The organism is Nocardioides sp. NPDC051685 (genome assembly GCF_044453405.1).
Taxonomy (GTDB): domain Bacteria; phylum Actinomycetota; class Actinomycetes; order Propionibacteriales; family Nocardioidaceae; genus Nocardioides.
Genome location: NZ_JBITCR010000002.1, coordinates 335,778 through 445,551, shown reverse-complemented (window position 1 = coordinate 445,551; position 109,774 = coordinate 335,778). Strand labels below are relative to the sequence as shown.

Genomic DNA, 109,774 nt, shown 5'->3' with positions numbered 1-109,774 from the left:
TCGCCCGCTCCGCATCGCGTCCATCCCGCGTCGAGGAGCGCGGCTTCCGCGTCCTTGTGGTCGGCGTCCGGGTGGATCAGCGCCAAGCTGTTGTCGTACGAACCGGCCTCTGTGGTCATCGTGGGGGACTCTAGCGACGCCCCCCGTTCCGCCGCCGGCGATATTTCCGGGACCCCGCGCCGTGCGACATGAGAGAATGACAGAAAGCCTCGGAGCGCACCGCGTTCCGAGGCTTTCGCGTATGACGACACTTCACACCGAACTTGACGACATCCCGGCCCCGGTCATCGCTCGCCTCGCCCGGCCCGAGGATCATCCCGCCCTCCGCCATCTCTGGCTGCTCTTCGGCCACGACATGTCGCGCTTCAGCTCCACCCTCCCGTTCGCCGACGGCACCTTCCGCTCCGAGCGACTCGACGCAGCGCTCCGCTCCGACCCCGGCTGGCGCGCCTGGATCCTGACCGCAGGCGTCCATCCGATCGGGTTCGCTCTGGTCCGCGCCGCCGACCAGCCCGTACGTGTCCTGAACAGCTTCTTCATTGTCGCCGGCGCTCGCCGGGGCGGTCTGGGGCTGCAGTTCGCTCGGGCTGTCGTCTCGGATGCGCCGGGGGAGTGGACCGTCGCCTACCAGGACCAGAATCGTGCCGCTGCGTTGTTCTGGGAGCGGGTCACCGCGGGCTGTGATCGGTCGTGGTCTGAGACTGTTGGGGCTGGTGGGGTGGGCGACACGTGGATCTCGTTCTCGGTGGGTGCCGGGGGCTGAGGAAACCTCGGGTTGGCGACTGTGTTTTCGTTTCAGGGTTCGCCGCCGACCCGATCTCTAGTGTTTAGATTTCGCCTATATCGGGGCGGCGGCGAGGGTGTGGCGCAGCAGCCACGTGTCCTGTTCGCGGACTGCATAACTGTCACTTGACCAGCACAAATAGGTCGCGCCGAGTTGCTCGAGCGCATATAATAAGGCGCATGAACGAGACCATCGACCACCTCCTCGCTGGGCCGCCATCGGGCGTGTCCGAGCATGAGCTGGTCGACTGGATCGCTCGTCTCGAAGCAGTCAAGTGCACCGCCGAGGCCGTTCAGGCACAAGCGGCGGTACGTCTGGAGGAAGCCGCCCGCGTCCGGCAGACCGCCGCTGGGGTGCCTGCCCGCAAGCTCGGTGAAGGGGTGGCCTCCCAGATCGCGTTGGCGCGGCGGGTCTCCCCGGCCAAGGGCGCGAAGCTGCTCGGGTTGGCGAAGATCCTCCTCACCGAGATGCCGCACACGTTCAGGTTGATGAAGGCCGGCCTGTTTTCGCAGTGGCAGGCCACCATTCTCGCCCGGGAGACCGCCTGCCTGTCGTTGGAGGACCGCCGTGTCATCGACGACCAGCTCTGCGCCACCGGCCCCAACGGCCAGCCCGCGAAGGCGGTGACGATGGGACTGCGGCAGCTCGAGAACGCTGCCAAGAAACTCGCGATCACCCTGGACCAGGAATCCGTGGTCGCCCGTGCCGCGAATGCGGAGAAGGACCGCCGGGTCAGCCTCCGGCTGGCCCCGGACACGATGACCTGGCTCGGGGCGCTGCTCCCGGTCAAGGACGGTGTCGCCGTCTACGCGGCGCTGGACCAGGCCGCGAACGCGGCCCGTGCTGCGGGTGATGAGCGGACTCGTGGTCAGGTCATGGCCGACACCCTCGTCGACCGGGTCACCGGCCGCACCACCGCCGAGGCGAGGCCTCGGATCGAGGTCAAGGTCGTGATGACCGCCGACGCCCTCGCCAACACCAGCGACCAGCCTGCGGTGGTCGAGGGCTATGGGCCGGTTCCGGCGGCCTGGGCACGGGAGGCACTGGCCGACGCGGAGGTGTTCGTGCGCCGGTTGTTCACCGACCCCGCCGGACGCCTGGTCGCGATGGAATCCCGCTCCCGCAAGGCGCCCGACGGGCTGGCTGAGTTCATCGCCACTCGCGACGGCGGGACCTGTCGCACCGTCGGCTGTGATGCCCCGATCCGCAACATTGACCACGTCGAGCGCCACACCGACGGCGGCGAGACCTCCGCCCAGAACCTCCAAGGCTTGTGTGAGCGATGCAATCAGGCGAAAGAAGCGATCGGCTGGCAGGCCCGACCCGGACCCGACGGCAGCATCACCACCATCACGCCCACCGGGCACATCTACACCAGCCCACCACCCGACACCTGGAAACCGGCTCCGCCGCCGCTGTCCCGGGCAGAGCTCAGGCTGCGCAACGCACTGCTCGACCACACCCTCGCGGCCTGACGCCCGCGACCGGGTGCCGGCCTCGCCGTCGATCAACGGGAACGACTAGGATGCGTACGCGATCTGCTCCTGGATCTCGAAGCGGAGCCCGTCGGCGGCGGCGATGTAGACGTCCTGGTCCACGAGGTTGCCGTGCATCCGCATCAGGCCGCGCGGGCTGGAGTAGCTGTGGCGCTCGGCAAGGCGCAGGGCGGGCTCGACCTCGAGGGAGCCGCAGGTGTCGCCGACCTGCCGCAGGAACATCAGCGACTCGTAGCAGGACTCGCCGACGGCGTTGAGGGAGGGCGCGTACTCGCCGAAGCGGCGGTAGTAGCGCTCGGCCAGGCCGGCCGACTCGGGCGTGGTGAGGCCGTCGAAGTAGGCGGCGGCCGCGAAGACGTTGGCGTTGGCGCCGGCGCCGCCGGCGAGCAGGGTGTTCTCCTCGACCGCGGGGCTCAGCCGGGTCAGCGACGAGCTCAGTCCGGCGGCGGCGAACTGGCGGTTGAAGTGCACCGCGTCCTGCCCCATCAGCAGCATGATCACCCCGTCCTGGTCACCGCTCTCCAGACCACGCAGCACATTGGCGAAGTCGCGGGTCCCCAACGGGACGTACGTCTCGCTCACCACCTGCGAGGGCGACCCCTGCAGCACCGCCCGGGCGGTCGATCCGGTGACCCGCGGGAAGACGTAGTCGTTGCCGACCACCGCCCAGCGGGACACGCCGTGGTTGGCGCGCATCCAGGCGGTGGCGGGGAGCAGCTGGTTGACCGGACGCTCGCCGATCATGAAGACACCTGGGGTGTCGTCGCCGCCCTCGTGCATGGCGGCGAACGCATACAGCGCCCGGCCGCCGACCCGGGCGGTGATGGCCTGGCGGACCGCGGAGATGTGCCAGCCGGCGATCGCGTCGACCCGGCCGAGCTCGATCAGCCGAGCGACCTCGGCGGCCACCTCCTCAGGGGAACGCCCGGCGTCGACCGCGACGAGCTCGACCGGGCTCCCGGCGATCCCGCCGCCGCTGTTGAGCTCCGCGGCGGCCAGCTCGCCGCAGGCCAGGCAGCCGGGACCGTAGATGCCGGTCGGTCCCTGCATCGGCACCACGAACGCGATCGAGACCGCCCCCGGAGGACGGGGTGCGAGGCCCAGCAGGGCATGGGAGGACGGGGTGAACGACGGTGGGGTCATCGACACCTGCTCCCGAACGGAATGTTGTCCTGATGACTCACCATTGAGCCGTTGGGTGGTTAGGGTACGGCAGACAGCGATCGTGGGGAGGACTCATGAAGGTTGCCGAGACGGTCGGCGCGGATCTGGCCGTGCTGCTCGCCCGGGCGCAGCGCAGGATCGAGCGTGCGCTCGCCGAGGCGTACGCCGACTTCGACCTCACCGCGGAGCAGTGGCGCATCCTCAGCGTGCTGCTCGACGAGCCGGGCCAGACGATGACGCGGCTCGCCGACGGCGCCGCGCTCCCGGCCGGCACCCTGACCCGGCACGTCGACCGGCTGGCCGAGCGCGGGCTGGTGCTGCGCAAGGTCCACGCCGAGGACAAGCGCCGGGCCGTTGTCGCCCTCTCGCCGGTGGGCGCCTCGGCGGCCCGCGAGATCCGCGCCCGCCAGGAGTCGGTGGCCGCGACCCTCGGCGGCGCCGACGGTGCCGAGGCGATCGCCCGCGTCGCGCGCGACCTCGAGATCGTCCTCGATCGACTCCCTTGAGAAGACGTTTCCGTCTGGAAACAAATCCTCCCTGGGCACGACACATAGGCGAAACAACCCGTCCCTAGATTCCTTCCATTCGAGAGCAATTGTCCGATGGAAGGACCCCCATCCCGTGCGTACGAAATTCTCGAGCCGCGTCCTCGCGGCCAGCTCGGTGCTCGCTCTGGGCCTGACCGCGACCGCCTGCGGCGGCGCCAAGACCGGTGACACTGCGACCAGCGAGAGCTGCGTCGACACCAGCGGCGACACCATCAAGATCGGCTTCCTGAACTCCCTGTCCGGGACGATGGCGATCAGTGAGACGACCGTCTTCAAGTCCCTGTCGATGGCGGCCAAGGAGATCAACGCCGACGGCGGCGTGCTCGGCAAGAAGCTGGAGATCGTCAGCGAGGACGGCCAGTCGGAGCCGACGGTCTTCGCGGAGAAGGCGACCAAGCTGATCCAGGACGATTGCGTCGCCGCCGTCTTCGGTGGCTGGACCTCCAGCTCGCGCAAGGCGATGCTGCCGGTCTTCGAGGGCAATGACGCGCTGCTCTTCTACCCGGTCCAGTACGAGGGCCTGGAGTCCTCGCACAACATCTTCTACACCGGCGCGACCACCAACCAGCAGATCATCCCCGCCCTCGACTTCCTCAAGCAGGAGAAGAAGATCGAGTCGATCTTCCTGGTCGGCTCGGACTACGTGTTCCCGCGCACGGCGAACAAGATCATCAAGCAGTACGCAGCCGCCAACGGCATCGAGGTCCTCGGTGAGGAGTACCAGCCCCTGGGCTCGACCGACTTCGGCACGGTGGTCGACAAGGTCAAGGCCGCCGGCGCGGACGCGGTCTTCAACACCCTCAACGGCGACTCCAACGTGGCCTTCTTCAAGGAGTACAAGGGCAAGGGCCTGACCGCCTCGGCGATGCCGGTGCTCTCGGTCTCGATCGCCGAGGAGGAGGTCCCGGGCGTCGGCGTGGGCAACCTCGAGGGGCAGTACACCGCCTGGAACTACTACCAGACCATCGACAGCCCGGCGAACCAGAAGTTCGTGGCCGACTTCAAGGCGGCCAACGGCGCCAAGGCGGTCACCTCCGACCCGATGGAGGCGGCCTACACCTCGCTCCACCTGTGGAAGGGCATGGTCGAGAAGGCCGACTCGTTCGCGGTCGAGGACGTCATCGACGCCTCCGACGGCGTCACCTACGACGCGCCGGAGGGCACCGTCGAGGTGAACGGCGACAACCACCACATCGCCAAGACCGCGCTGATCGGCCAGGTGAACTCCGAGGGCCTGATCGACACGGTCTGGTCGAGCGACGAGCCGATCGAGCCGGACCCCTACCTGAAGTCCTACGACTGGTGGAAGAACTAGCCCGTTGGACACGCTGCTCGCCCAGGTCTTCACCGGCATCTCCGCCGGTGCGGTCCTGCTCCTCATCGCCCTCGGGCTCACCCTGACCTTCGGTCAGATGGGCGTGATCAACATGGCCCACGGCGAGTTCATCATGGCCGGCGCGTACACCGCCTATGTCGTCTCGACCATCGTCGCCAGCACCGAGCTGAGCCTGCTGATCGCGCTCCCCGCGGGGTTCGTGATCGGCGGCCTGCTCGGGCTGGCGCTCGAGGCGAGCGTGCTGCGGTGGATGTATGCCCGGCCCCTGGACACGCTGCTGGTCACCTACGGCGTCGGCCTCGTCCTGCAGCAGGTCGCGCGCGACATCTTCGGGGCTCCGGCCAAGGAGGTGCCCGCGCCCGGCTGGCTGGACGGCTCGATCCCGATCCTCGGCTACGACTTCCCGCTGACCCGGCTCTTCATCATCGTCCTGGCCGGCCTCTGCGTGGCCGCGCTGCTGGCGGTGCTCCGGTTCACGGCGCTCGGGCGCCAGATCCGGGCGACGGTCGGCAACCGCGACCTCGCCGAGACCATCGGCATCTCGACCCGCCGCACCGACCAGGCCACCTTCTTCATCGGCTCCGGCCTGGCCGGTGTCGCCGGGGTGGCGCTCACGCTGCTCGGCTCGACCGGCCCCAACCTCGGCACGTCCTACATCGTGCAGGCGTTCCTGGTGGTCGTGGTCGGCGGCATCGGGCACCTCAAGGGCACGATCGTGGCGGCCCTCGGGATCGGTCTGCTGCAGGCCTTCCTCGCCCACGCCCTGACCGGCTCGGTCGCCCAGGTGATCGTCTTCCTGGCGATCGTCGCCTTCCTCCAGCTGCGCCCGCAGGGCATCCTCTCGGTCCGGACCAGGAGTCTGGCATGAGCATGAAGAAGCTCTATCCGTACGTCGGCTGGCTGCTGCTCGCGGTCGCCCTGCTCGTCCTCGCCCCGGCGGTCCTCTCCGACTTCCGCCTCGGCCTGCTGGCCAAGTACTGCTGCTACGCCATCGCGGCGGTCGGTATCGGCCTGGCCTGGGGGCGCGGCGGGATGCTGGTGCTCGGCCAGGGCCTTTACTTCGGCATCGGCGCGTACGCGATGGCGATGCACCTCAAGCTCGCCGACGCCGGCCCCGGCGGGGTGCCGGACTTCATGGCGCTCTACGGCGACGCCGCGGTGCCGGGCTGGTGGGAGCCGCTGCGCAGCGGCGCTCTCGCGGTCGTCGTCATCCTCGTCCTGCCGGCACTCGTGGCGGGCCTGCTGGGGCTCGCGGTGTTCAAGCGGCGGATCAAGGGGGCGTACTTCGCCATCCTGTCCCAAGCGCTCGCCGCCGCCTTCGCGATCCTGCTCGTCGGTCAGGTGAAGACGACCGGCGGCGCCAACGGGCTGAACAACTTCCAGGGCTTCTTCGGGTACGCCCTGTTCGACCCGGCCAACAAGCGGATGCTCTACTTCCTCGCCGCCGGGATCCTGCTGGTCTCGATCCTGGCGATGGCGTGGCTCTACCGCACCCGCTTCGGCGAGCTGCTGGTCGCCGCCCGCGACGGCGAGGAGCGGGTGCGCTTCCTCGGCACCGACCCGGCCAACGTCAAGCTGACGGCGTACGTCATCGCGGCCGTCCTGGCCTCGATCGGCGGCGCGCTCTTCGTGCCGATCGCCGGGATCGTCTCTCCCGACGACGTCGGCGTGGTCGCGTCCATCGGGCTGCTGGCCGGGGTGGCGCTGGGCGGGCGCGCCTCGCTGCTCGGCCCGGCCGTCGGCGCGCTGCTGGTCGGCTATGCCGAGACCTCGCTCTCCGAGGCCTTCCCCGGGTCGTGGTCCTACTTCCAGGGGGCGCTGTTCGTGCTGGTCATCCTGCTGTTGCCGGGTGGGCTGGCGCAGTTGTTGGGGCTGGTGAAAGGCCTGGTCTCGCGCCGTTCGCGGGCCGAGGCGTCAGAAGAGGCAGAGACCCGGGTGGGGGAGGAGGTGACGGCATGACCGTGGAGACGTTGCAGGTGAACGACCTGAGGGTCGAGTTCGACGGCTTCGTCGCGATCGACGGGGTCTCCCTGACCCTGGAGCCGGGCCGGCTGCACTTCCTGATCGGCCCCAACGGCGCCGGGAAGACGACGCTCGTCGACGCCCTGACCGGTCTGGCCAAGGGGAGTGGTGAGGCGCGTTATCGCACACACGATCTGCTCGCGCTGGCATCGCACCGGATCACCCGCCTCGGCGTGGGACGTACGTTCCAGACCGCCACGGTCTTCGAGGAGCTCAGCGTGCTGCAGAACCTCGACATCGCCGCCGGCGTGCACCGGGCGCGGTGGCGGCTGATGCTGCCGCGACGAGGAACGCCCGACCGGGTGGCCGACGTCCTGGAGACGGTGGGTCTCACCGCCCTGGCGGACCGTCCGGCGGGCGTGCTCTCGCACGGGCAGAAGCAGTGGCTCGAGATCGGCATGCTGCTGGTCCAGGACTCCTCGGTGATGCTGCTCGACGAGCCCGTCGCCGGGATGTCGGCCGAGGAGCGGGAGGAGACCGGCGAGCTGCTTCGCCGGATCAGCCCCGAGCGGACCGTCGTGGTCATCGAGCACGACATGGACTTCGTCCGCCGGTTCGCCGACGTCGTCACCGTCCTGCACGCCGGAAAGGTGATCGCGGAGGGCACCGCCGCCGAGATCCGGGAGGACGCCCAGGTGCAGCGGGTCTATCTAGGAGAGGACGCCTGATGCTGAAGATCGAGTCGGTCACCGGCGGCTACGGCCGCACCACGGTGCTCCACGAGGTCAGCCTCGAGGTCCCGACGGGCGCCGCGGTGGCGCTGATGGGACACAACGGCGCCGGCAAGACGACCCTGCTCAAGGCGGCGGTCGGGCTGGTCCGGGCCAAGGGCGGCCGGGTGCTGCTCGACGGCGAGGACGTCACCGCGCTGCGGCCGAGCGCACGGGTCAGACGGGGACTGGGCTATGTCCCGCAGGGGCAGCAGAGCTTCGGCGACATGACCACGCTGGAGAATCTCCAGCTGGTCGGCGACCGGGCCGGGATCGGCGAGATGATCGACCTGTTCCCCGCCCTGAAGGACCTGCTCGGGCGACGCGCCGGGCTGCTTTCCGGCGGTCAGCGCCAGCAGCTCTCGATCGCGCGTACGCTGCTGACCAGGCCGAGGCTGCTCATCCTCGACGAGCCGACCGAGGGCATCCAGCCCAACGTGGTCGCCGAGATCGAGCGGGTGATCTCCGAGCTCACCGGACGCGGTGACCTCAGCGTGCTGCTGGTCGAGCAGCATGTCGGGTTCGCGCTGCGTACGGCCTCTGCCTACTACATCCTGGAGTCCGGCCGGATCACCGCGAGCGGTGACGGCGGCTCCGGGGCCCGCGAGCACGTCCGATCCCAGTTGGCCGTCTGAGAGAGTCTGGAGAGTTGGCGACATGCATCTGACCCCGTCCGACACCGAGAAGCTGCTGTTGTCCGTGGCCGGGATGGTCGCGCGCGACCGGCTCGCCCGCGGGGTGCTCCTCAACTACCCCGAGTCGGTCGCGCTGCTGTCCACCTGGGTGATCGAGCGGGCCCGCGAGGGCGCCTCGGTCTCCGACCTGATGACGCAGGGCCGCGCCGTGCTGACCCGCGAGCAGGTCATGCCCGACGTGGTCGACATGCTCGTCGAGGTGCAGGTCGAGGCCACCTTCCCCGACGGCCGCAAGCTCGTCACCATCCACCAGCCCATCGCCTGAAGCCCAGCCTGAGGAGGCCAGCATCTCCATGCAGTCCAGCGGTCCCGGAGCCGTACGCGTCGCCGACGGCACCATCCGGCTCAACACCGACCGGAGCGAGTCGGAGCGGCGTACGTTGGTCGTCGTCAACACCGGCGACCGGCCGGTCCAGATCGGCTCCCACATCCACCTCGCCGAGGTGAACTCGGCGCTCTCCTTCGACCGCGACGCGGCCGAGGGGTTCCGGCTCGACATCCCCGCCGGCACCTCGCGGCGGTTCGAGCCAGGTGCGTCCCGGGAGGTCGCGATCGTGGCGTTCAAGGGCGCCCGTCGGGTTCCCGGCATCCAGATCAAGGCGGGTGAGTGAGCATGGTGGAGATCAGCAGGACCGAGTACGCCGCGCTCTACGGCCCCACGACCGGCGACCAGGTGCGCCTGGGTGACACCGACCTGTGGATCGAGGTCGAGGACGACCTGACCGCCGGTGGCGAGGAGTCGGTCTTCGGCGGGGGCAAGTCGATCCGCGAGTCGATGAACCAGTCGACGGTGTCCTCGGCCGAGGGCGCTCTCGACACGGTGATCACCAACGCCCTCGTGCTCGACCACTGGGGCATCGTGCGCGCCGACGTGGGGATCCGTGGCGGAAGGATCGTCGCCCTGGGTCGCTCCGGCAACCCCGACATCGCCGACGGCGTCCACCCGGACCTGATCATCGGGCCCGGCACGGACGTGGTCAGTGGCGAGGGGAAGATCCTCACCGCGGGAGCGATCGACATCCACGTACACCTCCTCTCCCGTTCGCAGATCGTCGAGGCGATCTCGACCGGGACCACCACCGTCGGCGGCGGAGGCACCGGGCCCTCGGAGGGCTCCAAGGCCACCACGGTCACCCCCAGCCCGTGGCACCTGGAGACCGTCCACCGCGCGCTGGACGACCTGCCGGTCAACCTGCTGCTGATGGGCAAGGGAAACACCGTCTCCGCCGCCGCGCTGGCCGAGCAGGCGCTGGCGGGAGCCGCCGCCTACAAGGTCCACGAGGACTGGGGATCGACGCCGGCGGCCATCGACGCCGCGCTGCGGGCTGCCGACGAGCACGGCCTGCAGGTCGCGCTGCACTCCGACTCGCTCAACGAGGCGGGCTACCTGGAGTCGACGGTCGCCGCGATCGCCGGCCGCTCGATCCACGCCTTCCACGCCGAGGGTGCCGGGGGAGGGCACGCGCCCGACATCCTCTCGGTCGCCTCGCTGCCCTACGTCATCCCCGGCTCCACCAACCCGACCCTGCCGCACACCGTCAACACGGTCGCCGAGCACCTCGACATGCTGATGGTCTGCCACCACCTCAACCCGCGGGTGCCCGAGGACCTGGCCTTCGCCGAGTCCCGGATCCGGGCGACCACGATCGCCGCCGAGGACGTCCTGCACGACATGGGTGCGCTCTCGGTCACCTCCTCAGACGCCCAGGCGATGGGCCGCATCGGCGAGGTGATCTGCCGCACCTGGCAGGTCGCCCACGCGATGAAGGCCCGGCTCGGCTCGCTGGGTGGCAAGGCGGACAACATCCGAGCCAAGAGGTACGTCGCGAAATACACGATCAACCCCGCCATCGCTCACGGGATCGCCACCGAGGTCGGCTCCGTGGAGCCCGGCAAGATGGCCGACCTGGTCCTGTGGGATCCGCGATTCTTCGGCATCCGGCCCGAGGTCGTGATGAAGGCCGGTGCCCTGGTCTGGGGTGCCCTCGGCGACCCGAACGCCTCGATCCCGACCCCGCAGCCGGTGCTCATGCGGCCGGCGCTGGTCGGGCCGGGTGCTGACCACGCGGTCTCGTTCGTCGCGCCGTCGGCGCTCGATGCCGGGCTCGCGGACCGCCTCGGCCTGCGCCGCCGTCTCGTCGGGATCGAGCCGACCCGGTCCATCGGGAAGGCCGACATGGTCAACAACTCCGTGACTCCCGAGATCCGGATCGAGCCGGAGACGTTCCGCATCCACGTCGACGGCGAGCTGATCGAGCCTGCCCCCGCGACCGAGCTGCCGTTGACGCAGCTCTACTCGATGTTCTGAGCGCGATGTCCGAAGAACTGCTCATGGTGCTGCTGGCCGACGCCCGGCTCCCGGTCGCCGGCCACACCCAGTCGGGTCAGCTGGAGGCAGCCGTACGCTCCGGCCTCACCGCCGAGCAGGTGCCCGTCTTCATGCGGTCACGGCTGGCCAGCGTCGTGCGGGTCGAGGCCGGCACGGCGGTGGTCGGGCTGCACCGGCTGCGCGCCGGGCTGCCCCTGGAGCCGGTCCTGGACGCCTGGGCGGCCCGCACCCCGGCGGCGCCGATGCGGGACACCTCGCGCACCCTCGGCAGAGCCCTGTTGCGGCTGGTCAGGCGGCTGTTTCCGGACTCGGTGCACGTCGCGGAGGTGGCCGCCCTCGAGCGGCCGTGCCGTCCGCTCGTGCTGGCCGCGGCGGCCGCCACCGGTGGCCTCGCGCCGGCGTCGCTGGCCCGGCTCGTGGCGTACGACGACCTGCAGACCGTCGCTGCGGCAGCCCTCAAGCTGCTGCCCCTCGACCCGCTCGATGCCACCTCGTGGGTCCACGACCTGCTTCCGGAGGCCGAGCGGCTCGCCGCCGAGGTCGCCCCGCTCACTACCCCCGACGACATCCCCGCGGCCAGTGCGCCCCAACTAGACCTGTGGGCCCAGGCCCACGCTCGTACGACCAGGAGGTTGTTCAGTGCCTGAAAACACGACCAAGAACGGCAGGGGACTGCGCATCGGTGTGTGCGGCCCGGTCGGGACCGGCAAGAGCTCGTTGATCGCACTGCTGTGTCGCGAGCTCTCCGCCGACCTGGAGATCGGCGTGGTCACCAACGACATCTACACCGACGAGGACGCCCGCTTCCTCCGCTCGGCCGGGGTGCTCGACCCGGCCCGGATCCGGGCCGTCGAGACCGGCGCGTGCCCGCACACCGCGATCCGTGACGACGTCACCGCCAACCTGATCGCCGTCGAGGAGCTGGAGGAGGAGTTCGCGCCGCTGGACGTGGTCCTGGTCGAGTCGGGCGGCGACAACCTCACCGCGACGTTCTCCCCGGCGCTGGTCGACACCCAGATCTTCTTGATCGACGTCGCCGGCGGCGGCGACGTCGCCCGCAAGGGCGGCCCCGGCATCGAGCGGGCCGACCTGCTCGTGGTCAACAAGACCGACCTCGCCCCGTACGTCGGTGTCGACCCGGCTGCGATGGTCTCCGACGCGGGGTCGGTGCGCGAGGGCCGCCCGGTCATCGCGCTCTCCCGCACCGACCCGGCCTCCGTCGAGGCGCTGATCACCTGGGTCAGGTCCGAGCTGGCCCGGCACCGCGGTGGTGCCCTGGTCCCGGCCGACCCGGGTCCGATGGCGCCGCACTTCCACGCCGACGGCACCAGCCACACGCACGAACACGAGCATGACCACCAGCACGCCTGAGCTGGCCAGCGGCTCCCTGACCCGGGTCCGGGTCGGGGCGGTCGCCGGCGGCCGGGTGCGGGTGGAGACCGGTGTCACCGCGCCGGCGACGGCGCCGGCGCTGCGGCCCATGCTGCTCGCCAGCGACGCCCGGTCGGCCCGGATCTCATTGGTCCCCGACGGCGCGATGCTCCTGGCCGGCGACCACGTCAGGGTCGAGGTCGAGGTGGGGGAGGGCGCGCGCCTGACCCTGGTCGAGCCCGCCGGGACGGTGGCCTATGACATGGACGGCGGCCACGCGTCGTGGTCCGTCCGGATCGCCCTCGCGGCAGGGGCCACCCTGGTCTGGGCCGGCGAGCCGTTCGTCGTCTCTGCCGGCGCCGAGGTCACCCGCGACACTCGCGTCACGCTCGGTCAAGACGCCCGGCTCGCCCTGCGCGAGACCCTGGTCCTCGGCCGTTACGGCGAACGCCCCGGCCGGGTGAGCACCACCTGGTCGGCCCACGATCACGACGGCCGCCCGCTCCTGGTCGAGTCGCTCGACCTGGATGCGAGCTCTATGGCCCCGGGCCTCCTCGGCCCGCACCGGGTGCTCGCGTCGGTCACGGCGCTCGGGCAGGAGATCGAGCCCGACGTCTGCCCGGACGGACGGCTCGACCTGGAGCACGGCGGAACGCTGTGGCGTCACCTGGCCGGTGAGGCCCACGAGGTCCCGACACAACCCTGGGAATGCGCCACGACTGGTTGAGGTTTCAACGGGCGTGACTGAGATCGAGTTCGGCCTGGACACCTTCGGCGGGGTCACTCGCGACGCCGAGGGCAAGCCGCAGCACCACGCGCAGGTGATCCGCAACATCGTCGAGGAGGGTGTGCTCGCCGACCAGGTCGGGCTCGACTTCTTCGGCGTGGGCGAGCACCACCGCCGCGACTTCGCCGTCTCCAGCCCGGAGATGGTGCTCGCCGCGGTCGCCTCCCGCACCGAGCGGCTGCGGCTCGGCTCCGCGGTGACCGTGCTCAGCTCCGACGACCCGGTGCGGGTCTTCGAGCGGTTCGCCACCCTCGACGCGGTCTCGAACGGCCGCGCGGAGATCGTCGCCGGGCGCGGCTCGTTCACCGAGTCGTTCCCGTTGTTCGGCTTCGACCTCGCCGACTACGAGGAGCTCTTCGAGGAGCGGCTCGAGCTGCTCGCCGCGCTGCTGAAGGAGGAGAAGGTCACCTGGGAGGGCCGCACCCGCGCGGCGCTCACCGACCAGGAGGTCTTCCCGCGCACCGAGAACGGGCTGACCGCCTGGGTCGGCGTCGGCGGGAGCCCGGAGTCCGTCGTCCGCACCGCCCGCCACGGCTTCGGCCTCTTCCTGGCGATCATCGGCGGACCGGCCGACCGGTTCGCGCCCTACATCGACCTCTTCGAGCGTGCCCAGGACGAGTTCGGCTCGCCGCGGCAGCGGGTCGCGGTCCACTCGCCAGGGTTCGTCGCCGAGACCGACGAGCTGGCCCGGGAGACGGTCTACGAGGGCTGGCTGGCGATGCGAACCCAGATCGGCCGCGAGCGCGGCTGGCCGCCGCCTTCGCCCGGTGACTTCGAGCGCGAGATCGAGGGCGGGTCCCTCTACGTCGGCTCGCCGGAGACGGTCGCCCGGAAGCTGGCCGGCACCATCAAGGTGCTCGGCGTCGACCGGTTCGACCTGAAGTACGACCAGGGCCGGGTCCGCCACGAGGACCTGATGGGCTCGATCGAGCTCTACGGCACCCAGGTCGTGCCGCTGGTCAAAGACATGCTGGGCTGACTCAGCCCAGCTCGTCAGCCCAGCCAGCCCGAGATCGGGTGGATCGCGAAGTAGACGGTGAACATGACCGCGACCAGCCACATCAGCGGGTGCACGGTCTTGGCCTTGCCGCGGACGACCTTGATGAGCACGTAGGCCAGGAAGCCGGCGCCGATGCCGACCGAGATCGAGTAGGTGAACGGCATCAGCGCGATCGTCAGGAACGCCGGGATGGCGATGTCCACATCGGCCCAGTTGATGTCCTTGACCTGCTGCATCATCAGGAAGCCGACCAGCACCAGGGCGGGCACCGCCGCCTCCGACGGGATGATCTCGACGAGCGGGGAGAGGAACGTGGTGAGCAGGAAGAGCACACCGGTGACGACCGCCGCCAGACCCGTGCGGGCGCCCTCGCCGACGCCGGAGGCCGACTCGACGTAGGAGGTGTTGGAGGAGACACCGCCGGCGCCACCGGCGGCAGCGGCCAGCGAGTCGACGACCAGGATCGAGCGCGTACGCGGCGGGGTGCCGTCCTCGCGGAGCAGCCCGGCCTCGGCGCCGATGGCGGTCATCGTGCCCATGGTGTCGAAGAAGTCGGCGAGCATGAGCGTGAAGACCAGCAGCACGGCGGTCACGATGCCGACGTTCTCGAACGAGCCGAGCAGGTTGAACTCGCCCAGCGTCGCGAACGAGGGCCAGTCGATGATCCTGTCGGGCAACGCCGGCACGTTGAGCGCCCAGCCGGTCGGGTTCTCGGCGCCGCCCCTGCCGACTCCGGCGGCCGCCTCGACGACGATGGCCAGCACCGTGGTCGCCGCGATCGAGATCAGGATCGCGCCGCGCACCTTGCGCACCCACAGGGTGATGATCAGGACGAGGCCGATGACGAAGACCAGCACCGGCCAGCCCGCGAGCTGCCCGGTCGGGCCCAGCTGCACCGGGACGGTCGTGTTCGCGGCGTCGGGGATGCGGCGTACGAAACCGGCGTCGACGAAGCCGATCACCGCGATGAACAGGCCGATCCCGACCGAGATCGCGGTCTTGAGCTCGCGCGGCACGGCATGGAAGACGGCCTCCCGGAACCCGGTCAGCACCAGCACGAGGATCACCAGACCCTCGATCACCACCAGCCCCATCGCGTCGGCCCACGTCATCTGGCTCGCGATCGAGAACGCCACGAACGCGTTGAGCCCGAGCCCGGTCGCCAGCGCCAGCGGATAGTTGGCCACGACGCCCATCAGGATCGTCATCACGCCCGCCACCAGCGCGGTGCCCGCCGCGATCGCGGCCAGGTTGTTGCCGTCGTTGCCGCCGAGGAGGTCGCCGTTCACGTCCTCCGCGAACCCGAGGATCAGCGGGTTCAGCGCGACGATGTAGGCCATCGTGAAGAACGTGACCACGCCACCCCGGACCTCACGCCCGACCGTGGAGCCGCGCGCGCTGATCTGGAAGAACCGGTCAAGAGCGTTGGTGTGTGATGGCGTCGAGGTGCTCACGCCCCGCATCTTCGCAGATGTCAGTTGATCGTTCTCACCGGGCAGCGGGCGACGCCGGCCTTCGCGATGCGTACGTCGGCGGTGACGAGGGTGAGGTCGTGTGACTCGGCGACGGCGACGTAGCCGGCGTCGTAGGCCGACAGGTTGCTGCGCAGCTCCCACGTTCGGTTCAGGCATGGGCCGGTGGGTGCGGTGATCACCGTGATCGCCTGGAGCCACTGCAAAGCGCGCTCTGCGTCCTGGTCGGTGAGCTTGCCGCCCAGGAGGAGCCCGCGGAAGACACTGAGCACCTCGGTGCGCCAGACCTCTGGGACGACCCATTCAGGGTCGTCGGCGAGAATCTTCGTCGCTGCGTTCACACGAGGGTCGGTGTCGGGGTCCGCGAAGAGAAGGGTGACCGCAGAGGCGTCGGGGACGATCACGCAGCGCCCTCGGTACGCTCGCCGCGGGCACTGTCGCGGGCGGCGAGCACATCCTCGGTGGTGAACTTCGAGTCGCCTCTGTCGGCGACCACGCGGTCGATCAGAGCCTGGTTGTTGGCGAAGGACGCCTCCCGCAGGACGACATCGCGCAGGTAGGAGTTCAGCGACTGGCCACGGTCCTTCGCGCGCCGGGCCAGGACGTCGCGTACGTCATCGGGGTGCGAGTTCATCTGAGGGTCGGGATCAACCTCAGGCGACGCTCAGGCGGTCCACTCGGGGTAGTCGGTGTAGCCGGCCTCGCCGCCGCCGTAGAAGGTCGACAGGTCGGGCTCGTTGAGTGGCAGGCTCTCCTCGAGGCGCCGCGGCAGGTCGGGGTTCGCGATGAACCTACGTCCGAACGCGGCCGCGTCGATCAGGTCGGCCTCGAGCAGGCGGGAAGCCTTCTCCGTGGTGTAGGCACCGGCGCCCACGATCGGCCCGGGGTGCGCGGAGCGAAGCTGCTTGCGGTAGTCGTCGGTCAGCTCCGGGCCGCCGGCCCAGTCGGGCTCGGAGAGGTGCAGGAACGCGATCCCGCGCTTGCCGATCTCGGTGGCCAGGTAGAGGCCCATCTCGGCGCCCTCGGGGTCCTCGAGGCCGTTGAAGGAGCCGATCGGGGAGATCCGGATGCCGACGTGCTCGGCGTCCCACTCGTCGACGACCGCGTCGAGCACCTCAAGCGTCAGCCGGGCACGGTTCTCCAGCGAGCCACCATAGGAGTCGGTGCGCTCGTTGCTGCTCGCGCTCGCGACCTGGTGCAGCAGGTAGCCGTGGGCGGCGTGGATCTCGACGAGGTCGAAGCCGGCCTCGCGGGCGTTGCGGGTCGCACGACGGTAGTCGTCGATCACTCCCGCGATCTCGGAGGTCTCGAGGGCGCGCGGCGTGGGGCAGTCGACCCGGGTGGGGGTGCCGTCCTCGCCGCGTACGGTCGTGCGGTTGCGGTAGGGGAGCGCGGAGGCGCTGACCGGGAGGTCACCGTCGTGGAACGACTCGTGGGAGACCCGGCCGGTGTGCCACAGCTGGGCGGCGATGCGGCCGCCGGCCTCGTGGACGGTGTCGGTGACGTGACGCCACCCCTCGACCTGCTCGGCCGAGTAGATGCCCGGGGTGTCCATGTAGCCCTTGCCCTGCGGGGAGATCTGGGTGCCCTCGGAGACGATCAGGCCCGCCGAGGCGCGCTGCCGGTAGTAGTCGGCCATCAGCCGGTTGGGAACGTCGCCCGGCTGCCCGGCGCGCATCCGGGTCAGCGGCGCCATCAGGACGCGGTTGGGGAGGGTCGTCGGACCGAGGCTCAGCTGGGAGAAGAGTGAGTCACGTCGCGCTCAACATAAGCGAGCGCTCATATTGTTCCCGGTGTGCGCGAAGTTTCCGAGCCGGCGATGACCAGCGCCCCCATGACGCCCGCGTTGTCGCCGAGCTCGCTCGGGACGACGTCGAGCGCGGCCGCGGTGTCGGGCTGGGTGAAGCGGTCGATGGAGTCCTTGATCCCGAGGACGAACGACTCCGAGTGCCGCATCGTGTCGCCGACCACGATCAGCGCGGGGTTGAGGTGGTTGCAGAGGTCGGCCAGCACCCGGCCGACGGCACGACCGGCGTCGTCGAGGATCCGGTTGACCCGGATATCGCCCTCCCGGGCGAGCTCGAGCAGGCGCTCGACGCTGAGCGTCTCCTCGTAGGCCGGCTGCAGCAGCTCGACCAGGCGGGAGCCGCCGAACGCCTTCTCCAGGCAGCCGCGGTTGCCGCACCGGCAGATCGGGCCGTTGTCCTCGAAACGTACGTGGCCGATCTCGCCGGCGATCCCGGTGATGCCGCGGTAGAGCTTGCCGGCGAGGACCAGTCCGGCGCCGATGCCGCTGGAGGCCTTGACGTAGATGACGTCGTCGACGTCGCGCGCGGCGCCGTACTCGATCTCGGCGAGCGCGCCGAGGTTGGCGTCGTTCTCGATCTGGACGGGGAGACCGATGCGGCGGGCGAGCTCCTCGCCCGGGGCCAGGTCCATCCAGTTGCCGAGGATGGGGGAGACGACGATGCCGCTGCGCGGGTCGACGGGGCCGGGGATCCCCATGCCGACGCCGAGGACACGGTCGGTCTTCGGGTCGATGCCCGCCTCGGCCATGCATTCGCGCACCAGCGCCGCGGCACGGTCGATGGTCTCGACCGCGGAGTTGTCGACGTCGAGCCGGATCTCGTGCTCGACGAGCGGCTTCGCGGCGAGGTCGGCGACCGCGACCCGCACGTGGCGGTGGCCGATGTCGACGCCGATGAGCGTGCCGGGAGAGCCACTGATGGTGAGGAGCGAGGGTGGGCGCCCGCCGCCGCGGGCCAGGGCGGCGCCGGTGGTCTCGACGATCTGCCCTGAGGCGAGCAGCTCCTGGACGATGCTCGACACGGTGCTGCGGGAGAGCCCGATGCGCTGGGCGAGCTCGGCACGGCTGACCGGCGCCGACCGTCCCAGCAGGTCCAGAACCTGGGAACGGTTGGCGGCGCGCAGCCGCGACTCCGGAGAGGTCATGCCGTGACTGTAGGGGATTATGTCGATTTGCGACAGATCTCAGGTTGAAAACGTCCTGCGTTATGCGTTGACTCGACAGAAAGGAGAAGCGTACGTTGTCCCGGCACGCGACCGTGAGTAACCCAGATCACACACCGACGTGGCGGTCGCGCAACCGGAGGATTCAAAGATGAACGCAACGCGTAAGGCCCTGGCCGCTGGCCTGGCCGCCCTGAGCCTGCTGGCGGTCTCCGCCTGCGGGAGCGACAGCGAGAGCGGCAGCACCGATGAGGTGGAGGTCTTCACCTGGTGGGCCGAAGGTAGTGAGAAGGCCGGGCTCGACGCCCTGGTCAAGGTGTTCGATGAGCAGAACCCCGACCTGAAGTTCGTCAACGGGGCCGTCGCTGGTGGCGCCGGGAGTGACGCCAAGAACGTGCTCCAGTCCCGCCTGCAGAACGGTGAGCCGCCGGCCACCTTCCAGGCGCACGCGGGTGCGGAGCTGACCGACTACATCAACGCCGGCCAGATCGAGGACCTCACCGACCTCTACGAGGAGAAGGGCTGGGACAAGCAGTTCCCCGAGGGCCTTCTCGACCGGCTGAAGCAGGACGGCGGCATCTACTCCGTCCCCTCGAACATCCACCGCGCCAACATGCTGTGGGCGAACCCGGCCGTCCTGAAGAAGGCCGGCATCGAGGCGAACAAGAGCTACGACTCGATGGACGCCTGGATCGCCGACCTGGAGAAGATCAAGGCCAAGGGCATCATCCCGCTCTCGGTCGCGACCGACTGGACGCAGGTCAACCTGCTCGAGACCGTGCTCCTCGCCGATCTGGGCGCCGAGGGCTACAACGGCCTCTGGGACGGCACCACCGACTGGGGCGGCAGCGAGGTCAAGGCCGCGCTGGAGCACTACAGCAAGCTCCTCTCGCTGACCAACACCGACCGCCAGGGTCTCGACTGGCCGGACGCGACGCAGCTGGTCATCGACGGTGACGCCGCGTTCAACGTCATGGGCGACTGGGCCGAGGCGGCCTTCCAGGAGCAGAAGAAGACCTTCGGCACCGACTACACCGCGGTCCCGGTCCCGGGCACCGACGGCGTCTTCGACTTCCTGGCCGACTCGTTCACCATGCCGGTGGACGGCCCCAACCCCAAGGGCACCGAGGCCTGGCTCGACACCATCGCCAGCGACGAGGGTCAGGTGGCCTTCAACAAGGCGAAGGGCTCGATCCCGGCCAGCACCACGGCCGACACCTCCTCCTTCGGTGACTACCAGCAGACCGCGATCAAGTCGTGGGGCGAGGACGAGATCGTCTCCTCGCTCGCCCACGGCGCCGCGACCTCGGTCAACTGGCTGACCGACATCACCTCCGCCGTCGCCAAGTTCGGTAGCAAGAATGACGTTGCCGACTTCCAGGAGGGCCTCGTCAAGGCCGCCGAGGACAACAAGCCCGAGTGACCTGGGCTCATCCGAGCCTGACGATCCACCCGGTCCGAGGGGCTGCGGCAGGCAGCATCCGCCGCAGCTCCTCGGCCGCCCTTTGTGAAAGGACGGACACATGTCCTCCACGGTGCCGAGCGCCGTCAAGCGACCACGTCGGGCCAAAGGCCGCATCGGCGGCCACGGCTGGGTCGCGCCCGTACTCCTGATCCTGCCGACCGTCATCGTCATCGGCGTCTTCGTCTACGGACTCATCGGGTCCAACATCAACACCTCCCTGCAGGACCGCCACCACATCGGGCCGTCCCAGGGCTTCGCCGGGCTGGACAACTACCGCGACCTGTTCACCGACGACGACTTCCTCTACTCGCTGCGCAACCTGCTGCTCTACACCGCGACGTTCCTGATCGGCACGCTGTGCCTGGGGTTCCTGTGGGCGTGGCTGCTGGAGCGCAAGGCCCGCGGCGAGTCGCTGTTCCGGGCCATCTACCTGTTCCCGATGGCGGTCTCGTTCATCGCCTCCGGTGTGGTCTGGCGCTGGCTGCTCAACAACGCCGAGGGCGACCGGGCCTCCGGGCTGAACCGCCTCTTCGGCAGCCTCCACCTCGACTTCCTGCAGAACCCGTGGTGGACCAACGAGCACTGGGGCATCCTCGCGATCGCAGTCCCCGCCATGTGGCAGCTCAGCGGCTACGTGATGGCACTCTTCCTGGCCGGTTTCCGCGGCATCCCCGAGGAGCTGCGCGAGGCGGCCCGGATGGACGGGGCCTCGGAGTGGCAGCTCTACCGCCACGTCATCTTCCCGCAGCTGAGCCCGGTCGCCCTCTCCGCGATCATCATCATCGGCCACATGTCGCTGAAGGTCTTCGACCTGATCATGGCCATCGCCGGACAGACGAACTACACGACCCAGGTCCCGGCCATCCAGATGTGGGTCGAGTTCACCCGCGGCGACTACGCCAAGTCGGCCGCAATCGGCACGATCCTGCTCCTCATCGTGGCCATCCTGATCGTTCCCTACCTCGTCTCCACCTACCGTCAGGAGCGTCGCCGATGACCACCGATGCCATCCCGGCAGCCGTCACGAGCCGGATCCCCGGCGAGCGCTCGCGGGCAGTCACCCGCACGATCAAGTACGTCCTGCTGATCGGCTTCGCGCTGGTCGTCCTGCTCCCGGCGTACGTCCTGTTCGTGACCAGCTTCAAGGGGCTCGGCGACGCCACCCCGGCCAACGCCTGGAAGCTTCCCGAGTCCTGGGAGACGGCCGGCTGGTCGCGCGCCTGGGAGCAGCTCGGGCCGGCCCTGGGGCGTACGTTCGCCATGGTCATCCCGGCCTCGATCATCTCCTCGATGCTCGGCTCGATGAACGGGTTCGTGCTCTCCAAGTGGCGCTTCCCGGGAGCCGACGTGGTGTTCACGCTGATCCTGTTCGGGATGTTCATCCCCTACCAGGCGGTGATGGTCCCGCTGGTCCAGCTGATGAGCAACCTCGGCATCCCGAACGGCGTCCCGAGCCTGATCGTGCTGCACGTGGTCTACGGTCTGCCGATCACGACGCTGATCTTCCGCAACTACTACGCCGGGGTCCCGATCGAGCTCGTCGAGGCCGCCCGGGTCGACGGTGCCGGGATGCTCCGGACGTACGCCTCGATCATCCTGCCCATCTCGGCGCCGGCCTTCGTGGTGGTGCTGATGTGGCAGTTCACCTCGGCCTGGAACGACTACCTGTTCGCGCTCTTCTTCTCGAGCTCGCGCAACGGGCCGGTGACGATCGCGCTCAACTTCCTGGCGAGCGGTCAGCTGCAGGACTACTCGGCCAGCATGGCGGGCGCGCTGATCGCGTCCGTGCCGACGCTGATCATCTACATCCTGCTCGGCCGCTACTTCGTGGGCGGGCTGATGGCGGGCTCGGTCAAGGGATGATCGACTCGGACGCCGAGTGCCGCCGGCTGGCCGGGTTCGCCCGGCCGTCGGCGGCCTCGCCGGCCGGGTTCTGGTGGCTGGACGAGTCCGGTCGCCCGGACCCGGCCGAGCCGGTGCACACCTGGATCACCGCCCGGATGACCCACGTCTTCGCGCTCGCCCACCTGCGCGGCGACGTCGACGACGCCGCCGAGCTCGCGGCGCACGGCATCCGAGCGCTCTCGGGCGCGCTGCGCGACGACGAGTTCGGCGGCTGGTACGCCTCGGTCTCCGGTGACGGCGAGCCGATCGGCACCCTCAAGGAGGCGTACGCCCACGCCTTCGTCGTCCTGGCCGCGAGCAGCGGCGTCGCGGCCGGTGTCCCCGGTGCGGATGCGCTGCTCGACGAGGCGCTGGGAGTCATGCAGCAGCACTTCCTCGACGACGCCGGCCGGGTGGTCGACAGCCTCGAGCGCGACCTGAGGACGGGGGAGGCCTATCGCGGGGCCAACTCCAGCATGCACACGGTGGAGGCGTTCCTGGCCGCGGGCGACGTCACCGGCGACACCGCCTGGCACCAGCGGGCGCTCGCGATCGCCGAGCACCTGATCCACGGCGTCGCCCGCTCCCACGGCTATGACCTGCCCGAGCACTTCGACCTCTCCTGGGCTCCGCTGCTCGACTACAACGCCGACCGCCCCGGTGACCCGTTCCGTCCCTACGGCTGCACTCCCGGCCACCTGTTGGAGTGGTCCCGGCTGCTGCTGCACCTGGACGCGAGCCTGTCGCAGGCGCCGGCGTGGCTGGTCGAGGACGCCCGGGCGCTCTTCGCGCGCGCGGTCGAGGTCGGCTGGATCGACTCCGGCGACGGGGCCGGTTTCGTCTACACGACCTCGTGGGACGGCACCCCGGTCACCCGGCTGCGGCTGCACTGGGTGGCCGCGGAGGCGCTCGCCTCGGCCGGCGCGCTGCACACCCGCACCGGCGAGCCGGTCTACGACGAGTGGCGTCGGCGGTTCGAGGACTACATCGAGACCCACCTCGTCGACCGCGAGCTCGGCAGCTGGCATCACGAGCTGGACGAGCACGACCGTCCCTCGCACGTGATCTGGCACGGCAAGCCCGACGTCTACCACGCCTACCAGGCCCTGCTGCTCGCCCGGATGCCGCTCGCTCCGGTGCTCTCGGTGCAGCTTCAGGCCGCCTGGAACGAGCGCCGGGAGAGCCCGAGGCCGTAGCCGTCCAGGGTCGTGGTGACCGGGGCCGTCGGGTCCGTGGCCGCGCCCAGGGTGACGAAGAGCGGGGTGAAGTGCTCGACGGTCGGGTGGGCGTACGGCATCCCGGGGGCGGCCGTGCGGAACCGGGCCAGCTCCGCGACGTCGCCGCGGTCCAGGGCGTCGGCGGCCCAGGAGTCGAAGTCGGAGGACCAGCCGGCGGGCTTGTTCTCGGTCATCATCTCGCGGGTGATGAAGGGCAGGCCGTGGGTCATGTGACCCGAGCCGACCACGAGCACGCCCTCCTCGCGCAGCGGCCGCAGCCGCTCACCGAGGGCGAGCAGCTTGTCGGGGTCCTCGGTGGGCAGGGAGAGCTGCACGACCGGGATGTCGGCGGCCGGGTACATGATCTTCAGCGGCACCCAGGCGCCGTGGTCGAGACCGCGGCGGTTGTGCTGGTGAGCGGTCTCGGTGTCGGGCATCAGCGCCGCGATGGTGCGGGCGAGCTCGCTCGCGTCCGGGGTGTCGTAGCGCACCGAGTGGTAGATCGGGTCGAAGCCGCCGAAGTCGTAGACCAGCTCGTCGGGGCGGGTCGCGCTGATCGAGAGCGGCGCCGACTCCCAGTGGGCGGAGATGACCAGGATCGCCTTCGGCCGGGGCAACGAGCGCGCCCAGGCGTGCAACGGGTCGAGCCACTCCGGGCTCTGCAGCGGCAGCGGGCCGCCGCCGTGGGAGAGGTAGAGGCTCGGCAGGGCACCGTCCGCCGGCGTCCAGACGCGGTGCGGGTCGACCGCCTCGCGTGCCTGGACGGCGCGCAGGTGCTCGGCGAACGGGTGCGTCCGGGGAAGGCGGGCGTCCGCGGTGGCGGTCGTGCTCTCGGGTGCGGTGGTCATGGGGTCTCCTGCGGGCCGGGCAATAGTTGTTGCTTGAACTAACTCTAGAGGACCGTCGTTTGTTCCGGGCAACTTTCTGCGGCACACTCCCTGGCGTGGAGGGCAACTGGCTGTCGCCGGCGGAGCGGGCGGCATGGGTCCGCCTCATCGCCGTGCTCGAGCTGCTCCCCGGCGCCCTCGACTCCCAGCTGCGCCGCGACGCCGGCCTGACCCACTTCGACTACGGCGTGCTGGCCATGCTCTCCGAGGCGCCCGAGCGCACCCTGCGGATGACCGAGCTGGCGGGCTTCACCAACGCGACGCTGCCGCGGCTCTCCAACGTCGTCAAGCGCCTGGTCGACCGCGGCCTCATCGAGCGGCACACCTGCGAGGGCGACCGCCGGGCGACCAACGTACGTCTCACCGAGGCCGGCCACGAGAAGATGGTCGCCTCCGCCCCCGGTCACGTGGACGCGGTGCGCGAGTACGTCTTCGACGCGCTGAGTCCGGAACAGGTCGACCAGCTCTCCGAGATCGCCGGGACCATCCTCGATCGCCTTGATCCGACCGGCGCGAGGAGACCGCCCATCGACCCCGAGGCGGGTTGAGTCATGCGGTTCGACGAGCGCTACGTCGCTCGGATCACCCTCGACCCCGGTCATGACACCGGTCGATATCCGTTCACGCTGCCCGCGGTTCGGGAGCTGGCCGGCGGAGCCGGGTCTCGCTCCACGAGCGCTCCCACGGCGAGTCGTTCCTCGACCTGGTGATGCACCGGTTCGGGCCAAACGGGCTCTACATCCTCGACGAACCCGAGGCTGCGCTCTCGGTCAAGGGCTGCCTGGCGCTGGTGGCCCGCATCGTCGAGCTCGCCGACGAGAGATCGCAGTTCGTCATCGCCACCCATTCCCCGATCCTGCTCTCGGTGCCGGGGGCGAAGATCCTGCAGTTCGATGAGGACGGGCGCATCACTCAGGTCGCCTACGACGACGCCGAACCGGTCAGCCTGACCCGGCGGTTCCTGTCGAACCCGGCGCGATATCTGCGGTACGTCCTGGAGGACTGAGGTCGGGTGGTCGGGTAGTGTCCGGGGCATGTCGAGTCCCGAGTCGGACAGGTCAGGGGCTGTCGGTCACACCGCCAGCCCCGTGAACCGCTGAGCACACCCGCCCGCCTTCCGCGTGGGTGAGTGCGGCGTACTCCGGGCCACCGGCCGTGGTGACCAGAAGCGTCCCTGTGACCTCTCACCTCGGAGTACTCGATGCCTTTCGCCCTCTACCTGCTTGCCCTGGCGGTCTTCGTCATGGGCACCTCGGAATTCATGCTCGCGGGGCTCGTCCCCGCGATCGCCACCGACCTGGACGTCTCCGTCGGCACGGCGGGTCTGCTGACCTCCGCGTTCGCTGTCGGGATCGTCGTCGGCGCTCCGGTGACGGCCGCCTTCGCCCGACGCTGGCCGCCGCGGCTCGCGCTGCTCGTCTGTCTCCTCGTGTTCGCCGGGTGCCATGTCCTCGGGGCGATCACGCCCGCGTTCCCGCTCCTGCTCGCCGCCCGTGTGCTCAGCGCCTTCGCCAACGCGGGCTTCCTCGCGGTGGCCCTGAGCGCGGCCACCAGGCTCGTGCCCGAGAACCAGAAGGGGCGCGCGCTCGCGATCCGGCTGTCCGGCACGACGATCGCCATGGTGGCGGGCGTTCCCGCCGGGGCGCTGCTCGGCACCGCGGCCGGGTGGCGGACGACGTTCTGGGCGATCGCGCTGCTGTGCGTTCCCGCGACCATCGGGATCCTCCAGGGCGTCGCGTACGCTCCGGGTCGGACCGCCGACGGAGACACCCCGGAGCTGCGTGCCGAGGTCGGCCGGCTTCGCTCGCCCCGTCTCCTCCTCGCGATGGCCCTCGGCGCCCTGGTCAACGGCGGCACCTTCGCGGCGGTCACCTACCTGGCGCCGGTCGTGACCGGGACCGCGGGGCTGACCGATGTGTGGATCTCGGTGACGCTGGTGATGTTCGGCGTCGGATCGTTCCTCGGTGTCACGCTCGCAGGGCGGCTGTCGGACCGCCGCCCCGGCCTCGTGCTCGCGGTCGGCAGCCCGCTGCTGCCGGCCGGGTGGATCGCGCTGGCGCTCGCCGCGCCTCATCCCGTGCTCCTCCTCGGGCTGGTCCTCGTCCAGGGGATGCTGTCGTTCGGCGTGGGCAGCATCTTGATCGCGCGGGTGCTCTACGCCGCCTCGGGTGCGCCGACGATGGGCGGGTCGTACGCGACCGCGGCGCTCAACACCGGAGCAGCGGCCGGACCTGTTCTCGGTGCTCTCGGCCTGGCGACCGGAGCGGGCGCGCTGGCACCGGTGTGGGTCGCCGCCGCGCTGACCACGCTGGCGCTCCTGGTCATGCTCCTCTCAGGGCGTGCGCTGATGACGACGGCGACCGGACGCCCCGGCTAGTGGGACTCGTGCTCGCGGTGGACCGAGACCTCGCCGTCGAGCTCGAGAGCGATCACGGTGCACAGCGGGTCGAGATCCTCGTCGGTGGTGAAGACGTACTCCCAGCCGGGGACCTCGTGCAGCCCGCCGATGCGCTGATGCTCGAGCTCGGTGCCGCTGCCGAGGACGTACGCCTTCACGACCCGGTTGCGCAGGCCGCGGACCACGACGTAGTCGTTGGGGCGGTCGAGGACGTAGAGGAACAGCGTGCGGCCGTCGGGCGAGACGGAGGTCGGGCCGTAGAAGTGGCCATGCGGCAGGCCGCGGCGGATGCCACGGACCGCGGGGGAGTGGCGGGAGACCCAGTCGCCGAGCGCCTCGAGCCGCTCGGTCTGCTCGGGCGCGATGGTGCCGTCCTCGCGCGGGCCGACGTCGAGCAGCAGGTTGCCGCCGCCGCCGATGGTCTCGACGAAGGTGCGCACGAGCTGGCGCGGTGACTTGTGGTTGTCGTCGTGCGGCTGCCAGCCCCAGGAGTCGTTGATCGTCAGGCAGAGCTCCCACGGGCCCTCGGGCGGCACGACCGGAACGCCCTGTTCCGGCGTCACGTAGTCGCCGTGACCGAGCATCCGGCCGTTGACGACCATCTCGGGCGCGAGCTCGCGCAGCTCTGCCCGCAGCTCCCGCATCCGCCACTGCCGCTCGTCCCGCTCCCACTCCCCGTCGAACCAGAGCAGGTCCGGCGCGAAGCGGGTCACCAGCTCCCGGATCTGGGTGCGGTGGAACTCCAGGTAGCGCTCCCAGCGCTCGGGCTCCTCCGCGCCCGGGCGCGGGACGGCGTAGGGGTTGTCCTGGACGACCGGATGCTGCACCGCTGGGCGCACCGTCGCATAGTCGGGGTGCGACCAGTCGAGGTGGGAGAAGTAGAGCCCGACCTTGAGCCCCCGGCGGCGTACGGCCTCGACGAACTCGGCGACGAGGTCGCGGCCGGCCGGCGCCTGCCTGACCACGGACAGGTCGTTGGCCTGGGTGTCGTAGAGGGCGACGCCGTCGTGGTGCTTGGCGGTGAGGACGGCGTACGTCGCCCCGGCCCGCTCGAAGAGCTCGGCCCAGGCATCGGCGTCGAACTCGGAGGCGGTGAAGCGGTCGATCTGGGCCATGTAGTCGGCGTAGGGGACCCGGCCGTCGTAGAACGACCAGGACTCGGCGACGCCGTCGACGCTGTAGATGCCCCAGTGGACGAAGATCCCCAGCTGCGCCTCGGGGAACCAGGAGGCGATCGGCATGCCCGCTACCCCTGGTGTCCGGCGATGGCGGCGCGGGTGTGCTCGAGCGCCCGCTCGCGCAGGGTGGTGCCGCCGCCGGTGACGATGCCGATGCTGAAGCCGTCCCACATCGCCCGCAGCCGCTCGGAGACGGCCTCCCGGTCGGCGACCTCCGGGAGCGCGGCGGCGAAGAGCCGGACCAGGTCGGCGTGCCACTCGTCGTCCATCGCGCGCTGCGCGGCGGCGAGCTCGGCGTCGTAGGGTGCGCGTGCCCACAGCTCGAGCCAGAGGAGCCAGCGCGGGTCACGCTCGTCGAGCGCTAGGTAGACGTCGGTGAAGGAGAGCAGCGCCTCGACGCCTCCGGAGCGGTCCTTCTCGACCTTCTCCAGGATCGGGGCCCGCTGCGCGGCGTACTCGTTCTCGCTCCAGCGCAGGGTCTCGAGGAGCAGGCCGTTGCGGGTGCCGAAGTAGTAGAGGAGGTGGCCGCCGCTGGTGCCGAGCCGGGCGGCGAGGGAGGCCATCGTGACCTTGGCGAGTCCCTGCTCGGCCACCATCTCCAGGGTTGTCGCGAGCACCTGCTCGCGTGGTCGTTCCAGGCGTCTGTTGGAGCGTGTGCGCGTCACCTCGACAGTGTCTCCTTGTGCTCGCGGGGTGAAATCTTCGGTCCCACCCCTTGACTCTAGCGGTGATCTGAGTCACTTTGAATGCCGTTCAAAGTTTTGTACGGCGTTCAAAACGCGCTGTACCCTCATCCCAAGGAGACCCGCGATGATCGAATCCATGCAGATGAGCCCGGAAGAGGTGACGCCGGCGCACGAGCGACGCCGGCTCGCGCGGGTGCTCGGACCCGGTGCCGCGGTTCTGCTGGTGCTCTCGTGCATCACGCCCGCCTCGAGCCTCTTCATCATCGTCCCGGAGCTGTTCGCGACCCAGGGGAGCGGCGCGGTGCTGGCCGTCGTGGCCGGCTTCGCGGTATCGGTCGCGATCGCCGCCTGCTACGCCGAGCTCGGCACGCGCACCGCCAGCTCCGGCGGTGAGTACGCGATGGTCACCCAGACCCTCGGCAAGTCGATGGGCTGGCTGACGTTCTCGCTGGCCGGGGTCCTGCTCTGGCTCATCCCGCCGATCTTCGCCCTCGGCACCGCGGACTACCTGGCCGACCTGGTGGAGCTGCCCCGGGCCGCGACCGGGGCGGTCGTCATGCTCGTGTCGACGGCCACGGCGATCCTCAACATCAAGGCCAACGCCGTCGTCACCGGCGCCTTCCTCGCCCTCGAGATGATCGCCGCGGTCGTCGTCACCGTCGTCGGCCTCGGTCACGTCCAGCGCGGCCCCGGTGAGCTGGTCACCCCGCACGTCATCGGCGCGAGCGGCCTGGAGCCGTTCACGGTGGCGATCCTGATCTCCGGCCTCGCGGTGAGCACGTTCCTGGTCAGCGGCTTCGGCACCACCGTCTACCTCTCCGAGGAGATCGTCGACCCGCGCCGCAACGTCGCCCGCGTCATCTTCTGGACCCTCACCCTGGGCGGGCTCGTCATCCTCATCCCCACCGTGACCACCGTCCTGGCGGTCGACGACCTCAGCGATCTGGCCTCCGGCAACTTCTCCCAGTGGGTGGCCGCCTGGGGCGGCGAGCGCGTCGCGGTCGCGGTGAACGTCGCCATCGCCATCGCCATCCTCAACGCCGTCATCGTGATGGTGCTGCAGAACGCCCGGGTCGTCTACGCCTCCGCACGCGACCGCTCCTGGCCCGCGCCGGTGAACAACGTCCTCACCAAGCTGCACCCCCGCTACTCCACCCCGTGGCTGGCCACCCTCGTCATCGGCGTTCCCGGCGCGATCCTCGCAGGAGCCGTCGAGATCGAGGCGCTCCTCGGTGTGACCTCGGTGGTCATCTCGACGATGTACGTCGTCGTGGCGATCGCCGCGCTCCGCGCCCGTCGGCAGGGGCCGGCCGCCCAGGGCTGGCGGATGCCGCTGTGGCCGCTGCCGCCGCTGGTCGTCATCGGCGCGATCGGCTACGCGCTGATCGGCTCGGCCCGGCTGGACGTCGTGATCACGGCCGGCGTCGTGGTCGCCGCCCTCGCCTACTACCACCTCTATCTCGCCCGCCGTCCCGGCGAGCGCTTCCTCGTCGTCGACCCGACCGAGGACTGAGCACAACCGGCACAACCCGACGAATCCAGAGAATCGAACGAGAGAGAAGAACGCCATGGCTCGCTACGGAACCCAGTTCGGCCCCGACATCACGTTCCTGGGTGTCGACCGGTGCGACTGGGCCGACCCCGCGACGTACGAGGGTGCCGATGTGGTCATCCTCGGCGCCCCCTTCGACGGAGGTACGTCGCACCGGTCGGGCACCCGGTTCGGTCCGCAGTTCATCCGGCAGACGTGCTACCTGCCCCACGACGGGTCGCGGCCCTCGCTGGCGATGCGGGTCGACGCGCTGCGGGACCTGAAGGTGCTGGACGCGGGTGACGTGGAGATGTTCTCCGGCGACGCCGAGCGTTCGGTGCGCGACCTGCAGGAGGCGGTCCACGCCGTGACGAGCAACGGCGCCATCCCGCTGGTGCTGGGCGGCGACCACACGATCGCGTGGCCGGACGCCGCCGGCGTCGCCCAGCACATGGGCCAGGGGCGCGTCTCGATGATCCACTTCGACGCCCACGCCGACACCGGGGACATCGAGTTCGGCTCGCTGATCGGGCACGGCCAGCCGATGCGCCGGCTCATCGAGTCCGGCGCGCTGCGTGGCGACCGGTTCCTGCAGATGGGGCTGCGTGGCTACTGGCCCGAGCCCGAGACGCTGGACTGGATGGCCGAGCAGGGCATGAGGTCCTACGAGATGACCGAGATCGTCCACCGCGGCCTGGAGGAGTGCCTCACCGAGGCCTTCACCATCGCCACCGACGAGTGCGACGGCGTCTTCCTCTCGGTCGACATCGACGTCTGCGACCCCGGCCACGCCCCCGGCACGGGCACCCCGGAGCCGGGCGGCCTGACCGCCCGCCAGCTGCTCGACTCGGTCCGCCGGATCGCCTACGAGCTGCCGGTGGTCGGGATCGACGTCGTCGAGGTCTCCCCGCCCTACGACCACGCCGACATCACCTCGTTCCTCGCCAACCGGGTCGTCCTCGAGGCCCTCTCGGGCATCGCCCGCCGCAAGCGCGACGAGGCCGACGGGACCCGCTGGGACCCGAGCCTCCCGCTGCTCGCCCAGCGTCCGGACCGGCGACCCGACCAGCGGCCCGACCAGCGGCCCACCGACACTGACAAACAGGAGAACTGACATGACCACCCACGACGTGATCGTGGTCGGCGCCGGCGTGACCGGCCTGACCGCGGCCTGGCGGCTCGCGCAGGCGGGCCGGGACGTGCTCGTCCTGGAGGCGCGCGACCGCATCGGCGGCCGGCTGCGCACCGAGGCGCACGGTGCGCCCGGGGAAGAGGCCGACTTCGAGATCGGCGGCCAGTGGGTCTCGCCGGACCAGGACGCCCTTCTCGGGATCCTCGACGAGCTCGAGCTGCCGACCTACCCGCGCTTCCGCGAGGGCGAGTCCCTCTACGTCGACAAGACCGGTGTCGCGCACCGCTTCGGCGACGAGCTCCCGGTCGGAGAGTCCACCTCGGCGGCCATCGCGCAGCTGACCAAGACCCTCGACGGTCTGGCCGCCGCGATGGACCCGGCCCGGCCGTGGGAGCTCGACGACGCCGACCACCTCGACAGCGTCTCGTTCCGTGCCTGGCTCGAGCAGCAGTGCGACGACCCGGTCGCCATCGACAACGTCGCCCTCTACATCGGGCCGGCGATGCTGACGAAGCCCGCCCACTCCTTCTCCGCGCTCCAGGCGGTGCAGATGGCCGCGAGCGCCGGGTCGTTCAGCAACCTCGTCGACGCCGACGTGATCCTCGACCGCCGGGTCGTCGGCGGCCTGCAGCGGGTGCCGCTGACCCTGGCCTCCCGTCTGGGTGACCGCGTCCGGCTCAGCCAGGACGTCACCCACATCGAGTGGGACGAGGACGGCGCCGTCGTCCACGTCGGCACCGAGATCCACGCCGCGCGCCGGCTGGTCCTCGCGGTCCCGCCGACCCTGGTCCCACGGATCCGGTTCAGCCCTGAGCTGCCGGCCGAGCACCGGATCGCCCGCGAGCACCAGTCCTTCGGGCTGGTCATCAAGGTGCAGGCGCAGTACGCGACCCCCTTCTGGCGCGCCGACGGACTCAGCGGCACCGGCTTCGCGCCCTGGCAGCTTGTCCACGAGGTCTACGACAACACCCCCGAGGGCGAGCCGCGTGGCACGCTGGTCGGCTTCGTCTCCGACGAGCGCGCCGACGCGGTCGGCCGGCTCTCCGAGTCGGAGCGCCGGGACCAGGTGCTCGAGTCGCTGGCGGCGTACTTCGGGGACGCGGCGCTCGAGCCGCTCACCTACGTCGAGAGCGACTGGCAGCACCAGGAGCTGACCGGTGGTGCGTACGGGACGAGCTTCGACCTCGGCGGGCTGACCCGCTGGGGCGCGGTGCTGCGCGAGCCGCTCGGGCCGATCGAGTTCGGCAGCAGCGACGTCGCCGGCCACGGCTTCCAGCACGTCGACGGTGCCGTACGTGTCGGCGACGAGATCGCGGGCCGCATCCTGGCGGATGCAACGTGATCGCAGCGGAGTGAGGCCTACCGTCACACCGGGCGCGCTCATCGTGGGGGTGAGCGCGCCAACCTCGAGAAAGGTCCACCAGTCGTATGCGCCTCCTCCTCATGGGACCGCCGGGTGCCGGCAAGGGCACCCAGGCCGCCGTCATCGCCGAGCGATTCGCCGTGCCGGCGATCTCGACCGGCGACATCTTCCGGGCGAACGTCGCCCAGCAGACCGCGTTGGGGGTGGCGGCACAGACCTACATGGATGCGGGTGAGTACGTCCCGGACGAGATCACCAACGCCATGGTCGCTGATCGCCTGGCCGGCGGTGACTGCGCCGACGGGTTCCTCCTCGACGGCTATCCGCGCACCCCGCAGCAGGTGGCCGAGCTCGACGAGATGCTGGCGCTGGCCGACGTCGCGCTCGACGCGGTGATGCTGCTCGAGGCGGACCCCGACGAGCTGGTGAGCCGGCTCCTGGCCCGGGCCCAGGAGCAGGGTCGCGCCGACGACACCGAGTCGGTCATCCGCCGCCGGCTCGAGGTGTACGCCGCCGAGACCGGTCCGCTCGCCGCGGGCTATGCGGAGCGCGGCCTGCTCGCGAGAGTGGACGGGCTGGGTCCCGTCGACGAGGTCACCGAGCGGATCCTGACCGTGCTGACGTCGGCGGCCGCTCAGCGGACGGCGACCTCGGCGCCGTAGCGCGCGACGCAGAAGGCCGAGAGCCGCTCGGCCAGACCGGCGAGCGCCTCGGCGGCGTGGTGCTGGGGGTCCCAGGCTGCGTACAGCCTGATCCGCACCCGCCCCGCCGGTGCCTCGATGTGCAGGGGCACCAGCCCGAACCGCGGGTCGTCGGAGACGACCGCGATCCCGCGGCCCGAGGCCGCGAGCGCCTGAGCGACCTGGGCGTTGGACACCTCGAGGACGTCGCCGTAGCCCACGGCGGCGTCCTCGACCGCTGCGTCCAGGAGCGGCCGCGGCCGCAGGTCATCGGTGAGCAGCACGAGCGGCCGCGTCACCAGGTCGCGTACGTCCACGGACCCCCGCCCCGCCCACGGATCGTCGGCCCGGACATAGGCCCACACCGGCAGCACGGCGAGCGCGCGCGAGGCCAGCGATCGGGCCGGCGGACGGGTGACGATCGCCAGGTCGGCGCCGGCGCGGACGGCGGCCACCGCGCCGCGCGGATCGAGCTCGCGGACCATCGCGACCGGGTCGTCGGGCCCGAGGGTCGCGAGGAACGGCGCGAGGACGTCGGTGAGCGTCGTGGTGGGCACGGCGAGGTGCAGCTCGTCGAGGTGGCCCGAGGCGAGCACGGCCACGGCGCGCTCGAGGTCGTCCGCGTGCGCCAGCAGGTCGCGGGCGCGGGGGAGGAGATCCTCGGCCGTGCGGGTGAGCCGCAACCGCCGTCCCTCCCGCGCGAACAGCGGCACCCCCAGGCCGGCCTCGAGCTGGCGCAGCTGTCGGGACAGCACCGGCTGGGTCACGTGCAGCACCTCGGCGGCCCGGGTCGCGGAGCCCGCGTCGGCGGTGGCGACGAAGTAGCGCAGCAGCCGCAGATCCATGCTCATGGGGCATGATTGTAGTAGTCAAAAGGTCTTGGACGACATGTGTCGCGGAGGCTCATGCTGAACCCATGACCGAGCTCTCGACCCTCGAACAGTCCCGCCTCCTGCGTACGCCCCTGCCCGGCCCGCGCTCCCAGGAGCTCATGGCCCGCAAGGTCGCGGCCGTGAGCCAGGGCGTGGCCACCACCATGCCCGTCTTCGCCGCCCGCGCGTCCGGCGGGATCGTCGAGGACGTCGACGGCAACCGCTTCATCGACCTCGGCTCCGGCATCGCGGTGACCACCGTCGGCTCCAGCGCCGCCAAGGTGGTCGAGGCGGTCTCCGAGCAGGTCGCGGCCTTCACCCACACCTGCTTCATGGTCACGCCCTACGAGGGCTACGTGGCCGTCGCCGAGCAGCTCGCCCGGCTCACCCCAGGCGACCACGAGAAGCGCACCGCGCTGTTCAACTCCGGCTCCGAGGCCGTCGAGAACGCGGTCAAGATCGCCCGCTCGTTCACCGGCAAGGACGCCGTCGTGGTCTTCGACCACGCCTACCACGGGCGCACCAACCTCACCATGGCGATGACCGCGAAGAACATGCCCTACAAGCACGGCTTCGGGCCGTTCGCGGGCGAGGTCTACCGGGCGCCGATGTCCTACCCGTTCCGCGACGCCGCCGAGATCGACGGCAAGCTGGCGGCGGCCCGGGCTACCTCCCTGATCGAGACCCAGGTCGGCGTCGAGAACCTCGCCGCCGTCGTGATCGAGCCGGTCCAGGGCGAGGGCGGCTTCATCGTCCCGGCGCCCGGGTTCCTCGCCGCGCTCGCGGAGTGGTGCCGCGCCAACGACGTGATCTTCGTGGCTGACGAGGTGCAGTCCGGCTTCGGCCGCACCGGCACCTGGTTCGCCGTCGAGCACGACGGTGTCGTCCCGGACCTGGTGGTCAGCGCGAAGGGCATCGCCGGCGGCCTGCCGCTCTCCGCGGTGACCGGCCGCGCCGACGTCATGGACGCCGTCCACCCAGGCGGCCTGGGCGGCACCTACGGCGGCAACCCGCTCGCCTGCGCCGCCGCGCTGGCCGTGATCGAGACCATCGAGGCCGAGGACCTGCTCACCCGGGCCCGCGAGATCGAGGCGCGTCTGCTCGGCAGGCTCCGTGACCTGCAGGCGAGCGACCCGCGCATCGGTGACGTACGCGGCCGGGGTGCGATGATCGCCGCCGAGTTCGTCGACCCGGCCACCGGCAACCCGGACGGCGCGGTCGCCAAGGCCGTCGCCGCCTACGCCCACAGCCAGGGGGTCATCACCCTGACCTGCGGCACCTGGGGCAACGTCATCCGCTTCCTGCCCCCGCTGAGCATCTCCGACGAGCTGCTCGACGACGCCCTGGACGTACTCACGACCGCGCTGGAGGAGACCAAGTGACCACGAGCACCGAGCCCACGAACACGCAGACCGGCTACCTCGACGCCCTCGAGCCCGGCAGCGGCATCCTCGTCGGCGGTCGGTGGCGCCCGGGCGCCACCGGTGTCTTCGCGGTCGAGAACCCCGCCACCCGCGAGCACGTCGCCGACGTCGCCGACGGCGCAGGAGAGGACGCGACCGCGGCCGTCGATGCGGCCGCCGCGGCGCTCCCCGCGTGGTCGGCCCTGCCGCCACGGACCCGCAGCGACCTGCTCAACCGGGTCCGGGACCTGATGCTGCGCGACGCCGACGAGCTCGCGGCCCTGATCGCGCTCGAGAACGGCAAGTCCCTCACCGACGCCCGCGGCGAGGTCGGCTACGCCGCCGAGTTCTTCCGCTGGTACGCCGAGGAGGCCGTGCGCCCGCACGGCGACTTCGGGTCCTCGCCGGCCGGTGGCACCCGCACCATCGTCACTCACAAGCCAGTGGGCGTGGCCGCCCTCGTGACGCCGTGGAACTTCCCGGCCGCGATGGCCACCCGCAAGATCGCCCCGGCCCTCGCGGCCGGCTGCACGGTCGCGCTCAAGCCCGCCGCCGAGACGCCTCTGACGGCCCTCGCGGTCGCCCGGCTCATCGCCGAGGCAGGCGTGCCGGACGGCGTCGTCAACGTGGTCCCCGGGACGGACGCCGCCGGCATCGTCAGCACCTGGCTCGCCGACCCGCGGGTCCGCAAGATCTCCTTCACCGGCTCGACCGGCGTCGGCCGCATCCTGCTCCGCCAGGCCGCCGACCGGGTCGTGAACACCTCGATGGAGCTCGGCGGCAACGCGCCGTTCGTGGTGACCTCCTCCGCGGACGTCGAGGCCGCGGTCGAGGGCGCGATGGTCGCCAAGTTTCGCAACGGGGGACAGGCCTGCACCGCGGCCAACCGGCTCTACGTCCACGCAGACGTCGCCGAGGAGTTCACCGCCCGACTCGGGGCGGCCGTGGAGGCGCTCCGCGTCGGCCCGGCCGAGCAGGGCAGCGACATCGGCCCGCTCATCTCCGCCAAGGCGTACGCCACGGTCACCGGCCTCGTCGACGCCGCCGTGGCCGCGGGAGCCGTGGTCGCGCACCGCACCGAGATCCCGCAGTCCGAGGGCTACTTCTACCCGCCGACGGTCCTCACCGGCGTACCGGCCGACTCGCCGTTGCTGCGCGAGGAGATCTTCGGACCGGTGGCCCCGATCGTGGTCTGGAACGACACCGAGGAGCTGCTCGCCGCCGTCAACGACACCGAGTTCGGCCTGGCGGCGTACGTCTTCGGCGAGCTGGGCGAGGCGCTGCACGTGGCGGAGCGGATCGACGCCGGGATGGTGGGGGTCAACCGCGGCCTCGTCTCCGACCCGTCGGCGCCGTTCGGTGGGGTGAAGCAGAGCGGCATCGGGCGCGAGGGCGCGCGGGCCGGGCTGGAGGAGTACCTCGAGACGCAGTACCTCAGCGTCGCCTGGTGATCTGCGCCTCAGGAATTGGCAGAGCGCAGGCCCTATCCACGATGATGTGACCCAGGCCACCCGCACACCCTGCGGGTGGTTCCTCGGGACGGCCTCACCCCGGCAGTCCCGGCAAACGCTCCAGACGGACCACCAGTGCCGCCCGGCAGATTGAGGAGTCACCCCTATGACCGCAGTGTTCGAGCCTGGGACATCGTTCGAGGCCTACGACCTGGCCGACCGCTACCGCGTGGGGGCCGGCCCCGTGCTGCTGACCGGGATCCAGGCGATCGCGCGGATGCTCGTCGAGCAGCGCGCCCTGGACCAGCGCCGCGGTCTGCGGACCGGCACCTTCATCTCCGGCTACCCGGGCAGCCCGCTCGGTGGTCTCGACCAGCTCCTGCTGGGCCTGCCGAAGGAGATGGCCGACGCCGACATCACCGTCGTGCCGGGCCTCAACGAGGAGCTCGCCGCGACCGCCGTATGGGGCTCGCAGTCGGCCGTCACCCTCGACACCGAGCGCTACGACGGCGTCACCGGGGTCTGGTACGGCAAGGGCCCCGGCGTCGACCGGGCCCTGGACGCGATGCGCCACGCCAACATGTACGGCGCCCACCCCAGCGGCGGCATGCTGATGCTGGTCGGCGACGACCCGGCCGCGAAGTCCTCGACCGTGCCGGCCGTGAGCGAGCGGACCCTGGCGAGCCTCGGCATCCCGGTGCTCTTCCCGCGCAACGCCTCCGAGATCGTCGAGTACGGGATGGAGGGCATCGCCCTCTCCCGTGCCTCCGGCTGCGTGGTGGCCCTCAAGATCGTCGCCGACGTCGCCGACGGCGCCTGGGTGGTCAACCCGGAGATCGGCGTGCTCGACCCGGTCATGCCGAAGACCCGGTGGGAGGGCATGCCCTACACCTACGAGCCGACCAAGATCGAGCTCTTCCCCGACCGGATCGTCGGCGCCGAGGCGAAGCTCTACGGCCCGCGGATGAACGTCGTCAAGGCGTACGCCGCCGAGAACCACCTCAACCGGATCGAGGTCAAGGCGCCGGACGCCAAGATCGGCATCGTCGCCTCCGGCTCCTGCTACGACTCGATGCGCCAGGGCCTGAAGGACCTCGGCCTCGACCACGACGAGCTGATGGCCGCCGGGATCCGGGTGCTGCGGCTGGGCATGATGTGGCCGGTCGAGCCGACGATCGTCGAGACCTTCGCCGAGGGGCTCGACGAGATCGTCGTCGTCGAGGACAAGACCTCCTTCATCGAGCAGGGCATCCGCGAGATCCTCTACGGCGAGCCCACCGCCCCGGTCATCATCGGCAAGAAGGACCGCGCCGGTGTCCCGCTGGTGCCGCTCGACGGCGAGCTGACCGCCGGCCGGCTGCTCGCGCCGCTGCGCCGGGCGCTCAAGGGCCACGCGGAGCTGAAGGCCGCCGGGCCCGCCCGGATCGACCTGCCGCTGCTGTCGACCTCTCGCACGCCGTACTTCTGCTCCGGTTGCCCGCACAACCGCTCCACCGCGCTCCCGGAGGGGAGCCTGGGCGGCGGTGGCATCGGCTGCCACACCCTGGTGACCGCGTCGCAGCGTGAGGACAGCGCGGTCGTCGGCATCACCCAGATGGGTGGCGAGGGCTCGCAGTGGATCGGCCAGGCGCCCTACAGCCACGCCGGTCACACCTTCCAGAACGTCGGCGACGGCACCTTCTTCCACTCCGCGCAGCTGGCCATCCAGGCCTGCGTCGCGGCGGGCGTCAACATCACCTACAAGCTGCTCCACAACGACGTGGTCGCGATGACCGGTGCCCAGAAGCGGCAGGGTGAGGTCGCGATGGCCCAGCTGACCCACAAGCTGATGAACGAGGGCGTCAAGGCGATCATCGTGGTCGCCGACGAGCCGAAGCGCTACCGCCGCAGCAACTTCCCCGCCGGCGTACGCCTGTGGCACCGCGACCGGCTCGATGACGCCCAGCGCGAGCTGCGCGAGATCGAGGGCGTGACCGTGCTGATCTACGACCAGCACTGCGCCGCCGACGCCCGTCGCCAGCGCAAGCGCGGCAAGCTCGAGCCCCGCAACACCCGGATCGTGATCAACGAGGCCGTCTGCGAGGGTTGTGGCGACTGCGGTGTGAAGTCCAACTGCCTCTCCGTCCAGCCGGTCGAGACCGAGCTGGGCCGCAAGACCCGCATCGACCAGACCTCGTGCAACACCGACTACACCTGCGTCGAGGGGGAGTGCCCCTCGTTCATGGCGGTCGAGACCGACCCGACGGCCAAGAAGGCGAAGAGGTCGACGCCCGAGCCGCCGAGCGTGGCGGACCCGGGCTACGGCGAGCTGGAGCGGACCTACGGCGTCTTCATGGCCGGCATCGGCGGCACCGGCATCGTCACCGTCAACCAGGTGCTCGCGACCGCCGCGCTGCGCGCCGGCTTCGGCGTGGAGTCGCTCGACCAGGTCGGGATGAGCCAGAAGGCCGGTCCGGTGACCGCCCACCTGCGGTTCGGCCCGGGGGCGATCGAGCCGTCCAACCGGGTCACCCCGGGGTCGGCCGACGCGCTGCTCGGTTTCGACCTGCTCACCCTGGCCGAGGGCAAGAACCTCGCCTACGGTGACCCGGCCCGCACCCGTGCGGTCGTGTCGACCTCGAAGACGCCGACGGGCCCGATGGTCTACGACAAGGACATCGCCTACCCTGCCGACGACGAGCTGCTCACCCGGGTGGACGGCGCGACGTCCTCGCTGCGCGCCTTCGACGCGCTCGCGGCCGCGGACACCCTCTTCGGAAACACCGCCGCGGCCAACTTCCTGCTGGTCGGCGCCGCCTACCAGGCCGGTGCGCTCCCGATCCCCGCCGCGGCGATCGAGGAGGCCATCGGCATCAACGGCGTCGCGGTCAGCGCCAACGTCGCCGCGTTCCGCTGGGGCCGCGCCTCGGTGGCCGCGCCGGAGGAGTTCGCCAAGGTCACCGGCACCGCCACCGCGCCGGTCGAGAAGATCTCCGTCCCGGCCCTGGACGAGGCCGGCTTCGACGGCGAGGTGCGGCGCCTCGTGGAGTTCCGCGCCCCGCAGCTGGTCGCCTTCCAGAACCAGCAGACCGCCCGGTCGTACGTGGAGACGGTCGACCGGATCTGGAACGCCGAGCGTGCGGTCACCGCGGACACCCGTTTCTCCGAGGCGGTCGCTCGCTACCTGTTCAAGCTCACCGCCTACAAGGACGAGTACGAGGTCGCCCGGCTGCTCACCGCACCGGCGGCCCTCGACGGCGTCCGCGCCGAGGTCCAGGGCAAGATCAGCTTCAAGCTCTCCCCGCCGATCTTCGGCGCGTTCCTGAAGGGCGGCAAGATGTCCTTCGGTCCGCGGTCCCACTTCATTCTGCGCCTGCTGGCGACCATGAAGTTCCTGCGCGGCACGGCGTTCGACCCCTTCGGTCGCTTCCACGTACGCCGCACCGAGCGCGCCCTCCTCGCGCACTACTCGGCGCTCGTCGACTCGCTCGCCGCGGAGCTCACCGAGGAGACGTACGCCCGGGCCGTCCGCCTCGCCGAGCTCCCGGACATGGTGCGGGGCTACGAGAACGTGAAGATGCGCAACGTCGAGGTCTACCGTGAGGCGCTCGCCGCCGAGGGGATCGACCTGACGGTCTAGAGGCTGGTCCTGGATGAGGCGGCGAACGCCTCTGCCAGCCTCGACTGCGCCCCGGCGCTGTCGAGGCTGGCCTCTACCCGGCGGATGTTGCCGGCCGACGGGTAGGCGAAGAGGGCCATCAGGACCACCGAGACGGCCCCGCCGATGACGTACGTCATCACCTGGCCCTCGGTGAGGATGAACGCGAGCGCGAGCGAGACGAGCGCGACCAGCTCGCTGAGCACGAGCCGGAGGATCATCGACATCTGGTGCTTCTGCAGCGCCTCGCCCTTCGCCTCCTCCGGAGCCGTGCCCGGGGTGATCGGAGCGACCCGGAACCCGATCGTCGAGACGATCAGGGCGATCACGACTCCAGCCGCGACCTGACCGCCGATGACGTACGTCGAGGGCAGTGTCAGGTCGGCATCAGCGACGCTGAGGTAGACGACCACCCCCAGCACCACGATCATGCTCATGAAGGCGAGCGCCAGCATCTGAGCCGAACGCAGGGCGGGTGTGGGCATCTGAGACTCCTCATCGACGGGTGACTGGGACGCAACCTAGCGGACTGGTGAAGCGGTCGTCAGGCGAGGTCGAGCGGGTCGCGGTGGAGGACGGCGCCCCGCTGCTCTCGGCGCTGCTCTCGGCGGAGTAGAAGCTCAGGTGGTGACGTCACGCGGAGCGGTGGGCCGCTCGACGCGCGACCGGGTGATGAGGATGCCGAAGGTGGTCGCGAGGATGTACATCACGATGCTGTAGACCGCGGCCGGGATGGCCACGGTCGTGTTGTCGAGCACGCTGAGCGCGATGGTGAGGGCCACGGTCGTGTTGTGGATCCCGACCTCCATCGAGGTGGCGATCGCCTGCTCCCGGCCGAGCCGGAACACCCGAGCGCCGAGGTAGCCCAGGCAGAGGCTCGCGCCGCAGAACAGCGTCACGACGATGCCGACCTCGCGGAGATAGTCGGCGATGTTCTCTCGCTCGCCGAGGATCGCGCCGGCAGCAACCAGGACCAGGACCACGATCGAGAAGATCCGGACCGGACGGTCGGCTCGGGCCGCGAACGTGTCGGACCGGTGTCGCACCAGCATCCCGATCCCGACGGGAACCAGCACGATCGCGATGACCTGGACGACCTTGCCGAACTGCAGACCGAGGGTGTCCCCGGCGCCGAAGTAGCCGATCGCCGCGTTCGTGATCAACGGGATGGAGACGGCCGCGAGCACCGAGTTGACCGCCGTGAGGGTGACGTTGAGCGCGACGTCGCCGCGGAAGAGATGGCTGAACAGGTTGGCCGTCGTCCCGCCGGGGGAGGCAGCCAGCAGCATGACCCCGACCGCGATCAGCGGGTCCACGTCCGCGACCACAACGAGGGCGAACGCGATCAATGGCAGCACCACGATCTGGAGCGTGAGCGCGACGAAGACGGCTCGCGGCGTGCGTACGACCCGGCGGAAGTCTCCGGGGGTCAGGCTCAGGCCCAGGCCGAACATGATGATCGCCAACGCGATGGGGAGGCCGACCGAGAGCAGGGCCGAGTCGTTCACTGTGTTCCTCCAGCGTGCGAAGCCGTCGCCACGGCCGGCGACATGAGACGTGCGTCACAGTGGATCATGCGGACGAGCCGGACCACAGTCTTATCCGGACATTTGACCCACCGATGACGTGTCCCCTGCCGCGAGCAGCTTCATCGGCTCGTGGCAGGGGACGTGGTGGTGAGCATTGCGGCGCTCAGTCGAGCTTGGCCGCGACCTCGTTGAGGTTGGTGCGCAGCTTGGCGCGGTAGGCGTCGTGCTGCTCGGGCAGCCGGGCGTCGCAGAACGCGGCCAGGTCGGTGCCGGTGACCTCGAGCACCGAACGGCCAGCGGCAGCCTCGGTCTCGAACTGGTCGAGGATCTCGCGGAGGATGGCGACGATGTCCATGCCGTCACCAGCGGTGAAGCGCCACATGTAGTTCTTCATCTCGGCGTAGACGGTGCGGTAGCCGGCGGGGAGTTCGGCGGCGCGGGCTTCCATGCGCTTCCAGTCCTTCTTGTCACCTACGAGGCGGCTGAGGAGGTTGTTCATGTCGTGCTCCTTGTGATCGGTGGTTTCCAGACCCCTGTTTGGGGCTGTGGAAGAAGCGTGCAGCCCTGACGCTGCGTCAAGGTCAAGCACCGATCGAAGGGAAGTTTTCGTGACTCGCGCCCGGGTCGTGAGACGGTCCGCCGGACTTTGGCAGAGAAGTCTAGAGTCTAGTAAATTACGTGACTATTGTAGTTTGATCCCATCCCTAGGAGGTCCGCGTGGAGCGGCTTCTCATCTTCGCTCTGGTCGGTCTCGCGGCCCAGGCTGTCGACGGTTCCCTCGGCATGGCGTACGGCGTCACCTCGAGCACCCTGCTGGTCGCCACCGGAGTCGCGCCGGCGTCGGTGCACCTGGCCGAGGTGGGCACCACGTTGGCCTCGGGTGTCTCCCACTGGCGGCTCGGCAACGTCGACTGGAAGGTCGTGGCGAAGATAGCGATCCCGGGCGGCATCGGCGCCTTCACCGGCGCGACCGTGCTCTCCGACCTCTCGACCGAGAGCGCGACGCCCTGGGTGGCCGGCCTCCTACTCGTCCTGGGCGTCTACATCGTCGCCCGCTTCGTCTTCGGCAAGCCGCCGGTCTTCATCCCGGGCCGGCGCCCGGGTCTCGGACTGCTCGCCCCGCTGGGTCTCTTCGGCGGCTTCATCGACGCCACCGGTGGCGGCGGCTGGGGCCCGGTGACCACGCCCACCCTGATCTCCAGCGGCACCCTGCATCCGCGCAAGGTGATCGGCTCGGTCTCCACCGCCGAGTTCGTCACGACCGTCTCGGCGAGCGTCGGCTTCCTGGTCGGCCTGGCAGGAGAGGCGCTCGACTGGCGGATCATCGGCGGGCTCCTTGTCGGTGGCGTGATCGCCGCCCCGTTCGCCGCCTACCTCGTCAAGCACCTCTCGCTGCCCATCCTCGGCGGGCTGGTCGGCAGCATCATCCTGGTCACCAACGGACGTACGCTGCTGCGCAACTTCGACGCCGAGTCGGCCGCCGCCTACGGCGTGCTCTTCGCCGTCGCGGCCGTGATCGTCGCGATCGCGGTGCGGAAGGCGGGCGGCGAGTTCGGCGGCGCCCCGACGCCAGAGCCGGCACCCGAGTCCGAGACCGCCAACGTCTGAGCCTATGCGTGTCGGGCCCGGCGGCCGGTGGGAAGTTCTTTCCGATGTCGATGTCGAAGGAGAACGATGAGGTTCGACGCACATGTGTCGGCCACCGAGAAGCGGTTGGCCCCGAACTGAGGAGCGCATCATGCCCCGTTTCATGGGATTCGTGAGGATGGAAGAGGGAATCGGCTCGGCGCCGGAGGCCCTGTACAAGGCGATGGGCGACTACATCGGCGAGCAGGCGGCGGCTGGCCACTTCCTCGACGGTGGAGGTCTCTTCGGCAGCGAGGACGCGGTGAACTTCGTGGTCGAGAAGGGCGAGGTCACCCGGGTCGACGGCCCGTACGCCGAGGCCAAGGAGGTCGTCGGCGGCTGGGCGCTGACGCGCTACGACACCCTCGAGGAGGCGATCGCCGGGCAGCGGGAGTTCGCGCAGCTGCACGCGACGTACTGGCCGGAGTGCAAGATCGTCGCCACCCTGCGCCAGGTCTCCGAGGCCGACTGACGCCTGCGGGTCCGATGCCTCGGCGGTGGCTCAGGCGCCGCCGAGGTGGAGGGAGGCGTACGTCTCCTTGATGAACCGGAGGTGGCTCCAGGTCTCGGCCTCGCGGACGCCGTCGAGCTCGCGGATGTGGTCGAGGACCCCGACGAGATCGCCGGAGGTGGCGGTGTTGACGGTGAGCAGGGCGTCGTAGCGCCCGAGAGTCCGGGCCACGAAGGTGACCGAGGGGAGCCGGGCGAGCTCCTCGGCGATCGGGCGGTGGGCGGCGCCGTCGAGGCGGAGCCCGATCCCCGTCGCCGTACGCCGCTCCCGGCCCGAGTGGCGCACGACCGCGCCCACCCGGACGACGTTGCCGTCGAGCAGCCGGACCACGCGCCGGCGCGTACCGGCGGGGGAGAGGCCGACGCTCGCGGCCAGGTCGACGTAGGAGGCACGCCCGTTCGTCTGCAGCGCGCGGAGCAGCGCGTAGTCGGTCTCGTCGAGAGACCCGGCGGCGGGCGCGGGGCCCACCGGGGCCGCCACGTCGCGGATCACCTCGGTATAGAGCAGCGTCTCGGTGGTGACGATGCCCTCGATCGCGCGCACCTCGGCGAGAGCGTCGTCGATCCGGACGATGTCCTTCGCCCGGAGCTCCAGGACCAGCGCGTGATGGCCGCTGGTCATCGAGACCAGCGTGGTGTCCTCGCGCGCCGCGGCCGCGTGGGCGACGTGGGTCGCGGAGCCGTTCACGGTCACCGAGACGTGGGCGAGCACGTCGTGGCCGAGGACGGCCGGATGGACGACGCCGCGTACGTCGATGTGCCCCTCGGCCAGCAGCCGCTGGACCCGCGTGGCCGCCGCTGATCGGGAGAGGCCGACGTGGGCGGCGATCTCGCGGTGGGTGAGGCGACCGTCCTCCTCGAGCAGGACGAGGATCGCCTCGTCGGTGCTGTCGAGGACGCCGGGCGTGATTTCGTTCGACATTTTTTGAGAGCGTCTCCAGGGTCGGATCGATCCTCGGGGCCAGGGATCTGCTGCGATTATGACGGATCCTCCGGCGATCGCCGACATATCGACAGCTATTACGGCCAGGTTAAGAGCGAAACGATTGCGGGTGTCCTCGGGATGCTCTTAAGGTGACGCAGATCTCGGCCGACCCACAGACCCAGGAGGCCCGGTGTCCACGGAACCGATCACCATTCCCTCAGCCACGCTGACCCCGCCGAAGGTCACCGAGGTCGAGCAGCACGGCGTCGAGCCGATCCCGGACCCCGAGCGCAGCGCCCGCCCGCTCGACCTGTTCCGGCTCACCTTCGGTGGCGCCAACACGATCGCCACCGTGGTGCTCGGCAGCTTCCCGATCCTCTTCGGGCTCTCCTTCGGGCACGCCCTGCTGGCCACGCTGCTCGGGCTGCTGCTCGGGGCTGTCGTCCTCGCCCCGATGGCCCTGTTCGGCCCGCGCAACGGCACCAGCAACTCGGTCAGCTCCTCGGCCCACCTCGGCGTGCACGGCCGGATCGTCGGCTCCTTCCTCTCCCTGCTCACCGCGCTCGCGTTCTTCTCGATCTCGGTGTGGAGCTCCGGTGACGTACTCGTCGGCGGAGCCAACCGCGCGGTCGGGCTGCCGGAGAGCGACCTGACCCTGGCGCTGGCCTACGGACTCTTCGCCGTGCTCGTCCTGGTCGTGTGCATCTACGGCTTCCGGTTCATGCTGCTGGTCAACAAGATCGCCGTGATCGCCGCGACCCTGCTCTTCCTGCTCGGCATCGTCGCCTTCGCCGGCGACTTCGACCCCGGCTACGCCGGTGCGTTCGGCTCCGGGTCGGAGGCGTTCGGCCAGCCCGGCTTCTGGGCGGCCTTCGTCGGCTCCGCGCTGATCGTGATGTCCAACCCGGTCAGCTTCGGCGCCTTCCTGGGCGACTGGGCCCGCTACATCCCCCGCGAGACCTCCGGACGCTCCTCGATGGCCGCCGCCTTCCTGGCGCAGATCGCCACCCTCGTACCGTTCTGCTTCGGCCTGGTCACCATGACGATCATCGCGACCCGGGAGCCGGAGATCTTCGCGACCGGCGCGTACGCCTCCGGGCTGCTCGCGATCGCGCCGGGCTGGTACTTCGCGCCGGTCGCGCTCATCGCCCTGATCGGTGGCATGTCGACCGGCACCACCGCGCTCTACGGCACCGGGCTCGACTTCTCCAGCGTCTTCCCGCGCTTCAACCGGGTGCAGTCCACGGTGCTGATCGGTGTCTTCGCGATCGGCGTCATCTTCATCGGCAGGTTCGTCTTCGACGTGGTCTCGAGCATCTCCGCCTTCGCCGTCCTGATCATCAGCTGCACCGTCCCGTGGATGATGGTGATGATGATCGGCTGGTACGTCCGGCGCGGCTGGTACGACTCCGACTCCCTGCAGGTCTTCAACCGTCGCCAGCGCGGTGGCCGCTACTGGTTCGCCCACGGCTGGAACTGGCGCGGCCTGGCCGCCTGGCTGATCGCGGCCGCCGTCGCGCTCACCTTCGTGAACCTGCCCGGTCAGTTCGTCGGGCCGCTCGCCTCACTGATCCCCGGCGGGGTCGACATCTCGATCCCGCTCGGGATGGGGCTCGGCGCGGTGCTCTACCTCGGCCTCCTCTTCGCCTTCCCGGAGCCGCGCGACGCCTACGGTCCCGAGGGATCTCGGCTGGTGCCGACGGCGCCGGCCGCGAACACCCCGGTGACCTCGGTCGACGACGGAGCCGCTCCTGCCGCCACCGTCACGGGCTGACGCCCACCTCGTCACACCGCACCATCCCGCACCACCCAAGGAGAACCATGCCCATCGGGCCCATCGACGCCTCCAAGAACCCCCGCTACGCCGGCATCGCGACCTTCGCGCGCCTGCCCCGCCTCGACCAGGTGGAGCACGCCGACATCGCGGTCGTCGGAGTGCCGTTCGACACCGGCGTCTCCTACCGGCCCGGCGCCCGCTTCGGCCCGGCGCACGTGCGGGAGTCCTCGCGGCTGCTGCGGCCCTACAACCCGGCGCTGGACGTCTCGCCGTTCGCCTCGGCCCAGGTGGTCGACGCGGGCGACATCGCGGCCAACCCGTTCCACATCGAGGAGGCCCTCGACACCGTGCAGGCCTCGGCGCTCGAGCTGACCTCCGGCGGCACCCGGCTGGTGACGATCGGCGGCGACCACACCATCGCGCTGCCGCTGCTGCGTGCGGCCGCCGAGCGGCACGGTCCGGTCGCACTGGTGCACTTCGACGCCCACCTGGACACCTGGGACACCTACTTCGGTGCCGAGTACACCCACGGCACCCCGTTCCGGCGGGCGGTCGAGGAGGGCATCCTCGACACCGAGGCGCTGTGCCATGTCGGCACCCGCGGCCCGCTCTACGGCAAGAAGGACCTCGAGGACGACCGGCGCTTCGGCTTCGGGATCGTCACCTCCGCCGACGTCTTCCGCCAGGGCGTGGACGAGGTGGTCGAGAAGATCCGGGAGCGGGTCGGCGACCGCCCGGTCTACGTCTCGGTCGACATCGACGTCCTCGACCCCGCCCACGCGCCCGGCACCGGCACCCCCGAGGCCGGCGGGCTCACCTCGCGGGAGCTGCTGGAGATCCTGCGCGGCTTCGCCGGCCTGAACCTGATCGGCGCCGACGTGGTCGAGGTCGCCCCGGCGTACGACCACGCCGAGCTGACCGGGGTCGCCGCCTCGCACGTCGCCTACGACCTGGTCTCGCTGCTCGCGATGCGTCACGCGGGTCAGGCATGACGGGACGCAACGGCGGCGACGTCGCCGTCGAGAGCCTGACCGCGCTCGGCGCGACGCACGTGTTCGGCATCCCGGGGCAGCACGCGCTCGGTCTCTTCGACGCCATCCGCCGCAGCGAGCTGAGCTTCGTCTCCTCCCGGGTCGAGAACAACTCGGTCTTCGCCGCCGACGGGTACGCCCGCGCGACCGGTGAGGTCGGGGTCGTCTTCTGCTCCACCGGGCCGGGAGCACTCACCGCGCTGGGGGCGCTCCAGGAGGCGTACGCCGCCTGCGTGCCGATCCTGATGATCACCAGCCAGATCCCGCGTGACGGGCTCGGCGGCGCGCGCAAGGGCTACCTGCACCAGCTCGACGATCAGCAGGCCAGTGCTCGCAACGTCACCAGGTCCACCGCCGTCGTCCGCGACGCGGCCGCCATCCCGGGGGTCCTCGCCGACGCCTGGGCCACCGCCCAGGAGGCACCGGCCGGGCCGGTCTGGGTCGAGATCCCGCAGGACGTGCTCCTCGAGGAGGTCACCGTGCCGCCGGTGACCGGGCTGGACGCCCAGGTGCGCCCGCCGCGCCGCCCCCGGCCGGAGGTCACCGCCGAGGCGGCCCGTCTGCTCGCCGCGGCCGAGCGTCCGGTGATCCTCGCCGGGGGAGGCGTACGCCGCTCCGCCGGCGCCCCGCAGGCGCTGGTCGCCCTCGCCGAGCTCCTCGACGCACCGGTGGTCTCGACCTCCGGCGGCAACGGCTCGATCCCGCTCGCGCACGGGTTGAGCGCCGGCGCCTGGATCGAGGACCGGCACACCACCGACCTGCTCGAGGACGCCGACGTCGTGCTCGCGATCGGCACCTCGTTCGGCGAGGTGACCAGCAACTACGGCACTTTCGCCCCGCGTGGCCGGGTGATCCAGGTGGACGCCGAGGCGAGGGTGCTCGGCTCCAACCACGACGTGCTCGGCGTGCACGCCGACGCCGGCGCGGCCCTCGCCGACCTGACTGTGGCTGTCCCCGAGCCCGGGCCGGGGGCGAGGCGGTCCGGTGCCCGGGTCGCCGAGGAGCTGCGTACCCGGGTCCAGGAGCGGCTCGACGCCCAGGACCTCGCCGCGGAGCAGCGGCTCCTCGCCGACCTGCGCGCGGCGGTGCCCGACGACGCCGACACCTTCTGGGACATGACCATCGCGGCGTATTGGGCCTGGTCGGCCTGGGATCCCCGCGGCGGCGGCTTCCACACGGCGCAGGCCTCCGGCGGCCTCGGGCTCGGGTTCCCCGCGGCGATCGGCGCCTCGGTCGGGACCCGCCGGCGTACGTTCGCGGTCACCGGCGACGGCGGCGCGATGTACTCCATCGCCGAGCTCGCCACCGCCCGCCAGCACGACGTCGACCTCACCTGGCTGGTGATCGACGACGGCGGCTACGGGATCCTGCGCGAGTACATGACCGGCGCGTTCGGCGCCGCCACAGCCACCGAGCTCGCCCGGCCCGACTTCGTGCGCCTCGCCGAGGCGTTCGGCATCGCTGTGCACGCCGCGACGCCGGAGACCGTGGGCGAGATCGTCGCCGGCACGTTCACCACCAGCGGCCCCGCCGTGGTGGTCCTTCCGACAACCCTCCGCATGTTCGCCTCCACCTGACTCTGCCTATTTGATTGGGAGCCCCCACATGGATCTCACCATCATCGTCATCTATCTCGCCGCCATGGTCGCCTTCGGGTGGTGGGGCAAGTCCCGCACCAGCGACAGCGCCGACTTCCTCGTCGCCGGCCGCCGCCTCGGTCCGATGCTCTACACCGGCACCATGTCCGCACTCGTCCTCGGCGGTGCCTCGACCGTCGGTGGCGTCGCGCTCGGCTACGAGTACGGCCTTTCCGGGGCGTGGCTCGTGGCCGCGATCGCCTTCGGGGTGCTCGCGCTGAGTCTCTTCTTCGCCGGCAGGATCCAGCGGCTGCGGATCTACACCGTGGCCCAGATGCTGGAGCTGCGCTACGGCGTCGGCGCGACTGCGGCCTCGGGCCTGGTCATGGTGGCTTACACGCTGATGCTGGCGGTCACCTCCACGATGGCGTACGCGACGGTGTTCAACGTCCTCTTCGGCACCGACCGCGTCGTCTCCGTCCTGATCGGCGGAGTCATCGTGGTGGTCTACTCCACCATCGGTGGGATGTGGTCGATCACGCTGACCGACATGGTGCAGTTCATCCTGCAGACCATCGGCATCTTCGTCCTCCTGCTGCCCTTCACCTGGAGCCACGCCGGTGGTCTGCAGGGGATCAAGGACCGGGCGGCCGACTCCGTCTTCGACCTCGGTGCGATCGGCACCGGCACGGTGATCACCTACGTCGTCGTCTACACCTTCGGCATGCTGATCGGGCAGGACATCTGGCAGCGGGTCTTCACCGCCCGCTCCCCGCAGGTCGCCCGCTGGGGCGGCACCGCCTCCGGTGTCTACTGCCTGCTCTACGGCGTCGCCGGCGCGCTGATCGGGGCCGCGGCCTCCACCTTCGTCACCGTCGGCGACCGCAACGACGTCTACGCCACCATCGCCGAGTCGATCCTCCCCGTCGGGATCAGCGGACTGGTGCTCGCCGCCGCGGTCGCCGCGATGATGTCGACCGCCTCGGGTGCCCTGATCGCGACCGCGACGGTCGCCCGCACCGACGTGCAGCCCTTGCTCGCCCGCCTGGTCGGCCGCACTCCGGCGCCCGTTCAGGACGAGGCCGAGAACCCCGAGCACGACGTACGCGCCAACCGCATCTACGTCGTCGTGATCGGCATCGCCGTCGTCGTCATCTCCTCGCTGCTCAGCGACGTCGTCTCCGCCCTGACCATCGCCTACGACATCCTCGTCGGCGGTCTGCTGGTGCCGATCCTAGGCGGCTTCGTGTGGCGCCGCGGGACCGGCGCCGGGGCGGTGACGGCGATGGTCGCCGGCACCGTGGCCACGCTTGCGACGATGGCGATCGTCGGCGACGTCCTCGCCAACGAGCCGGTCTACGCGGGCCTCGCGATCAGCGCCGTGGCGTACGTCGTGGTCAGCCTGCTCAGCCGCCCGACCGACCCCGCGGTGATGCGGGAGTGGACCGACCGGCTCGCGAGCGAGGAGAGCGCCGCGGCTCCTACCGCCGTCGGCACAATCTGAAAATCGATATTGTCAAATCTGCGGGCTCGTCCTAAGGTCAGCTGTAGCCGTATCGCCTGGGGAAGAGTGGTCTGCCATGGTTCTGCGCTCCGCCGTCATCTGTGCCGCCGTCATGCTGTCGACGGTCCCAACGTTGCTGGCCGCCGCGCCGGCGCAGGCGGCGGGAGGCGTCAACGACGCCGCGTGTCGGCCATCGGCCGACCACCCCAACGCGGTCGTCTTCCTGCACGGCCTGGGAGCCAACAAGGGCGAGGACCTCAACTTCCTCCAGGACGACGTGGCGAAGCAGGGCTACTGCACCTACAGCCTGACCTACGGCGCCGGGGCCTACGGGCCGTTCGTCGGTGGGGTGGGCGACATCGCGAGGTCGGCGACGCAGATCAAGGCGTTCATCCAGGATGTGCTGACGCAGACCGGTGCCGCGAAGGTCGACCTGGTCGGCCACTCCGAGGGAGGCTTCCAGACGCTCTACGTCACCAAGACGCAGGGCATCGCCGACCGGATCGACAACGTCGTCGCGATCGCGCCGCCGACCCATGGCACCAGCTTCGCCGGCCTCTACGAGCTCGGCATGACGCTGGGCGCGGACGATCTCGCCGGGCAGGTCCTGACCGCCTTCGGCTGCGTGGCCTGCACCCAGCTGGTCACCGACGGCAGCGCCGTACGCACACTGGCCAACGGCCCGATCGCGCAGCGCGGCGTGACGTACACGATCATCCAGTCGAGGTACGACGAGCTCGTCACGCCCACCGAGACCGCGTTCGTGCGGGAGCCGGGTGTGACCAACACCTATGTGCAGGACGTGTGTCCCTACGACCCGGTCGGTCACATCGGCGAGGCGTACGACACCAACGTGTGGCACCTGGTGAAGAACGCGCTCGACCCGGCCGGTGCCGCCCCGTTCGCGTGCTCGGTCGGGTCGCCCGGCTGATGGCGCAGGAGGGACGCTCCTACGGCGGGCTGACCAGAGAGGAGCGTGACGCCCAACGGCGTCAGCGGCTGCTGGAGGCCGCCAAGGAGATCATCGGCACGAAGGGCTATGCGACCACCACGATCCCGGGTGTCTGTGGCGCGTCGAAGGTGTCGACGCGGCACTTCTACGAGATCTATCCCGGCAAGGAGGATCTCTTCGTCGACCTCTACGACCGGATCACCGCCGAGTCCTACGAGCGGGTGGCCGAGTCGCTGAGAGCGACCGACGGTGAGTCGATCTCCGGGCGGGTGCAGGCAGCGGTGCTGGCCTACCTCGATCCGATGCTCGAGGACACCCGTGTCGCCCGGATCGCCTTCGTCGAGATCATGGGTGCGAGCCCGCGGATCGAGAAGCTCCGGCTCGACTATCGCGAGACCCTCGTCGAGGTCGTACGCAGCGAGTGCACCGCCTCGGTGCGCCGCGGCGAGATCGTCGACCGGGACTGGCGCTTCGCCGCCCTCGCGCTCGTGGGCGCGGTGACGGCCATCGTCTACGACTGGGCGCTGCACCAGCCTCGCTGCAGCCGTGAGGAGCTCGAGGCCCAGCTGGCCGACCTCGCGCTCGTCCTGCTGACCGCCGACCCCGTGCGGCGGGGCGAGATGCCCTAGCGGGAAGCGGCAGGAAGAGCGACGGGGCGCACCTCCCGCGGGCCGCCGAGCCGGTGCCCGTCCTCGCAGGTCAGAGACAGGTGCACCTCACCGCCGCAGTCGCGGTGCTCGAGGGTGAGGGCGGATCCCCGGGCGTCGGCGACGTAGCGGTCTCCCCACTCCATCATGGCGACCAGCGTCGGGTAGAGGTCGAGGCCCTTCTGGGTCAACCGGTACTCGTGCCGCTGTCGCTGGCCCTCGGCGTGGTAGGGCACGCGGCTGAGGACGCCCTGGTCGACCAAGGTGTTCAGCCGGTCGGTGAGCACCGCACGGGAGACGTCGAGGTTCTGCTGGAGATCGGCGAAGCGGCGTACGCCGAGGAAGGCCTCGCGGAGCACGAGCAGGCTCCACTTCTCGCCGACCACCGCAAGGGTGCCGGCGACCGAGCAGCGGGTGCGGTCGATCTCGTCGGTGATCACGGGACCAGCGTACGACGCTGAATTCGTTTGACGAACTCAGCATGTCGGAGAAGGGTTCGAAATATGAACTCAGAATGCCTTGTCGTGACTCCTGAGGTCGCGACGCGCCCGGTGCGGTCCGACGACCTGGTCGCCTTCGAGCGGATGTGGTTCCGTCTGTCCGAGGAGACGATCTACCGCCGCTTCCATGCCCCGATCCGGCGGCTCTCGCTCAAGCTCCGGCGCTACCTGGTCGATGTCGACCACCGCGACCACGACGCCCTGGTCGCGGTCGCGGGCGGAGAGGTCATCGCGGTGGCCCGATACCACCGTTGCGCCGACGAGCCCGCCGCCGCGGAGGTGGCGGTGCTCGTGGAGGACGCCTGGCAGGGCCACGGGCTCGGGGTGCGGATGCTGCGCGAGCTGGCGTGCCTGGCGAGCCGCCGCGGCATCGATGTCCTCACCGGCGACGTGCAGTCCGACAACCTCCGGATGCTGGGTCTCGTGCGGTCCCTCGTCGGCTCGGCGGCGCTGCGACCTGACGGGGATCTCGTCCACGTGCGCGGGAGCTACGGCGATGCGGGGGAAGGCGCGAGCTTTCGGCCCGCGTCCCTGACGTCTGTCTAACTTCGCGCGACCTGGGTACCGGCCAGGTGTACAGCGATGGAGGAGGACCACATGTTCAAGAAACCAGCGTTGATGACTGCCTTCGGTATCGGCTACCTGCTCGGCGCTCGCGCCGGCCGCGAGCGGTACGACGCGATCGTCGCCCAGGCGCAGAAGCTGTGGCACGACCCGCGGGTGCAGGAGAAGGCACACCGCGCGGGAGACATGGCCAAGGAGACGGCGCAGAGCGCCCGGCAGACCATCCACGACAAGATGCCCGGCGACACCACGCCGCCCCCGGCATCCACCTCGACCTCGACTCCTCGGACGGTGCCGTCCGCCCCGAGCCCCGGCCCCGCCGCGGACCCGGTGACCGACGTGCCGCGGGGGTGGGAGTCGTGACGCTTCATCAGACCGACGCATCGATGGGTGAGCTGGTCTCACGGCTCTCCACGGAGATGTCCAGCCTCGTGCGCGGCGAGCTCGAGCTGGCTCGCCTGGAGCTGACCGAGAAGGCCAAGCACACCGGCAAGGGGGCTGGGGCGTTCGGCGCCGCCGGTCTGGTGGCGCTGTACGGCCTCGGGGTCCTGATCGCCACGGCGATCCTCGCCCTGGCACTCGTCATGGACGCCTGGCTGGCCGCGCTGCTGGTCGGAGTCGTGCTCCTGGTCATCGCCGGCGGCATCGCCCTGTTCGGGAAGAAGCAGGTCTCCGAGGGAGTCCCGATGAAGCCCGAACGCGCCACCGAGAACCTCCGGCGCGACCTGGAGGCCGTCAAGCACCACCGCCGCGCCGAGGACCGCATCGTGAGGAGGACGACGCCATGACGAATCACGTGACCCGGCCCGTCGAGGCCGGCGACGACACCAGGATCGCCTCCGTCGAGGCGGATCTGGACGCCACCCGCCACGAGCTGGCAGACACCCTCGACGAGCTCGCCGCGCGCCTGGACGTGAAGACGCGTGGGAAGGAGAAGGCCCACGAGATGAAGGAGCGTACGCAGCTGGCGGCCCGGTCCCGGGACGTCCAGGTCCGGGGCGGCATCGTCGCCGCGGTCGTGCTCCTCGTGATCGTGATGATGGCCCGGAGGAAGCGCCGGCTCAACGCCGCGTAGGCCGGGTCAACCGGTCCAGGAAGGCGACGAGCAGCGCTTCGCGCATCGCGGCGGAGGCCAGGTCGAGCATCGCGTTGACCTCGGCCATCCGCTGCGGGAGCGCGAGCTCAGCCTGCTCACTCTGCTCACCCTGCTCGCTGTCGGTGCCGATGAGCCCGGCGGCGAGCAGCAGGCCGTCGAAGTCCTCGTCCGAGAGGGCGAGCGGGTCGAGCTCGGCGATGAACGCGGCCACGCCGGGATCGACGGTGACCGGACCCGAGGCGACTGCCGCGGAGACCGCGTCGGCCAGGGCCTCCAGCAGCTCCGCGACGTGGGGAAGCGTCGCGGCGCTCACCGACAGGTGGATCGTGGCGGGGGAGCCGGCGTAGGACATCTGCGGCTGGACGTACCAGCCACGGGCGGCCATCTCGTCGCAGACCGTGAACGGGTCGCAGCTGCCGTCGGTGGTCAGCGCGATCAGCGTGGAGTCGGGGGTGCTCGCCACGGCGAGCTCCTTCATCTCGCCGATGCCTGCGCGGATCCGGTCCACCGCCTTGAACACGTCGCGGGCGAGGCGCTCGTAGCCCTCGTCGCCCAGCGACCGCATCACCGCCCAGGCGCCGGCCAACGGCCCGCCCGACTTCGTCGACTGCATCGTGGAGTTGAGCATCGTGTAGCCCGGCCAGGCCGCCGAGGCGAAGAACTGGGGTCGCCGCAGCTCCGGGGTGCGGTGGAGGAGCACCGAGGTGCCCTTGGGGGCGTAGGCGTACTTGTGCAGGTCGACGGAGATCGAGGTGACGCCGTCGACCGCGAACGTCCAGGCCGGTACGTCCCGCCCCAGTCGCGCCGCATACGGCAGCACCCAGCCACCGATGCACGCGTCGACGTGGCAGCGGATCCCGCGCTCGGCCGCGGCCGCCGCGATCGCGGTGACCGGGTCGACGACCCCGTGCGCGTAGGACGGCGCCGAGGCGACCACCAGCACGGTGCGGTCGTCCATCGCGGCGGCCATCGCCGCCGGGTCCGCCCGGGAGTCGGGGCCGACCGGCACCAGCACCGGCTCGACCCCGAAGTAGTGCGCCGCCTTGTGGAACGCGGCGTGCGCGGTCGTCGGCAGCACCATCTGCGGCCGCTCGATCCCGGGGTGGGCGTCGCGGGCGGTCTGCACCGCGAGCAGCACGGACTCGGTGCCGCCGGAGGTGACCGTGCCGACGACGGTGTCCGGTGCGTCGAGCAGGTCGGCGGCCGTGCCGACCACCTCGTTCTCCATCCGCAGCAGGCTCGGGAAGGCCGTCGGGTCCAGGCCGTTCGAGCCGGCGTAGGCCGTCACCGCCTCCCGGCCGATCCGGTCGATGTCGGGCAGGCCGGAGTCGTAGACGTAGGCCAGTGTGCGGCCACCGTGGACCGGCAGGTCGGCGGACTGCATCTCGCGGAGTCGGGTCAGGGCGTCGGTCATACGGTCACGGTCCCATCCATGTCGCCGTTCACGTCGTCGGCGGTGAGCGAGTAGCGCCGCAGCCACAGCAGGCTGAGGAGGACCAGGCACGCCGGCAGCACCGAGAAGCCGAGCGTGATCGCGGTCAGGGCCGAGCCGGGCTGGATGATGTCGGCGACGATCGAGGATCGGTAGCCACCGAGCGCGAGCACCACGGCGAAGAGACCGGGACCCAGCGCCAGCCCGAGGGTCTCGCCCGCGGTCCACACGCCGGTGTAGACCCCGATCCGGCTCGAGCCGCTGCGCCGGGCGTCGACGGCGGCCGCGTCGGGAAGCATCGCCATCGGGAACACCTGGCACCCGGCGTACCCGACCCCGACCAGCACCACCGCGGCATAGACCAGGCCTGCCGGGGCGATCTGGGCGGTCGCGGCGAGCAGCGCGCCGGCGGCGAGGACGAGGGAGGCGGCGACGTACCCGTTCTTCTTGCCGATCCTCGCGCCGAGCGCCGCCCAGCCGGGGGTGAGCAGCAGCGCGGGACCGACGAAGCAGACGAACAGCACCGTCGCCGCGCCCGCGCGGCCGAGCACGTCACCGGCCAGGTAGTCGACCCCGGCGAGCATCGCGCCGAAGGCGACGGCCTGGATCACGAACGTGACGAGCAGCCGGCGGAAGTCCGGCGCCGCCGCCACGATCCGGAGCTGGTCGCGCAGGGTGCCCGCACCCGGCTGGACGGTGTGGGCCGGCGCTCGGCGGGTGCCGGCGTACGCACTGAGCACCCCGGCCAGGATCAGCACCGCCATCACCACGCCCATGAGGCGGTAGCCGTCGCGGCCGCCGACCGCGTCGCGGATCATCGGCGCGGTGGCGCCGGCGAGCAGGATGGTCAGCGCCAGGATCGCGACCCGCCAGGTCATCAGCCGGGTGCGCTCGTCGTAGGACTCGGTCAGCTCGGCAGGCATGGCGACATAAGGCACCTGGAAGAACGCGTACGCCGTCGCGCAGGCCAGGAACATCGTCAGCACCCAGAGGGCCTCGAGCCCGGTCGCCATCGACGGCGCCGCGAACAGCAGCGCGAACGTCGCCGCCAGCGCGATCCCCGCCCGGCGCAGCCAGGGCCGCCGCGGGCCCCGCGGATCCACGGTCCGGTCGCTGATCCGCCCGGCGATCGGGTTCAGCACGACGTCCCACGCCTTCGGCGTGAACACGATGAACCCGGCCGCCAGCGCGGCGATCCCGAGGCTGTCGGTCAGGTAGGGGAGCAGCATCAGGCCCGGGATCGTGCCGAACGTCCCGGTGGCCACGGACCCGGAGCCGTAGCCGATGCGCACCCCGAGCGGAAGGGTCGGGCTGGCTGGCATGCCGACATCGTGCCGTGGCCAGGCTCTCGGCGCCCACGAACACCGGAATTCACCTGAATGGCTCAACCGCACCATGCCAGGCGGCCGACCTGACGGATGGACCGTGACGTCAGCGCAGTTCCCTCTCACCCGTTGGGCCGTCGATGAGAGCAACGAGGGCTGGGGACGGTGCATGAAGGACTTGCACCTCGGCTCCCATGGCCGCCAGTGCGCCGCTGACCTTGGTCGGCTCAGGGCACTCCACGCGGAGTGCCTTGAGACGCAGACCCTGGGGCGCGTCCGCCGCAGGATGCGGAGTGCTCCCCCAACTGATCAGGAACGGGATGACGCCCGCGACCTGGGCGTTGGCGGTCGCTCGCCACCGCAAGAGTCTTCCCGATGAGTCTTCCCGGTGGCCGTCCACCACCTGACCGGGATCGAAACCACGAGCAAGGGCGTCAGCGCGCGCCGAGTCGATGTCCTCGACGGCCAGGGCCCATCCCACCAAAGTCCCTCTGCTGATGCCCTCGACACCATACGGCCGCGGCCCGGGCGGCTCAGGCTGACCGGGATCCGGAGCGATGATCTCGAGATAGGTTCTGGGTCCCAAGGCAAGAAGTCTGTTGTGCGTGCCTCGACCGAGATGCCTGCCACCGCCCGCCGCCACGATCCCGAAGCGGCTACCGACCTCGGCCACACCAAGATCCAGATCAGGGTGGGCGTAGATCAGATGGTCGATCATCTCCGGCCACCACGCGGCAGCGCATGTGTCTCCACGAGGTCCAGTATGAGTGGCATCGGGAGACCTGTCATCGGCAGATGCGTGCCCATCACCAGGTCCTTCGTCACCCGGGCTCGGCCCGGACCGTGGACGTGCCGGGTAGGTTTTCGCCATGCCGCTCGAGACCGGTGCCGTCGCGCCCGACTTCACGCTCCCCGCTCAGGACGGTACGTCCGTCTCCCTCGCCCCGCTGCTCGAGAAGGGCCCGGTGGTGCTCTTCTTCTACCCGGCCGCCGAGACGCCGGTGTGCACCAAGGAGGCCTGCCACTTCCGCGACCTCGCCAGGGAGTTCGAGGCCATCGGCGCCCAGCGGCTCGGGATCAGCAAGGACAGCGTGGAGAAGCAGGCGGGCTTCGCCGCCAACCACGACCTCGACTACCCGGTCCTCTCCGACCCCTCCGGATCCGTCGCCGACCTCTACGGCGTCAAGCCCAGCCTCCTCGGCAAGCTCGGCCCGCTGCAGCGTACGACCTTTGCCATCGGCGCCGACGGCCGCATCAAGGCCGTCGTCGAGGGCATGCTCAAGGCCGAGATCCACGCCGACGAGGCCCTCGCCGCACTCCGGGACGACGTGGAATGACAACCACCATCGCCGTCACCGGAGCCACCGGCTTCGTCGGCGGTGCCGTCGCCCGTGCGCTGGGCGGCTCCGGCGCGGCACTCCGTCTTCTCGTACGTGACACCGCCAGGGCTCCTGAGGTCCCCGGAGCCGATGCGTTCGCGGTCACGTACGGCGACAGAGAGGCCGCACTGGCGGCTCTCGACGGCGTGCAGACCGTGCTCATGGTCTCCGCCTCCGAGTCGGCGGATCGCCTGGAACAGCACCTCACCTTCGTCGACGCCGCCGCGGCGGCCGGGGTCGAGCACATCGTCTACACGTCCTTCTTCGGTGCTGCGCACGACGCCGTCTTCACCCTCGCGCGCGACCACTTCGCGACCGAGGAGCGGATCAAGGCGAGCGGGATGGGCTACACGCTGCTGCGCGACAACTTCTACCTCGACTTCCTCCCCTCCTTGGTCGGTGAGGATGGCGTCATCCGGGGGCCTGCCGGCGACGGACGCTTCGCGCCGGTCGCACGGGCCGACGTGGCGCGCTCCGCCGTGGCGACGCTCACGGAGCCGCGGCACCATCGAGGTCTCACCTACGACCTCACCGGGCCCGAGGCGCTCACGATGAGCGAGGTCGCCGAGATCATCGCCGAGCATCGTGGGCGTGAGGTGCGCTATCACGACGAGACGGTCGAGGAGGCCTATGCGTCGCGGCGCCGCTGGGAGGCGCCGGACTGGCAGTACGACGCCTGGGTCTCCACCTACACCGCGATCGCCGCAGGGCAGCTCGACGGAGTCAGCAGCGCCGTGGCGACGCTCACCGGGCGGGAGCCTCTGGGGCTTCGCGACTACCTCGCGGCGTGAGGCCCGGCCTCCTCGGCAAGCGCGGGCCGCGGCAGCCTACGACCTTCGCCATCGGCGCCGGTGAACGGGCAGCGCTGAACGAGGCCATGGTGGGTACCGGGTGAGATGCACACTGCAGATCAGGCCGTAGGGAGGGCGTGGACAACATGAAGGTCGTCGTCATAGGCGCGTCGGGAAACCTCGGCAGCGCCGCGATCCGGGCGCTGACCGCGGACGGCGCCGCGAGGGTCGTCGGCGTCGCCCGCCGAGCTCCGAGCGGCCCCTCGGTCATCGACCTGGCATCCGTCGAATGGCGTCAGGCCGACGTGTCGACGGCCGACCTGGAGCCGGTCCTGGAAGGCGCCGACGCGGTCGTCCACCTCGCCTGGAAGTTCCAGCCGACACATCGTCCCGAGGAGACCTGGGCGACCAACGCGGTCGGTACGCGCCGGGTCCTGGAGGCCGTGGCCCGGGCCGGCGTCCCGGCGCTGGTGTGTGCCTCCTCGGTGGCCGCGTACTCGCCGGTGCACCACGACGACTCGGTCGACGAGACCTGGGAGACCGACGGTGCATCCGCGGCTGCGTACTGCCGGGAGAAGGCGTACGTCGAACGGGCTCTGGACGCCTTCGCCTGCGCCCACCCCGAGGTGAGGCTGGTCAGGGTCCGGCCCGCGTTCGTGTTCCAGCGCTCGGCGGCCAGCGAGCAGCGGCGCATCTTCGGTGGCCCGCTGGCCAGGCCGGCACTCCTGGACCGGCGGCGGATCGCGGTGGTGCCGGTGCCCGCCGGACTGCGGATGCAGGCGGTGCACGCCGGTGACGTCGGCCGGGCCCTGGCCATCGCGGCGACCACTGAGGTGACGGGTGCGTTCAACCTGGCCGGCGCCGGCGTGATCGGCCGGGACGAGATCGGCGAGCTGCTGGGCGCACGGACGATCGAGATCCCGATGCGTCCCCTGCGTGAGGGCCTGCACGCCGCCTGGCACGCCCGGCTGGCGCAGGTCCCCGGCAGCCTGCTGGACGCGGTCATGCAGCTGCCGCTGATGTCGACCGCCCGCGCCGAGTCGGAACTCGGCTGGCGACCGCGCCACTCGGGCATGGATGCCCTCGAAGCGGTGATCTCCGGGATCCCGGAGAAGGCCGGCAGCAGACTTCCGCCGCTGCGTCCCTGACACCCGGGACCCGGGCCGCTCGCAGATGCGCAGTTTCCCGCGGAGCAGGGACCTGTCGTCAGCTCACCTCGTGGTCGCGCAGCGCCCGGGCAAGGAGTCGTTTCTGGGCGCGTCGTCCCTGGGCGACGACGACGGGCGCCGCGCGCAGGCCGAGCTGGGGGATCACGTCGGCGAGACGCGCCTGGATCCCGCGCCAGCCGGGCACCGTCGTGACCGGTCGCGGCCTGTCGAGGACCTGGCCGACCGCCGCCACGACCTCCTCGGGCTGGAGCAGCTTGCCGGAGAACGACAGGGCGGCGGCGGGGTCCTCGAGCTTGTCGTAGAGCATCGGGGTCCAGATGCCGTCAGGGCAGACGCACGAGATGTCGATGTCCTTGACGCCGGCCAGCCGCAGGTCGGCGAGCGTGCTGAGACTGAAGCCGATGGCCGCGTGCTTGGAGGCGGCGTAGACGGCCTCGCCGGGGACGGCCGTGATGCCGGCCAGGGAGACGATGTTGACGATGTGGCCACCGGACCCGGCACGCATGGCGTCGATGGCGCTGACCGTGCCGTTGATCGTGCCGAGGGCGTTGACCTCGAGCATCAGCCGGCGCGTGTCGGGTGCCTGTGTCCAGGCCGGTCCGCTGACGAGCACACCGGCGTTGTTGACCCAGACGTCGAGCCGGTCGGCGTGGGTGAGCAACGTGTCGCGGGCGGCATCGACCGCGGCGGCGTCGCGTACGTCAAGGGCCCGGGGGATCGCGTTCGGCCCCAGCTCCTCGGCGGCGGCCCGCGCGGCCGCCTCGTCGAGGTCGGTCACCAGCACCGTGTGGCCGCGCTCGACGAGCAGCGCGGCGATCTGCCGGCCCAGGCCGCGGCCTGCTCCGGTGACGACGGCGCCGGATGCGGGGCGGGTCACGAGCGGCTGCCCGTGAGCTCGCCGTATCCGATTGCGGCGAGGCCATCGCCGCCGGGTCGCGTGTTCATGCCGGTCATGATGCTCTCCCTCTCGTTGGTGACCCGACGAGTGTGACGCACCGGTAGCGGAGCACCGCCGCCTGTACCTGCCCGAAGTCGTCGCTGACGAGTGCAGGATGCGCGGGACTGCGCAGGTCAGAGGAGTGCGGGCAGCGCCTGGGTGGCGGTGTAGACGGCGACTCCGACGATCAGGACGGCGAAGATCGTCTGAAGCCAGTCGCTGTCGGCACGGTCGGCGAGACGTGCCCCAGCGATGGCCATTGCCGCCGACGTCGCGGTGAGAAGAGCGACGGGCGTCCAGTCCGGCTGGACGCCGGAACCGGCCCGGACAACCAGAGCTGCGGCACTGGTGATGGTGATGACCACCAGGGACGTGCCGGCGGCGTACCTCATCGGGAGTGCGAGGGCGAGGAGGAGGGCCGGTACGACGAGGAAGCCGCCCCCCACGCCCAGGAAGCCTGTCAGTGTTCCGACGATCGTCGCGGTCACCAGCACCTTGAGTGCTCGGGGGCACTGGCACACGAACCTCGGGCTGAACGTGATGATCGGGTCGTCCAGGGCCGGCTTCGCGGCATGCCGATGACCGCCTCCCCGACGGTGACGCAGCTGGCGCCAGACCAGCATCCCGCCGACCAGCAGCATCAGAGCGGCGAAGGCGGCCAAGAGAACGTCCTCGGAGACCCGGCTGGACGCCTCTGCTCCCACCACCGCTCCGCCGATCGCGACCAGGCCGAAGACCAGGCCGCGGCCGAGCAGCACGTTGCCCGCGCGGTGCGCGGTGATCGCCCCGATGAGCGACGTGACGCCGACGACCACCAGGGATCCTGTGGTCGCCTGGGGTGCGGACTGGCCGAGCAGGTACACCAGCACGGGCACGGCCAGGACCGAGCCACCGCCACCGAGTGCGCCCAGGGACAGGCCGATGAGCGCGCCGGCGGCGATGGCGAGGAGCAGGGTCATCTCAGGTATGGGACCCGTCGGTGCCGTCGGAGGTGTCGTCGTGTGGGCTCACCACGTGCAGCCCGACCTTCTCGGCGTTCTCGAAGGAGTCGTCGATCGCGACCGGGGTGCGCCCTGCCGCGCTGATGAACGAGGCGGCGACGGAGGCACGGTAGCCGCCGGCGCAGTGCACCCACACCTCACCGGCCGGTACCTCGCCGACGCGGCGGGGCAGCTCGTGGATCGGGATGTTGACCGCTCCGGCGATCGCTGCGTCCTCGTACTCGTCGGAACGGCGTACGTCGAGCACGACGACGTCGCGGTGGTGACGCACCTGCGCCAGATCGGCGAAGGTGGTGGTCGGGAAGCTGCCGAGCTCGCCGTCGGTCCAGTCCTGCGGTCCGCCGGTGGCCTGGGCACCGGGCCGGTCGATGCCGATCCGGACCAGCTCGCGCTGGGCGGTGGCGACGTCCTCGGCGGTCTCGCCGAGCAGGGTCACGGGGGTGCCCCACTCGATCAGCCAGCCCAGGTACGTCGAGAAGGCACCGTCGAGCCCGAAGTTGAAGGTGCCGGGGGAGTGCCCGGCGGCGAAGGCCTTGCGGTTGCGCAGGTCCACCACCCACTCGCCTGCCTCGATCCGGCGCCGCAGCTCGGTCGCATCGGCCTCCTGCACGGGGGAGAGGTCGGGTGCGGACGGACCGGCGGCGTTGGCGGGCCCCATGTGCGCGTAGTACGCCGGCCAGGCGCCGAGGCCGCTCAGCAGCTCGCGGACGTAGGTCTCCTCGTCCTGGGTCAGCACCGGGTTCGAGCGCTTCTCGTCGCCGATCGTCGAGGCGACGGCGTCGGACTGCGTGGCCGAGCAGAACGATCCGAACCCATGAGTCGGGAAGACCTCTGCCGTGTCGGGCAGCTGCTCGGCGAGCTTGTGCGCCGAGGCGTGCTGGTGACGCACAAGGGCATCGGTGTGTGCCTCACCCAGCAGGTCGGGTCGGCCGGTGGCGCCGTAGAGCAGCGAGCCGCCGGTGAACGCGGCATAAGTCTCCTCGCCGTCGGGCCCGTCGACCGAGAGCTCGTAGGACAGGTGGGTGAAGGTGTGTCCGGGTGTGGCGATCGCGCGGACGCGCATCCGGTCGCCGATCTCGACGACCTCGTCGTCGGCGATCGGGGTGCGGTCGAAGGACACGTCGTCTGCGCCGTTGACCAGGTAGGCCGCGCCCGTCGCCTGCGCGAGGGCCAGGCCGCCGGTGACGTAGTCGTTGTGGATGTGCGTCTCGAAGACATGGGTCAGTCGGACGCCGTCGGCCTCGAGCACCTCCAGCACCCGGTCGATGTCGCGCTGAGGGTCGACCACGAAGGCGACTTTGCCGTCGTGGACCACGTAGGTGCGGTCCCCGAGCGATGGGGTCTCGAGGGTGCGGACGATCAGCCCATCGACTGGCTGCTGCTGCGCCTCCTCGGGTGGCGTGGTCGGCGCGGTGGAGCGGGTGGCGGTGTGGTTTGTCATGCTCGCCTCACTTCTCGATCGGTCGCCCGGAGCGGATCCAGGCGTTGGTTCCGCCTACGACGTTGACGGCGTCGAAGCCGCTGGCTGCCAGGGCGTCGGTCATCGCACTGCTGCGATTGCCCGAGGCGCACACCATGTGCACCGAACGATTCCGATCGATCTCGCCCAGTCGGGCGAACAGCTGACCCATCGGGATGTTGATCGCACCGGGCACATGGCCCTCGCGGAACTCCGCAGGCTCGCGAACGTCGACGACAGCCGCGCCCTGATCGAGTACCGCAGCGAGCTGGTCGATGGTGGTCTCACGCATGAGAGGGACTCCTTTGGTGCTTGTCGAGCTGCACGTAACCCCCCGGGGGGTTATGATTCGACGGTAACACATCCCCCTAGGGGGTTGTATGGTTGTGGGCGCAGGGCGCCGATACCCCTTCGAACCCGTCGCGACCGACGTACGGCAGCGGCTGACCGCGGCTGTGGCCGCACACTGGAGAACAACTGATGGACCTCGAACCCGCCGAGATCAAGGCGATCATCACTCGCATGAAGCGCGCCAACGGCCACCTCGCCAGCGTGATCCGCATGATGGAAGAGGGCTCGGACTGCGAGTCCGTCCTCACCCAGCTGGCCGCCGTGAACAAGGCACTCTCCCGCGCTGGCTACGCGATCGTCGCCACCGGTCTTCAGCAGTGCCTCAGCGAGACCGACGATGGCCTTGATGACGCGGACGTCAAGAAGATGGAGAAGCTCTTTCTCGCCCTGGCATGAGGCAGTTGGTCGGCGGTGCGCAGGACCAACGGCACTGAGACCGGGGCGGCCGCTCGCACTACGTTGGCCGCGGGGTGAATCGAGATGACCGAACCAACGCCTGACGGCAAGCCGGATCAGTCCACGCGCACCATCCGTCGGTGGGTATGGACGCTGGCCTCTGTCGCAGCGGTGCTCGCGGTTGCGGTCGCCGTGCTCATCGTCCTCGTCGTGCGCTCGGATGACGATGATCGTCGTGCCGTGCCGACACCGTCTGCGAGCAGCACCGCGACGCCGGCGCCGTCCACGAGCACGACCCCGACGGAACCGGCCACCCCGAGTGCGACGGCCACGGAACCGACGACGACGCCACCTTCGGCGTTCGGCTATCAGCCGCTGTGGCCGTTCGCCGGCGTCGAGGACGCGGCGGTGTGGCAGCGGGCATATCGCGACGGCGGGCACCAGCCGTGGCATCTCGATGCGGGGCTGGTCGCGCGGCGATTCACCCAGAGCTACCTCGGCTACCAGGATGTCGACCGGGTGCTTCGGAAGGTGATCTCCGACGACCAAGCATGGGTCGACGTCGGCTTCCGGCTGCCCGACGGCAAGCCCAGCACTGCGGCGGTCGTCCACCTGGCGAAGATCGGAAGCGGTTCGTACGCCCCGTGGGAGGTCGTCGGCACGAAGGACAGCACCCTGTCGCTGACCACCCCGCGCTATGGCGCGACGGTCACGTCACCGATGGCCGTCGGCGGCAGGATCACCGGGGTGGACGAGAGCCTGGTGATCCGGGTCCTGCGCCTGGGCACCGGCGAGGTCGGCCGTTCCCCGGGCATCCCCGCCGGCGGGCAGAACAGCCCGTGGTCGACGACGATGCCGTTCGGTGCGCCGGCGGGCAGCGTACTGACCATCGCGGTGTCGACCGGTGGCCATGTCGCCGGCGTCGAGCGGTTCGCCATCACGGGCGTCCGCGTCGGGTCGTAGCCGCGGTGGCCGAGGGCGCATGGTGACGGGTCACCGCTACCGGGGAGGATCGGTCCGTCCGAAGCGAGGGATCCGCCGTCGCAGGTCGCGTGCCGCAACGGCGTGGAAGAGACGTCGGGTGAGCAGCGCGCGGCCCCGGGAGTAGGGGAACCAGGCCGGCTCGCGCTCGAGCGTGGGGAACCGGGGTGCGGTGATCGCCTGCTGACGCGTGTACTTTCGCAGCCCGTGCGCGCCGCCGAACCGGGCGCCCGAACCCGACGTCTTCCACCCGCCGTGCGGCAGGGTCAGGGCGAAGAGGTTCGCGTACGCGTCGTTGATGTTGACCGCGCCGACGTCGAGCCTGCGCGCGATGCTCTGGGCGCGGGGGAGGTCTCGGGTCCAGATGGTGGCCGAGAGTCCGTACGTGGAGTCGTTGGCCAGCCGCACCGCCTCGTCGGCATCGGCGACCCTGATCACCGGGATGGTGGGACCGAAGGTCTCCTCGCGGATGCAGGCCATGGAGTGGTCGACGTCGACCAGCACCGTCGGCCGGTAGCCGGTGCCGATGCCGGTGGGGCTGCCGCCGGTCAGGGCACGGGCGCCGTCGGCGACGGCCTCGGTGACGTGCCGATGGACGAGGTCGCGCTGTTGTGGGGTGGCCATGGCCGCCACGTCGACGGCGTACGGCGTCGTCTCCTCGCCGTGGCGCAGCCCGTCGACCAGCGTGGTGAGCCTGGCGACGAAGCTGTCGTGGATCGAGTCCTCGACGTAGACCCGCTCGATGGAGACGCAGGCCTGCCCGGAGTTGAACAAGGCTCCCCAGGTGACACCGGCGACGGCGCGGTCGAGATCGGCGTCGGCGAGCACGATGGCGGGATCCTTGCCGCCGAGCTCGAGGCTGTAGGGGACCAGCCGGTCCACGGCACGGTGGGCAACCAGCCGTCCGGTGCTAGTCGAGCCGGTGAACTGGACGAAGTCGACCACGTCGACCAGCGCCTGGCCGGCCGGTGCCGAGCCCGTCGCCACCGTCAGCACCGGAGGTGCGCCGATCTCGCGCCAGCCGCGGGCCAGCTCCAGCGCCGAGAGCGGGGTCACCTCCGATGGCTTCAGGAGCACCGCGGAGCCGGCGAGCAGCGCCGGGATGACGTCCATGCCGGGCATCGCGAGCGGGTAGTTCCACGGCGAGATCACGCCGACCACGGGATAGGGACGGTAGACCTTGACCATCCGCTTGGTCGCGGACAGCAGGCCGGAGTGGCCGACGCGCTCGTCCGCCAGGAACTCGCCCGCATGGTCGGCGAAGTAGTTGATCAGCTCGGCCATCCACGGAGCCTCGAGCTGCGCCTCGGCCCGCGGCTTGCCCGACTCCGCCTGGAGCACGTCGGCCAGGTGGTCGGCCTCGTCGAGGAGCCAGTCGCGCAGCCTGCGCATCCACCGGGCGCGCCCCTTCGGGCCCAGCGCCTCCCAGGCCGGCTGGGCGTCTCGGAGCGTGATGACGGCCTCCACCACGTCGGCCGGAGAGAAGTCGGCGACCTCGGCGAGCAGCCGATCGTCGACGGGGGAGCGGACCTCGAACGTCGAGGTGGTCGGGCCGGCCACCTCAGGCCTGCCTGCGCAGACGCTGGTGGTACGCCTCTCGGGCGACCGGGTCCGCCTGCGTGTAGGCGGTCGACGCCCCGGTCGCCTTCTCGGCAAGGCCGCGGAGCCGGTACGGCAGCAGGCTCATCGTCTTGAGGGTCGCGCCCAGGCTCCGGGGCACGGTGACCAGCGGCCTCTCCGAGCCGACGACCCGCACGATCGCCCGGGCGACGTCCTCGGGGTCGACGGTCGTGATGGCCTCCGTCCAGGCCGGGGTGTTCGCGCCGGCCGAGAGCTCGGTGCGTACGACTCCGGGGAGGACGGCGGTGACACCGACCCCGTGCACCCGGAGCTCACGGTGCAACGACTCGGTGAACCCGACGACGGCATGCTTGCTGGCGCAGTAGGTCGCCAGACCCGGGAACCCACTGACGCCGGCCAGCGAGGCGATGTTCACCAGATGTCCCGTCCCCCGGGACGTGAAGCACTCGGCGGCGAGCCGGCTCCCGTTGATGACGCCGCCGAGGTTGATGCCGAGGATGCGGGCGGTCATCGCCGGGTCTTCCTCGGCGAACAGGCCGGTGGGCATGATGCCGGCGTTGTTCACCAGGACGTCGAGCGGCCCGAGCTCGGCCTCGGCTGCCGCCAGGAAGGCCGCGAACGACGCCGGCTCGGTGACGTCCAGCGGCAGTCCGACCACCCGGGTGCCCACGTGCGCGGGGCCCTCGAGCTCGGCCGCGGTCTTGGCCGCCAGGTCGGCGTCGAGGTCACCGATGGCCACCTTCGCTCCTGCGGCGAGGAAGGCCTCGGCCGTGGCTCTGCCGATCCCGCGGGCGGCACCGCTGATCGCCACGACCTTGCCGCTGACCTCGTTCGCTGTCCCTCGTGTGCGTGCCATCGCTGTGCCTACCTTCGATCGATGTGTCGAGCAGTGGGTGGTCGGGCCCGTCCGGGCCTCAGGACGCGGACGATGATTCGGGGGAGGATCCGGGGGACGATCCGGGGGACGAGGAGTAGAGCGACTCCAGGACCGCCGCGTGCCGCTCGTTGACGACCTTCCGCTTGACCTTCAGCGTGGGCGTCAGCTCGCCGTTCTCGACGGAGAGCTCCTCGCTGAGGATCGCGAACCGCTTGATCTGTCCGACCCGCGCCTGCTTGGCGTTGGCCTCGTCCAGGTCCTTCTGGACGAGCTCGAGGACCTGCGGGTGGGTGGCCAGCTCGGCCAGCGTCGTCGGCAGGCCGTGCTCTGCGGCGTACGCGGTGATCTCGTCGGGATCCAACGTGATCAGCGCTACCGGATAGGGTCGCCGGTCGCCGTGCATCACCGCCTGGGAGATCCAGCGGGAGCGCTTCAGGTCGTTCTCGATGTTCGCCGGGCTCAGGTTCTTGCCGCCGGCAGTGATGATGATGTCCTTCTTGCGGCCGGTGATCGACAGGTAGCCGTCGGCGTCGAGCTCGCCGAGGTCACCGGTGTGGAGCCAGCCGTCGACCACGGTCTGGGCGGTCGCCTCGGGGTTGCCGTGGTAGCCGAGGAAGACGTTGTCGCCCCGGGCGCAGACCTCGCCGTCCTCGGCGATGCGGACCTCGACCCCGGGCAGCGGCTTGCCGACGGTCCCGAAGCGGGGCCGGCCGAGGGGAGTCGTCGAGATCGCCGCGCCCGACTCGGTCATGCCGTAGCCCTCGACCACCGGGATCCCGACGCCGTAGAAGAACTCGAGGATCTCCGGCGAGATGGGGGCCGCCCCGGTGAGGCAGTAGCGGACCCGGCCGCCGAGGACCCTGCGTACCCTCCTGAAGACCAGGCGGTCGGCGATCGCTGCCTGGACGGCCAGCAGCCCGTACGGCCTCCGCCCCTGCTCGCTGAGCCTGGCCGTGCGTCGGGCGACGCCCATGGCCCAGTCGAAGATCCTGGCCCGGGCGCCCCCGGCGTCGCTCGCACCGGTGGTGAGCTTGACGTAGATCTTCTCGAAGATCCTCGGCACCGATGGCAGGATGGTCGGCCGGACCTCGGCGAGCTCCTCGACCACCCGGGAGAGTTCGCCGCCGTAGTACGTCACGGTGGAGCCGACATCGGCGGACAGCATCTGGATGATGCGCGCGAACATGTGCGCCAGCGGCAGGAACAGATAGGCGAGGTCGTCCTCACGGATCAACCCGAGGGCGCGCGTCGAGCGGCACAGGGCGATCATGTTGCCGTGGCTGATCACGCAGCCCTTCGGCGGGCCGGTCGTGCCGGAGGTGTAGACGATCGACCAGGTGTCCTCGGGGCGTACGGACACGCGACGCCGCTCGAGCTCCACGCTGTGGTCCTCGCCCTCGGCCAGGAGGTCGGCGAGCCTCACCACGTCGTCGTCCTGTTCGGGCGCGTCGATCACCACGATGGAACGCAGCTCGGGGAGCCCGTCGCGGACCGCCGCGACCTTGGCGACCTGAGCGGCGTTCTCGCACACGATCATCCGGGCGCCGGAGTCACCGATCACCCAGGCGCAGTCCTCGGGGCTGCTCGTCGGGTAGATCGGCACCACGACGGCACCGATGCGGAGGAGCGCGAAGTCGACCAGCGTCCACTCGGGGCGGGTCTCGGAGAGGATGCAGACCCGGTCTCCGGGCTCGACGCCCCTGGTGATGAGTCCGCCGGCGAGGCGGGCGATCTCGGCGTCGAGCTGGCGGTAGGTGCGCTCGACCCAGCTGCCGTGCTGCTTGGACCGGATCGCGACCCGGTCGCCGTGGTGCGCCACGTCGGCCGCGATGTCGGTGATGGTGCGTGCGAGGTCGGTCATGGGTGTCGCCCCCCTGGTGAGGTCCGGTACGTGGTGAGGTCCCCGGGAGCCGCCGCGCGGCCCCCGGGGTAGGGGGTCAGGCCCAGTCGGCCAGCCGCTGCTCGAGGTCCTCGACGAGCCACGGCCCGTCGGTCTCGATGGTCTCCTCGATCGTCCAGCCCACGAGCCGCTGGATCGCGCCGCCCTGCACGGCCAGGACCTGGCCGCTCAGCGGGCACTTCTCCTGCGCCAGATAGGCGACGACCGGGGCGATGTTGGTCGGGCTGAAGGCGTCGAACTCGCCCTCGGGCACCTCCTGCGCGAACAGCGCGCCCATGCCGGGCGTGGCCAGCGTGAGGCGGGTCCGGGCGACGGGCGCGATCGCGTTGACGCGGACGCCGTACCGCTCCAGCTCCTGTGCCGCCACGAGGGTCATCGCCGCGATGCCGGCCTTCGCGGCGCCGTAGTTCGCCTGGCCCGAGTTGACGGCGAAGGTCCCCGACGCCGACGCGGTGTTGATCACCGAGGCGGCGACCTGCTCGCCTGCCTTCGACCTCTCCTTCCAGTACGCCGCGGCGTGGTGCAGCACCGCGAAGTGGCCCTTGAGGTGGACGTCGATGACCGAGTCGTACTGCGCCTCGGTGATGCCGGCCACGAACGCGTCGCGCAGGATGCCGGCGTTGTTCACGACGATGTCGAGACCGCCCAGCTTCTCGACAGCCTGGTCGACCAGCGCCTGGGCGCCGACCCAGGTGGCGATGTCATCGGTGTTGGCCACCGCTCTGCCACCCGCCGCCTTGATCTCGTCGGCGACCTCCTGGGCGGGGCCGGCGTCCGAGCCGGCTCCGTCGTTGGCGCCACCCAGGTCGTTGACGACCACGGCGGCACCCTCCTGAGCGAGCAGGAGCGCGTGCTCACGGCCGATGCCGCGTCCCGCTCCCGTCACGACCGCGACGCGGCCATCGAGGGATCCCACTCAGCTCACCAGCTCGTTCAGCTTCGCCAGCGACGCCTTGCACTCCTTGTCGGAGGCGCGCTCGATGGCGGCACCGATCGCGCCGACGACCATCTGACCGGTGAAGTCGGCCACGATCGACGCGGTCGAGGTGGTGTCGCTGACCGGCTCGACGGAGAGGTCGAAGGTGATCTGGGCGCCGGCGAGGCCCTTGCCCGAGATCTTCATGTTCGACGGGGCGTTGAACTCCTCGACGACCCAGTCGATCTTGTTGGACATGCCCATGATGGTGGCCTGCTCGGTGAACGTGCTGCCGACCGTCAGCTCCGTCGGGGGCTCGCCGTACCACTTGTCGTGGATGGTCAGCCACTTCTCGAAGCTGTTCAGGTCGGAGAACACCTTCCAGGTGTCCTCCTGGTTCGCGCCGATCTCCTGGGAGACGTCTACGTGTGCCATGGTGCTGCTCCTTCTGGGTTGGGTCGGTCAGCGGTTCGCCGGCCGGTACGCCGTGACGACGACCGATCCGCCGAGGCCGATGTTGTGCTGCAGCGCGACCCCGGACTTCAGGGCGGCGCTCTGGACCTGGCGCTTGTCGGCCGTGCCGCGCAGCTGCCAGGTCAGCTCGGCGCACTGCGCCAAACCGGTGGCTCCGAGGGGGTGTCCCTTGGAGATGAGGCCGCCGGAGGGGTTGACCACCCACCGGCCGCCGTACGTCGTGTCGTTGTCGTCGACGAGCTTGTGGGCCTCGCCCTCGGCGGCCAGGCCGAGCGCCTCGTAGGTCAGCAGCTCGTTGGGGGCGAAGCAGTCGTGCAGCTCGATGACGTCGACGTCGTCGGGCGTCAGCCCGGCCTGCTCGTACACCCGGCCGGCGGCCTCCTTGCTCATCCGGGCGCCGACGAGGCTGATCAGGCTCTTGTCCTCGAACGTGGAGGGCAGGTCGGTGACCAGCGACTGGCCCACGATCTCGACGGCCTGGTCGCCGAGCCCGTGGGCCTCGACGAACCGCTCGCTGGCCAGGATCGCCGCGCCGGAGCCGTCGGAGGTCGGCGAGCACTGGAGCCGGGTGAGGTCCGCCTCGGCGTAGACCATCTTCGCGTCCTTGATGTCCTGGAGCGAGTACTCGTCCTGGAACTGCGCGTAGGGGTTGTTCACAGAGTGGCGGTGGTTCTTCTCCGCGATCTTGGCGAAGTGCTCCGAGGTGGAGCCGTAGCGCTCGTTGTGCTCGAGCCCGGCGGCCCCGAACATCCACGGCGCCGGCGGGAAGGCGATCTCGCGCAGCTCGGCCATCGCCAGCATGTGCCGCATCATCGGCTGCTCGCGGTCCTCGTAGGTCGAGGCGAGCGAACCGGTCTGCATCTTCTCGAAACCCAGCGCCAGGGTGCACTCCGCGAGCCCGCCGCGGATCGCCTGGGCGGCCAGGAAGAGCGCGCTCGACCCCGTCGAGCAGTTGCTGTTGACGTTGAAGACCGGAACCCCGGTCAGGCCGAGGCCGTAGACGGCACGGTGACCGGCGCACGAGTCGCCGTAGCAGTAGCCGACGTACGCCTGCTGGATCCTGTCGTAGCCGACTCCCGCGTCCTCGAGCGCCTTCGTGCCGGCCTCGAGGGCCATGTCGGGGTAGTCGAAGCTCTCCCGGCTGCCCGGCTTCTCGAACTTCGTCATGCCGACGCCGATGACGAACACCTTGCCACTCATGCGTTGCTCCTGTTGCTCGTTGCGGGTGCGATCTCGGCGAGCCCGTCCCTGATGACGAAGTCGCCCTCGTCGGTGGTCGTCTCGAAGACGTACGTCCCGCCCGCGTCGGGCGACTCGGGGGTGACCTTCCACAGCTCGGTGGTGATGGTGTGCCTCGGCTGGGCCGGCGAGCTGAACCGGACCGCCAGGCGCGTCAGCCGGCTGGGGTCCTCGGGGCAGGCCGTCTCGATGACGGCGCGCGAGGTGAACGCCATCGTGCAGAGGCCGTGGATGATGATCCCCGGCAGGCCCATCGCCTTCGCGAAGTCGTCGTCGAGGTGGATCGGCATCAGGTCGCCGGAGGCCTCGGAGTATCGGAAGGTCTGGTCCTCGTCGAACTTCTGGACGACAACGGCGTCCGCCGGACGCTCGGTCTGCGTCGGGTCGATGCCGTGTGCGGGAGGCTCCTCGCCCCGACCGTCCTCGAGCACGCCGCCCCGGAAGAACCCGGTGAAGTACTGCTCGTTGACGAGCTCGCCGGCGGCGTCCCTCGTCTCGAGCAGCGTGGTGACCACGGCGCCGGAGGAACGGCCGTGGACGCCGACCACCTGGGCCCGGCAGGTCAGCTCGTCCCCGGCCACGATCGGGCGGTGGAAGCGCATGTCCTGCTCGCCGTGGAGGATGCGCATGATCAGCTCGTCGGGGACGGCGCTCATGGTGCGCTCGGCCATGATCGAGAAGACCGGCACGACCGCGTAGACCGGCGGGGCGTAGTCGCCCGCGGCATGGGGTCTCGCGTCGTCGTTGGTCGCGTTGGCGTACGCGATGGTGGCGTCCTGGGTGACGCTGAACGACACCGGCTCACTCCACTGCCCGATCACGTCGAAGTCGAAGTCTTCGCCTGCCTCAGCCATCACGGCTCCTTTGGTGTCAGTACGTCTCTTGCCTGGAAAAGACGCTAGGGAGGATGGCCGTGAGTTCTAATGACCGGAGTTCGCGAGAAGATTGACCGCGACGATCGAAGGAGTCCGATGACCCAGCGCACGATCCCGGTGAGGTTCCTGCGGGCCGCTGCGAGGACCGCTCGGCGTCGTGACGTCGACGCCCAGGAGTGGCTCGATCACCTCGGCATCGACCCGGAGCTGCTCTTCGACGACCGTGCGCGCATCACGCTCGAGCAGGCCACCGAGGTCGTCCAGGAGCTGTGGCGGCTCACCGGGGACGAGTGGGTCGGGCTGGGTGCCCGGCCCTCACCGTTCGGCACGTTCCGGATGGTCTGCCTCGGTCTGATGAGCGCCCCGGACCTGCGCGGCGTCATGGAGCGGGTCCGGGACTTCAGCCGGGTCCTGCCCGGGTTGCCGACCTTCGACGTCGAGGTGGGGGAGCGGACCACGCAGCTGACCCTGGACACCGAGAGCCTCGACGACCCCGACTACTTCGTCACCGACATCGCGCTCTCGGTCGGGCTGCGCTTCTTCAGCTGGCTGGCCGGGTCCCGCCTCCCCGTCGAGCAGGTCGCGCTGCCGTACGCACGTCCCGAGCGGGCCGAGGACTACGACCAGGTCTTCGGCCGGCGCATCGCCTTCGGCCAGGCCACCGCGAGCCTGCGCTTCAACAACGAGCTGCTCACGCTCCCGGTGATGCGCACCGAGGAAGAGCTGGAGGAGTGGCTCCGCAACGCCCCGGCGGACCTGCTGATGTACCGCGACTACGGAGCGACACCGGCCGACCAGGTGCGCCGGATCCTCGAGCGCGGTCTTCGGGGTCCGTGGCCCACGCCCGACGAGGTCGCCTCGCAGCTGGCGATGAGCACTCAGCACCTCAGGCGGATCCTGCGGGAGGACGGCACCTCGATGTCCGCCATCAAGGAGGAGCTGCTCCGCGACGCGGCGATCGCCAGCCTGGTGGCCGGCGAGGAGACCATCGCGGCCCTCTCGGAGCGGCTCGGCTTCTCCGAGCCCAGCGCGTTCCATCGCGCGTTCCGCCGGTGGACCGGCAGCGCGCCGGGCGCCTATCGCCCGAAGTCGGCACAGGACGCATCGAACGACTGACCCGGGCCCGTGCGGCCGTCGGCCCGTCGGCCCGAAGGTCAGCGCGCCGAGGCGCTCCTGCGGAACTGCGAGGGCGAGAGTCCGGTCCACCGCCGGAAGGCGTGGCTGAAGGCCGCGGCATCTGCGTACCCGAGCTCGACCCCGATCTGCTCCACGCTCAGCCGGCCCTCCGCGAGCAGGGCGTCGGCGCGAGCCCGGCGCACCTCGTCGGCCAGCGCGCGAAACGACGTGCCCTCGGCGGCCAGCTGCCGCCGCAGGGTGCGGGGCGCGGTGTGCAGCGCGGCCGCGACCTGCTCGAGGCGGGGTGGTCCCGGTGACCGCTCGAGGTGGGCGACCACCGCGCCGGCGACGTTGCTGCGGGGCGGACGCCGGTCCAGGTGCTGTGCGACGTCGATCATCGCCTCGACCAGGGCGTCCGGGTCGGCCTGCGGCGTGGGGGTGTCGAGGAACGCGTCGTCCATGAGCAGGCGCGTGGCGGAGGCGTCGTAGGTCGGGGTGGTCTGCAGCGCGTCGACGAGATCGTCGTGGGCCGCGTCGCGACCGAACTCGAGGTCGATGGTCAGGCCGGTGAGGGGCCCTCCGACGATCTCGCGCAGCGCGGTGGTGACGGCGATGACGTCCCGCTCCAGCAGCATGCGGCGTACGTCGGCCGGGATCCTGCCGGCGTCGAAGCGCAGCGCGGAGCGCTGGCCGACCTCCTCGAGCTCCGTGCGTGACAGCACGGCCAGCCGGTCGGGGAAGTAGCGCGCCAGCTGGAGCGCGTTGCGGGGCGTCGAGCAGGCCAGCGCCGCCAGTCCGGCGGCGCCGTAGCTGACCAGGTGCAGGCGCCGCCCGAGCGCGACCCCGAGCCCGGTGGTGTCGGGCAGCGCCCGGGCCAGGTTTCGGGCGACGGCGAGCTCCTGCCAGCCGGTCACCTCGTCGAGGGGCCGGCCGGCGTCGAGACCGGTCCCGGCCAGCGCGTCCGATGTCTCGATCCCGTGCTCGCGGGCGGCGGCGAGCAGGTGACGGACCCCGATGGCGGCGCGGGCGACCTCCCAATGGCTCACCTCCGAGACGGTAGGCCGCGTGGCCGATATCGACAAGAGAACGTCCTGGATCGCCATGGCTGCGCGGATGTGACGAACAGCACACTCACTCCTGAGCGGGTCCGCGAGAGGTCCCGCCGATCCCGAGGAGCTACCCCATGCGACGACCCCTCCTACGTACCGTTCTGCTGAGTCTCGCCGTCCTCGCCGCGGTCGGGCTGACCCCGACCACGAGCGCCGGCGCAAGCGCCACGAAGGCAGTGGCGACCGGTCCGGTCGTGTTCGACGCCCCCTCCGGCCCGGCCCTGAAGACGTCCACGGCCACCCTGTCCGCGGCGCTGTCCTGCTCCTCGGACCTGGCCACGTCGAGGAAGACCCCGATCCTGCTCGTGCCGGGCACGGTCATGACCGCGTGGGTGGCCTACAGCTGGGGCTACCAGAAGGTGCTGCGGGAGCAGGGCTACCCGGTCTGCACGGTGGCGCTGCCCGGCGGCGGCGTCCAGGACATGCAGGCCACCGTCGAGTACGTCGTCCACGCGGTGCGCTCGATGAGCGACACCAGCGGCAAGGAGATCTCCGTCCTGGGGCACAGCCAGGGCGGCCTCCTGCCGGCATGGGCGATCCGCTTCTGGCCGGACCTGGCGTCCCGGATCGACGACGTGGTCTCCCTCGACTCGCCGTACGGCGGGACCGAGCTGGTGGACCGGGTCTGCGGCCCCATCGACTGCCCCGCCCTGGCGTGGCAGGTCATGCCGGCCTCGGACTGGTCGCGTACGTTGCGGCGCTTCCCGATCCCGGCCGGCGTGTCCTACACCTCCATCGGGACCAGCAGGACCGACCTCGTCTTTCCGTCACCGGATGCGACCTGGCTGCCCGGCGCGAGCAACATGACCCTCCAGCAGGTGTGCCCGGGTCGCTACGTCGGCCACCTCGACATGCTGTCGGACGCCGCCGCGCACGCCCTGGCCATGGACGCGCTCACCCACGCCGGCACGGCCGAGGTGTCGCGGGTCGACACCGCCGTCTGCGACCGCACCGCGTTCGAGGGCGCCGACGCCGACAAGGGGAAGCTGCTCGTCGGCCTCCTGGCCGACCTGATCGACGCGCTGTTCGAGAACGAGGAGCTCTGGCTCACGGCCGAGCCGCCGATCCGCGAGTACGCCCTCGGCAAGCCCGGCGACACCAACCTCACGCTCGGCAGGCCCACCACGGTGAGCTCCGTGGAGTCCTGGACGACGCACGACGGTTCCAAGGCCGTCGACGGCAACCTCAGCACGCGCTGGTCCAGCAGCGCCTGGGACGCCCCGACCTGGATCCAGGTCGATCTGGGCACCACCAGGACGATCAACGGCATCCAGATCGCCTGGGAGGCGGCGTACGCGGAGGACTACCGCATCCAGGTGTGGGACGGGTCGACCTGGGCGACCAAGCTCCAGGTGACCGACAGCGGAGGCGACAACTCGGTCCTCGCCCTCGACGGCGTGCAGGCGCGCCACGTCCGGGTCCGCATGGACAGCGCTCCGTGCTGCTACGGCAACTACTCCATCTGGGAGCTGCAGATCGTCGGCAGCTGAGCAAGCGGCATCCGGGGCGCTCACAGGGAGCGGGAGATGATCTCCTTCATGATCTCGCTCGTGCCGCCGTAGATCTTCTGGATCCGCGCGTCGGCGTAGAGGCGGGCGATGGGGTACTCCTCCATGTAGCCGTAGCCGCCGAACAGCTGCAGGCACCGGTCGACGACGATGCACTGCTGCTCGGTGAGCCACCACTTGGCCATCGCCGCGGTCTCGATGTCGAGCTCGCCCAACAGGTGCTGCTGGATGCAGTCGTCCAGGAAGCTCTGGGCGACCCGGACCAGCGTCGCGCACTCGGCCAGGACGAACCTGCTGTTCTGGAATTGGAACACCGGCTTGCCGAACGCGGTGCGCTCCTTGGTGTACTCGATGGTCAGCTCGACCGCCTTCTCCATCGTCGCGACCGCGGCCACCGCGAGGATCAGGCGCTCCTGCGGCAGCTGTTGCATCAGGGAGATGAAGCCCATGCCCTCGGTCTCGCCGAGCAGGTTGGACCGCGGCACTCGGACGTCGTCGAAGGACAGCTCGCAGGTGTCCTGCCCGTGCTGGCCGATCTTCCTCAGGTTGCGGCCGCGGGCGAATCCCGGCCGGTCGGTCTCGACGATGATCAGCGAGAAGCCCATCGCCCCGGCGTCGGGGTCGGTCTGGCAGACGACGAGCACCACGTCCGCGTGGTGCCCGTTGGAGATGAAGGTCTTCGCGCCGTTGATGACGTACTCGTCGCCGTCCTTGACCGCCTTGGTCTTGATGGCCTGCAGGTCCGACCCGGTGCCGGGCTCGGTCATGGCGATCGCGCTGACCACCTCGCCGGTGGCCAGCCTCGGCAGCCAGGAGCGCTTCTGCTCCTCGGTGCCGTAGGCGTTGAAGTAGTGGGCGATGATCGCGTTCTGCAGCCCGATCCCGAGGCTGGGGGAGAGGGCGTGCACCTGCTGACGAGCCAGCACCGCCTCGTGGGCGAAGGTGCCACCGCCGCCGTCGTACTCCTCGGGGATGCTCAGGCAGAGCAGGCCCTGCTCACCGGCCTTGGTCCAGGCCTCGCGGTCGACGTACTGCTGCTCGGACCATCGCGCCTCGTGCGGCGCACACTCCTTTTCGAAGAACGTCCGCGCGGTGTCCGCGAGGGAATCGAGATCCATGTCCATCCAGGCGGATCGGTGCTTCGGCATCAGCGTCTCCAGTCAGTTCGGTTCGACATCTGGAACGCTAGAAGGGGTCTCGCCTCGCACCCATGACTGAGGCGAACAAGGTCTTTGACCTTCGCGACCACCCGCTCGTGGCGGCTCCCCAACGGAGCCGGAATCGGCGACACTCACGGCATGGACGTTGGCTTCCGCGAGATCGCCGGGGTACGCACCCGAGTGCTCTCGGTCCACGGCACGGGTACGCCGATCCTGCTGCTGCACGGATTCTCCGACCACGCGGCGGGATGGCGGGCACTGCTCCAGGAGCTGGAGGCGCGGGGGCACGCGGCGCTGGCCCTGGACCTGCCGGGCTTCGGGCGGGCGGACCGGATGCGGCCCGGACCGGTGCTGCCCCAGCTCGCCGATTTCGTCGAAGAGGCCGTACGCCGCGTCGCAGCCGAGCAGGGTCCGCCGCTGGTCGTGGGCAACTCCCTGGGCGGCGCGGCCGTCTGGGCCGCCGCCCAGCGGAGCAGGCTCCCGCTGGCCGGCATCGTGGCGATCGCGCCGGCGGGCTTCGGATTCACCCGGCGGGTCCGCCTCGGCCGCCGGATCCTCACCAGGACGCCCGCGGGGACGCCTGTTCCGCTCCTTCCCATGCCGGTCCTGCGGTTCCTGCTCGTGCGCGGCTATGCGCACGGAGCCGGCCCCGGCCGCCGGCTCGACCCCGCCGTGGCACGCGCGTGGATCGGGCAGTTCTCCCGGCGCGGTGACCTCCGGGACGCGGCCGGACTGGTGGCACGGGTCCTTCGCGAGATCGACGGCGTCGGGGAGCTGCCCGTCCCGGCGTACCCGGTGCGGATGGTGTGGGGGACCCGCGACCGGCTGGTGCGTCCGGACCGGCCGGTCCCCGGCACCGAGTCGATCCGGGTCGCGGGGTGGGGACACTGCCCGCAGCTCGAGCACCCCGAAGCGTTGGCGGACCTCGTGCTGGAGTTCGGGTCGCGACTCCCGGCTGCACAGCCGCGCCCGGCCTGACGCGCGTCACCGTCAACGATCCTGGCTGCCACGGTCATGGTGCTCCCGGCGGCCCCGCCGACAGACTCGAGTCGACGCCGGCCGGCGTCAACTCGAGCAGGGAGTGCTGATGGACATCACCGTCGAAGAGCTGACCGACACCCTCGGCGCCTTGGTGCCGCGCATGGGCGAGATGGGGATCACGATCACCCGGGCCGAACCGGGTCATGTGGTCGCCGAGGTCGGCATGGACGGAAACGCCAACCACCTCGGGACCATGTACGCCGGCACCCTGTTCGGCGTCGCGGAGGTGCTCGGCGGCGTGATCTGCGTCCCCAGCTTCGACCTCGCGCGCTTCTACCCGACCGTCAAGGCGCTGACGATCGACTTCCGGCGGCCGGCGACCACTGCCGTACGCGCCGAGGCCTCGTTGACCGAGGATGCCATCGAACGGATCCGCGACCTCGCCGAGGCGACCGGGAAGGCCGAGTTCGTCCTGGAAGCCGTGATCGCGGACACCGCCGGCGAGGTCGTCGCGACCACGACCGGCACCTACCAGCTACGAGCGACGGGATCGGGCCCGCGCCTGTAATGACGGTGGTCCAACGGACGTCCCCGGGACCACCGTTCTCGACCGAGTCGGAGCGACTCGATCAGCTCACGACTCAGATGTCGTAGTAGAGCTCGAACGCCTGAGCGATAAACGGTCGTTGCTGACTCATCATGAAACTGCTGGTCAGAGCCAATCTGTGCGTCGGTGGATGGTGGCGTCCGACGGGCGTCAAGGGGTTCTCCTGCGGAATATCTGCGGAATCGCCGTTGAGGCGTGAGCCTGACGCCGATGCGCGCGGTTCGGTCCTGCGGGCGGTGCCGTCGTAACTCCTGGTCTCTGTACCCGTGACTTGGAGTTTCGTCGTAGGTACTGCGACGCCGGCTCGGCGGTGTGGGTCGAGGCAGATGCGCCGACTCGGCGTTACGGGCGGCGTGCCTTGGGGCAGTTGTAGCAGTACAGTTTGCGCATGCATGCAAATAAGCAACCTCCGGTGTGGGGAGACGACGTCGTGACTCTTGCCGTCGAGGTGCTGCGGATGCTGGCCGATCCCACGCGTCTGCAGATGGCGGGGCTGCTGCTGGATGAGGAGCGGTCCGTCTCGGAGCTTGCTGCGATGTTGGACAAGCCGGTGCCGGGGGTCTCGCAGCATCTGGCGAAGATGCGGATGGCGCGGCTGGTGACCACGCGGAAGGAGGGGACCTCGGTGCTCTATCGCGTGGAGAACGGGCACGTGCGCCAGCTGGTCCTCGACACGATCGGTCACGTCGAGCATCTCCTCGACCAGGTCCCGGCTCATCACCGTTCCGGGGAGGAGTCGGCATGACCCATACGCTGCACGATCACCCACACGACCATGCCCACGACAGCCATGGACACGGCCACAGCCACGGTCACGACCACAGCCATGCGCACAATGGCTGGTGGGCCCGGGTCCGGCATGCGGTCTCCGACGTCTTCGGTGCGCACTCCCACGATGCCGCGGACCAGGTCGATGAGGCGCTGGAGGCGGACGTACGCGGCCGGCGGGCGCTGTGGATCAGCCTCGGTGTCCTTGCGCTGACGGCCACCCTCCAGACGGTCGTGGTGACCCTGACCGGGTCGGTGGCGCTGCTGGGGGACACCCTCCACAACGTGGCGGACGCGTTGACCGCGGTGCCGCTGCTCGTGGCGTTCTGGCTCTCCCGGCGGCCGGCCAACGACCGGTTCACCTACGGGTACGGCCGTGCCGAGGACCTCGCCGGCCTCTTCGTCGTCGCCATGATCGCCCTCTCCAGCATCCTGGCCGGCTGGGAGGCCATCGATCGGCTGGTCCATCCCCGCCCCGTCGAGCACGTCTGGGCAGTGGCGGTGGCCGGGGTGGTGGGGTTCTGCGGCAACGAGATCGTTGCGCGCTACCGGATCCGGGTCGGTCGCCAGATCGGCTCGGCGGCCCTGGTCGCCGACGGGCTGCACGCGCGTACGGACGGCTTCACGTCGCTGGCCGTGGTCCTCGGTGCCGGCGGGGTCGCGCTCGGGATGCCGTGGGCCGACCCGCTGATCGGGCTGCTGATCGCGGTCGCCATCCTCGGTGTGCTGCGCTCGGCGCTCAAGCAGGTCGGCGCCCGGCTGATGGACGCGGTCACCCCGGAGGACGTACGCCGGGCGAGGGAGGCGGTCGGCGCGGTGGACGGCGTGCTCGGGGTCCGCAGCCTGCGGTTGCGGTGGATCGGGCACACGCTCCACGCCGACGGCGACATCACCGTGTCCGCCGACCTCCCCGTCTCCGCCGGCCATGACATCGCCCATCACGCCGAGGAGCACCTCCTGCAGGCGCTGCCGCGCCTGACCAGTGTGGTCCTCCACATCAGCCCCGCCGGAGCGCACCCCTAGGCTCTGCTCCGATGAACATCTTCGAATTCGACGGCAAGAGTCCGCAGATCCATCCTGACGCCTGGGTGGCGCCGACCGCGACGCTGATCGGCGACGTACGCCTCGGCCCGAACGCCAGCATCTGGTACGGCGCCGTGCTCCGCGCCGATGTCGGGCCGATCGTCATCGGCGAAGGCTCCAACGTGCAGGACAACTCGGTGCTGCACGTACGCCCCGGTTCCTCCCTCGAGATGGGTCCGCACAGCACCATCGCCCACGGCTGCGTGGTGCACGGGGACCGGATCGGGACCGGGTCGCTGATCGGCAACGGAGCGGTGGTCTCCGACGCCGTCGTCATCGGTGACGGCTGCCTGATCGCGGCCGGCGCGATGGTGGTCGAGGGGACCGAGGTGCCCGACCGCAGCCTGGTGATGGGTGTGCCCGCCAAGATCCGCGGCACGGTCGAGCCCGGCACCAACGCAGCGGCGATCCTGGAGCTCAACGCGCCGGGCTACGTCGCCTTCATGAAAGAGCACAGTATGAAGCTCCACCGCGCGACCGTGCGCCCGGTCAAACCCTGACCCTGAGGTTGAGGGTTACTCCGCTCCGCAGGCCACGCAGTGCAGGGAGCCGACCCGGCGGTCGGCATCGCAGGTGGTGCACGGGGCGATGGTCTCGCGGCCGCAGCCCTCGCAGTGCTTGCCGCGGGTCGGGTAGCCGCAGTAGGGGCAGTCGCCCTTGCGTACGCGCATGGCCGGGATCCGCTTGGCCAGGAGCCGCTGGACGGCGACGAAGACGCCGACGGTCGCCGCTGCGCCGAACAGCGACAGGATGAGCGGGCCGAAGTCGGCGTACTCGAAGGTGTAGTGGAAGGCGAAGACGAGCGCCATGATCACCCCGGTCGCGGCGAGCGCGAAGCCGAGCGGGAGGAAGCGCGAGCCGCTGCGGCGCAGCCGGTAGAGGACCCAGAACCCGACCAGGCAGAGCAGGATGATGAAGCCGAGACGTACGCCGATCTGCATCGCCTCGTGGCCGGGGATCTTGCACGGAGTCTCGCCGTTGTTGCACTGGTCCCAGTCCAGGTAGAGCGGCCACCAGCCGGCCACCTTGACGTAGAACCAGACGGTGCCGACGAGCAGGAAGGCGGTCAGCGCGACCGCCAGGAACCGCTCGCTCCGGGTCGACTCGACCTCGTCGGCGGCTATCGGAGTCTTCATGGTGTGCTCCTGTGGGCTCGGGTGCGGGCGTGGAAGCCGACCTCGAGGCGGCAGTCGAGGGCGGCTGCCACCCGGAGGAGGGTGTCGATCTTGGGTGGGCGGGACCCGGACTCCAGCCGTGCGATCGCCGACTGGGTCGTGCCGCAGAGCTCGGCGAGCTCGCGCTGGGACAGGCCCCGCGCGACTCGGTGCTCGGTGACCTGCGCGGCGATCCCGGCGTAGAACGCGGCGTCCTCGTCGTCAGTGCTCACGAAATCGACGGTATCGCAGTCCTGCTATGGCTGTCGATAGCAGGACTGCTATCAAGACGGTGAGACGATTCGGGTGCGGGGTCGCGTACGGCCTAGGCTTGACGCTCGTGAAGACGTTCGACGAGCTCTGGGCCGAGCTGAGTGAGAAGGCCCGGACCCGACCTGAAGGATCCGGCACCGTGGCACAGCTCGACGCCGGGGTCCATGCGATCGGGAAGAAGCTGGTCGAGGAGGCCGCCGAGTCCTGGATGGCGGCCGAGTACGAGGGCAAGGAAGCGACCGCGGAGGAGATCTCCCAGCTGCTCTACCACGCCCAGGTGCTCATGCTCGCCAGCGGCATCTCGATCGACGACGTCTACTCACACCTTTAGGGATCACCCATGACTGACACATCCGCGGAGAGCATGCTCCGGATCGCCGTTCCCAACAAGGGGTCGCTGTCCGTCGCGGCCTCCGAGCTGCTGCGCGAGGCGGGCTACCGCCAGCGCGACGACTCCAAGCGCCTGACCCTCATCGACGAGGAGAACGGCGTCGAGTTCTTCTACCTGCGCCCGCGCGACATCGCGCTCTACGTCGGCGAAGGCACCCTCGACATCGGCATCACCGGCCGCGACCTGCTCCTCGACTCCGGCGCCAAGGCCGACGAGGTCATCGGGCTCGGCTTCGGCCGTTCGCGGTTCCACTTCGCCGGCCGCGCCGGCGCCTTCTCCGCGGTCGAGGAGCTGCGCGGCAAGCGGATCGCGACCTCCTACGTCGGTGTCGTCGCCGCCTTCCTGGAGCGCGAGGGGATCGACGCGAGCGTGACCCGCCTCGACGGCGCCGTGGAGACCTCGATCCAGCTCGGTGTCGCCGACGCGATCGCCGACGTGGTCGAGACCGGCTCCACGATGCGGCAGGCCGGCCTGGAGATCTTCGGCGAGCCGATCATGCACTCCGAGGCCGTGGTGATCACCCGCTCCGGCGCGCAGCTGCCGGCCGCGTACGAGACCTTCCGCCGCCGTCTCGACGGCGTCCTGATCGCGCGCAGCTACGTGATGATGGACTACGACATCCGCGCCGAAGACCTCGCCCAGGCCTCCGCGATGACGCCCGGGCTCGAGGGGCCGACGGTCAGCCCGCTGCACCGCGAGGGCTGGGTCGCGGTCCGCGCGATGGTGCCGCGCAAGGGTTCGCAGAAGCTGATGGACGACCTCTACGCCGTGGGCGCCCGCGCCATCCTGCTGACGGAGATCAATGCCTGCCGGATCTGAGCCCTCCGGAACCGAGCCTGATCGACCTGGGCTGCCGGTGAAGCTGCCGCACACCTGGCGCCCGATCGGGGCCAGCGTGATGGGCTGGTTCCTGGTGGCCGCGCTCGCGGTGATGTGCACGATGGTCTGGGTGGGGTTCACGCCCGAGATCAAGGCCCAGGTCACCCTCTTCGAACGGCTCACCTTCGGGGCCCTGGGTCTCGGGATCGTGGCCTGCGTGCACGCTCTGACCCGGTCGCGGGTCGTCGCCCGGGTGGACGGGCTGACCGTGGTCAACGGCTACAAGCGCCGCGATCTGGAGTGGGCCGAGGTGCTCGCGATCAACTTCCCGCGCGGCGCTCCCTGGCCCACCATCGACCTGGCTTCGGGCCACAACATCTCCGCCCTCGGTATCCAGGCCGCCGACGGGCTCTCGTCGCGGAAGGCCGTGCGCACGCTGCGTACGCTGGTCGAGGAACTGTCCTAGCAACGACCGTCCGGCCAATCGTTTACTACGGTTCGGGGAATCCTCGCGCGAACCGCTGATAGCGGCGGCCACCGCGCCTTAGCGTGGCCGCGTGATCTCCTGGACTCGTGGCTTCGCCGTCCTGGCGGCCGTGCTCACCCTGGTGGCGTCCGTGCCGGCCCAGGCCGCGCCCGTGCACCCGGTCGGCACCTGGGGCGCCTCGGCCGACGAGGTGGGCGGTGCCACCGGCGCCGCCGGGCTGGCCGACCGTTCGGTGCGCAACCTGGTGCACACCTCGCTGGGTGGTTCCGGCGTACGCATCACCCTCTCCAACGTCTTCGGTGACCGTCCGGCCACCTTCACCTCGGCCCACCTCGGCCTGGCCGGGGACGGAGCCGCGGTCGTGCGCGGCACGAACCGGCCGGTGACCTTCGCCGGTGCCGACGAGGTCACCGTCGCTCCCGGCACCGAGGTGCTCAGCGACCCCGTCGACGCGACCGTGCCGGCCGACACCACCCTCGCGGTCAGCTTCCACGTCGTCGGCGACAGCGGCCCGATCACCGGGCACGACGTGGCCCTGCAGACCTCCTACGTCTCCGGGACCCCCGGCGCGGACGTCGCCGGCGAGGAGTCGGGCGCGGCGTACACGACGGAGATCTCCAGCTGGTACTGGGTCGAGAGCGTCGTCATCGAGAAGCCGCGCCGGGTCCGGACCGCGGTGTTCTTCGGCGACTCGATCACCGACGGGAGCGGCTCCACCGTCGGCGCCAACCGGCGCTGGCCGGACGTACTGGCCGACCGGATCGCGAGCAGCCGGTTCGCCGGCCGGTTCGGCGTGATGAACGAGGGCATCTCCGCCAACCGCCTCCTCGCCGACGGGACCGGCGGCCAGCGCGGTCTGGACCGCTTCCGTCGCGACGTCCTCGACCAGCCCGGCGTCTCCACGGTCGTGCTGCTGGAGGGCATCAACGACATCCGCTGGGACCTCGCCGACGAGGCCTCCGACCTGATCGGCGCCTACCGCGAGCTGATCGCGCAGGCGCACGCCGAGGACGTCTGCGTCGTCGGCGCCACGCTGACGCCGTACGAGGGCGGCAGCCGCTACACCCCGGAGCGCGACCAGGTGCGGGCCGCGGTCAACGAGTGGATCCGCACCTCCGGCGAGTTCGACGGCACCGTCGACTTCGACGCCGCCACGCGTGACCCCGACCGGCCGGCGCGGTTCCTGCCTGCGTACGACTCCGGCGACCACCTCCACCCCGGCGACGCCGGCTATGCGGCGATGGCCGAGGCGTTCGATCTCTCGCTGCTGGAGTGCGACCGCTAGGCGGAGCCGATCAGAGCGCGGTGATGCCCCAGGTGACGTCGAGGCGCTCGCCGGGAGCGAGCGAGACCAGGTCGGTGCCGGAGTTGAAGGCGTCCGGGGGAGCGGTCATCGGCTCGACCGCGAGGCTGCCGCGCGCGGGCGACTGGTCGTCGGCGCTGTAGACCATCAGCCACGGGTGGCGCTCGTCTACCCAGAGCGCGACGCCGCCGTCAGGCCCCGCGAGGGTGACCGTCGCCCGGCCGTCCTCGCCACGGTCGAGATCGGTGAAGGCGTGGTCCAGGACGACGTCGCCGATGGGCTTGGCCGAGGTGAAGTCGTGGGCGGTCCCGGCGGTCGGCTCGCTCCCGGTCGGCAGCTTGCGCTCCGGGTCGGAGAGCAGGCGGGTCCGCGCCGGGAGGGTGAGGGTCCAGCCGTCGACCGGTCCCGCGCCGGCGGTCAGATAGGGGTGGGCGCCGGCCGCGTAGGGCGCGGGGGAGTCGGCGTGGTTGGTCGCCGACTGGGTCACGGTGAGCCCCTCGGGCCCGATCGCGTACGTCACCTCGAGGTCGAGCGTCCACGGATAGCCGCTCTGCGCCATCAGCCGGGTGGCCAGGGTGATCGAGTCCTTGGCCTCGTCGATGGGCAGCCACTGCGCCCACCGCAACAGCCCGTGGGAGGCGTTGTTGCGCGCGACCTCGGTGAGCCCGAGCTGGTGGCTCTTCCCGCCGAACTCGTAGCGGCCGTCGCGGATCCGGTTGGGCCACGGCGCCAGCAGCTGGCCCCTGCCGCCCTGGGACTGCTCGTCGTCGCCGAACCCGGCGATGAGGTCGCGGCCCTCGTAGGACAGCAGCCGCAGCGCCCCGCCACTCTCCGTCACCGTCGCGGAGTAGCCCCCGCCGTCGATCGTGAACTGCTCTCCACTCGGTCTCAGCACGCGCCCAGGCTATCCAGGTGCCCGCACGGTCCCGGTGGCCGGTCGGGTCAGCCTCGCGACGTACCGGATCCCTAGGCGCTCACGACCACGTCGGCGCGGGCCGCGGTGTCGTTCGCGGCGAAGTGCTCGGCCTCGGCCGCGGCCCACGCGTCCCAGTGTGGCGCGAAGGTGTCGCCGTCGCGGTCGAGGCCGCGCTGCTTGCGCAGCTCCTCCGGCGCGTCGACCCAGGCCAGGGCGGTGCGGAAGCCGTCGTACGCCGCAGCCCCGCTGCCCACCCCCTCGATCACCAGCAGCGGGCTCGGCGGGACCAGGACGGTCTCGGCGAACGTACCCCGGTGCCAGTCGTAGCGGCGGTAGGAGCCCGGGGCGCCCTCGACGAGGGGGAGCAGGACCGTCTCGAGCTGGGCGATGCCGGCGGCGAGGCCGTCCCAGCCGGCGTACAGGTCGTCCATGTGGAGCACCGGTGCCCGAGTCATCTCGGCCAGGGCGGTGGCCAGCGTCGTCTTCCCGGAGCCGGCGGGCCCGTCGACGCAGATCAGCCGGCCCGGGCCGAGGGTGGCCGGGCGGCTCATCGCGATCGTGAGGAGATCGGCGGCAGCGGGGGAGTCGGTCGAGGTCAGGAGATGCCGTACTTCTTCAAGATGTCGTTGACGTCGGCCATGTCGTCATCGTCGTCGTCGATCACCGGGCCCTTGGCGGTCTTCGGAGCCGCGACCGAGGCCGGTCCGGCAGCGCCGGCGGGTGCGGCGCCGGCCGCCTTCCGTGCCGCGCGGCTCGGCCGCTCCTTGGTGGGCAGGACCCGGGCCACGAAGATCAGCACGATCGCGAGCGCGGCGATGCCGAAACCGACCCATACGGTCGGGCTGAAGACGAGGCGCGCGGCCCAGTCGGCGATGGCGTCGACGATCCTGCCGCCGGCCCGCAGCAGCCCGGTGAGGTAGGCCGCCGGGGCGAGCATCGTCCATCCGAGCGCCTTCACGCCGGCGCCGAGACCGCGCCGTCGGAACGCGACCCACGTCCAGATCGCGCCCAGCACGGTGAGCGCGGCGGCTAGTGCGAGATAGGCGCCTTGGTCCATGTCTCCAGACTCCCACAGCGGCGGTGACTCGGCACCCGGACTGTCCCCGATATCGGCCCTGATCTTCGGCTGGGGCCCGGGCTGGGGTTCAATGGTGGCGATGAACGACAAGCGACTCCTCGGCTCGGCCTTTCCCGGCGACACCGGCGAGACCAGCCCCGAGGTCGTGTCCGTGATGAGGGCGTACGCCGCCGGCCGGGCCACGCACGGCGACGTGCTCAGCACGCTCGCCTCCGCCCGGGTGCTCGTCCCGGTCGTCGCGGTGCTGGGAGAGGTCGAGGTCGACGAGGCCGGCCTGGCCCACGACAAGACCTCCGACATGGCCACCGTGCTGCTCACCGGCGCCGACGGCCGGCAAGCGCTGCTCGGGTTCACCGGCACAGCGCCGCTGCAGGCGTGGCAGGCCGACGCCCGCCCGGTGCCGGTCTCGCTGCGCGACGCCGCCCAGGCCGCGGTCCACGACGGCGCGGACGCTCTGGTGCTCGATCTCGCCGGCCCGGTCCCGTTCGCGATCGAGGGCGACGACCTGCACAAGGTCGCCGAGGGCTGGCAGCTGGCGACCGTCGGGCCGCGTACGGCCTGGGTGCGCCCCTGACGATTGGGACAGCCGGGAATGTTGCAGTAGTGTTCCGTGTTGACCGATCAGCCGACGTACGCCGTCGGTTCGATCCAACAAGCGGAGATCACGACAGCGTTCTCCCACCCGCATCGACCGCACAGCAACAGAGGTCGTCGGGTCCGGTCCCGAAGACAGTGTTCCAGGAATTTCATGGGGCAGTGGACTCGGTGGTGCGAGCCCCTGTGGGGGTGAGCGACATGACTGGCTTCCGCTTGTGACAATCAAGCGGAAGCCTTTTTTGATTTCCGGACCGCCCGTGCACGCGGCCCGGAGACCGAGATCAGAGCCTCCGCAAGCCACAACAACTGGAGGACACATCAGCACTGAGCTTCGTATCAACGACCGGATCCGGGTTCCCGAGGTCCGCCTCGTTGGTCCCAACGGAGAGACGGTCGGTATCGTGCCGACCCCTGACGCGCTGCGCCTGGCCCAGGAGGCCGACCTCGACCTCGTCGAGATCGCCCCGCAGGGCAAGCCGCCGGTCTGCAAGCTCATGGACTACGGGAAGTTCAAGTACGAGAACGCCCAGAAGGCCCGTGAAGCCCGTCGAAACCAGACGAACGTGATCATCAAGGAGATGAAGCTTCGTCCGAAGATCGACAAGCACGACTACGAGACCAAGAAGGGTCACGTCGTGCGGTTCCTCAACGCCGGGGACAAGGTCAAGATCACGATCATGTTCCGTGGCCGTGAGCAGCACCGTCCCGAGCTCGGCTTCCGCCTGCTGCAGCAGCTGGCCGACGACGTCGCGGAGCTGGGCTTCGTCGAGTCCTCGCCGAAGCAGGACGGCCGCAACATGATCATGGTGCTCGGCCCTCACAAGAAGAAGGCCGACGCCAAGGTGGAGGCGAAGACGGCCAAGGAGGAGAAGGCCGCCGAGCGTGCCGCCGACGAGGCCGCCGAGAAGGCGGAGCGTACGGCCGCGAACGCCGCCCGTCCGACCTCGACCCCCAAGGTCAAGCGTCGCTCGGAGAACCTCGACCCCGACATCGACCTCTGACCGGTCGATCCACTGACTTCCGCCGCCGCGGCGCCCCGTGACCGGCCGGACGACGAGAGAAGGAAGAACTATGCCGAAGAACAAGACCCACTCCGGTTCCAAGAAGCGCTTCAAGGTGACCGGTTCCGGGAAGATCCAGCGCCTGCAGGCCGGCCGTAAGTCCGGCGCTGCGTTCGCCTCCGCGCCGACCACCGGCTCGCGCAAGAAGCACCGTCGCAACGCTGGTCTGGTGGAGCTCGCTCCCGCCGACGTCAAGCGCGCGAAGAAGCTGCTCGGTCGCTGAGCGATCACCCCGAAACTTTCCCTAGCATTCAAGGAGCACTGAAATGGCACGCGTCAAGCGCGCAGTGAACGCTGCGAAGAAGCGTCGCACCACCCTCGAGCGGGCCTCCGGTTACCGGGGCCAGCGCTCGCGCCTCTACCGCAAGGCGAAGGAGCAGGTCACCCACTCGCTGGTCTACTCCTACAACGACCGCCGCAAGAACAAGGGCAACTTCCGTCGCCTGTGGATCCAGCGGATCAACGCGGCCGCGCGCGCCGAGGGCATGACCTACAACCGCTTCATCCAGGGTCTCAACCTGGCCGGCATCGAGGTCGACCGCAAGATCCTCGCCGAGCTCGCCGTCAACGACGTGGCCGCGTTCAACGCGCTCGTCGCCCAGGCCAAGGCTGCGCTGCCGGAGGACGTCAACGCCCCGGCGAACGCCTGAGTCATATGACGACGCCTCTCTCCGCGGGCAACGCTCGCGTCAAGGAGGCTCGCAAGTTGAGCCGCCGCTCGGCCCGTGCCGAGCGGCGGCTCTTCGTTGCGGACGGGCCGAAGGCCGTCGAGGGCGCGCTCGGCGTGCCCGGGTGCGTCGAGGAGATCTTCGCGACGGAAGCAGGAGCCGAGACGTACGCCTCGCTGCTGGCCGATCAGCAGGTGACGCTCGTCGAGGACCGGGCCATGGCCGGGCTATCCGACTCGGTCACCCCGGCCGGTGTGGTGGCGCTGTGCCGGTTCCTGGACGTACCGCTCGCCGACATCGCCGGCCCGCTCGTGGTGATCTGTGCCGACGTACGCGATCCCGGCAACGCCGGCACCGTCATCCGCTGTGCCGACGCGGCGGGAGCGTCCGGAGTCGTCCTCGCCGGCGACTCGGTCGACCTCTACAACCCCAAGACCATCCGCGCCTCGGTCGGCTCCGCCTTCCACCTCCCGGTCGCCATCGAGCGTGACCCGCTGGTCGCGGTGAAGGCCGCGAAGGCTGCCGGGCTGACCGTCCTGGCCGCCGACATGCACGGCACCGCGGACCTGTTCGCCGCCGACGCGCTCCTGGCCCGGCCCACGGCCTGGCTCATGGGCAACGAGGCCTGGGGTCTCCCGGCGGAGCTGGCCGCCGAGGCCGACGAGATCGTGAGCATCCCGATCTTCGGCAGGGCCGAGTCGCTCAACCTCTCCACCGCCGCAGCGCTCTGCCTCTACGCGAGCGCCCGCGCCCAGCGCTGAACCCACCTATGGTGGAGCCGTGAGCGAGCGTGAGCGAGTGAACCAGACAGTCATCACGCGGCCGCGTCCGTATCATGGCGCTCGCGCTACGGGGGCGGCCGCGTGAGTGACCCCGTGATGGACTATCTCGCCGGCGTCGAGCCGGCGAAGCGGGTATTGATCGAGCACTACTACGACCTGGTGCTCGAGCTGTTCCCCGAGGCTGTGCCCGGCACGAAGTACGCGATGGCGTGCTACACGCTCCGTGGCAAAGGGCTGATCTCGGTGATGGCGACCAGGGCCGGCCTGTCGGTGATCCCGTTCAGCGGAAGCCTGAATGCCCAGGTCGCCGGCGACTTCGAGGTCTCCGAGGGCGGGGGCTCGCTCTACTGCACCGTCGAGCGTCCGCTGCCCGACGACGTCTTCGCCGAGCTCGTCCGGCTGCGGGCGGCGCAGATCGCTTGACCTTCATCTCACCTGAAGGCCGATGGTTGCGGGCATGGATGAGCCACTGCTGACGATCGGCGCGTTCGCGCGCGCCGTGGGCCTGACGGCGAGCGCGCTGCGCCACTACGACGAGTGCGGGTTGCTGGTGCCGGCCGAGGTCGACTCGGGGACCGGATATCGCTACTACACACCCGAGCTCGCCGAGCGGGCCCGGTTGATCGTGGGGATGCGCGAGGCCGGGGTGCCGATCGAGACCATGCGGGTGGTGCTCGACTCGCCGGTCGCAGAGGCGCGGACGGCGCTGGCGGGGTTCCTCGAGGACCAGAGCGCGCGCACGGCGCGGGCCTCCGAGGCCGTACGTGGCGTGCTGGCCGCCGTCGACGCCGGTCCTGCCGCGAGGCCGGCGGTCGCCGAGCTCCCTGGTCCCGTGCTGGCCGCCGCGATCCGGCAGGTGCGGCACGCGGCCGAGTCCGATCCGGCCTCCGAGCTCGCTTCCGTCCTCGTCGACGTCGACGGCACCGGGGTGGACGTGGTCGCCACCAACCGCTACTGGATGGCGGTGCGGGAGCTGCCCGCGGCCGCCGAGGGGGACGGCGGCCGAGCTGTGCTGTCCCTGCCCGACGCGGCAGCGTTGGCCGACCGGCTCGACGGGATCCTGACGGTCGAGCTGCGCATCGCCGACGGCACGCTGACCCTCGCCGGTCAGGAGCTGGGCCGCGACACCACCTACCCGGCCCATCGGCTCGTCCTCGCCGGCCTGGAGCCGGCCGGCACCCATGCAGTGCTCGCCAAGGCCGACCTGCTCGCCGGCCTCGACGCGGCCGGCTATGCCGAGGTCGACCTCTTCCTCGGAGACCACGCGCGGCTCCGCTCGCCCCACACCGCCGAACAGAGCGACGTACGCGGCGTGGTGACCGGCCCGCCGGTCCGGCTCCGGCTCGGCACGGCCCTGTTCGGCCGCGCGCTGGCAGCGTGCCTGGGGGACGAGGTGCAGGTGGCCGTGACCGCGCCGGACCGGCCGGTGGTGGTCACCTCGCCCTACCAGCCCGGGTTCACCGCGCTGGTCATGCCCGTGCGCCACGACCCCGAGGACTGAGACGTGGGCGTGACCACAGGCCGGGGGTTCCGCCCCTGGCTGGCAGCGTCGACCGCTTCGGTCTTCGGCGACTCGGTGACCTTCTTCGCGATCGGCTGGGCGGCGGCGGGCTTCGGAGCCGACGCGGCCAGCCTGGTGCTGACCATCGAGGGCATCCCGCTCGCGGTGCTGGTGCTCGCCGGGGGAGTGCTGGCCGACCGGGTCGGGATCCGCCGGACGATGGCCGCCTGCGACGCGGCGATGGTGCTGGTCATGGCCGCGTTCGCGGTCGGCGCGATCGGCGGTGCCGATCTGTGGATGCTGGTCGCCGTCGGTGCCCTCTCAGGCACCATCCAGGCGCTGCGGCGACCGGCCGAAGGGGTCTTCGCACGGCTGTTCGGAGCCGAGGATCTCGACCGGCGGATGGCACTGGTCGGCTCGGCCCACCAGGTCGCCCGCACCGCCGGTCCCGCGGCCGGCGGCTTCCTGATCGGCCACGGCGGCCTGCCGCTGACCGCCGGGCTGGACGCGGCGACGTTCGCCCTCGTGCTCCTCGCGCTGCTCCTGGTGCGGCCACCGCACGAGCCGGCACCCGAGCCCGGCCAGGGTTCGGTCTGGCGCAGCCTGGCCGATGGGGCCAGGGCAGCACGACGCACCCCCGGGGTCGTCCCGGTCCTGGTCGCCATCACCGGCCTGGCCGCATCGGTCCTCCCGCTGGTCATGCTCGCCCTGCCGCTCGCCGGCCGCGAGCGCGGCTGGACCGCGGCCGAGACCGGTCTTGTCTCCGGTGCCTGGGTCGCCGGGGGACTGGTGACGACCCTCGTCGTCGCCCGCCGGGGCGCGCCCCGCGCGCCGGTCGCGGTCGCCGGCCCGGTGCTCGCGGTCGTCGGCGTGGTGCTGCTGGCGCTGCGTACGGAGGTCTGGGTGGGCGTCCTCGCGATCGGCCTCGTCGGCGTCGGCACCACGATGCTGACCTCGTACCTGATCCCGGCCTACGTCGCTCGCACCCCGCCGGAGATGCTCGCCCGGTTCTCGAGCCTGACCCAGCTGGCCCAGACCGGCCCGGTCCTGGTCGCGACACCCCTGATCGGCGCGGCGGCCGGGGTCGACGTACGGCTGGCTCTGGCTGTCATCGGAGTGCTGCTCGCGGCGACCGTCCCGGCCGCCGCACGGGTCGCTCGACGAGCAATCGTCCCTAGTAGCGACCCGGCATCGATCTCCTCGGTCTAGGGTGTCGGCGTGGACGCCCGTGAACTCGCCGATGCCCTGCCCGACGGCGTCGTCGTCGCCGACGCGGACGGAGCGGTCGTCCTGGTCTCCGCCCTGGCCGGGCGGATGCTCGGCGTGGACCCCGACGCGAGCTTGGGGAAGCCGCTGGGCGACGTACTCACGCTGAGCAACACCGAGGGGCACACGTGGGTCGAGGCCAACCGGCCCTACGACACCCTGCGGACCGTCACCGGCACACCGGAGCAGGCCTGGCTCCTGCCCGACGGCACCGAGGTGCTGGTCGTCTCGACGATCCGGCGCCCGGCGCCGGACGCGGCGGTCGAGCAGGTCTCGATCTCGCTTCGCTCGGGCCGCGGCCGCAAGCGGCTGGACCGGGAGCGCTCCGACCTGGTCGCCACCGTCGCCCACGAGCTGCGCTCGCCGCTGACCGGGGTCAAGGGGTTCGTGCAGGCGCTCCTGAACCGGTGGGACCGGCTCAACGACGATCAGAAGAAGCTGATGCTCAGGACCGTCGCCTCCGACTCCGACCGGCTCTCCCGGCTGATCGCCGAGCTCCTCGACGTCGCCCGGATCGACACCGGCCGCCTGCAGCTCTACCCCCGTGCCAGCGACGCGACGGTGCTGGTCACCCGCGTGGTCGAGTCGGTGCGCTCGGCGACCTCCCGGCCGATCGAGCTCGACATCTCCGCCGGCGAGGACGAGTTGGAGATCCACGCCGACCCGGACAAGTTCACCCAGGTCGTCACCAACCTCGTCGAGAACGCCGTACGCCACGGCGACGGTGTCGTCACGGTGAGCCTCGGCGCGCGTCCGGACGACGACCAGGTCCTGCTGGTCGTCGAGGACCGCGGGGACGGCATCCCCACCGAGCTGCGACAGCGCGTGTTCACGAAGTTCTGGAAGCACGGCGCTCGCGGGGGCTCCGGCCTGGGCCTCTACATCGTCGGCGGCCTCGCCAAGGCCCACGGCGGATCGGTCGCGATCGCCGATGCCGACGGCGGAGGGGCCCGCATCGAGGTGGGCTGGCCCCGGAATCCGCCGTCGGCCTGAGGGTCACCTCATGGTCTGGACCGGGCCAGCAGGAAGATGAAGTACGGCGCGCCGATGAGCGCGACGACGAGACCTGCGGGGATCTGCGCCGGGCTGATCGCGGTGCGGCCGATGGTGTCGGCGACCACGAGGAGCAGCGCTCCGACCAGGAGGGCGACCGGGACGACCCGTACGCTGCGCCCGCCGACGAGGGCGCGCGCGATGTGCGGGGCGACCAGGCCGACGAAGCCGACGACACCGACGGCGGAGACGGCCATCGCGGTGAGCACCGCGGCGGTCAGCAGGATCAGCAGCCGCACCCGCTCCGAGGACACTCCCACCAGCCGCGGGGTGTCCTCGTCGAGGCTGAGCAGGTCGAGCTCGCGGCGCACCATGAAGGCGACCGGCACCGCGATGGCCAGGGCCACGGCGACCGGGACGACCTGCTCCCAGCTGCGGCCGTAGGTCGAACCGGACAGCCAGGTGTAGATCCGCGGCGTGTCCCACGGGTTGGAGCGCACCAGCAGGAAGGTGCTGAGGGAGACCGATCCGTACCAGACGCCGATGCCGATGAGCACCAGCCGGTCGGTGTCGATCCCGTGCCGCCAGGCCAGGCCGTAGACGAGACCGAAGGCGATCAGCGATCCGGCGGTCGCCGCAATGAGCATCGTGGTGGTCGATGCCGCCGCCGAGCTGCCGCCGCTCCACCCGGAGGAGAGCCCGGTGACCACGATGACCGCACCCACCCCGGCGCCGCCGGTGATCCCGAGGATCCCCGGCTCGGCGAGCGGGTTGCGGCAGGTGGCCTGGACGAAGGTGCCGGCGAGGGCGAGGGCTCCGCCGGCGAGGACGGCTGCGCCGACGCGCGGTGCGCGCTCGTCGAGTGCGAACCGGACCAGCGGGATGCCCTCGCCCTGCAACCAGGCGACGATGTCGCCGGTGTAGAGCCACTGGTGGCCGGCGAGCAGGCCGAGGACGGTCGCCCCGGCGGTGAGGGTGAGCAGGAGGACGAGCACCGCCAGGAACCGAACCCGGCTGCGGATCGTGACCGTGGCGCCCGGCGGTCGGCGGGTGGGGCCGGAGTCGCGCCCGCCGCGGGCGAGGAGGACCATCACGACCGCCCCGGCGATCGTCGTGGTCACGCCGGTGGGCACGGACATCGCCTCCTCCGCGCCGAGGAGGGCCCGGACGACCACGTCCGCCACGACGACGACCAGAGCGCCCACGAGGCCGGCGGCCGGCAGCAGCACGGCGTGCCGGTGCAGCGTCGGGACGATCCGGCCGAGCAGGCGGACGAGGACCGGGGCACAGAGGCCGACGAAGCCGATCGGCCCCGCCAGCGTCACCGACGCCGAGGTGAGCAGCACCGCCAGGACGGTCCCGATCGCCCGGGTGGAACGGACCGGCACCCCGAGGACCGAGGCGGCGTCGTCGCCGGCCGAGAGCAGGTCGATCCGGCGGGCGAGCAGCAGACCGCAGACGGTTGCCACCACGACCACAGGAGCCACCTGCCAGAAGGCCTGCAGCCCGAGCTGGCTCAGCGATCCGCTGCCCCACGCGAACAGGCTCGTGGTCTCCTCGGAGTAGAGGATGAGCAGCGTCGAGGTGGCGGCCTGGAGAGCGAGCGCCACCGCGGAGCCGGCCAGGATCAGCCGGGTCGTCGACGTACCGGCCCCACCGGCCAGGGCGAGGACGATGCCGGCGGCCAACAGGCCGCCGAGGAAGGCCGTGATGCCCGAGGCCCACAACGGCACGGAGAGCCCGAACGCGGCGACCAGGGTGACCGCGAAGTAGGCGCCGCCGGTCACCGCAAGGGTGTCGGGGGCCGCCATCGCGTTGCGGGCGAGCGACTGCAGGAGCGCGCCCGCGACCCCGAGCGCGAACCCGACCGCGATACCCGCGGCGAGCCGGGGGATCCGCGAGCCGGTGATGATCTCCATCGTCGAGGCCGTGGCGCCATGGGCCTGCTCACGTCCGAGCAGTGCGTCGACGAAGTCGGCAGGGCCTACGCCCGAGGTGCCCTGGGTGAGATGCCAGCAAGCAGTGAGCAGCAGCCCGGCGAGCAGGCACAGGAGGACGACCGAGGCGCCTCCTGCACCCGCCCGCGGGGCCTTGGCGGCATCGGTCACTTGGTGAGCAGGGCGACGTACGCGTCCAGGACCTGCTCGGCCGAGCGGGGTCCACCGAAGGTCCAGATGCCGCCGGGGAACGCGTGGGAGCGACCCTCGCTGACGGCGGGGATGGACTTCCAGACCTTGTTCTTGGCCAGCTCGGCGTTGATGTCGCCGGCAGGGTCGACGGTGCCGGTGTAGAAGAAGGTGGCGTCGCCGAGGGTGGTCATGCCCTCGATGTCGGTCTGCCCGAGGCCGTACGCGGGGTCGACCTCGCCGGTCCAGGCGTTCTTCAGGCCCAGCTCCTCGCCGAGCTCGCCGATCAGCGAGCCCTGGCCGAAGGGGCGGATCGCCACGTTGGCGCCGTCGATCCAGCCGTCGTAGTAGACGAACTCGGTGCCGGCGGCGTCGGCGTCGGCGACCGCCTTCTTGGAGGCGGCGAGCTTGTCCTCGAACTCGCCGACGACCTTCTCCGCCTGCGCCTCGCGGCCGGTCGCCTCGGCGATCATCTCGAAGGTGGTGACCATGTTGGCGACGGGGTCCTTCGCGTCGGCGCCCTTGGTGGCGAGGACGGGGACGTCGTACTTGGCGAGCTGCTTGAGGATCTCGTCGTCGGCGGTGTACGCCTCGACGACGATCAGGTCGGGGTCGGTGCCGAAGAGCGTCTCCAGGTTCGGCTCACCGCGGGTGCCGACGTCGGTCGTGCCCGCGTCCAGCTTCTCGGCGGTGTCCCAGGTGTTGTAGCCCTTCACGTCGGCCACGGCCACCGGATCGACGCAGAGGGTGAGCAGGTCCTCGGTCTGCTGCCACTCGAGGACCGCGACCCGCTCGGCGGGCTTGTCGAGCTCGACCTTGTTGCCGTAGGAGTCGGTCAGGCTGACCGGGCCGGTCGAGGTCTCGACCCCCTCGCAGCCGGCCGAGGCCTTCGGCTCGGACTTGTCGGTCTCGGCGGCGGTGGTGGTCTGGCCGCACGCGGCGAGCAGGAGCGCCGCGCAAGCCGTCGTCAGGGCAGCCGTCGTCGTACGTCGAATCATGTCTTCCTCTTCGTGTCCGCCGGCGTCAGCGCCGGGCGTGATGCCTGCCGCGGGGCTCGACCCGGACGCGCCCGGTCTCCAGATCGGAGGTCACCTCGATCGGGAGTCCGTACACCTCGGAGAGGTGTTCGGCGGTGAGCACGTCAGCGGGTTCGCCGGTGGCGTGCACAACGCCGTGGTGCAGCAGTACGACCTGGTCCGCCACGGCGGCGGTCTGGTTCAGGTCGTGCAGGACGACGCCGATGGCCGTCCCGTGGTGGTCCGCGAGGTCGCGGACCAGGTCCAAGATCTCGACCTGGTAGCGCAGGTCGAGGTGGTTGGTGGGCTCGTCGAGCAGCAGTACGCCGGTGTCCTGGGCCAGGCAGCTGGCCAGCCAGACACGCTGCAGCTCGCCCCCGGAGAGCTGGTCGACCGGACGGTCCGCCATCGGCGCCGTGCCGGTCAGCTCCATCGCCCGGTCGATGCTGCTCAGATCCTCCTCCGTCAGCGCCGCGAAGCGGCGGCGGTGCGGGTGGCGGCCGAACCCGACGACGTCGCGGACGGTCAGGCCGGAGGGGTGCGGACGCGACTGGGACAGCAGAGTCACCTTGCGCGCGAACTCGCGCGCGCCCAGGGGAGCGCTGTCGGCTCCGTCCAGCGAGACCGATCCGGAGGTCACCCGGTGCAGCCGGGTGAGCGAGCGGAGGACGGTCGACTTTCCTGAGCCGTTCGGGCCGATGAGCGCGGTGACCCGCCCCGGCTCGAGGCCGATCGAGACTCCATGGACGACGGTGGCACGGGCATAGCCGAGCACCAGGTCGTGACCGGAGAGCGCAGGAAGCATGAGGTGAGGCTAGCCTAACCTTCCTTTCGCTGTGACGGGTCGTCCCAGGATTCGGGCGAGACCCGCCGGCGCGTGAGCGGGCTCACCTCGTCTCAAATAGGCATTTGAGACTCCGAATTAGTAGTGTGCTGTCCGTGCAGCTGACCCGGTTCACCGATCTGGCACTCCGGATCGTGATGCGGCTCTCGGTCCTCGAGGAGGGCGAGAGCGCTACGACCACAGCCCTGGCCGAGCAGCTCCGGGTGCGTCCCGCCCACGCGGCGAAGGTCGTGACCGCGCTCGGCCGGCTCGGCGTGGTCGAGACCAGGCGGGGGAGGAGCGGCGGGCTGTCCCTGGCCGAGACCGCCCGCGACACCTCCGTCGGCCGGATCGTCCGCGAGCTCGAGGGCCCCGGCGAGGTGGTCGAGTGCGACGGCGCGGAGCCGTGCCCGTTGCGTACGGGCTGTCGGCTGCGGCACGCGTTGCGGGAGGCGCAGGAGGCGTTCTACGCGAGCCTCGACCAGCTCACCATCGGCGATGTCGCCGCGGCGCCGACGCGCGCCCTGTTGCTTTCGATCGGCTCGGGCCCGACCGACTGATCCCACCCACCCACATCAACACGACGACGAAGGAGCTCCTCGTGATGTTGTCCGCTGCCTCGACCGAGGTCGTCCGCACCACCCTGCCCGTGATCGGTGCCGCGATCGGCGAGATCACCCCGATCTTCTACCGCCGCCTGTTTGCGGCCCATCCCGAGCTCGAGCGCGACCTGTTCAACCGGGGCAACCAGGCCCAGGGCGATCAGCAGCGGGCCCTGGCCGGCGCCATCGCGGCGTACGCCACGCTGCTGGTCGCCGAGGACGGCCCGGACCCGAAGGCGACCCTCGCCCGGATCGCGCACAAGCACGCGTCGCTGGGAATTCGGGAGGACCAGTACCCGATCGTCCACGAGCACCTGTTCGCCGCGATCGTCGAGGTGCTCGGCGAGGCCGTCACCGCGGAGGTCGCCGCCGCCTGGGACGAGGTCTACTGGCACATGGCCGAGAGCCTGATCGCGATCGAGAAGGACCTTTACGCCGCCGCCGGCGTCACGCCCGAGACGGTGTTCCGGCGCCTGGTCGTGCAGAGCCGCGTGCAGGAGTCGCCCGACACCGTCTCCTACGTGCTGACCGCCCAGGACGGCTCGGCGCTGCCGCCGGCCCGCCCCGGCCAGTACGTCTCGGTCGCAGTGCGCCTGCCCGACGGCGCCCGCCAGATCCGGCAGTACAGCCTCACCCGCGTGCCGGCGGCCAGTGCCTGGGGCATCTCCGTCAAGGCGATCCCGGGACACCGCGACGGCGACGCGATCGCACCCGCCGGCGAGGTCTCCACCTTCCTGCACGGCAACCTCTTCGAGGGCGACGAGATCGAGGTCTCCGCCCCGTTCGGCGAGCTCACCCTGCCCGAGCACGAGGCGCCGCTGGTGCTGGTCTCGGCCGGCATCGGCATCACCCCGATGATCGGGTTCCTGCACCACCTGGTCCGCACCGAGTCAGACCGGAACGTGCTCGTGCTGCACGCCGACCGCTCCCTGGCCAACCACGCACACCGGGTCGAGGCATCCGAGCTCGTCGAGGCGCTGCCCGGCGCGACGCAGCTCCGCTGGTACGAGGACCTCGGCGCCCGGGAAGCCGATGAGGTGCTGCGATCCGGCCGGATCGACCTCGACGGCGTCGAGCTGCCGGCCGGGGCCGAGATCTACCTGTGCGGACCCGTGCCGTTCATGGCCGGCGTGCAGGCCGCGCTGCGCCGGCGCGGTGTCGCCGAGGACCGGATCCACTACGAGGTCTTTGGCCCGGACGCGGGGCTCGTCTCGGCCTGACGGATCGTGCTCGGGCTCGCCTCGCCCGCGGCCTAGGGCTGAACCGTCTCGCGCGTCCCGGTGCGGCGCTTGATCCCGAACACCGTGAAGATCAGGGCCGCTCCGGCGACGACGCAGAGCAGGATCAGACCGGTCGCGTAGGAGTGGTTCACCTCGTCGTAGGTGGCCCCCATCACCAGCGGCGGGAAGAAGCCACCGAGTCCGCCGGCGGCGCCGACCAGGCCGGTGACCGCTCCCACCCGGGCGGGCGGGGCGAGCTGGGCCACCCAGGTGAAGACGGCGCCGGTGCCCAGCCCCAGGAACGCGGCCATGAGCACGAAGACCGTGCCGGCGGCCAGCTCGAGCGGCGGTGTCAACGACATGAGAACGGCGAGCACGGCCGCGCCACCGAAGGAGATCGAGGCGACCGTACGCGGCCCCACCTTGTCGGACAGGACGCCGCCGAGCGGGCGGCACAGCACCGCGGCGATCGCGAACCCGGCGGTGCGGGTGCCCGCGGCGGTGAGGTCGAAGTCGTAGACGTCCTTGAGGAACGTCGGTAGATAGGTGGAGAAGGCGACGAAGCCGCCGAAGGCCACGGCGTAGAGGAACGACATCTGCCAGGTCACCGGGAGCTTGATCGCGGCGACCAGCTTGGGGACCACCGCGTCGTGGTTGGGCTGCCAGGCCGGGGCGTCCTCGAGCGCGAACCACATCAAGGCTGCTGACGCGACCAGTGCGACCGCGACGATCACGTGCGTCGTCGTGTAGCCGAACCACTCCACGAACCGCGGTGTGAAGAACGAGGACAGCGCGGTGCCGCCCATGCCCATCCCGAACACACCGGTGGCGAAGCCACGTCGTGACTTCTGGTACCACGCGTTCGCGAACGGGATCCCGACCGCGAAGGTCGTCCCCGCGATGCCGAGGAAGAAGCCGAAGACCAGCAGCAGCGTGAACGAGCCGATGTTGCCGGCCAGCGCCACCAGCAGTACGAAGGGCGCTGCGGCGATCATCAGCACCGGGAACATCACCCGGCCCCCGAAGCGGTCGGCGAGCGCGCCGGCGAGGATCCGCCCCACCGACCCGACCAGCACCGGGGTCGCGACCAGGATCGACTTCTCCCCGGCCGAGAGCGCCAGCTCACCGGTGTAGCGGACCCCGAGGGGCGCGATCATGTTCCACGCCCAGAAGCTGATCGTGAACGCCCAGGTCGCCAGCAGGAGATTCCTGAGCTGTCCGCTCCGGGTCGGTGCGGACACGGGCTGATTGCTCATCGGGCCTCCCGGTCGAAGGTGCCGGTGCCGGCCCAGCCGGGCCGCTCCGGTCGCGTGCCGGCACGGGGACGTACGTCCCGGCTGCGGTAGACGATGTAGGGGCGGAACAGGTAGTGCACCGGTGCCGTGAAGGCGTGCACCAGGCGCGTGAACGGCCAGATCGTGAAGAGCAGCAGGCCGACGAGCACGTGGACGTGGAACTGGATCGGCGCAGCTGCCATCGCGGTCACGTCGGGCTGCAGGACGAACAGCGAGCGGAACCAGGGCGAGACGGTCTCGCGGTAGTCGTGGGCCTGGTGACCCGCGGCGAGGGCGACCACCGTGGTCCACAGGCCCAGGACGATCGCGGCCACCAGGACGACGTACATGGCCTTGTCGTTCCTGGTGGTGGCCATGAAGACCGGTCCGGTCGTACGCCGGCGGTAGATCAGCAGCGCCAGGCCCGCCAGGGTGCAGATGCCGGCGATCAGGCCCCAGAAGAGCGCGTTGCCGTGGTAGACGTCCTCGGAGATCCCCAGCGCCTCGGTCCAGGAGGCGGGGACGAGCAGGCCGGCGGCGTGGCCGACGATGACGACGAGGATGCCGAAGTGGAACAGCGGCGAGCCGACCCGCAGCAGCCGCGACTCGTAGAGCTGGGAGGAGCGTGTCGTCCAGCCGAACCGGTCGTAGCGGTAGCGCCACCAGGTGCCGACGACGAGAACGGCGATGGCCAGATAGGGGAGCACGCCCCACAGCACCACGTCCCACCCGGAGGCGGCGGTCATCAGCGGGCCCCCATCATCGAGGCCGCGGATCCCGGCCGGGCGGTCGGGAACGGCAGCATCTCCAGGCCGACGGACTCCGCGGCAGGTCCGGCCTGCGCCATCGCGAGCGCCTCCTGCTTGTCACGCGCGGAGGGCCCGGGGAGGGTCGCGCAGACCGCGGCGAGGACGTCGGCGTAGGCCGAGCCGCGCTCGACCAGGGCGAGCCGGATGAGCTCGAGCGCCGACCGGTTCTCGACGAGGAGCCGACGGCCACCTTCGGGGTCGGCGAGGGCGGCGTACTCGAGCACCATCGGCAGATGGTCGGGCAGCTCGCCGTGGGTGTCGACGACCCAGCCGCCGCCCTTGGTGGTGCCGTCGCGCAGACGCGCCTTGAAGTCCGCCAGCGACCCGCCGCGGCGTCGGGTGTCACCGTCACGCCAGTAGGACAGGTGCAGCGTCTGGCGGCGGTGCAGGTCGAAGAGCTCGACGTAGACGTGCTGCAGGGCGTGCGGGTCCTGGCGGGCCAGGGTGTCCACGAAGCCGCGGAGCAGCGTGACCGGCTCCGAGCCGGGCTGCTCCGCGAGCGCGCTGCGCAGCAGCGGAAGCTTCGCGATCAGCTCCTCGTCCGGGTAGCCGAGACACCAGGCCGCGACCTGGTGGACGACCCTCCAGTCCTGGGTACGCCGCCTCATGACCGGTCCTCCCGACGCCTGTCCGGGAAGAGTCCCTCCGGGGTCCCGTTGCCGTCCCAGTTGAGCAGGTTGACCCGTCCGCGCAGGGTGTCGTCGGAGGCGGCCTCGTCGGTGGTCTGGCGTTGTTTCAGCGCGTGGTAGGTCTCCACGGCCACCGGGACCGGACGTCCGCTGGCCTCGCCGAGCGGCCCGGAATCGTACATTCCGGGGCCGTCGTCGAAGTCGAGGGAGCAGCCCAGCTCCTCGAGGTCGTGGGCCTGCTCGGCGTGGGCGGTCGGGATGACGTACCTGTCCTCGTACTTGGCGATGCCGAGCAGGCGGTACATCTCGTAGATCTCTTCCTCGCTCATCCCGACCGCCGCCGGGATCGAGCCGTCCGGGTCGCGGCCGAGGGTGATGTCGCGCATGTAGGCCCGCATCGCGGCCAGCTTCTTGAGCACCAGGTCGACGACCTCGCTGTCGCCGGCGGTGAACAGCTCGGCCAGATACTCGACCGGGATCCGCAGCGCGTCGATCGCGCCGAAGAGGTTGGGTGCTGCCTCGGCGTCGTGGCCCTGCTCCTTGAGGAGGTCGACGACGGGGGAGAGCGGCGGGACGTACCAGACCATCGGCATGGTCCGGTACTCCGGATGCAGCGGCAGCGCGACCTTGTAGTCCTTGATGAGCGTGTGGACCGGCGAGCGGCGGGCGGCCTCCAGCCAGTCCTCCGGGATGCCCTGCCTCCTGGCCTCCGCGATGACCTGTGGGTCCTTCGGGTCGAGGATCACGTCCAGCTGGGCGGCGTACAGGTCCTGCTCGGACGTCGTCGATGCGGCCGCGGTCACCGCATCGGCGTCGTAGAGGATCAGCCCCAGGTAGCGCAGCCGCCCGACGCAGGTCTCCGCGCACACCGTCGGCAGCCCGACCTCGACGCGCGGGTAGCAGAGCGTGCACTTCTCGGCCTTGCCCGAGCGGTGGTTGAAGTAGATCTTCTTGTAGGGACACCCGGTGATGCACTGCCGCCAGCCGCGGCAGCGGTCCTGGTCGACGAGGACGATGCCGTCCTCCGCGCGCTTGTAGATCGCGCCCGAGGGGCACGACGCCATGCAGGAGGGGTTGAGGCAGTGCTCGCAGATGCGCGGCAGGTAGAACATGAAGGTCTGCTCGAGCTCGAACCTGATCCGCTCGTTCGACTCCTCGCGGATCTTCGCCACGATCGGGTCGAGATGCCCGTGCTCGATCGAGCCGCCGAGGTTGTCGTCCCAGTTGGCCGACCAGGTGATCTTGGTGTCCTCGCCGGTGATCAGGCTCTTCGGGCGGGCGACCGGGAAGTCGTCGCCGAGCGGGGCGTCGATGAGGGTCTGGTAGTCGTAGGTCCAGGGCTCGTAGTAGTCGTCGAGCTCGGGCTGGACGGGGCTGGAGAAGATCGTGAGCAGCTTCTTGACGCGTCCGCCGGCCTTGAGCCGCAGGTTGCCCCTCTTGTCCAGGGTCCAGCCGCCGCGCCATCGCTCCTGGTCCTCGTAGCGTCTCGGGTAGCCCTGGCCGGGGCGCGTCTCGACGTTGTTGAACCAGACGTACTCGGTGCCGGCCCGGTTGGTCCAGGCCTGCTTGCAGGTCACCGAGCAGGTGTGGCAGCCGATGCACTTGTCGAGGTTCATCACCATCGCCATCTGAGCCATCACGCGCATCAGTAGGTCACCTCCTGCGAACGCTTGCGGACGGTGGCAACCATGTCCCGCTGGTTGCCGGTCGGGCCGAGATAGTTGAACGTGTAGGAGAGCTGGGCGTAGCCGCCGATGAGATGGCTGGGCTTGACCAGCAGCCGGGTGGCGGAGTTGTGGATGCCGCCTCGTCTGCCGGTGGCCTCCGACTTCGGTACGTCGATGGTGCGGTCCTGGGCGTGGTGCATGTAGACGACGCCCACGGGCATCCGGTGGGAGACGACCGCGCGGGCGACGACGACGCCGTTGGCGTTGGTGGCCTCGACCCAGTCGTTGTCACGTACGTCGATCGCCTCGGCGTCCTGCGGCGACATCCAGACCGTGGGACCACCTCGGGACAAGGACAGCATGAACAGGTTGTCCTGGTACTCCGAGTGGATCGACCACTTCGAATGGGGCGTCAGGTAGCGGACGGTGACCTGCGCCGAGCCGTCGGCGCCGATCCGGGGCTCGCCGAAGAGCCGGTGCATGTCCAGCGGTGGCCGGTAGAGCGGCATCGCCTCGCCGATGTCGGTGAGCCAGTCGTGGTCGAGGTAGAAGTGCATCCGCCCGGTGAGCGTGTGGAACGGCTTGAGGCGCTCGATGTTGACCGTGAACGGGGCGTAGCGGCGCCCGCCGGTCTCCGAGCCGGACCATTCCGGGGAGGTGATCACCGGCACCGGCGCCGCCTGCGTCTGGGCGAAGGTGATCCGCTTCTCCTCCGAGCCCTCGGCCAGGTCGGCGAGCCGCTTGCCGACGCGCTCCTCGAGGGTCTTGAACCCCTGGACGGCGAGCTCGCCGTTGGTGGTGCCGGAGAAGAGCAGGATCGCCTCGGCCAGCTTCTCGTCGGTGTCGATCGCGGGGCGTCCCGCGGCCGGACCGCTCGGCATCACGCCGGTCTGCCGGGCGAGCTTCGCGGTCTGCTCCGCCATCCGGTAGGTGATGTTCTTGACCGTGAAGCCGAGCGTGTCGGCCAGCGGCCCGACCGAGGCCAGCTTGTCGGCGATCGCGGTGTAGTCGCGCTCGACCACGGCGATGACCGGCCTGGTGCGGTCGGGGTCGGCCGGGGTCTCGCCGGGGGTGTCGTGCTGGAGCGGGACGCTGACGATGTCGTGTCGGGTACCGAGGTGTCTGCGGGCGAGCTCGGAGAGCTTCTCGGCCAGGCCGTGGAAGAGGTCGAAGTCGGTCCGCGCCTCCCAGGGCGGGTCGATCGCGGGCGTGAAGGCGTGCACGAACGGGTGCATGTCGGTGGAGGAGAGGTCGTGCTTCTCGTACCAGGTCGCGGCCGGCAGGACGACGTCGGAGAGCAGCGTCGTCGAGGTCATCCGGAAGTCGGCCGAGACCAGCAGGTCGAGCTTTCCCTCGGGCTGCTGGTCGTGCCAGCTGACGCTGCTCGGGCGGGGCGTGTCGGGGTTCTCGGAACCGAGCACGTTGTGGTGGGTGCCGAGCAGGGTGCGCAGGAAGTACTCGTTGCCCTTCGCCGAGGAGCCGAGCAGGTTCGAGCGCCACAGCACCAGCGTCCGCGGCCACGCGCTGGGCGCGTCGATGTCGGCGATGGCGGGTTGCAGGGTGCCCTCGGCCAGGGCGGTCTCGACGTAGGCGGTGGGGCTGTCGGCGTAGCCCGCGGCGACGGCCTTCGCCGCCTCGTCGGCGACGTCGAGCGAATTCCGGTCGAACTGCGGGTAGAAGGGCATCCAGCCCTTGGCCGCGGAGGTGGCGATCACGTCGGCGGTGTGCCCGCGCAGGTGGCCCTGCGCCAGCGGGGAGGCCAGCGAGTCGGCGCTGTAGCCGTCGTTGCGCCACTGCCCGGTGTGCATGTACCAGAACGAGGTGCCGGTCATCGTCCGCGGCGGCCGGGACCAGTCGAGCCCGTTGGCCAGCGAGATCCAGCCGGTGATCGGACGGCACTTCTCCTGTCCCACGTAATGCGCCCAGCCGCCGCCGTTGCGGCCCATGCAGCCGGTCAGGATCAGCAGGGACAGGATCGAGCGGTAGATCGTGTCGCCGTGGAACCACTGGCACACGCCCGCACCCAGGATGATCATCGAGCGGCCCCGGGACTCCTCGGCGTTGGTGGCGAACTCGCGCGCGATACGGAGGCACGCCTCGGCCGGCACCGAGGTGATCTCCGCCTGCCAGGCCGGGGTGTAGGGCACGTCCGGGTCCTCGTAGCCGGCCGGCCACAGACCCGGCAGCCCCTCACGGCCCACCCCGTACTGCGCCAGCATCAGGTCGAAGACGGTCGTGACGAGGTGACCACCGACCCGGGTCGTCGGCACCCCGCGGCGCAACACCTCCCCGGTGCCGTCGGGCCTGGTGAACGCTGGCAGCAGCACCTCGGCGGGCTCGCCGTCGCCGTGGAGGGTCAGCCGGGGACGTACGCCGTCCAGGTCGAGGTTCCACCTGCCGATCCCGGAGTCGGCGTAGCGGAAGCCCATCGAGCCGTTCGGGACGACCGGGTGGCCGGTGCTCTCGTCGAGCACGACCGTCTTCCAGCGGTCCTCCGGCGGGCCGTCCTGGGTGCCGGGCTGGTCGAGATCGGCGGCGGTGAGGAACTTCCCGGGGACGTACGCCCCGTCCTTCTCCTCCAGGCGGACCAGGTGCGGCAGATCGGTGTAGGTGCGGACGTAGTCCTCGAAGAACGGGGTCCGCTTCTCGACGAAGAACTCGCGCAGGATCACGTGGCCCATGGCCATCGCGAGCGCGGCGTCGGTGCCGGCCTGGGCGGGCAGCCACTCGTCGGCGAACTTGGTGTTGTCGGCGAAGTCCGGGCTGACGGTGACCACCTTGGTCCCGCGGTAGCGGACCTCGGCCATCCAATGAGCGTCGGGGGTGCGGGTGACCGGGACGTTGGAGCCCCACATCATCAGGTAGGTCGAGTCCCACCAGTCGCCCGACTCCGGCACGTCGGTCTGGTCACCGAAGACCTGGGGCGAGGCGACGGGCAGGTCGGCGTACCAGTCGTAGAAGCTGGTCATCACCCCACCGATGAGCTGGGTGTAGCGGGTGCCGACGCAGTGGGAGACCATCGACATCGCCGGGATCGGGGAGAAGCCGATGTTGCGGTCGGGGCCGTGGGTCTTGATGGTGTGGACCTGCGCGGCGGCGGCGATCTCGAGCGCCTCGTCCCAGCTCGCCCGGACGAGACCGCCCTTGCCGCGGGCCTGCTGGTAGCGGCGGCGCCGCGCGGGGTCGGCCTGGATGTCGGCCCATGCCTCCACCGGGTCCCCGCCGGTGCGGCTCTTGGCCTCGCGGAAGAGATCGAGGAGCACGCCGCGTACGTAGGGGTATCTGACCCGGGTGGGGGAGTAGGTGTACCAGGAGAAGGCCGCGCCGCGAGGACAGCCGCGGGGCTCGTACTCCGGCCGGTCGGGGCCGACCGAGGGATAGTCGGTCTGCTGGGTCTCCCAGGTGATGATGCCGTCCTTGACGTACACCTTCCACGAGCACGACCCGGTGCAGTTCACCCCGTGGGTGGACCTGACCACCTTGTCGTGGCTCCACCGGTCGCGATAGAAGACGTCGCCGGCCCGGCCGCCCTTGCGGAAGACGGCACGGCCGTCGTCGGTCTCGTCCCATCGGGTGAAGAAGCGACCTGTCTTGAGCAGGAGGTCGCTGGCCGGGCCGTCGACTCGTGGCATGCCTTTACCTTCACCCCGGCAACGGTGATGAGACAAGGACCACAGTCCTTGACAGCCGCTGCGGAGGTGGCGGGTTCTCGATCTGGCGCCGGTCCGCGGGATGTCCGGTTCGCGCGGGGAGGTGCGAGGTTCCTAGACTGTCGTCCATTCATGACAACTGAGTCATCAGACGACGAAAGCCAGTGATGTCCGGTCCCAACACCGACTATGACCCGGTAGAGGTCACCCCCTTGAAGGCTGAGGAGGTCGAGGCCGCGCGCGATGCAGCGCTGGCGGCGATCGACGCCGCGAGCAGTCTCGAGGAGCTCAAGCAGACACGGCTCGACCACGCCGGCGACCGTTCGCCGCTGGCTCTGGCCAACCGCGAGATCGGCGCCCTGCCTCCGGCCGCGCGCAAGGAGGCCGGCCAGCGCGTGGGCAAGGCGCGCGGTGCGGTCAACCAGGCGCTCGCGGCGCGGCAGAAGGTGCTCGAGGCCGAGCACGAGGCCCGGATGCTGGTCGAGGAGACCGTCGACGTGACGCTCCCGACCGACCGGGTCCCGGCAGGCGGGCGGCACCCGCTCACC

General features: G+C 70.7%; 114 protein-coding genes and 1 pseudogene (2 of these 115 only partly in view). 70 read left to right on the top strand and 45 right to left on the bottom strand.

The genetic code is table 11. The features are described 5' to 3' along the window. Nucleotides 1–119, bottom strand: partial view of a hypothetical protein gene (locus ACIA03_RS07275; RefSeq protein WP_396980715.1) — the start only. It extends 565 nt beyond the left edge of the window; 119 of the gene's 684 nt are visible here — the first part of the coding sequence; its start codon is at nucleotides 117–119; the stop codon falls past the left edge of the window. A 122-nt stretch (nucleotides 120–241) separates the two neighbouring features. Here ACIA03_RS07275 and ACIA03_RS07270 point away from each other — a divergent pair, with 122 nt between their 5' ends. Next, on the top strand, nucleotides 242–763 hold the full coding sequence (locus tag ACIA03_RS07270; RefSeq protein ID WP_396980713.1) for a GNAT family N-acetyltransferase: 522 nt from the start codon (nucleotides 242–244) through the stop codon (nucleotides 761–763). 200 nt (nucleotides 764–963) lie between these two features. Further along, nucleotides 964–2,259: a DUF222 domain-containing protein gene (locus tag ACIA03_RS07265; RefSeq protein WP_396980711.1), complete on the top strand. Its 1,296-nt coding sequence runs from the start codon at nucleotides 964–966 to the stop codon at nucleotides 2,257–2,259. 45 nt (nucleotides 2,260–2,304) lie between these two features. Here ACIA03_RS07265 and ACIA03_RS07260 read toward each other — a convergent pair whose 3' ends face one another. Then, complete coding sequence (locus tag ACIA03_RS07260) at nucleotides 2,305–3,423, bottom strand: substrate-binding domain-containing protein (RefSeq protein ID WP_396980709.1); 1,119 nt, start codon at nucleotides 3,421–3,423, stop codon at nucleotides 2,305–2,307. Between the two features lie 95 nt (nucleotides 3,424–3,518). On the opposite strand from ACIA03_RS07260, the gene ACIA03_RS07255 reads away from it, so the two are divergent. The 13 genes from ACIA03_RS07255 to ACIA03_RS07195 all read left to right on the top strand — a co-directional run bounded on the left by ACIA03_RS07255 (nucleotide 3,519) and on the right by ACIA03_RS07195 (nucleotide 14,221). After that, complete coding sequence (locus tag ACIA03_RS07255; protein ID WP_396980707.1) at nucleotides 3,519–3,950, top strand: MarR family winged helix-turn-helix transcriptional regulator; 432 nt, start codon at nucleotides 3,519–3,521, stop codon at nucleotides 3,948–3,950. A gap of 115 nt (nucleotides 3,951–4,065) precedes the next feature. Continuing rightward, the gene (urtA, locus tag ACIA03_RS07250; protein ID WP_396980705.1) at nucleotides 4,066–5,307 is read left to right on the top strand and encodes an urea ABC transporter substrate-binding protein; all 1,242 of its coding nucleotides are present in this window, start codon (nucleotides 4,066–4,068) and stop codon (nucleotides 5,305–5,307) included. 4 nt (nucleotides 5,308–5,311) lie between these two features. Next, nucleotides 5,312–6,196, top strand: a complete 885-nt coding sequence (gene urtB, locus ACIA03_RS07245) for an urea ABC transporter permease subunit UrtB (RefSeq protein ID WP_396980703.1) — start codon at nucleotides 5,312–5,314, stop codon at nucleotides 6,194–6,196. After that, nucleotides 6,193–7,287 carry an urea ABC transporter permease subunit UrtC gene (gene urtC, locus ACIA03_RS07240; protein ID WP_396980701.1) on the top strand — a complete coding sequence of 365 codons (1,095 nt, stop codon included), beginning with the start codon at nucleotides 6,193–6,195 and terminating at the stop codon, nucleotides 7,285–7,287. The genes urtB and urtC overlap by 4 nt, the downstream gene beginning before the upstream one ends. Beyond that, a complete protein-coding gene (gene urtD, locus ACIA03_RS07235) occupies nucleotides 7,284–8,018 on the top strand; it encodes an urea ABC transporter ATP-binding protein UrtD (protein WP_396980699.1) in 735 nt (244 codons plus the stop codon). The genes urtC and urtD overlap by 4 nt, the downstream gene beginning before the upstream one ends. Beyond that, nucleotides 8,018–8,695 carry an ATP-binding cassette domain-containing protein gene (locus tag ACIA03_RS07230; protein WP_396980697.1) on the top strand — a complete coding sequence of 226 codons (678 nt, stop codon included), beginning with the start codon at nucleotides 8,018–8,020 and terminating at the stop codon, nucleotides 8,693–8,695. Before urtD ends, ACIA03_RS07230 begins: the two co-directional genes overlap by 1 nt. Before the next feature lie 22 nt (nucleotides 8,696–8,717). Further along, the gene (locus tag ACIA03_RS07225) at nucleotides 8,718–9,020 is read left to right on the top strand and encodes an urease subunit gamma (RefSeq protein ID WP_141805279.1); all 303 of its coding nucleotides are present in this window, start codon (nucleotides 8,718–8,720) and stop codon (nucleotides 9,018–9,020) included. A 28-nt stretch (nucleotides 9,021–9,048) separates the two neighbouring features. After that, on the top strand, nucleotides 9,049–9,366 hold the full coding sequence (ureB, locus tag ACIA03_RS07220) for an urease subunit beta (RefSeq protein ID WP_396980695.1): 318 nt from the start codon (nucleotides 9,049–9,051) through the stop codon (nucleotides 9,364–9,366). 2 nt (nucleotides 9,367–9,368) lie between these two features. Continuing rightward, on the top strand, nucleotides 9,369–11,063 hold the full coding sequence (locus tag ACIA03_RS07215; protein WP_396981787.1) for an urease subunit alpha: 1,695 nt from the start codon (nucleotides 9,369–9,371) through the stop codon (nucleotides 11,061–11,063). A gap of 5 nt (nucleotides 11,064–11,068) precedes the next feature. Then, complete coding sequence (locus tag ACIA03_RS07210) at nucleotides 11,069–11,731, top strand: urease accessory UreF family protein (RefSeq protein WP_396980693.1); 663 nt, start codon at nucleotides 11,069–11,071, stop codon at nucleotides 11,729–11,731. Further along, nucleotides 11,724–12,455 carry an urease accessory protein UreG gene (gene ureG, locus ACIA03_RS07205; protein ID WP_396980691.1) on the top strand — a complete coding sequence of 244 codons (732 nt, stop codon included), beginning with the start codon at nucleotides 11,724–11,726 and terminating at the stop codon, nucleotides 12,453–12,455. The genes ACIA03_RS07210 and ureG overlap by 8 nt, the downstream gene beginning before the upstream one ends. Next, nucleotides 12,436–13,182, top strand: a complete 747-nt coding sequence (locus ACIA03_RS07200) for an urease accessory protein UreD (RefSeq protein ID WP_396980689.1) — start codon at nucleotides 12,436–12,438, stop codon at nucleotides 13,180–13,182. The genes ureG and ACIA03_RS07200 overlap by 20 nt, the downstream gene beginning before the upstream one ends. A 13-nt stretch (nucleotides 13,183–13,195) precedes the next feature. Next, nucleotides 13,196–14,221 (top strand): Atu2307/SP_0267 family LLM class monooxygenase, encoded by a 1,026-nt coding sequence (locus tag ACIA03_RS07195; protein ID WP_396980687.1) that lies wholly within the window; start codon nucleotides 13,196–13,198, stop codon nucleotides 14,219–14,221. 14 nt (nucleotides 14,222–14,235) lie between these two features. On the opposite strand, the gene ACIA03_RS07190 is transcribed toward ACIA03_RS07195, so the two are convergent. From ACIA03_RS07190 to ACIA03_RS07170, 5 genes and pseudogenes are all read right to left on the bottom strand, one after another. Continuing rightward, entirely contained in the window at nucleotides 14,236–15,705 is a 1,470-nt protein-coding gene (locus ACIA03_RS07190; RefSeq protein WP_396980685.1) for an NCS2 family permease, read from the bottom strand. 11 nt (nucleotides 15,706–15,716) lie between these two features. Next, nucleotides 15,717–16,118, bottom strand: coding sequence for a type II toxin-antitoxin system VapC family toxin (locus tag ACIA03_RS07185; RefSeq protein ID WP_396980683.1), 402 nt, complete (start codon nucleotides 16,116–16,118; stop codon nucleotides 15,717–15,719). Then, on the bottom strand, nucleotides 16,115–16,348 hold the full coding sequence (locus ACIA03_RS07180; protein ID WP_396980681.1) for an antitoxin: 234 nt from the start codon (nucleotides 16,346–16,348) through the stop codon (nucleotides 16,115–16,117). The genes ACIA03_RS07185 and ACIA03_RS07180 overlap by 4 nt, the downstream gene beginning before the upstream one ends. Nucleotides 16,349–16,378: 30 nt before the next feature. After that, a pseudogene (nemA, locus tag ACIA03_RS07175) lies at nucleotides 16,379–17,458 on the bottom strand (N-ethylmaleimide reductase); the annotation flags it as partial. Between the two features lie 35 nt (nucleotides 17,459–17,493). Beyond that, nucleotides 17,494–18,666, bottom strand: a complete 1,173-nt coding sequence (locus tag ACIA03_RS07170; protein WP_396980679.1) for an ROK family transcriptional regulator — start codon at nucleotides 18,664–18,666, stop codon at nucleotides 17,494–17,496. Between the two features lie 169 nt (nucleotides 18,667–18,835). Between ACIA03_RS07170 and ACIA03_RS07165 the strand changes: the two genes are divergently transcribed. From ACIA03_RS07165 to ACIA03_RS07150, 4 genes are all read left to right on the top strand, one after another. Then, nucleotides 18,836–20,107: an ABC transporter substrate-binding protein gene (locus ACIA03_RS07165; protein WP_396980677.1), complete on the top strand. Its 1,272-nt coding sequence runs from the start codon at nucleotides 18,836–18,838 to the stop codon at nucleotides 20,105–20,107. Between the two features lie 100 nt (nucleotides 20,108–20,207). Beyond that, complete coding sequence (locus tag ACIA03_RS07160) at nucleotides 20,208–21,146, top strand: carbohydrate ABC transporter permease (RefSeq protein ID WP_396980676.1); 939 nt, start codon at nucleotides 20,208–20,210, stop codon at nucleotides 21,144–21,146. Continuing rightward, nucleotides 21,143–22,012 carry a carbohydrate ABC transporter permease gene (locus tag ACIA03_RS07155; RefSeq protein WP_396980674.1) on the top strand — a complete coding sequence of 290 codons (870 nt, stop codon included), beginning with the start codon at nucleotides 21,143–21,145 and terminating at the stop codon, nucleotides 22,010–22,012. Before ACIA03_RS07160 ends, ACIA03_RS07155 begins: the two co-directional genes overlap by 4 nt. After that, nucleotides 22,009–23,229: an AGE family epimerase/isomerase gene (locus ACIA03_RS07150; protein ID WP_396980672.1), complete on the top strand. Its 1,221-nt coding sequence runs from the start codon at nucleotides 22,009–22,011 to the stop codon at nucleotides 23,227–23,229. Before ACIA03_RS07155 ends, ACIA03_RS07150 begins: the two co-directional genes overlap by 4 nt. On the opposite strand, the gene ACIA03_RS07145 is transcribed toward ACIA03_RS07150, so the two are convergent. Next, nucleotides 23,187–24,098 carry a dioxygenase gene (locus ACIA03_RS07145; protein ID WP_396980670.1) on the bottom strand — a complete coding sequence of 304 codons (912 nt, stop codon included), beginning with the start codon at nucleotides 24,096–24,098 and terminating at the stop codon, nucleotides 23,187–23,189. The two genes, ACIA03_RS07150 and ACIA03_RS07145, sit on opposite strands and share 43 nt — an antisense overlap. A gap of 95 nt (nucleotides 24,099–24,193) precedes the next feature. Here ACIA03_RS07145 and ACIA03_RS07140 point away from each other — a divergent pair, with 95 nt between their 5' ends. The 4 genes from ACIA03_RS07140 to ACIA03_RS07125 all read left to right on the top strand — a co-directional run bounded on the left by ACIA03_RS07140 (nucleotide 24,194) and on the right by ACIA03_RS07125 (nucleotide 26,514). Continuing rightward, nucleotides 24,194–24,685 (top strand): MarR family winged helix-turn-helix transcriptional regulator, encoded by a 492-nt coding sequence (locus tag ACIA03_RS07140; RefSeq protein WP_396980668.1) that lies wholly within the window; start codon nucleotides 24,194–24,196, stop codon nucleotides 24,683–24,685. Between the two features lie 3 nt (nucleotides 24,686–24,688). After that, nucleotides 24,689–24,847, top strand: coding sequence for a hypothetical protein (locus ACIA03_RS07135; RefSeq protein ID WP_396980666.1), 159 nt, complete (start codon nucleotides 24,689–24,691; stop codon nucleotides 24,845–24,847). Beyond that, nucleotides 24,847–25,143: an AAA family ATPase gene (locus tag ACIA03_RS07130; RefSeq protein ID WP_396981785.1), complete on the top strand. Its 297-nt coding sequence runs from the start codon at nucleotides 24,847–24,849 to the stop codon at nucleotides 25,141–25,143. The genes ACIA03_RS07135 and ACIA03_RS07130 overlap by 1 nt, the downstream gene beginning before the upstream one ends. Nucleotides 25,144–25,338: 195 nt before the next feature. Next, entirely contained in the window at nucleotides 25,339–26,514 is a 1,176-nt protein-coding gene (locus tag ACIA03_RS07125) for a Cmx/CmrA family chloramphenicol efflux MFS transporter (protein WP_396980664.1), read from the top strand. Here the strand turns inward: ACIA03_RS07125 and ACIA03_RS07120 are convergent. Further along, complete coding sequence (locus ACIA03_RS07120; protein ID WP_396980662.1) at nucleotides 26,511–27,776, bottom strand: alpha-L-fucosidase; 1,266 nt, start codon at nucleotides 27,774–27,776, stop codon at nucleotides 26,511–26,513. The two genes, ACIA03_RS07125 and ACIA03_RS07120, sit on opposite strands and share 4 nt — an antisense overlap. Nucleotides 27,777–27,781: 5 nt before the next feature. Then, nucleotides 27,782–28,378, bottom strand: a complete 597-nt coding sequence (locus ACIA03_RS07115) for a TetR/AcrR family transcriptional regulator (protein ID WP_141794175.1) — start codon at nucleotides 28,376–28,378, stop codon at nucleotides 27,782–27,784. A gap of 145 nt (nucleotides 28,379–28,523) precedes the next feature. On the opposite strand from ACIA03_RS07115, the gene ACIA03_RS07110 reads away from it, so the two are divergent. The 4 genes from ACIA03_RS07110 (at nucleotide 28,524) to ACIA03_RS07095 (ending at nucleotide 33,087) form a co-directional block, all read left to right on the top strand. Next, nucleotides 28,524–29,912 carry an APC family permease gene (locus ACIA03_RS07110; RefSeq protein WP_396980659.1) on the top strand — a complete coding sequence of 463 codons (1,389 nt, stop codon included), beginning with the start codon at nucleotides 28,524–28,526 and terminating at the stop codon, nucleotides 29,910–29,912. A gap of 55 nt (nucleotides 29,913–29,967) precedes the next feature. Next, entirely contained in the window at nucleotides 29,968–31,044 is a 1,077-nt protein-coding gene (speB, locus tag ACIA03_RS07105; RefSeq protein ID WP_396980657.1) for an agmatinase, read from the top strand. 1 nt (nucleotide 31,045) lies between these two features. Next, on the top strand, nucleotides 31,046–32,404 hold the full coding sequence (locus ACIA03_RS07100) for a flavin monoamine oxidase family protein (RefSeq protein ID WP_396980655.1): 1,359 nt from the start codon (nucleotides 31,046–31,048) through the stop codon (nucleotides 32,402–32,404). 86 nt (nucleotides 32,405–32,490) lie between these two features. Then, the gene (locus ACIA03_RS07095) at nucleotides 32,491–33,087 is read left to right on the top strand and encodes an adenylate kinase (protein ID WP_396980653.1); all 597 of its coding nucleotides are present in this window, start codon (nucleotides 32,491–32,493) and stop codon (nucleotides 33,085–33,087) included. On the opposite strand, the gene ACIA03_RS07090 is transcribed toward ACIA03_RS07095, so the two are convergent. Then, the gene (locus ACIA03_RS07090) at nucleotides 33,060–33,956 is read right to left on the bottom strand and encodes a LysR family transcriptional regulator (protein ID WP_396980651.1); all 897 of its coding nucleotides are present in this window, start codon (nucleotides 33,954–33,956) and stop codon (nucleotides 33,060–33,062) included. The two genes, ACIA03_RS07095 and ACIA03_RS07090, sit on opposite strands and share 28 nt — an antisense overlap. 65 nt (nucleotides 33,957–34,021) lie before the next feature. On the opposite strand from ACIA03_RS07090, the gene gabT reads away from it, so the two are divergent. From gabT to ACIA03_RS07075, 3 genes are all read left to right on the top strand, one after another. Beyond that, entirely contained in the window at nucleotides 34,022–35,359 is a 1,338-nt protein-coding gene (gabT, locus tag ACIA03_RS07085; RefSeq protein ID WP_396980649.1) for a 4-aminobutyrate--2-oxoglutarate transaminase, read from the top strand. Further along, the gene (locus ACIA03_RS07080; RefSeq protein ID WP_396980647.1) at nucleotides 35,356–36,831 is read left to right on the top strand and encodes an NAD-dependent succinate-semialdehyde dehydrogenase; all 1,476 of its coding nucleotides are present in this window, start codon (nucleotides 35,356–35,358) and stop codon (nucleotides 36,829–36,831) included. The genes gabT and ACIA03_RS07080 overlap by 4 nt, the downstream gene beginning before the upstream one ends. 166 nt (nucleotides 36,832–36,997) lie before the next feature. Next, nucleotides 36,998–40,450 (top strand): indolepyruvate ferredoxin oxidoreductase family protein, encoded by a 3,453-nt coding sequence (locus tag ACIA03_RS07075; protein WP_396980645.1) that lies wholly within the window; start codon nucleotides 36,998–37,000, stop codon nucleotides 40,448–40,450. On the opposite strand, the gene ACIA03_RS07070 is transcribed toward ACIA03_RS07075, so the two are convergent. From ACIA03_RS07070 to ACIA03_RS07060, 3 genes are all read right to left on the bottom strand, one after another. Continuing rightward, nucleotides 40,447–40,953 (bottom strand): hypothetical protein, encoded by a 507-nt coding sequence (locus tag ACIA03_RS07070; protein WP_396980643.1) that lies wholly within the window; start codon nucleotides 40,951–40,953, stop codon nucleotides 40,447–40,449. The genes ACIA03_RS07075 and ACIA03_RS07070 overlap by 4 nt on opposite strands. Nucleotides 40,954–41,088: 135 nt before the next feature. Further along, nucleotides 41,089–41,976: a bile acid:sodium symporter family protein gene (locus ACIA03_RS07065; RefSeq protein WP_396980641.1), complete on the bottom strand. Its 888-nt coding sequence runs from the start codon at nucleotides 41,974–41,976 to the stop codon at nucleotides 41,089–41,091. Between the two features lie 184 nt (nucleotides 41,977–42,160). Continuing rightward, nucleotides 42,161–42,496: a DUF1048 domain-containing protein gene (locus ACIA03_RS07060; protein ID WP_396980638.1), complete on the bottom strand. Its 336-nt coding sequence runs from the start codon at nucleotides 42,494–42,496 to the stop codon at nucleotides 42,161–42,163. 218 nt (nucleotides 42,497–42,714) lie between these two features. On the opposite strand from ACIA03_RS07060, the gene ACIA03_RS07055 reads away from it, so the two are divergent. Next, complete coding sequence (locus ACIA03_RS07055) at nucleotides 42,715–43,605, top strand: sulfite exporter TauE/SafE family protein (protein ID WP_396980635.1); 891 nt, start codon at nucleotides 42,715–42,717, stop codon at nucleotides 43,603–43,605. 130 nt (nucleotides 43,606–43,735) lie between these two features. Beyond that, the gene (locus ACIA03_RS07050) at nucleotides 43,736–44,095 is read left to right on the top strand and encodes a YciI family protein (protein ID WP_396980633.1); all 360 of its coding nucleotides are present in this window, start codon (nucleotides 43,736–43,738) and stop codon (nucleotides 44,093–44,095) included. 30 nt (nucleotides 44,096–44,125) lie between these two features. Here the strand turns inward: ACIA03_RS07050 and ACIA03_RS07045 are convergent, their stop codons facing one another. Continuing rightward, nucleotides 44,126–45,055, bottom strand: a complete 930-nt coding sequence (locus ACIA03_RS07045; protein ID WP_396980631.1) for an Lrp/AsnC family transcriptional regulator — start codon at nucleotides 45,053–45,055, stop codon at nucleotides 44,126–44,128. A 193-nt stretch (nucleotides 45,056–45,248) separates the two neighbouring features. Here ACIA03_RS07045 and ACIA03_RS07040 point away from each other — a divergent pair, with 193 nt between their 5' ends. From ACIA03_RS07040 to ACIA03_RS07015, 6 genes are all read left to right on the top strand, one after another. Further along, on the top strand, nucleotides 45,249–46,832 hold the full coding sequence (locus tag ACIA03_RS07040) for a purine-cytosine permease family protein (RefSeq protein WP_396980629.1): 1,584 nt from the start codon (nucleotides 45,249–45,251) through the stop codon (nucleotides 46,830–46,832). 47 nt (nucleotides 46,833–46,879) lie between these two features. Next, the gene (gene speB / locus ACIA03_RS07035; protein WP_396980628.1) at nucleotides 46,880–47,827 is read left to right on the top strand and encodes an agmatinase; all 948 of its coding nucleotides are present in this window, start codon (nucleotides 46,880–46,882) and stop codon (nucleotides 47,825–47,827) included. Next, nucleotides 47,824–49,443, top strand: a complete 1,620-nt coding sequence (locus ACIA03_RS07030) for a thiamine pyrophosphate-binding protein (protein WP_396980626.1) — start codon at nucleotides 47,824–47,826, stop codon at nucleotides 49,441–49,443. Before speB (ACIA03_RS07035) ends, ACIA03_RS07030 begins: the two co-directional genes overlap by 4 nt. Nucleotides 49,444–49,471: 28 nt before the next feature. Further along, on the top strand, nucleotides 49,472–50,947 hold the full coding sequence (locus ACIA03_RS07025; RefSeq protein ID WP_396980624.1) for a sodium:solute symporter: 1,476 nt from the start codon (nucleotides 49,472–49,474) through the stop codon (nucleotides 50,945–50,947). A 76-nt stretch (nucleotides 50,948–51,023) separates the two neighbouring features. Beyond that, nucleotides 51,024–51,878: an esterase/lipase family protein gene (locus ACIA03_RS07020; protein ID WP_396980622.1), complete on the top strand. Its 855-nt coding sequence runs from the start codon at nucleotides 51,024–51,026 to the stop codon at nucleotides 51,876–51,878. Beyond that, nucleotides 51,854–52,528 (top strand): TetR/AcrR family transcriptional regulator, encoded by a 675-nt coding sequence (locus ACIA03_RS07015; RefSeq protein WP_396980620.1) that lies wholly within the window; start codon nucleotides 51,854–51,856, stop codon nucleotides 52,526–52,528. The genes ACIA03_RS07020 and ACIA03_RS07015 overlap by 25 nt, the downstream gene beginning before the upstream one ends. On the opposite strand, the gene ACIA03_RS07010 is transcribed toward ACIA03_RS07015, so the two are convergent. Continuing rightward, nucleotides 52,525–52,986 carry a winged helix-turn-helix transcriptional regulator gene (locus tag ACIA03_RS07010; protein WP_396980618.1) on the bottom strand — a complete coding sequence of 154 codons (462 nt, stop codon included), beginning with the start codon at nucleotides 52,984–52,986 and terminating at the stop codon, nucleotides 52,525–52,527. The two genes, ACIA03_RS07015 and ACIA03_RS07010, sit on opposite strands and share 4 nt — an antisense overlap. Before the next feature lie 84 nt (nucleotides 52,987–53,070). Between ACIA03_RS07010 and ACIA03_RS07005 the strand changes: the two genes are divergently transcribed. The 4 genes from ACIA03_RS07005 to ACIA03_RS06990 are packed head-to-tail and all read left to right on the top strand — an operon-like array spanning nucleotide 53,071 to nucleotide 54,685. Then, nucleotides 53,071–53,592 carry a GNAT family N-acetyltransferase gene (locus tag ACIA03_RS07005; protein ID WP_396980616.1) on the top strand — a complete coding sequence of 174 codons (522 nt, stop codon included), beginning with the start codon at nucleotides 53,071–53,073 and terminating at the stop codon, nucleotides 53,590–53,592. 51 nt (nucleotides 53,593–53,643) lie between these two features. Beyond that, a complete protein-coding gene (locus ACIA03_RS07000) occupies nucleotides 53,644–53,973 on the top strand; it encodes a hypothetical protein (RefSeq protein WP_396980614.1) in 330 nt (109 codons plus the stop codon). After that, entirely contained in the window at nucleotides 53,970–54,398 is a 429-nt protein-coding gene (locus tag ACIA03_RS06995) for a phage holin family protein (protein WP_396980612.1), read from the top strand. The genes ACIA03_RS07000 and ACIA03_RS06995 overlap by 4 nt, the downstream gene beginning before the upstream one ends. Beyond that, nucleotides 54,395–54,685 carry a DUF3618 domain-containing protein gene (locus tag ACIA03_RS06990; RefSeq protein ID WP_396980610.1) on the top strand — a complete coding sequence of 97 codons (291 nt, stop codon included), beginning with the start codon at nucleotides 54,395–54,397 and terminating at the stop codon, nucleotides 54,683–54,685. The genes ACIA03_RS06995 and ACIA03_RS06990 overlap by 4 nt, the downstream gene beginning before the upstream one ends. On the opposite strand, the gene ACIA03_RS06985 is transcribed toward ACIA03_RS06990, so the two are convergent. The 3 genes from ACIA03_RS06985 to ACIA03_RS06975 all read right to left on the bottom strand — a co-directional run bounded on the left by ACIA03_RS06985 (nucleotide 54,672) and on the right by ACIA03_RS06975 (nucleotide 58,181). Continuing rightward, a complete protein-coding gene (locus ACIA03_RS06985) occupies nucleotides 54,672–56,120 on the bottom strand; it encodes a pyridoxal phosphate-dependent decarboxylase family protein (protein ID WP_396980608.1) in 1,449 nt (482 codons plus the stop codon). The two genes, ACIA03_RS06990 and ACIA03_RS06985, sit on opposite strands and share 14 nt — an antisense overlap. Beyond that, nucleotides 56,117–57,460 carry an MFS transporter gene (locus ACIA03_RS06980; RefSeq protein ID WP_396980606.1) on the bottom strand — a complete coding sequence of 448 codons (1,344 nt, stop codon included), beginning with the start codon at nucleotides 57,458–57,460 and terminating at the stop codon, nucleotides 56,117–56,119. The genes ACIA03_RS06985 and ACIA03_RS06980 overlap by 4 nt, the downstream gene beginning before the upstream one ends. Before the next feature lie 109 nt (nucleotides 57,461–57,569). Then, nucleotides 57,570–58,181, bottom strand: coding sequence for a VOC family protein (locus tag ACIA03_RS06975; RefSeq protein WP_396980604.1), 612 nt, complete (start codon nucleotides 58,179–58,181; stop codon nucleotides 57,570–57,572). A gap of 151 nt (nucleotides 58,182–58,332) precedes the next feature. On the opposite strand from ACIA03_RS06975, the gene ACIA03_RS06970 reads away from it, so the two are divergent. From ACIA03_RS06970 to ACIA03_RS06960, 3 genes are all read left to right on the top strand, one after another. Beyond that, a complete protein-coding gene (locus tag ACIA03_RS06970; RefSeq protein WP_396980602.1) occupies nucleotides 58,333–58,800 on the top strand; it encodes a peroxiredoxin in 468 nt (155 codons plus the stop codon). Further along, the gene (locus tag ACIA03_RS06965) at nucleotides 58,797–59,633 is read left to right on the top strand and encodes an SDR family oxidoreductase (RefSeq protein WP_396980600.1); all 837 of its coding nucleotides are present in this window, start codon (nucleotides 58,797–58,799) and stop codon (nucleotides 59,631–59,633) included. The genes ACIA03_RS06970 and ACIA03_RS06965 overlap by 4 nt, the downstream gene beginning before the upstream one ends. Nucleotides 59,634–59,779: 146 nt before the next feature. Then, complete coding sequence (locus tag ACIA03_RS06960; RefSeq protein WP_396981783.1) at nucleotides 59,780–60,781, top strand: NAD-dependent epimerase/dehydratase family protein; 1,002 nt, start codon at nucleotides 59,780–59,782, stop codon at nucleotides 60,779–60,781. Nucleotides 60,782–60,839: 58 nt separating this feature from the next. On the opposite strand, the gene ACIA03_RS06955 is transcribed toward ACIA03_RS06960, so the two are convergent. From ACIA03_RS06955 to ACIA03_RS06940, 4 genes are all read right to left on the bottom strand, one after another. After that, nucleotides 60,840–61,679 carry an SDR family oxidoreductase gene (locus ACIA03_RS06955; RefSeq protein ID WP_396980598.1) on the bottom strand — a complete coding sequence of 280 codons (840 nt, stop codon included), beginning with the start codon at nucleotides 61,677–61,679 and terminating at the stop codon, nucleotides 60,840–60,842. A gap of 194 nt (nucleotides 61,680–61,873) precedes the next feature. Beyond that, complete coding sequence (locus ACIA03_RS06950; RefSeq protein WP_396980596.1) at nucleotides 61,874–62,698, bottom strand: sulfite exporter TauE/SafE family protein; 825 nt, start codon at nucleotides 62,696–62,698, stop codon at nucleotides 61,874–61,876. Nucleotide 62,699: 1 nt separating this feature from the next. Beyond that, nucleotides 62,700–64,181 (bottom strand): rhodanese-like domain-containing protein, encoded by a 1,482-nt coding sequence (locus ACIA03_RS06945; RefSeq protein WP_396980594.1) that lies wholly within the window; start codon nucleotides 64,179–64,181, stop codon nucleotides 62,700–62,702. A gap of 7 nt (nucleotides 64,182–64,188) precedes the next feature. Continuing rightward, the gene (locus tag ACIA03_RS06940) at nucleotides 64,189–64,491 is read right to left on the bottom strand and encodes a rhodanese-like domain-containing protein (RefSeq protein WP_396980592.1); all 303 of its coding nucleotides are present in this window, start codon (nucleotides 64,489–64,491) and stop codon (nucleotides 64,189–64,191) included. A gap of 188 nt (nucleotides 64,492–64,679) precedes the next feature. Between ACIA03_RS06940 and ACIA03_RS06935 the strand changes: the two genes are divergently transcribed. Beyond that, complete coding sequence (locus ACIA03_RS06935; protein ID WP_396980590.1) at nucleotides 64,680–64,946, top strand: metal-sensitive transcriptional regulator; 267 nt, start codon at nucleotides 64,680–64,682, stop codon at nucleotides 64,944–64,946. An 84-nt stretch (nucleotides 64,947–65,030) separates the two neighbouring features. Then, nucleotides 65,031–65,909 carry a hypothetical protein gene (locus ACIA03_RS06930; protein WP_396980588.1) on the top strand — a complete coding sequence of 293 codons (879 nt, stop codon included), beginning with the start codon at nucleotides 65,031–65,033 and terminating at the stop codon, nucleotides 65,907–65,909. A 36-nt stretch (nucleotides 65,910–65,945) separates the two neighbouring features. Here ACIA03_RS06930 and ACIA03_RS06925 read toward each other — a convergent pair whose 3' ends face one another. From ACIA03_RS06925 to ACIA03_RS06895, 7 genes are all read right to left on the bottom strand, one after another. Further along, nucleotides 65,946–67,487 carry an aldehyde dehydrogenase family protein gene (locus ACIA03_RS06925; RefSeq protein ID WP_396980586.1) on the bottom strand — a complete coding sequence of 514 codons (1,542 nt, stop codon included), beginning with the start codon at nucleotides 67,485–67,487 and terminating at the stop codon, nucleotides 65,946–65,948. 1 nt (nucleotide 67,488) lies between these two features. Continuing rightward, nucleotides 67,489–68,364, bottom strand: coding sequence for an SDR family oxidoreductase (locus tag ACIA03_RS06920; RefSeq protein ID WP_396980584.1), 876 nt, complete (start codon nucleotides 68,362–68,364; stop codon nucleotides 67,489–67,491). A gap of 58 nt (nucleotides 68,365–68,422) precedes the next feature. Then, complete coding sequence (locus tag ACIA03_RS06915; protein ID WP_396980582.1) at nucleotides 68,423–70,246, bottom strand: AMP-dependent synthetase/ligase; 1,824 nt, start codon at nucleotides 70,244–70,246, stop codon at nucleotides 68,423–68,425. A 76-nt stretch (nucleotides 70,247–70,322) separates the two neighbouring features. After that, a complete protein-coding gene (locus ACIA03_RS06910) occupies nucleotides 70,323–71,201 on the bottom strand; it encodes an SDR family oxidoreductase (protein WP_396980580.1) in 879 nt (292 codons plus the stop codon). Beyond that, nucleotides 71,202–71,636, bottom strand: a complete 435-nt coding sequence (locus ACIA03_RS06905) for an SRPBCC family protein (RefSeq protein WP_396980578.1) — start codon at nucleotides 71,634–71,636, stop codon at nucleotides 71,202–71,204. It abuts the gene before it with no gap. Nucleotides 71,637–71,663: 27 nt separating this feature from the next. Continuing rightward, nucleotides 71,664–72,875, bottom strand: coding sequence for a lipid-transfer protein (locus ACIA03_RS06900; RefSeq protein ID WP_396980576.1), 1,212 nt, complete (start codon nucleotides 72,873–72,875; stop codon nucleotides 71,664–71,666). Further along, entirely contained in the window at nucleotides 72,872–73,768 is an 897-nt protein-coding gene (locus ACIA03_RS06895; protein ID WP_396980574.1) for a MaoC/PaaZ C-terminal domain-containing protein, read from the bottom strand. Before ACIA03_RS06895 ends, ACIA03_RS06900 begins: the two co-directional genes overlap by 4 nt. Before the next feature lie 117 nt (nucleotides 73,769–73,885). Between ACIA03_RS06895 and ACIA03_RS06890 the strand changes: the two genes are divergently transcribed. Beyond that, on the top strand, nucleotides 73,886–74,905 hold the full coding sequence (locus tag ACIA03_RS06890; protein ID WP_396980572.1) for an AraC family transcriptional regulator: 1,020 nt from the start codon (nucleotides 73,886–73,888) through the stop codon (nucleotides 74,903–74,905). A gap of 38 nt (nucleotides 74,906–74,943) precedes the next feature. Here ACIA03_RS06890 and ACIA03_RS06885 read toward each other — a convergent pair whose 3' ends face one another. Further along, nucleotides 74,944–75,951 carry an AraC family transcriptional regulator ligand-binding domain-containing protein gene (locus tag ACIA03_RS06885; protein WP_396980570.1) on the bottom strand — a complete coding sequence of 336 codons (1,008 nt, stop codon included), beginning with the start codon at nucleotides 75,949–75,951 and terminating at the stop codon, nucleotides 74,944–74,946. Nucleotides 75,952–76,088: 137 nt separating this feature from the next. On the opposite strand from ACIA03_RS06885, the gene ACIA03_RS06880 reads away from it, so the two are divergent. After that, nucleotides 76,089–77,504: a discoidin domain-containing protein gene (locus ACIA03_RS06880; RefSeq protein ID WP_396980568.1), complete on the top strand. Its 1,416-nt coding sequence runs from the start codon at nucleotides 76,089–76,091 to the stop codon at nucleotides 77,502–77,504. Between the two features lie 20 nt (nucleotides 77,505–77,524). On the opposite strand, the gene ACIA03_RS06875 is transcribed toward ACIA03_RS06880, so the two are convergent. Then, a complete protein-coding gene (locus ACIA03_RS06875; protein WP_396980566.1) occupies nucleotides 77,525–78,670 on the bottom strand; it encodes an acyl-CoA dehydrogenase family protein in 1,146 nt (381 codons plus the stop codon). Between the two features lie 150 nt (nucleotides 78,671–78,820). Between ACIA03_RS06875 and ACIA03_RS06870 the strand changes: the two genes are divergently transcribed. The 5 genes from ACIA03_RS06870 (at nucleotide 78,821) to ACIA03_RS06850 (ending at nucleotide 82,621) form a co-directional block, all read left to right on the top strand. Further along, complete coding sequence (locus tag ACIA03_RS06870; RefSeq protein WP_396980564.1) at nucleotides 78,821–79,660, top strand: alpha/beta fold hydrolase; 840 nt, start codon at nucleotides 78,821–78,823, stop codon at nucleotides 79,658–79,660. A gap of 109 nt (nucleotides 79,661–79,769) precedes the next feature. Continuing rightward, nucleotides 79,770–80,231 (top strand): PaaI family thioesterase, encoded by a 462-nt coding sequence (locus ACIA03_RS06865; RefSeq protein WP_396980562.1) that lies wholly within the window; start codon nucleotides 79,770–79,772, stop codon nucleotides 80,229–80,231. A gap of 427 nt (nucleotides 80,232–80,658) precedes the next feature. Beyond that, nucleotides 80,659–81,015, top strand: coding sequence for an ArsR/SmtB family transcription factor (locus tag ACIA03_RS06860; protein WP_396980560.1), 357 nt, complete (start codon nucleotides 80,659–80,661; stop codon nucleotides 81,013–81,015). Continuing rightward, entirely contained in the window at nucleotides 81,012–82,061 is a 1,050-nt protein-coding gene (locus tag ACIA03_RS06855; RefSeq protein ID WP_396980558.1) for a cation diffusion facilitator family transporter, read from the top strand. Before ACIA03_RS06860 ends, ACIA03_RS06855 begins: the two co-directional genes overlap by 4 nt. Nucleotides 82,062–82,072: 11 nt before the next feature. After that, nucleotides 82,073–82,621, top strand: a complete 549-nt coding sequence (locus ACIA03_RS06850) for a gamma carbonic anhydrase family protein (RefSeq protein ID WP_396980556.1) — start codon at nucleotides 82,073–82,075, stop codon at nucleotides 82,619–82,621. A 15-nt stretch (nucleotides 82,622–82,636) separates the two neighbouring features. On the opposite strand, the gene ACIA03_RS06845 is transcribed toward ACIA03_RS06850, so the two are convergent. Both ACIA03_RS06845 and ACIA03_RS06840 read right to left on the bottom strand, forming a co-directional pair. Then, on the bottom strand, nucleotides 82,637–83,257 hold the full coding sequence (locus ACIA03_RS06845) for a hypothetical protein (protein WP_396980554.1): 621 nt from the start codon (nucleotides 83,255–83,257) through the stop codon (nucleotides 82,637–82,639). Continuing rightward, complete coding sequence (locus ACIA03_RS06840) at nucleotides 83,254–83,508, bottom strand: helix-turn-helix domain-containing protein (protein WP_396980552.1); 255 nt, start codon at nucleotides 83,506–83,508, stop codon at nucleotides 83,254–83,256. Before ACIA03_RS06840 ends, ACIA03_RS06845 begins: the two co-directional genes overlap by 4 nt. A 107-nt stretch (nucleotides 83,509–83,615) precedes the next feature. Here ACIA03_RS06840 and ACIA03_RS06835 point away from each other — a divergent pair, with 107 nt between their 5' ends. The 4 genes from ACIA03_RS06835 (at nucleotide 83,616) to ACIA03_RS06820 (ending at nucleotide 86,530) form a co-directional block, all read left to right on the top strand. Next, nucleotides 83,616–83,879, top strand: coding sequence for a phosphoribosyl-ATP diphosphatase (locus ACIA03_RS06835; RefSeq protein WP_008359350.1), 264 nt, complete (start codon nucleotides 83,616–83,618; stop codon nucleotides 83,877–83,879). Nucleotides 83,880–83,912: 33 nt separating this feature from the next. Next, nucleotides 83,913–84,758: an ATP phosphoribosyltransferase gene (gene hisG / locus ACIA03_RS06830; protein ID WP_396981781.1), complete on the top strand. Its 846-nt coding sequence runs from the start codon at nucleotides 83,913–83,915 to the stop codon at nucleotides 84,756–84,758. Next, nucleotides 84,742–85,224: a PH domain-containing protein gene (locus tag ACIA03_RS06825; protein ID WP_396980549.1), complete on the top strand. Its 483-nt coding sequence runs from the start codon at nucleotides 84,742–84,744 to the stop codon at nucleotides 85,222–85,224. Before hisG ends, ACIA03_RS06825 begins: the two co-directional genes overlap by 17 nt. A 91-nt stretch (nucleotides 85,225–85,315) precedes the next feature. Further along, the gene (locus tag ACIA03_RS06820) at nucleotides 85,316–86,530 is read left to right on the top strand and encodes an SGNH/GDSL hydrolase family protein (protein WP_396980547.1); all 1,215 of its coding nucleotides are present in this window, start codon (nucleotides 85,316–85,318) and stop codon (nucleotides 86,528–86,530) included. A 10-nt stretch (nucleotides 86,531–86,540) separates the two neighbouring features. Here the strand turns inward: ACIA03_RS06820 and ACIA03_RS06815 are convergent, their stop codons facing one another. From ACIA03_RS06815 to ACIA03_RS06805, 3 genes are all read right to left on the bottom strand, one after another. Then, a complete protein-coding gene (locus ACIA03_RS06815; protein WP_396980545.1) occupies nucleotides 86,541–87,443 on the bottom strand; it encodes an aldose 1-epimerase family protein in 903 nt (300 codons plus the stop codon). Nucleotides 87,444–87,514: 71 nt separating this feature from the next. Further along, nucleotides 87,515–88,015 carry a uridine kinase gene (locus ACIA03_RS06810; RefSeq protein ID WP_396980543.1) on the bottom strand — a complete coding sequence of 167 codons (501 nt, stop codon included), beginning with the start codon at nucleotides 88,013–88,015 and terminating at the stop codon, nucleotides 87,515–87,517. Nucleotides 88,016–88,059: 44 nt separating this feature from the next. Beyond that, nucleotides 88,060–88,521: a hypothetical protein gene (locus ACIA03_RS06805; RefSeq protein ID WP_396980541.1), complete on the bottom strand. Its 462-nt coding sequence runs from the start codon at nucleotides 88,519–88,521 to the stop codon at nucleotides 88,060–88,062. A gap of 100 nt (nucleotides 88,522–88,621) precedes the next feature. Between ACIA03_RS06805 and ACIA03_RS06800 the strand changes: the two genes are divergently transcribed. The 9 genes from ACIA03_RS06800 to ACIA03_RS06760 all read left to right on the top strand — a co-directional run bounded on the left by ACIA03_RS06800 (nucleotide 88,622) and on the right by ACIA03_RS06760 (nucleotide 95,410). Further along, entirely contained in the window at nucleotides 88,622–89,116 is a 495-nt protein-coding gene (locus ACIA03_RS06800; RefSeq protein ID WP_396980539.1) for an SseB family protein, read from the top strand. A 280-nt stretch (nucleotides 89,117–89,396) separates the two neighbouring features. Further along, complete coding sequence (infC, locus tag ACIA03_RS06795; protein ID WP_396980537.1) at nucleotides 89,397–90,140, top strand: translation initiation factor IF-3; 744 nt, start codon at nucleotides 89,397–89,399, stop codon at nucleotides 90,138–90,140. A gap of 70 nt (nucleotides 90,141–90,210) precedes the next feature. Then, a complete protein-coding gene (locus ACIA03_RS06790) occupies nucleotides 90,211–90,423 on the top strand; it encodes a 50S ribosomal protein L35 (RefSeq protein ID WP_008359371.1) in 213 nt (70 codons plus the stop codon). Nucleotides 90,424–90,466: 43 nt separating this feature from the next. Next, nucleotides 90,467–90,850, top strand: coding sequence for a 50S ribosomal protein L20 (rplT, locus tag ACIA03_RS06785; protein ID WP_045550240.1), 384 nt, complete (start codon nucleotides 90,467–90,469; stop codon nucleotides 90,848–90,850). Between the two features lie 5 nt (nucleotides 90,851–90,855). Continuing rightward, nucleotides 90,856–91,629, top strand: coding sequence for a TrmH family RNA methyltransferase (locus tag ACIA03_RS06780; protein WP_396980534.1), 774 nt, complete (start codon nucleotides 90,856–90,858; stop codon nucleotides 91,627–91,629). Nucleotides 91,630–91,731: 102 nt separating this feature from the next. After that, the gene (locus ACIA03_RS06775; RefSeq protein WP_396980532.1) at nucleotides 91,732–92,073 is read left to right on the top strand and encodes an iron chaperone; all 342 of its coding nucleotides are present in this window, start codon (nucleotides 91,732–91,734) and stop codon (nucleotides 92,071–92,073) included. 34 nt (nucleotides 92,074–92,107) lie between these two features. Continuing rightward, on the top strand, nucleotides 92,108–93,151 hold the full coding sequence (locus tag ACIA03_RS06770; protein ID WP_396980530.1) for a MerR family transcriptional regulator: 1,044 nt from the start codon (nucleotides 92,108–92,110) through the stop codon (nucleotides 93,149–93,151). 3 nt (nucleotides 93,152–93,154) lie between these two features. Further along, the gene (locus ACIA03_RS06765) at nucleotides 93,155–94,360 is read left to right on the top strand and encodes an MFS transporter (protein WP_396980528.1); all 1,206 of its coding nucleotides are present in this window, start codon (nucleotides 93,155–93,157) and stop codon (nucleotides 94,358–94,360) included. Nucleotides 94,361–94,369: 9 nt separating this feature from the next. Next, entirely contained in the window at nucleotides 94,370–95,410 is a 1,041-nt protein-coding gene (locus ACIA03_RS06760; RefSeq protein WP_396980526.1) for an ATP-binding protein, read from the top strand. An 8-nt stretch (nucleotides 95,411–95,418) separates the two neighbouring features. On the opposite strand, the gene ACIA03_RS06755 is transcribed toward ACIA03_RS06760, so the two are convergent. The 3 genes from ACIA03_RS06755 to ACIA03_RS06745 are packed head-to-tail and all read right to left on the bottom strand — an operon-like array spanning nucleotide 95,419 to nucleotide 99,357. Then, complete coding sequence (locus tag ACIA03_RS06755) at nucleotides 95,419–97,518, bottom strand: iron ABC transporter permease (RefSeq protein WP_396980524.1); 2,100 nt, start codon at nucleotides 97,516–97,518, stop codon at nucleotides 95,419–95,421. Continuing rightward, entirely contained in the window at nucleotides 97,515–98,534 is a 1,020-nt protein-coding gene (locus ACIA03_RS06750) for an iron-siderophore ABC transporter substrate-binding protein (protein ID WP_396980522.1), read from the bottom strand. The genes ACIA03_RS06755 and ACIA03_RS06750 overlap by 4 nt, the downstream gene beginning before the upstream one ends. A gap of 25 nt (nucleotides 98,535–98,559) precedes the next feature. After that, a complete protein-coding gene (locus ACIA03_RS06745) occupies nucleotides 98,560–99,357 on the bottom strand; it encodes an ABC transporter ATP-binding protein (RefSeq protein WP_396980520.1) in 798 nt (265 codons plus the stop codon). Between the two features lie 134 nt (nucleotides 99,358–99,491). Here ACIA03_RS06745 and ACIA03_RS06740 point away from each other — a divergent pair, with 134 nt between their 5' ends. Together ACIA03_RS06740 and ACIA03_RS06735 are read left to right on the top strand one after the other, a co-directional pair. Next, nucleotides 99,492–99,935, top strand: a complete 444-nt coding sequence (locus tag ACIA03_RS06740) for an RrF2 family transcriptional regulator (protein ID WP_396980518.1) — start codon at nucleotides 99,492–99,494, stop codon at nucleotides 99,933–99,935. Between the two features lie 44 nt (nucleotides 99,936–99,979). Next, nucleotides 99,980–101,197, top strand: a complete 1,218-nt coding sequence (locus ACIA03_RS06735; RefSeq protein WP_396981778.1) for a globin domain-containing protein — start codon at nucleotides 99,980–99,982, stop codon at nucleotides 101,195–101,197. Nucleotides 101,198–101,229: 32 nt separating this feature from the next. On the opposite strand, the gene ACIA03_RS06730 is transcribed toward ACIA03_RS06735, so the two are convergent. The 5 genes from ACIA03_RS06730 to ACIA03_RS06710 are packed head-to-tail and all read right to left on the bottom strand — an operon-like array spanning nucleotide 101,230 to nucleotide 109,208. Beyond that, nucleotides 101,230–102,453 (bottom strand): MFS transporter, encoded by a 1,224-nt coding sequence (locus tag ACIA03_RS06730; protein WP_396980516.1) that lies wholly within the window; start codon nucleotides 102,451–102,453, stop codon nucleotides 101,230–101,232. Continuing rightward, on the bottom strand, nucleotides 102,450–103,217 hold the full coding sequence (gene narI / locus ACIA03_RS06725; protein ID WP_396980514.1) for a respiratory nitrate reductase subunit gamma: 768 nt from the start codon (nucleotides 103,215–103,217) through the stop codon (nucleotides 102,450–102,452). The genes ACIA03_RS06730 and narI overlap by 4 nt, the downstream gene beginning before the upstream one ends. Continuing rightward, nucleotides 103,217–103,888: a nitrate reductase molybdenum cofactor assembly chaperone gene (narJ, locus tag ACIA03_RS06720; RefSeq protein ID WP_396980512.1), complete on the bottom strand. Its 672-nt coding sequence runs from the start codon at nucleotides 103,886–103,888 to the stop codon at nucleotides 103,217–103,219. The genes narI and narJ overlap by 1 nt, the downstream gene beginning before the upstream one ends. Beyond that, nucleotides 103,885–105,555, bottom strand: coding sequence for a nitrate reductase subunit beta (gene narH / locus ACIA03_RS06715; RefSeq protein ID WP_396980510.1), 1,671 nt, complete (start codon nucleotides 105,553–105,555; stop codon nucleotides 103,885–103,887). The genes narJ and narH overlap by 4 nt, the downstream gene beginning before the upstream one ends. Further along, complete coding sequence (locus tag ACIA03_RS06710) at nucleotides 105,555–109,208, bottom strand: nitrate reductase subunit alpha (RefSeq protein WP_396980508.1); 3,654 nt, start codon at nucleotides 109,206–109,208, stop codon at nucleotides 105,555–105,557. Before ACIA03_RS06710 ends, narH begins: the two co-directional genes overlap by 1 nt. 185 nt (nucleotides 109,209–109,393) lie before the next feature. On the opposite strand from ACIA03_RS06710, the gene pheS reads away from it, so the two are divergent. Then, nucleotides 109,394–109,774 carry the 5' portion of a phenylalanine--tRNA ligase subunit alpha gene (pheS, locus tag ACIA03_RS06705; RefSeq protein WP_396980506.1) on the top strand. It continues 726 nt past the right edge of the window, so the window shows 381 of its 1,107 coding nt (coding positions 1–381); its start codon is at nucleotides 109,394–109,396; the stop codon falls past the right edge of the window.

Bases quoted from the DNA above. Each gene is read 5' to 3' on its own strand.
- ACIA03_RS07270 (WP_396980713.1), top strand. From the start codon at position 242: ATGACGACACTTCACACCGAACTTGACGACATCCCGGCCCCGGTCATC.
- ACIA03_RS07265 (WP_396980711.1), top strand. From the start codon at position 964: ATGAACGAGACCATCGACCACCTCCTCGCTGGGCCGCCATCGGGCGTG.
- ACIA03_RS07260 (WP_396980709.1), bottom strand. From the start codon at position 3,423: ATGACCCCACCGTCGTTCACCCCGTCCTCCCATGCCCTGCTGGGCCTC.
- ACIA03_RS07255 (WP_396980707.1), top strand. From the start codon at position 3,519: ATGAAGGTTGCCGAGACGGTCGGCGCGGATCTGGCCGTGCTGCTCGCC.
- urtC (WP_396980701.1), top strand. From the start codon at position 6,193: ATGAGCATGAAGAAGCTCTATCCGTACGTCGGCTGGCTGCTGCTCGCG.
- urtD (WP_396980699.1), top strand. From the start codon at position 7,284: ATGACCGTGGAGACGTTGCAGGTGAACGACCTGAGGGTCGAGTTCGAC.
- ACIA03_RS07230 (WP_396980697.1), top strand. From the start codon at position 8,018: ATGCTGAAGATCGAGTCGGTCACCGGCGGCTACGGCCGCACCACGGTG.
- ACIA03_RS07225 (WP_141805279.1), top strand. From the start codon at position 8,718: ATGCATCTGACCCCGTCCGACACCGAGAAGCTGCTGTTGTCCGTGGCC.
- ureB (WP_396980695.1), top strand. From the start codon at position 9,049: ATGCAGTCCAGCGGTCCCGGAGCCGTACGCGTCGCCGACGGCACCATC.
- ACIA03_RS07215 (WP_396981787.1), top strand. From the start codon at position 9,369: ATGGTGGAGATCAGCAGGACCGAGTACGCCGCGCTCTACGGCCCCACG.
- ACIA03_RS07210 (WP_396980693.1), top strand. From the start codon at position 11,069: ATGTCCGAAGAACTGCTCATGGTGCTGCTGGCCGACGCCCGGCTCCCG.
- ACIA03_RS07200 (WP_396980689.1), top strand. From the start codon at position 12,436: ATGACCACCAGCACGCCTGAGCTGGCCAGCGGCTCCCTGACCCGGGTC.
- ACIA03_RS07190 (WP_396980685.1), bottom strand. From the start codon at position 15,705: ATGCGGGGCGTGAGCACCTCGACGCCATCACACACCAACGCTCTTGAC.
- ACIA03_RS07180 (WP_396980681.1), bottom strand. From the start codon at position 16,348: ATGAACTCGCACCCCGATGACGTACGCGACGTCCTGGCCCGGCGCGCG.
- ACIA03_RS07170 (WP_396980679.1), bottom strand. From the start codon at position 18,666: ATGACCTCTCCGGAGTCGCGGCTGCGCGCCGCCAACCGTTCCCAGGTT.
- ACIA03_RS07165 (WP_396980677.1), top strand. From the start codon at position 18,836: ATGAACGCAACGCGTAAGGCCCTGGCCGCTGGCCTGGCCGCCCTGAGC.
- ACIA03_RS07160 (WP_396980676.1), top strand. From the start codon at position 20,208: ATGTCCTCCACGGTGCCGAGCGCCGTCAAGCGACCACGTCGGGCCAAA.
- ACIA03_RS07155 (WP_396980674.1), top strand. From the start codon at position 21,143: ATGACCACCGATGCCATCCCGGCAGCCGTCACGAGCCGGATCCCCGGC.
- ACIA03_RS07150 (WP_396980672.1), top strand. From the start codon at position 22,009: ATGATCGACTCGGACGCCGAGTGCCGCCGGCTGGCCGGGTTCGCCCGG.
- ACIA03_RS07145 (WP_396980670.1), bottom strand. From the start codon at position 24,098: ATGACCACCGCACCCGAGAGCACGACCGCCACCGCGGACGCCCGCCTT.
- ACIA03_RS07135 (WP_396980666.1), top strand. From the start codon at position 24,689: ATGCGGTTCGACGAGCGCTACGTCGCTCGGATCACCCTCGACCCCGGT.
- ACIA03_RS07130 (WP_396981785.1), top strand. From the start codon at position 24,847: ATGCACCGGTTCGGGCCAAACGGGCTCTACATCCTCGACGAACCCGAG.
- ACIA03_RS07125 (WP_396980664.1), top strand. From the start codon at position 25,339: ATGCCTTTCGCCCTCTACCTGCTTGCCCTGGCGGTCTTCGTCATGGGC.
- ACIA03_RS07120 (WP_396980662.1), bottom strand. From the start codon at position 27,776: ATGCCGATCGCCTCCTGGTTCCCCGAGGCGCAGCTGGGGATCTTCGTC.
- ACIA03_RS07110 (WP_396980659.1), top strand. From the start codon at position 28,524: ATGATCGAATCCATGCAGATGAGCCCGGAAGAGGTGACGCCGGCGCAC.
- speB (WP_396980657.1), top strand. From the start codon at position 29,968: ATGGCTCGCTACGGAACCCAGTTCGGCCCCGACATCACGTTCCTGGGT.
- ACIA03_RS07100 (WP_396980655.1), top strand. From the start codon at position 31,046: ATGACCACCCACGACGTGATCGTGGTCGGCGCCGGCGTGACCGGCCTG.
- ACIA03_RS07095 (WP_396980653.1), top strand. From the start codon at position 32,491: ATGCGCCTCCTCCTCATGGGACCGCCGGGTGCCGGCAAGGGCACCCAG.
- ACIA03_RS07090 (WP_396980651.1), bottom strand. From the start codon at position 33,956: ATGAGCATGGATCTGCGGCTGCTGCGCTACTTCGTCGCCACCGCCGAC.
- gabT (WP_396980649.1), top strand. From the start codon at position 34,022: ATGACCGAGCTCTCGACCCTCGAACAGTCCCGCCTCCTGCGTACGCCC.
- ACIA03_RS07075 (WP_396980645.1), top strand. From the start codon at position 36,998: ATGACCGCAGTGTTCGAGCCTGGGACATCGTTCGAGGCCTACGACCTG.
- ACIA03_RS07070 (WP_396980643.1), bottom strand. From the start codon at position 40,953: ATGCCCACACCCGCCCTGCGTTCGGCTCAGATGCTGGCGCTCGCCTTC.
- ACIA03_RS07060 (WP_396980638.1), bottom strand. From the start codon at position 42,496: ATGAACAACCTCCTCAGCCGCCTCGTAGGTGACAAGAAGGACTGGAAG.
- ACIA03_RS07050 (WP_396980633.1), top strand. From the start codon at position 43,736: ATGCCCCGTTTCATGGGATTCGTGAGGATGGAAGAGGGAATCGGCTCG.
- ACIA03_RS07045 (WP_396980631.1), bottom strand. From the start codon at position 45,055: ATGTCGAACGAAATCACGCCCGGCGTCCTCGACAGCACCGACGAGGCG.
- speB (WP_396980628.1), top strand. From the start codon at position 46,880: ATGCCCATCGGGCCCATCGACGCCTCCAAGAACCCCCGCTACGCCGGC.
- ACIA03_RS07030 (WP_396980626.1), top strand. From the start codon at position 47,824: ATGACGGGACGCAACGGCGGCGACGTCGCCGTCGAGAGCCTGACCGCG.
- ACIA03_RS07025 (WP_396980624.1), top strand. From the start codon at position 49,472: ATGGATCTCACCATCATCGTCATCTATCTCGCCGCCATGGTCGCCTTC.
- ACIA03_RS07020 (WP_396980622.1), top strand. From the start codon at position 51,024: ATGGTTCTGCGCTCCGCCGTCATCTGTGCCGCCGTCATGCTGTCGACG.
- ACIA03_RS07000 (WP_396980614.1), top strand. From the start codon at position 53,644: ATGTTCAAGAAACCAGCGTTGATGACTGCCTTCGGTATCGGCTACCTG.
- ACIA03_RS06990 (WP_396980610.1), top strand. From the start codon at position 54,395: ATGACGAATCACGTGACCCGGCCCGTCGAGGCCGGCGACGACACCAGG.
- ACIA03_RS06985 (WP_396980608.1), bottom strand. From the start codon at position 56,120: ATGACCGACGCCCTGACCCGACTCCGCGAGATGCAGTCCGCCGACCTG.
- ACIA03_RS06980 (WP_396980606.1), bottom strand. From the start codon at position 57,460: ATGCCAGCCAGCCCGACCCTTCCGCTCGGGGTGCGCATCGGCTACGGC.
- ACIA03_RS06975 (WP_396980604.1), bottom strand. From the start codon at position 58,181: ATGATCGACCATCTGATCTACGCCCACCCTGATCTGGATCTTGGTGTG.
- ACIA03_RS06970 (WP_396980602.1), top strand. From the start codon at position 58,333: ATGCCGCTCGAGACCGGTGCCGTCGCGCCCGACTTCACGCTCCCCGCT.
- ACIA03_RS06965 (WP_396980600.1), top strand. From the start codon at position 58,797: ATGACAACCACCATCGCCGTCACCGGAGCCACCGGCTTCGTCGGCGGT.
- ACIA03_RS06960 (WP_396981783.1), top strand. From the start codon at position 59,780: ATGAAGGTCGTCGTCATAGGCGCGTCGGGAAACCTCGGCAGCGCCGCG.
- ACIA03_RS06950 (WP_396980596.1), bottom strand. From the start codon at position 62,698: ATGACCCTGCTCCTCGCCATCGCCGCCGGCGCGCTCATCGGCCTGTCC.
- ACIA03_RS06945 (WP_396980594.1), bottom strand. From the start codon at position 64,181: ATGACAAACCACACCGCCACCCGCTCCACCGCGCCGACCACGCCACCC.
- ACIA03_RS06940 (WP_396980592.1), bottom strand. From the start codon at position 64,491: ATGCGTGAGACCACCATCGACCAGCTCGCTGCGGTACTCGATCAGGGC.
- ACIA03_RS06935 (WP_396980590.1), top strand. From the start codon at position 64,680: ATGGACCTCGAACCCGCCGAGATCAAGGCGATCATCACTCGCATGAAG.
- ACIA03_RS06930 (WP_396980588.1), top strand. From the start codon at position 65,031: ATGACCGAACCAACGCCTGACGGCAAGCCGGATCAGTCCACGCGCACC.
- ACIA03_RS06920 (WP_396980584.1), bottom strand. From the start codon at position 68,364: ATGGCACGCACACGAGGGACAGCGAACGAGGTCAGCGGCAAGGTCGTG.
- ACIA03_RS06915 (WP_396980582.1), bottom strand. From the start codon at position 70,246: ATGACCGACCTCGCACGCACCATCACCGACATCGCGGCCGACGTGGCG.
- ACIA03_RS06905 (WP_396980578.1), bottom strand. From the start codon at position 71,636: ATGGCACACGTAGACGTCTCCCAGGAGATCGGCGCGAACCAGGAGGAC.
- ACIA03_RS06900 (WP_396980576.1), bottom strand. From the start codon at position 72,875: ATGAGTGGCAAGGTGTTCGTCATCGGCGTCGGCATGACGAAGTTCGAG.
- ACIA03_RS06895 (WP_396980574.1), bottom strand. From the start codon at position 73,768: ATGGCTGAGGCAGGCGAAGACTTCGACTTCGACGTGATCGGGCAGTGG.
- ACIA03_RS06890 (WP_396980572.1), top strand. From the start codon at position 73,886: ATGACCCAGCGCACGATCCCGGTGAGGTTCCTGCGGGCCGCTGCGAGG.
- ACIA03_RS06880 (WP_396980568.1), top strand. From the start codon at position 76,089: ATGCGACGACCCCTCCTACGTACCGTTCTGCTGAGTCTCGCCGTCCTC.
- ACIA03_RS06875 (WP_396980566.1), bottom strand. From the start codon at position 78,670: ATGCCGAAGCACCGATCCGCCTGGATGGACATGGATCTCGATTCCCTC.
- ACIA03_RS06870 (WP_396980564.1), top strand. From the start codon at position 78,821: ATGGACGTTGGCTTCCGCGAGATCGCCGGGGTACGCACCCGAGTGCTC.
- ACIA03_RS06865 (WP_396980562.1), top strand. From the start codon at position 79,770: ATGGACATCACCGTCGAAGAGCTGACCGACACCCTCGGCGCCTTGGTG.
- ACIA03_RS06860 (WP_396980560.1), top strand. From the start codon at position 80,659: ATGCATGCAAATAAGCAACCTCCGGTGTGGGGAGACGACGTCGTGACT.
- ACIA03_RS06855 (WP_396980558.1), top strand. From the start codon at position 81,012: ATGACCCATACGCTGCACGATCACCCACACGACCATGCCCACGACAGC.
- ACIA03_RS06850 (WP_396980556.1), top strand. From the start codon at position 82,073: ATGAACATCTTCGAATTCGACGGCAAGAGTCCGCAGATCCATCCTGAC.
- ACIA03_RS06845 (WP_396980554.1), bottom strand. From the start codon at position 83,257: ATGAAGACTCCGATAGCCGCCGACGAGGTCGAGTCGACCCGGAGCGAG.
- hisG (WP_396981781.1), top strand. From the start codon at position 83,913: ATGCTCCGGATCGCCGTTCCCAACAAGGGGTCGCTGTCCGTCGCGGCC.
- ACIA03_RS06825 (WP_396980549.1), top strand. From the start codon at position 84,742: ATGCCTGCCGGATCTGAGCCCTCCGGAACCGAGCCTGATCGACCTGGG.
- ACIA03_RS06810 (WP_396980543.1), bottom strand. From the start codon at position 88,015: ATGAGCCGCCCGGCCACCCTCGGCCCGGGCCGGCTGATCTGCGTCGAC.
- ACIA03_RS06805 (WP_396980541.1), bottom strand. From the start codon at position 88,521: ATGGACCAAGGCGCCTATCTCGCACTAGCCGCCGCGCTCACCGTGCTG.
- ACIA03_RS06800 (WP_396980539.1), top strand. From the start codon at position 88,622: ATGAACGACAAGCGACTCCTCGGCTCGGCCTTTCCCGGCGACACCGGC.
- ACIA03_RS06790 (WP_008359371.1), top strand. From the start codon at position 90,211: ATGCCGAAGAACAAGACCCACTCCGGTTCCAAGAAGCGCTTCAAGGTG.
- rplT (WP_045550240.1), top strand. From the start codon at position 90,467: ATGGCACGCGTCAAGCGCGCAGTGAACGCTGCGAAGAAGCGTCGCACC.
- ACIA03_RS06780 (WP_396980534.1), top strand. From the start codon at position 90,856: ATGACGACGCCTCTCTCCGCGGGCAACGCTCGCGTCAAGGAGGCTCGC.
- ACIA03_RS06770 (WP_396980530.1), top strand. From the start codon at position 92,108: ATGGATGAGCCACTGCTGACGATCGGCGCGTTCGCGCGCGCCGTGGGC.
- ACIA03_RS06750 (WP_396980522.1), bottom strand. From the start codon at position 98,534: ATGATTCGACGTACGACGACGGCTGCCCTGACGACGGCTTGCGCGGCG.
- ACIA03_RS06745 (WP_396980520.1), bottom strand. From the start codon at position 99,357: ATGCTTCCTGCGCTCTCCGGTCACGACCTGGTGCTCGGCTATGCCCGT.
- ACIA03_RS06735 (WP_396981778.1), top strand. From the start codon at position 99,980: ATGTTGTCCGCTGCCTCGACCGAGGTCGTCCGCACCACCCTGCCCGTG.
- ACIA03_RS06730 (WP_396980516.1), bottom strand. From the start codon at position 102,453: ATGAGCAATCAGCCCGTGTCCGCACCGACCCGGAGCGGACAGCTCAGG.
- narI (WP_396980514.1), bottom strand. From the start codon at position 103,217: ATGACCGCCGCCTCCGGGTGGGACGTGGTGCTGTGGGGCGTGCTCCCC.
- narJ (WP_396980512.1), bottom strand. From the start codon at position 103,888: ATGAGGCGGCGTACCCAGGACTGGAGGGTCGTCCACCAGGTCGCGGCC.
- narH (WP_396980510.1), bottom strand. From the start codon at position 105,555: ATGCGCGTGATGGCTCAGATGGCGATGGTGATGAACCTCGACAAGTGC.
- ACIA03_RS06710 (WP_396980508.1), bottom strand. From the start codon at position 109,208: ATGCCACGAGTCGACGGCCCGGCCAGCGACCTCCTGCTCAAGACAGGT.